101 protein-coding genes, 1 tRNA gene and 2 pseudogenes (2 of these 104 cut by a window edge) are annotated in these 115,343 nt (G+C 59.4%); 51 read left to right on the forward strand and 53 right to left on the reverse strand.

What is annotated here, in order from left to right:
* A pseudogene (locus IFT99_RS21210) lies at positions 1-824 on the forward strand (EAL domain-containing protein) (its annotated part extends 2,119 nt beyond the left edge of the window); the annotation flags it as partial.
* 15 nt (positions 825-839) lie between these two features.
* Positions 840-916, forward strand: a tRNA-Ile gene (locus tag IFT99_RS21215).
* Positions 917-986: 70 nt separating this feature from the next.
* Here the strand turns inward: IFT99_RS21215 and IFT99_RS21220 are convergent.
* The 7 genes from IFT99_RS21220 to IFT99_RS21250 all read right to left on the reverse strand — a co-directional run bounded on the left by IFT99_RS21220 (position 987) and on the right by IFT99_RS21250 (position 6,053).
* A complete protein-coding gene (locus IFT99_RS21220; RefSeq protein WP_192134903.1) occupies positions 987-2,144 on the reverse strand; it encodes a glutathionylspermidine synthase family protein in 1,158 nt (385 codons plus the stop codon).
* A 14-nt stretch (positions 2,145-2,158) separates the two neighbouring features.
* Positions 2,159-2,884 (reverse strand): DUF1190 domain-containing protein, encoded by a 726-nt coding sequence (locus IFT99_RS21225; RefSeq protein WP_192134905.1) that lies wholly within the window; start codon positions 2,882-2,884, stop codon positions 2,159-2,161.
* A 26-nt stretch (positions 2,885-2,910) separates the two neighbouring features.
* Positions 2,911-3,336, reverse strand: a complete 426-nt coding sequence (locus IFT99_RS21230; RefSeq protein WP_122536533.1) for a DUF350 domain-containing protein — start codon at positions 3,334-3,336, stop codon at positions 2,911-2,913.
* Between the two features lie 13 nt (positions 3,337-3,349).
* Positions 3,350-4,018, reverse strand: coding sequence for a DUF2491 family protein (locus tag IFT99_RS21235; protein WP_065991320.1), 669 nt, complete (start codon positions 4,016-4,018; stop codon positions 3,350-3,352).
* Positions 4,019-4,068: 50 nt separating this feature from the next.
* On the reverse strand, positions 4,069-4,632 hold the full coding sequence (locus tag IFT99_RS21240; protein WP_192134912.1) for a rhomboid family intramembrane serine protease: 564 nt from the start codon (positions 4,630-4,632) through the stop codon (positions 4,069-4,071).
* A 77-nt stretch (positions 4,633-4,709) separates the two neighbouring features.
* On the reverse strand, positions 4,710-5,417 hold the full coding sequence (locus IFT99_RS21245) for a PspA/IM30 family protein (RefSeq protein WP_065991318.1): 708 nt from the start codon (positions 5,415-5,417) through the stop codon (positions 4,710-4,712).
* A 15-nt stretch (positions 5,418-5,432) separates the two neighbouring features.
* Positions 5,433-6,053 carry a YjfI family protein gene (locus IFT99_RS21250; RefSeq protein WP_192135077.1) on the reverse strand — a complete coding sequence of 207 codons (621 nt, stop codon included), beginning with the start codon at positions 6,051-6,053 and terminating at the stop codon, positions 5,433-5,435.
* A 167-nt stretch (positions 6,054-6,220) separates the two neighbouring features.
* Between IFT99_RS21250 and IFT99_RS21255 the strand changes: the two genes are divergently transcribed.
* Positions 6,221-7,267: an FUSC family protein gene (locus IFT99_RS21255; RefSeq protein WP_065991316.1), complete on the forward strand. Its 1,047-nt coding sequence runs from the start codon at positions 6,221-6,223 to the stop codon at positions 7,265-7,267.
* 36 nt (positions 7,268-7,303) lie between these two features.
* Here the strand turns inward: IFT99_RS21255 and ppk2 are convergent, their stop codons facing one another.
* Positions 7,304-8,215, reverse strand: a complete 912-nt coding sequence (gene ppk2 / locus IFT99_RS21260) for a polyphosphate kinase 2 (RefSeq protein ID WP_074886916.1) — start codon at positions 8,213-8,215, stop codon at positions 7,304-7,306.
* Between the two features lie 247 nt (positions 8,216-8,462).
* Here ppk2 and IFT99_RS21265 point away from each other — a divergent pair, with 247 nt between their 5' ends.
* The 10 genes from IFT99_RS21265 (at position 8,463) to IFT99_RS21310 (ending at position 19,417) form a co-directional block, all read left to right on the forward strand.
* On the forward strand, positions 8,463-8,924 hold the full coding sequence (locus tag IFT99_RS21265; RefSeq protein WP_065991314.1) for an Lrp/AsnC family transcriptional regulator: 462 nt from the start codon (positions 8,463-8,465) through the stop codon (positions 8,922-8,924).
* A gap of 143 nt (positions 8,925-9,067) precedes the next feature.
* Positions 9,068-10,762: a flavin monoamine oxidase family protein gene (locus IFT99_RS21270; protein WP_065991313.1), complete on the forward strand. Its 1,695-nt coding sequence runs from the start codon at positions 9,068-9,070 to the stop codon at positions 10,760-10,762.
* A gap of 11 nt (positions 10,763-10,773) precedes the next feature.
* A complete protein-coding gene (locus tag IFT99_RS21275) occupies positions 10,774-11,574 on the forward strand; it encodes a carbon-nitrogen hydrolase family protein (RefSeq protein WP_192134914.1) in 801 nt (266 codons plus the stop codon).
* 94 nt (positions 11,575-11,668) lie between these two features.
* A complete protein-coding gene (gene pqqF, locus IFT99_RS21280) occupies positions 11,669-14,032 on the forward strand; it encodes a pyrroloquinoline quinone biosynthesis protein PqqF (protein ID WP_192134916.1) in 2,364 nt (787 codons plus the stop codon).
* Positions 14,033-14,220: 188 nt separating this feature from the next.
* Positions 14,221-14,292, forward strand: a complete 72-nt coding sequence (gene pqqA / locus IFT99_RS21285) for a pyrroloquinoline quinone precursor peptide PqqA (RefSeq protein WP_008365141.1) — start codon at positions 14,221-14,223, stop codon at positions 14,290-14,292.
* Positions 14,293-14,386: 94 nt separating this feature from the next.
* Positions 14,387-15,298: a pyrroloquinoline quinone biosynthesis protein PqqB gene (gene pqqB / locus IFT99_RS21290; RefSeq protein WP_065991311.1), complete on the forward strand. Its 912-nt coding sequence runs from the start codon at positions 14,387-14,389 to the stop codon at positions 15,296-15,298.
* Positions 15,299-15,438: 140 nt separating this feature from the next.
* Complete coding sequence (gene pqqC, locus IFT99_RS21295) at positions 15,439-16,194, forward strand: pyrroloquinoline-quinone synthase PqqC (protein WP_192134918.1); 756 nt, start codon at positions 15,439-15,441, stop codon at positions 16,192-16,194.
* Positions 16,191-16,466, forward strand: a complete 276-nt coding sequence (pqqD, locus tag IFT99_RS21300) for a pyrroloquinoline quinone biosynthesis peptide chaperone PqqD (protein WP_065991309.1) — start codon at positions 16,191-16,193, stop codon at positions 16,464-16,466. Before pqqC ends, pqqD begins: the two co-directional genes overlap by 4 nt.
* On the forward strand, positions 16,438-17,625 hold the full coding sequence (pqqE, locus tag IFT99_RS21305) for a pyrroloquinoline quinone biosynthesis protein PqqE (protein WP_192134920.1): 1,188 nt from the start codon (positions 16,438-16,440) through the stop codon (positions 17,623-17,625). The genes pqqD and pqqE overlap by 29 nt, the downstream gene beginning before the upstream one ends.
* Positions 17,591-19,417 carry a S9 family peptidase gene (locus IFT99_RS21310; protein ID WP_192134922.1) on the forward strand — a complete coding sequence of 609 codons (1,827 nt, stop codon included), beginning with the start codon at positions 17,591-17,593 and terminating at the stop codon, positions 19,415-19,417. The genes pqqE and IFT99_RS21310 overlap by 35 nt, the downstream gene beginning before the upstream one ends.
* A gap of 492 nt (positions 19,418-19,909) precedes the next feature.
* On the opposite strand, the gene IFT99_RS21315 is transcribed toward IFT99_RS21310, so the two are convergent.
* The 10 genes from IFT99_RS21315 to bioB all read right to left on the reverse strand — a co-directional run bounded on the left by IFT99_RS21315 (position 19,910) and on the right by bioB (position 31,105).
* On the reverse strand, positions 19,910-20,071 hold the full coding sequence (locus tag IFT99_RS21315; RefSeq protein WP_037019089.1) for a YqaE/Pmp3 family membrane protein: 162 nt from the start codon (positions 20,069-20,071) through the stop codon (positions 19,910-19,912).
* A 373-nt stretch (positions 20,072-20,444) separates the two neighbouring features.
* Positions 20,445-22,223, reverse strand: coding sequence for an acyl-CoA dehydrogenase C-terminal domain-containing protein (locus tag IFT99_RS21320; protein WP_192134924.1), 1,779 nt, complete (start codon positions 22,221-22,223; stop codon positions 20,445-20,447).
* 223 nt (positions 22,224-22,446) lie between these two features.
* Entirely contained in the window at positions 22,447-23,742 is a 1,296-nt protein-coding gene (locus tag IFT99_RS21325; protein ID WP_192134926.1) for a GGDEF domain-containing protein, read from the reverse strand.
* Between the two features lie 178 nt (positions 23,743-23,920).
* Entirely contained in the window at positions 23,921-25,726 is a 1,806-nt protein-coding gene (locus IFT99_RS21330; RefSeq protein WP_192134928.1) for a phenylacyl-CoA dehydrogenase, read from the reverse strand.
* Between the two features lie 348 nt (positions 25,727-26,074).
* Positions 26,075-26,371, reverse strand: a complete 297-nt coding sequence (locus IFT99_RS21335) for a pyrroloquinoline quinone biosynthesis protein PqqE (RefSeq protein WP_065991303.1) — start codon at positions 26,369-26,371, stop codon at positions 26,075-26,077.
* Between the two features lie 124 nt (positions 26,372-26,495).
* The gene (bioD, locus tag IFT99_RS21340; RefSeq protein ID WP_065991381.1) at positions 26,496-27,176 is read right to left on the reverse strand and encodes a dethiobiotin synthase; all 681 of its coding nucleotides are present in this window, start codon (positions 27,174-27,176) and stop codon (positions 26,496-26,498) included.
* An 86-nt stretch (positions 27,177-27,262) separates the two neighbouring features.
* Positions 27,263-28,111, reverse strand: a complete 849-nt coding sequence (bioC, locus tag IFT99_RS21345) for a malonyl-ACP O-methyltransferase BioC (protein ID WP_192134930.1) — start codon at positions 28,109-28,111, stop codon at positions 27,263-27,265.
* Positions 28,104-28,835 carry an alpha/beta fold hydrolase gene (locus IFT99_RS21350; protein ID WP_192134932.1) on the reverse strand — a complete coding sequence of 244 codons (732 nt, stop codon included), beginning with the start codon at positions 28,833-28,835 and terminating at the stop codon, positions 28,104-28,106. The genes bioC and IFT99_RS21350 overlap by 8 nt, the downstream gene beginning before the upstream one ends.
* Entirely contained in the window at positions 28,828-30,018 is a 1,191-nt protein-coding gene (bioF, locus tag IFT99_RS21355; RefSeq protein WP_192134933.1) for an 8-amino-7-oxononanoate synthase, read from the reverse strand. Before bioF ends, IFT99_RS21350 begins: the two co-directional genes overlap by 8 nt.
* Positions 30,019-30,049: 31 nt before the next feature.
* On the reverse strand, positions 30,050-31,105 hold the full coding sequence (gene bioB, locus IFT99_RS21360; protein ID WP_192134935.1) for a biotin synthase BioB: 1,056 nt from the start codon (positions 31,103-31,105) through the stop codon (positions 30,050-30,052).
* A gap of 110 nt (positions 31,106-31,215) precedes the next feature.
* Between bioB and IFT99_RS21365 the strand changes: the two genes are divergently transcribed.
* The 5 genes from IFT99_RS21365 (at position 31,216) to rarD (ending at position 37,085) form a co-directional block, all read left to right on the forward strand.
* On the forward strand, positions 31,216-31,950 hold the full coding sequence (locus IFT99_RS21365) for a ComF family protein (RefSeq protein WP_192134937.1): 735 nt from the start codon (positions 31,216-31,218) through the stop codon (positions 31,948-31,950).
* A 90-nt stretch (positions 31,951-32,040) separates the two neighbouring features.
* Positions 32,041-32,805: a TOBE domain-containing protein gene (locus IFT99_RS21370; protein ID WP_192134939.1), complete on the forward strand. Its 765-nt coding sequence runs from the start codon at positions 32,041-32,043 to the stop codon at positions 32,803-32,805.
* 103 nt (positions 32,806-32,908) lie between these two features.
* Positions 32,909-34,822, forward strand: coding sequence for a PhoX family protein (locus IFT99_RS21375; RefSeq protein WP_192134941.1), 1,914 nt, complete (start codon positions 32,909-32,911; stop codon positions 34,820-34,822).
* Positions 34,823-34,976: 154 nt separating this feature from the next.
* Positions 34,977-35,951, forward strand: a complete 975-nt coding sequence (locus IFT99_RS21380) for a serine/threonine protein kinase (RefSeq protein WP_065991296.1) — start codon at positions 34,977-34,979, stop codon at positions 35,949-35,951.
* A 240-nt stretch (positions 35,952-36,191) separates the two neighbouring features.
* A complete protein-coding gene (rarD, locus tag IFT99_RS21385) occupies positions 36,192-37,085 on the forward strand; it encodes an EamA family transporter RarD (RefSeq protein ID WP_192134943.1) in 894 nt (297 codons plus the stop codon).
* A 51-nt stretch (positions 37,086-37,136) separates the two neighbouring features.
* Here rarD and IFT99_RS21390 read toward each other — a convergent pair whose 3' ends face one another.
* A complete protein-coding gene (locus IFT99_RS21390; protein WP_065991294.1) occupies positions 37,137-37,664 on the reverse strand; it encodes a glycine cleavage system protein R in 528 nt (175 codons plus the stop codon).
* A 322-nt stretch (positions 37,665-37,986) separates the two neighbouring features.
* Between IFT99_RS21390 and IFT99_RS21395 the strand changes: the two genes are divergently transcribed.
* Positions 37,987-40,164, forward strand: a complete 2,178-nt coding sequence (locus IFT99_RS21395) for a malate synthase G (RefSeq protein WP_192134945.1) — start codon at positions 37,987-37,989, stop codon at positions 40,162-40,164.
* An 82-nt stretch (positions 40,165-40,246) separates the two neighbouring features.
* Here the strand turns inward: IFT99_RS21395 and IFT99_RS21400 are convergent, their stop codons facing one another.
* Positions 40,247-40,693: a response regulator gene (locus IFT99_RS21400; protein ID WP_065991292.1), complete on the reverse strand. Its 447-nt coding sequence runs from the start codon at positions 40,691-40,693 to the stop codon at positions 40,247-40,249.
* Positions 40,694-40,925: 232 nt separating this feature from the next.
* Here IFT99_RS21400 and IFT99_RS21405 point away from each other — a divergent pair, with 232 nt between their 5' ends.
* The 9 genes from IFT99_RS21405 to IFT99_RS21445 all read left to right on the forward strand — a co-directional run bounded on the left by IFT99_RS21405 (position 40,926) and on the right by IFT99_RS21445 (position 51,732).
* Complete coding sequence (locus IFT99_RS21405; RefSeq protein ID WP_192134953.1) at positions 40,926-42,860, forward strand: putative nucleotidyltransferase substrate binding domain-containing protein; 1,935 nt, start codon at positions 40,926-40,928, stop codon at positions 42,858-42,860.
* Positions 42,861-42,870: 10 nt separating this feature from the next.
* Positions 42,871-43,590 (forward strand): 3'-5' exonuclease, encoded by a 720-nt coding sequence (locus IFT99_RS21410; protein WP_192134955.1) that lies wholly within the window; start codon positions 42,871-42,873, stop codon positions 43,588-43,590.
* A gap of 171 nt (positions 43,591-43,761) precedes the next feature.
* On the forward strand, positions 43,762-44,280 hold the full coding sequence (locus tag IFT99_RS21415; RefSeq protein ID WP_192134957.1) for an RNA polymerase sigma factor: 519 nt from the start codon (positions 43,762-43,764) through the stop codon (positions 44,278-44,280).
* Entirely contained in the window at positions 44,277-45,269 is a 993-nt protein-coding gene (locus IFT99_RS21420; protein WP_192134959.1) for a FecR family protein, read from the forward strand. Before IFT99_RS21415 ends, IFT99_RS21420 begins: the two co-directional genes overlap by 4 nt.
* Before the next feature lie 252 nt (positions 45,270-45,521).
* The gene (locus tag IFT99_RS21425) at positions 45,522-47,957 is read left to right on the forward strand and encodes a TonB-dependent siderophore receptor (RefSeq protein WP_192134961.1); all 2,436 of its coding nucleotides are present in this window, start codon (positions 45,522-45,524) and stop codon (positions 47,955-47,957) included.
* A gap of 81 nt (positions 47,958-48,038) precedes the next feature.
* Positions 48,039-49,178: a PepSY-associated TM helix domain-containing protein gene (locus IFT99_RS21430; protein ID WP_192134963.1), complete on the forward strand. Its 1,140-nt coding sequence runs from the start codon at positions 48,039-48,041 to the stop codon at positions 49,176-49,178.
* A complete protein-coding gene (locus IFT99_RS21435; RefSeq protein WP_192134965.1) occupies positions 49,175-49,375 on the forward strand; it encodes a hypothetical protein in 201 nt (66 codons plus the stop codon). The genes IFT99_RS21430 and IFT99_RS21435 overlap by 4 nt, the downstream gene beginning before the upstream one ends.
* Before the next feature lie 307 nt (positions 49,376-49,682).
* Positions 49,683-50,996 carry an MFS transporter gene (locus IFT99_RS21440; RefSeq protein ID WP_192134966.1) on the forward strand — a complete coding sequence of 438 codons (1,314 nt, stop codon included), beginning with the start codon at positions 49,683-49,685 and terminating at the stop codon, positions 50,994-50,996.
* Between the two features lie 106 nt (positions 50,997-51,102).
* Positions 51,103-51,732, forward strand: a complete 630-nt coding sequence (locus IFT99_RS21445; protein ID WP_065991280.1) for a glutathione S-transferase family protein — start codon at positions 51,103-51,105, stop codon at positions 51,730-51,732.
* A gap of 112 nt (positions 51,733-51,844) precedes the next feature.
* On the opposite strand, the gene IFT99_RS21450 is transcribed toward IFT99_RS21445, so the two are convergent.
* The 4 genes from IFT99_RS21450 to rloA2 all read right to left on the reverse strand — a co-directional run bounded on the left by IFT99_RS21450 (position 51,845) and on the right by rloA2 (position 53,579).
* Entirely contained in the window at positions 51,845-52,213 is a 369-nt protein-coding gene (locus tag IFT99_RS21450) for a hypothetical protein (RefSeq protein ID WP_192134968.1), read from the reverse strand.
* A 130-nt stretch (positions 52,214-52,343) separates the two neighbouring features.
* A complete protein-coding gene (locus IFT99_RS21455) occupies positions 52,344-52,598 on the reverse strand; it encodes a hypothetical protein (RefSeq protein ID WP_192134970.1) in 255 nt (84 codons plus the stop codon).
* 42 nt (positions 52,599-52,640) lie between these two features.
* Positions 52,641-52,976: a KleE stable inheritance protein gene (gene kleE, locus IFT99_RS21460; RefSeq protein WP_192134972.1), complete on the reverse strand. Its 336-nt coding sequence runs from the start codon at positions 52,974-52,976 to the stop codon at positions 52,641-52,643.
* Between the two features lie 102 nt (positions 52,977-53,078).
* On the reverse strand, positions 53,079-53,579 hold the full coding sequence (gene rloA2 / locus IFT99_RS21465; RefSeq protein ID WP_065991278.1) for a retropepsin-like aspartic peptidase RloA2: 501 nt from the start codon (positions 53,577-53,579) through the stop codon (positions 53,079-53,081).
* 218 nt (positions 53,580-53,797) lie between these two features.
* On the opposite strand from rloA2, the gene IFT99_RS21470 reads away from it, so the two are divergent.
* The gene (locus tag IFT99_RS21470) at positions 53,798-54,685 is read left to right on the forward strand and encodes an acyltransferase (RefSeq protein ID WP_065991277.1); all 888 of its coding nucleotides are present in this window, start codon (positions 53,798-53,800) and stop codon (positions 54,683-54,685) included.
* Between the two features lie 48 nt (positions 54,686-54,733).
* Here IFT99_RS21470 and IFT99_RS21475 read toward each other — a convergent pair whose 3' ends face one another.
* The 9 genes from IFT99_RS21475 to glyA all read right to left on the reverse strand — a co-directional run bounded on the left by IFT99_RS21475 (position 54,734) and on the right by glyA (position 65,077).
* Positions 54,734-55,297 carry a DUF2780 domain-containing protein gene (locus IFT99_RS21475; protein WP_192134974.1) on the reverse strand — a complete coding sequence of 188 codons (564 nt, stop codon included), beginning with the start codon at positions 55,295-55,297 and terminating at the stop codon, positions 54,734-54,736.
* 87 nt (positions 55,298-55,384) lie between these two features.
* Positions 55,385-55,975 carry a DUF1190 domain-containing protein gene (locus IFT99_RS21480; protein WP_192134976.1) on the reverse strand — a complete coding sequence of 197 codons (591 nt, stop codon included), beginning with the start codon at positions 55,973-55,975 and terminating at the stop codon, positions 55,385-55,387.
* Positions 55,976-56,161: 186 nt separating this feature from the next.
* A complete protein-coding gene (gene fdhA, locus IFT99_RS21485; RefSeq protein WP_065991275.1) occupies positions 56,162-57,361 on the reverse strand; it encodes a formaldehyde dehydrogenase, glutathione-independent in 1,200 nt (399 codons plus the stop codon).
* A 174-nt stretch (positions 57,362-57,535) separates the two neighbouring features.
* Positions 57,536-58,393, reverse strand: coding sequence for a formyltetrahydrofolate deformylase (purU, locus tag IFT99_RS21490; protein ID WP_065991274.1), 858 nt, complete (start codon positions 58,391-58,393; stop codon positions 57,536-57,538).
* Between the two features lie 32 nt (positions 58,394-58,425).
* Positions 58,426-59,058 (reverse strand): sarcosine oxidase subunit gamma, encoded by a 633-nt coding sequence (locus IFT99_RS21495; protein ID WP_192134978.1) that lies wholly within the window; start codon positions 59,056-59,058, stop codon positions 58,426-58,428.
* 153 nt (positions 59,059-59,211) lie between these two features.
* Positions 59,212-62,232 carry a sarcosine oxidase subunit alpha gene (locus tag IFT99_RS21500; protein ID WP_192134980.1) on the reverse strand — a complete coding sequence of 1,007 codons (3,021 nt, stop codon included), beginning with the start codon at positions 62,230-62,232 and terminating at the stop codon, positions 59,212-59,214.
* Entirely contained in the window at positions 62,229-62,543 is a 315-nt protein-coding gene (locus IFT99_RS21505; protein WP_065991271.1) for a sarcosine oxidase subunit delta, read from the reverse strand. Before IFT99_RS21505 ends, IFT99_RS21500 begins: the two co-directional genes overlap by 4 nt.
* A 14-nt stretch (positions 62,544-62,557) precedes the next feature.
* A complete protein-coding gene (locus tag IFT99_RS21510; protein WP_065991270.1) occupies positions 62,558-63,808 on the reverse strand; it encodes a sarcosine oxidase subunit beta family protein in 1,251 nt (416 codons plus the stop codon).
* A 15-nt stretch (positions 63,809-63,823) separates the two neighbouring features.
* Positions 63,824-65,077, reverse strand: a complete 1,254-nt coding sequence (gene glyA / locus IFT99_RS21515; RefSeq protein ID WP_192134982.1) for a serine hydroxymethyltransferase — start codon at positions 65,075-65,077, stop codon at positions 63,824-63,826.
* Positions 65,078-65,269: 192 nt separating this feature from the next.
* Here glyA and IFT99_RS21520 point away from each other — a divergent pair, with 192 nt between their 5' ends.
* A complete protein-coding gene (locus IFT99_RS21520; RefSeq protein ID WP_192134984.1) occupies positions 65,270-66,145 on the forward strand; it encodes a hypothetical protein in 876 nt (291 codons plus the stop codon).
* Between the two features lie 333 nt (positions 66,146-66,478).
* On the forward strand, positions 66,479-66,946 hold the full coding sequence (locus IFT99_RS21525) for a hypothetical protein (RefSeq protein WP_192134986.1): 468 nt from the start codon (positions 66,479-66,481) through the stop codon (positions 66,944-66,946).
* Positions 66,947-67,003: 57 nt separating this feature from the next.
* Here the strand turns inward: IFT99_RS21525 and alaC are convergent, their stop codons facing one another.
* Together alaC and IFT99_RS21535 are read right to left on the reverse strand one after the other, a co-directional pair.
* Positions 67,004-68,221, reverse strand: a complete 1,218-nt coding sequence (alaC, locus tag IFT99_RS21530) for an alanine transaminase (RefSeq protein WP_192134988.1) — start codon at positions 68,219-68,221, stop codon at positions 67,004-67,006.
* Between the two features lie 269 nt (positions 68,222-68,490).
* Complete coding sequence (locus IFT99_RS21535; RefSeq protein ID WP_244657049.1) at positions 68,491-69,216, reverse strand: TraX family protein; 726 nt, start codon at positions 69,214-69,216, stop codon at positions 68,491-68,493.
* 117 nt (positions 69,217-69,333) lie between these two features.
* On the opposite strand from IFT99_RS21535, the gene IFT99_RS21540 reads away from it, so the two are divergent.
* The gene (locus tag IFT99_RS21540) at positions 69,334-70,374 is read left to right on the forward strand and encodes a threonine aldolase family protein (protein ID WP_192134992.1); all 1,041 of its coding nucleotides are present in this window, start codon (positions 69,334-69,336) and stop codon (positions 70,372-70,374) included.
* A gap of 66 nt (positions 70,375-70,440) precedes the next feature.
* Here IFT99_RS21540 and IFT99_RS21545 read toward each other — a convergent pair whose 3' ends face one another.
* Both IFT99_RS21545 and IFT99_RS21550 read right to left on the reverse strand, forming a co-directional pair.
* Positions 70,441-70,743, reverse strand: coding sequence for a cell division protein ZapA (locus tag IFT99_RS21545; protein ID WP_065991262.1), 303 nt, complete (start codon positions 70,741-70,743; stop codon positions 70,441-70,443).
* A complete protein-coding gene (locus IFT99_RS21550) occupies positions 70,740-70,973 on the reverse strand; it encodes a hypothetical protein (RefSeq protein WP_065991261.1) in 234 nt (77 codons plus the stop codon). Before IFT99_RS21550 ends, IFT99_RS21545 begins: the two co-directional genes overlap by 4 nt.
* Positions 70,974-71,288: 315 nt before the next feature.
* On the opposite strand from IFT99_RS21550, the gene IFT99_RS21555 reads away from it, so the two are divergent.
* A complete protein-coding gene (locus IFT99_RS21555; RefSeq protein ID WP_192134994.1) occupies positions 71,289-72,914 on the forward strand; it encodes a methyl-accepting chemotaxis protein in 1,626 nt (541 codons plus the stop codon).
* A 75-nt stretch (positions 72,915-72,989) separates the two neighbouring features.
* Here IFT99_RS21555 and gbcB read toward each other — a convergent pair whose 3' ends face one another.
* A complete protein-coding gene (gbcB, locus tag IFT99_RS21560; RefSeq protein ID WP_065991259.1) occupies positions 72,990-74,090 on the reverse strand; it encodes a glycine-betaine demethylase subunit GbcB in 1,101 nt (366 codons plus the stop codon).
* 329 nt (positions 74,091-74,419) lie between these two features.
* On the opposite strand from gbcB, the gene gbcA reads away from it, so the two are divergent.
* The 5 genes from gbcA to IFT99_RS21585 all read left to right on the forward strand — a co-directional run bounded on the left by gbcA (position 74,420) and on the right by IFT99_RS21585 (position 79,152).
* Positions 74,420-75,718, forward strand: a complete 1,299-nt coding sequence (gene gbcA, locus IFT99_RS21565; protein ID WP_192134996.1) for a glycine-betaine demethylase subunit GbcA — start codon at positions 74,420-74,422, stop codon at positions 75,716-75,718.
* A gap of 374 nt (positions 75,719-76,092) precedes the next feature.
* On the forward strand, positions 76,093-76,620 hold the full coding sequence (locus IFT99_RS21570) for a hypothetical protein (RefSeq protein WP_192134998.1): 528 nt from the start codon (positions 76,093-76,095) through the stop codon (positions 76,618-76,620).
* A gap of 54 nt (positions 76,621-76,674) precedes the next feature.
* Positions 76,675-77,751, forward strand: coding sequence for an ATP-binding cassette domain-containing protein (locus IFT99_RS21575; RefSeq protein ID WP_192135005.1), 1,077 nt, complete (start codon positions 76,675-76,677; stop codon positions 77,749-77,751).
* Between the two features lie 687 nt (positions 77,752-78,438).
* Entirely contained in the window at positions 78,439-78,627 is a 189-nt protein-coding gene (locus IFT99_RS21580) for a hypothetical protein (protein ID WP_065991257.1), read from the forward strand.
* Positions 78,628-78,633: 6 nt separating this feature from the next.
* Entirely contained in the window at positions 78,634-79,152 is a 519-nt protein-coding gene (locus tag IFT99_RS21585; protein ID WP_192135007.1) for a hypothetical protein, read from the forward strand.
* Positions 79,153-79,187: 35 nt separating this feature from the next.
* Here the strand turns inward: IFT99_RS21585 and etfB are convergent, their stop codons facing one another.
* The 6 genes from etfB to IFT99_RS21615 form a co-directional block, all read right to left on the reverse strand.
* Complete coding sequence (etfB, locus tag IFT99_RS21590) at positions 79,188-79,991, reverse strand: electron transfer flavoprotein subunit beta (RefSeq protein WP_192135009.1); 804 nt, start codon at positions 79,989-79,991, stop codon at positions 79,188-79,190.
* The gene (etfA, locus tag IFT99_RS21595) at positions 79,981-81,201 is read right to left on the reverse strand and encodes an electron transfer flavoprotein subunit alpha (protein ID WP_192135011.1); all 1,221 of its coding nucleotides are present in this window, start codon (positions 81,199-81,201) and stop codon (positions 79,981-79,983) included. The genes etfB and etfA overlap by 11 nt, the downstream gene beginning before the upstream one ends.
* A complete protein-coding gene (gene dgcB, locus IFT99_RS21600; RefSeq protein ID WP_192135013.1) occupies positions 81,201-83,162 on the reverse strand; it encodes a dimethylglycine demethylation protein DgcB in 1,962 nt (653 codons plus the stop codon). The genes etfA and dgcB overlap by 1 nt, the downstream gene beginning before the upstream one ends.
* Before the next feature lie 161 nt (positions 83,163-83,323).
* Positions 83,324-85,384, reverse strand: a complete 2,061-nt coding sequence (dgcA, locus tag IFT99_RS21605) for a dimethylglycine demethylation protein DgcA (protein WP_192135014.1) — start codon at positions 85,382-85,384, stop codon at positions 83,324-83,326.
* Positions 85,385-85,399: 15 nt separating this feature from the next.
* Positions 85,400-85,930 carry a 4-vinyl reductase gene (locus IFT99_RS21610; protein ID WP_192135016.1) on the reverse strand — a complete coding sequence of 177 codons (531 nt, stop codon included), beginning with the start codon at positions 85,928-85,930 and terminating at the stop codon, positions 85,400-85,402.
* Positions 85,931-86,017: 87 nt separating this feature from the next.
* The gene (locus IFT99_RS21615) at positions 86,018-86,995 is read right to left on the reverse strand and encodes a dipeptidase (RefSeq protein ID WP_192135018.1); all 978 of its coding nucleotides are present in this window, start codon (positions 86,993-86,995) and stop codon (positions 86,018-86,020) included.
* A 227-nt stretch (positions 86,996-87,222) separates the two neighbouring features.
* On the opposite strand from IFT99_RS21615, the gene IFT99_RS21620 reads away from it, so the two are divergent.
* Positions 87,223-87,627 (forward strand): lysozyme inhibitor LprI family protein, encoded by a 405-nt coding sequence (locus IFT99_RS21620; RefSeq protein WP_192135020.1) that lies wholly within the window; start codon positions 87,223-87,225, stop codon positions 87,625-87,627.
* Positions 87,628-87,674: 47 nt separating this feature from the next.
* Positions 87,675-88,094, forward strand: a complete 420-nt coding sequence (locus tag IFT99_RS21625) for a DUF3010 family protein (RefSeq protein WP_192135022.1) — start codon at positions 87,675-87,677, stop codon at positions 88,092-88,094.
* A 241-nt stretch (positions 88,095-88,335) separates the two neighbouring features.
* Here IFT99_RS21625 and IFT99_RS21630 read toward each other — a convergent pair whose 3' ends face one another.
* Entirely contained in the window at positions 88,336-89,292 is a 957-nt protein-coding gene (locus IFT99_RS21630; RefSeq protein ID WP_192135024.1) for a GlxA family transcriptional regulator, read from the reverse strand.
* A gap of 249 nt (positions 89,293-89,541) precedes the next feature.
* Between IFT99_RS21630 and IFT99_RS21635 the strand changes: the two genes are divergently transcribed.
* From IFT99_RS21635 to IFT99_RS21645, 3 genes are all read left to right on the forward strand, one after another.
* Positions 89,542-90,429, forward strand: a complete 888-nt coding sequence (locus IFT99_RS21635) for a 3-keto-5-aminohexanoate cleavage protein (RefSeq protein ID WP_065991245.1) — start codon at positions 89,542-89,544, stop codon at positions 90,427-90,429.
* Positions 90,430-90,567: 138 nt separating this feature from the next.
* On the forward strand, positions 90,568-91,533 hold the full coding sequence (locus IFT99_RS21640) for an L-carnitine dehydrogenase (protein ID WP_192135026.1): 966 nt from the start codon (positions 90,568-90,570) through the stop codon (positions 91,531-91,533).
* A 225-nt stretch (positions 91,534-91,758) separates the two neighbouring features.
* The gene (locus IFT99_RS21645) at positions 91,759-92,247 is read left to right on the forward strand and encodes a thioesterase family protein (RefSeq protein WP_192135028.1); all 489 of its coding nucleotides are present in this window, start codon (positions 91,759-91,761) and stop codon (positions 92,245-92,247) included.
* 75 nt (positions 92,248-92,322) lie between these two features.
* Here the strand turns inward: IFT99_RS21645 and fba are convergent, their stop codons facing one another.
* From fba to tkt, 6 genes are all read right to left on the reverse strand, one after another.
* A complete protein-coding gene (fba, locus tag IFT99_RS21650) occupies positions 92,323-93,387 on the reverse strand; it encodes a class II fructose-bisphosphate aldolase (protein WP_065991242.1) in 1,065 nt (354 codons plus the stop codon).
* A gap of 121 nt (positions 93,388-93,508) precedes the next feature.
* Entirely contained in the window at positions 93,509-93,832 is a 324-nt protein-coding gene (locus IFT99_RS21655) for an MliC family protein (protein ID WP_192135030.1), read from the reverse strand.
* A gap of 110 nt (positions 93,833-93,942) precedes the next feature.
* Positions 93,943-94,170 (reverse strand): hypothetical protein, encoded by a 228-nt coding sequence (locus tag IFT99_RS21660; protein WP_065991240.1) that lies wholly within the window; start codon positions 94,168-94,170, stop codon positions 93,943-93,945.
* Positions 94,171-94,194: 24 nt separating this feature from the next.
* Positions 94,195-95,358 (reverse strand): phosphoglycerate kinase, encoded by a 1,164-nt coding sequence (locus IFT99_RS21665; protein WP_192135032.1) that lies wholly within the window; start codon positions 95,356-95,358, stop codon positions 94,195-94,197.
* Positions 95,359-95,377: 19 nt separating this feature from the next.
* Positions 95,378-96,424: an erythrose-4-phosphate dehydrogenase gene (epd, locus tag IFT99_RS21670; RefSeq protein WP_065991238.1), complete on the reverse strand. Its 1,047-nt coding sequence runs from the start codon at positions 96,422-96,424 to the stop codon at positions 95,378-95,380.
* Between the two features lie 124 nt (positions 96,425-96,548).
* Positions 96,549-98,546 carry a transketolase gene (gene tkt, locus IFT99_RS21675; RefSeq protein WP_192135033.1) on the reverse strand — a complete coding sequence of 666 codons (1,998 nt, stop codon included), beginning with the start codon at positions 98,544-98,546 and terminating at the stop codon, positions 96,549-96,551.
* Between the two features lie 258 nt (positions 98,547-98,804).
* Between tkt and IFT99_RS21680 the strand changes: the two genes are divergently transcribed.
* The 5 genes and pseudogenes from IFT99_RS21680 to IFT99_RS21700 all read left to right on the forward strand — a co-directional run bounded on the left by IFT99_RS21680 (position 98,805) and on the right by IFT99_RS21700 (position 110,900).
* Complete coding sequence (locus IFT99_RS21680; protein ID WP_192135035.1) at positions 98,805-99,803, forward strand: ArsR/SmtB family transcription factor; 999 nt, start codon at positions 98,805-98,807, stop codon at positions 99,801-99,803.
* A gap of 17 nt (positions 99,804-99,820) precedes the next feature.
* The gene (gene metK / locus IFT99_RS21685; protein WP_065991235.1) at positions 99,821-101,011 is read left to right on the forward strand and encodes a methionine adenosyltransferase; all 1,191 of its coding nucleotides are present in this window, start codon (positions 99,821-99,823) and stop codon (positions 101,009-101,011) included.
* 397 nt (positions 101,012-101,408) lie between these two features.
* Positions 101,409-101,510, forward strand: a pseudogene (locus IFT99_RS26970) (hypothetical protein); the annotation flags it as partial.
* 25 nt (positions 101,511-101,535) lie between these two features.
* A complete protein-coding gene (locus IFT99_RS26605) occupies positions 101,536-102,381 on the forward strand; it encodes a Tc toxin subunit A-related protein (protein ID WP_342214638.1) in 846 nt (281 codons plus the stop codon).
* Between the two features lie 527 nt (positions 102,382-102,908).
* Positions 102,909-110,900 (forward strand): Tc toxin subunit A-related protein, encoded by a 7,992-nt coding sequence (locus IFT99_RS21700; RefSeq protein ID WP_192135041.1) that lies wholly within the window; start codon positions 102,909-102,911, stop codon positions 110,898-110,900.
* A 90-nt stretch (positions 110,901-110,990) separates the two neighbouring features.
* Here IFT99_RS21700 and IFT99_RS21705 read toward each other — a convergent pair whose 3' ends face one another.
* On the reverse strand, positions 110,991-111,611 hold the full coding sequence (locus IFT99_RS21705; RefSeq protein WP_192135043.1) for a LysE family translocator: 621 nt from the start codon (positions 111,609-111,611) through the stop codon (positions 110,991-110,993).
* Between the two features lie 190 nt (positions 111,612-111,801).
* On the opposite strand from IFT99_RS21705, the gene ligB reads away from it, so the two are divergent.
* Positions 111,802-113,487, forward strand: coding sequence for an NAD-dependent DNA ligase LigB (gene ligB / locus IFT99_RS21710; protein ID WP_192135045.1), 1,686 nt, complete (start codon positions 111,802-111,804; stop codon positions 113,485-113,487).
* Positions 113,488-113,546: 59 nt separating this feature from the next.
* A complete protein-coding gene (locus tag IFT99_RS21715) occupies positions 113,547-113,966 on the forward strand; it encodes a DUF1090 domain-containing protein (protein ID WP_192135047.1) in 420 nt (139 codons plus the stop codon).
* A gap of 198 nt (positions 113,967-114,164) precedes the next feature.
* Here the strand turns inward: IFT99_RS21715 and IFT99_RS21720 are convergent, their stop codons facing one another.
* Complete coding sequence (locus IFT99_RS21720; RefSeq protein ID WP_192135049.1) at positions 114,165-114,551, reverse strand: MAPEG family protein; 387 nt, start codon at positions 114,549-114,551, stop codon at positions 114,165-114,167.
* 307 nt (positions 114,552-114,858) lie between these two features.
* Here IFT99_RS21720 and IFT99_RS21725 point away from each other — a divergent pair, with 307 nt between their 5' ends.
* Positions 114,859-115,343, forward strand: the 5' portion of a protein-coding gene (locus IFT99_RS21725) for a DeoR/GlpR family DNA-binding transcription regulator (RefSeq protein ID WP_192135051.1). Its footprint extends 337 nt past the window's final position; 485 of the gene's 822 nt are visible here — the first part of the coding sequence; the start codon lies at positions 114,859-114,861; its stop codon lies off the right edge, out of view.

Below are 115,343 nucleotides of genomic sequence, written 5' to 3' on the forward strand. Positions count from 1 at the left end.
CTCAGGCCAGCGAGCGGATTGCCCTGGAGCACGAGCTGCGGCGCGCCATCGAGCGTAACGAGTTCACCCTGTCCTACCAGCCCAAGATCAGCTTGCTGACACAACGCCTGGTCGGGGCCGAGGCGCTGATACGCTGGTTCCACCCCACTTTCGGCCACATCCCACCCGAGCGGTTTATTCCGCTGGCAGAAGAAAACGGCATGATCCTGCAGATCGGCGAATGGGTGCTCGATACGGCCTGCCAGCAGTTGCACGAGTGGAACCAGCGCTACGACGTGTTTGGGCCCTTGTCAGTGAACCTTGCCGGTGCACAGCTGCGTCAGCCCAACCTGGTCAACAGGATCGAGCGTCTGCTGCTCCAGCACCAGTTACAGCCAGGCTGCCTGCAGCTGGAGATCACCGAGAACTTCATCATGTCGCAGACCGAAGAAGCGCTATCAGTGCTGCATCGCCTGAAGAAACTCGGCGTGCAGCTGGCGATCGACGACTTCGGCACCGGCTACTCCTCGCTCAGTTATCTCAAACGCCTGCCGCTGGACATCCTCAAGATCGATCAATCGTTTGTGCGCGGCTTGCCTGATGACCCCCATGATGCGGCCATCGTCCGCGCCATCATCGCGTTGGGCCGCAGCATGCAACTGACCGTCATTGCAGAAGGCGTCGAAACCCTTGAACAGCAGCAATTCTTGGCAGACGAAGGCTGTGAACAAATCCAGGGCTACCTCGTCAGCCTGCCCCTGCGCGCGGAGGAATTCTGCAAGACGTTTCTTCGTGCAACCGTTTCAGACGTTTCGGATAGCACAGCGCGTAAACCGTCGTTATAATCCGCGGCCTACTGAGGGCCTATAGCTCAGTTGGTTAGAGCAGGGGACTCATAATCCCTTGGTCCACGGTTCGAGTCCGTGTGGGCCCACCAAATAAAAAGCCGCGCATTGCGCGGCTTTTTTCGTTCTTGCGCGGTACCCACCGCCGGCCTCATCACAACCTCAATCAATCACCACATGCGGCAAAAACCGGCTGCTGTCCTTGGTGATCAAACTGTCATCTTCACGAATCCCGATCCCCGAAGCCGTATCCCCCACCACCCACGATCCGATCAGCGTGTAGCTGTCGCCAAAGCGAGGCAACGGTGCGAAAGCTTGCAGGATGTAGGGGGCATCGTTGTAAGGCCCATCTTCGAAGATGACCTGGTCGGTCGGGGTGCGGATTTCGATGTTGGCGCCTTCGCGGGAAAAGTACGGCTTGCGCACCCAGCCCTTCGGCACTGCGGATTGCGGGTTCTGGTCGACGAAGGACGGCAGCAGATTGGGGTGCCCTTCGTTGAATTCCCACAGCAACGGCAGGATGCCTTTGTTCGAAATGATCGCCTTCCAGGCCGGCTCGATGAATTGCGTGTCGCACTGCGGGATGGCTTGGCCGTGGGGCTCATGGAACACATGCTCCCAGGCGTGCAGCTTGAAGAGGCGTTCGATCCAGCGGCCTTCGAGATCGACGAATCTGCCGTGGGCATTCAGGCCGATGTCTTCGATGTCGATGTGGCGGGTTTCGATGCCGGCGTGCTCGGCCATTTTGCGCAGGAACTCAGTCGTGCCCCTGTCTTCGATGGAGCCTGACATGCACGAGAAGTAGAAAGGCCCGCCTTCTCTGATCGCCGCAAACGCTCGTACCAGGTCCTCCGCCATCGAGTTGAACTGCGAAGCGTGGGCTGGCAATACGCCGCGCTGGATCTGCTCTTCAAGCCAGATGAGCTGGAACGCGCCCGCTTCATATGCTGACGTAGGGGTGTCCATGTTGGCTTCCAGCAGCTTGGCCGAGTTCACACCGTCATAGCTGAAATCAAAACGTCCGTATAAATGCGGGTGGCCTTCCTTCCACGAGGAGCGGACCAGATCGAAGAACGCCTGTGGAATGGCCAGCCGGGTCAGCAGTTCTTCACTCTCGACGACCTTTTCCACGACGTCCAGGCACATGGCATGAAGCTCCTGGGTCGGCGCTTCGATGTCGCGCGTGATCTGCGCTTCGGTGAACTGGTAGTAGGCCCGCTCATCCCAATAGCGCTCACCGTCGATGGTGTGAAAGTTGAACCCTTCACGCTCGGCTGTCTGGCGCCAGTCAGGACGTTCCTGGATGCTGATCCTTTTCATGGGTAACGTCCCTGTTATCCGCCGAAGCTTGAGCCGCTGCTTTTGCCACCCCAACCGCTGCGAGCAGTGGCCTGGCTGCCGAAACCGCCACGGGAAACCGACGACGAGACAGCGGAGTTACGACCAAGGGTGCTTTTGCTGTAAGTCCCGGTCGAGCTGCTTCGCGCCTGGGTGGAGTTGCCGAAGGTTTTGCCCCGTTCGATCTGGCGCGACAGTGTGGAATACCCATATCCACCCCGCGAGTCACGCTCCTGATAGATGGGCTGGGCGTAGTAACGACCGCCACCACCGGTGAATCCGTTAACCATGTTGCTGACCAGCATGCCCATCAGGAATCCGTTCACCCCGGAACCAAAGCCGCCACCGCCACCGCCGGACTGGTCAGCCTGTGCCTTCGCTGCGTCGACCTGAGACTTGGGAAGCTCCCCGGAAACTTCCAGCTGGAAACCGCCGAGCTTGGGCGTGAACTTGCCATCGGCATTCTGCTGGCAGTAATCAGGGACGAAATCTGCTTCGCAAGCCGTCTTGTCGTCGTAGGTCGGGGCTACGCGGCGGTGCTCCGCCAGCGCGCTCATGTAAGCGTCCGAGCAGATGTCGACCGGGACTTTCTGATCCACGCAGGCCTGAACCGAAGGGTAGGTCTGCTGAGCGGAAACCTCTACGGTGTCGGATTTGCTGCACGCGCTGATCGCCAGCGGCAGGGTGCTGGCCAGGACCAGCTTGAGGGAACTACGTCTCATCGATAACTCCTTTCGATAACGGGCGATCAGGTCGACGGCGTCATGCAGGCCGAGTTGAGAAAACCGACACTGATCGAGACGCTGGCGGCGTAGATGGCCGCGGCTAGCTCGCCTCGGGTAATACGTGCGGAAAGATCCTTGAGCACCATGCTGGTGGCGGTGAAGGCCAGCAACTGTACGACAGCCGCAATGACTGCCCAGATCACCACATCCAGTACGCTGATGCTGTAGGTGATGACGTTGCTGGCAGGCAGGGCGAAACCGATGAGTGCGCCGCCCAAAGCGACAGCCGCAGCTACATTGCCCTCACGAATCTGGGCGAACTCCTTGTGCGGCGTCAGACGCGTGTAGGCCATCTGAAACAACGCGAACAACCCGCCGGCCACAATGATGTAGACAACAAAACTCAGCAACGACTGGAAGCTGACGGACATACGAAGCGCTTCAAGCATTTTTTACTTCCTTTTAAATGACGGTGAAATCAGTGGACTGCAGGGTCACGCCGACCGACGTGGTGAAGGAAACAACGCCCTCCTCGTCTTCCTCGACCGACAGCAGCAGAAACTCGCGACGATCCACCAACCCGGTGTCCCGCGCGTACAACATGCTCAGGTGCTTGATGCGGTAAGCACCGTCAGGACTGACAACCTGCTCGTCCATGGGCGTGAGCTCGGTCTGACCCTCTTCCGTGCCCCACTGACGCCCGTATTCCCAGCCGTCATGCTCGAATATCGGCAGACCGACTTTGGACGCAGGCCCCACCAGACGCTTGAGCTCCGCCTCGCTATTGATCGTGACGGCGCTGCTGTAGCCGAACAGGATGATGTCCTGGACGTCTTCAGCGGCAGGCCCGTTCATCATGACCTGCAGCCAGTAATCTTCGTCCTCGAAGTAGAAGCGCACCAGACGAACCGATTGCCCCAGGTCGACCTGACCCACTGACCAGACAACTTCTTCGTTGGGGACCACCAGTTCCGAATGGCCGTCGAGCATCAGCTTGAGCGAGTCGTCGAGGTCCATCATCCGCCCGGTAGCCAGCCCGAACGGATTAGCCAAGGCCGAATTGCCGAGAGGATTGGAGCCGGCCGGTGGAATGGGCGACTCCAGGCCTAATGCGCGTTTGATCCAGCTCATGTTTCATCTCCTTGAATTCGCGCCGAAGCGATCTGAAAAAGTTCTGCCCTTCACTTCACGGGGCTTCGCTCAAGAAGCTGCCGTGAGTGCATTAACCAGGCCGTCACGATACCGGCAAGCGCGCCACACAGGTGTGACTCAATCGATACGCCCGGCACCGGAATGAAGCCGAAAATCAATCCGCTGTAGCCCAGCAGGGTCACCAGTGCGATCGCGAAACTCGCCAGACTGCGCTGATACCAGCCGCGGGCCAGCAAATACGCCCACAAGCCAAATATCAGGCCGCTGGCGCCCACATGGATGACAGGTCTGCCAATCACCCAAACCATCAGGCCTCCCAGCACAGTGATGAGCAGTGCAACGCGAATGTAACGCTGAAGCCCCTCGGTTGCGACCAGCCAGCTCAGCACCACAAAAGGCAGGAGATTGCTCAGCAGGTGACGGACCGAACCATGCAGAAACGGAGAAAACAGGATGCCTTGCAGTCCGGAAAACGTTCTAGGCACCAGGCCGTGGGACAGCAGGCTGTTGGCGGTCAGGGAGTTAACCATCTGCACAACGATCATCAAAGCGGCGAGGCAGAGTATCGTCCGTAGTCCATTTCCGATATTCATCTGCACACCGCTGAAACCCGAAAAATCGAAACCGAAAAAAGGCAGCCGGATATCCGGCTGCCTCTGTTTAACGGTGCTTATTGCCCAGCGTTACCGCTCTGGCTTTGCGCTTTCAAGCGGGCCAAAACGTCCGCTGCACCGCCTGTTTTAGCGCCGATCCCGGCATCCTGAAGACGACGCTCCAGATCGCCGCCATTGGCAGCCTCGGCCAGCTCGTCGGCCGCTTCAAGTCTCGCGTCCTGTTCATCCTGACGCTGCTTGATACGTGCCAGCGAACCCACTGCGGTTTCGAGTCGGCCATTGGCACCGCCGGTCGCAGCCGCCGCGTTGATCTGTGCCTTTTGCACGCTGTCGCGGGCCTTGGCCATGTCGGTCTGCTGACGCAGGCCTTTGATCTGGCTTTCGGCTTTGATGACCTGTGCGGTCAGTTTCGCCACGTGGACGCCAAACTGATCGGCCGCCAGTTTCTCCTGATCGCGCAGAGCCGTCAGCTCGGCCACTTTCTCGGCACACTCGAGGGCAAGGGCTTCTTCGCCTTTGTTCATCGCCGCGAGCGCTTTCTGCTCCCAGTTGGCGATGTTCTTGTCGTGCTCTTCAACGCGCTGGAGCGAGAGCTTGTGCTTGGCTTTGATCTGGATCAGCTGGTTGCGCGCCGCGAGCATGGAGGCGTCGGCGTCACGGATTTCCTGATCGAGGATTCGCAGTGCCTGGGCATCGACGATGGCTTCACCCACCTCGGAAGCCCCACCACGCAACGCTGTGACCATTTTTTTCCAAAGGCTCATTGATGTGTCTCCCGATTACTGTGAATCAACTTTAAGAAAATCTTCGTAGGCGTCGGCCGCATGAATCACGTTTTCTGCCAGGGTGAGCACCTCGTGGACGACGACCGTCAACGAAGAGGCTGCGCTCAGTGCGCCAAACATGTTGTAAAAGGTTTCGCCGTTCGGCAGGGTCTCGATGCCGATCGACGACAGCGGGAACAGCTCCCGGCTGCGCAACACAGCGTCGTTAAAAGCCGCCGGGTCTTTCACCTCGGAGGCGTACACCAGCACGGAATCAACCAGGATCTGGTCGCCCGCAATGGCAATGATGATGGGCAAGCCGCCGAACTGGTTCATCACCAGGCTCAGACTTCGCTCGGCGCCTTGAATGAGGGTCAGCTCGATATCTTTGTCTTTCACAACGTCCAGCTCGGCGAACGCCGAGTGAAGTGTGTTGATCGTCCAATTGGTGTTCTCAGTCATGAATCCCTCCAGTTTGATCCGGTTACCCAAGTAGGGCTGGCGCAGCACTTTTTCGATGTCTCTCAATACTTCCGCGTTTTCGGGAAGCACGTACAGCTCTCGTTTCACGTACCCGGCAGCCGTCAGCCGAGCGCGCATCTCGCGCATGTAGTCGGTTGAAGTTTTCCGAGCCATTGAAGTTTTCCCGAACATCACATGTGATAGCAACGCACCCTACGCGCAAGCATCCGGATACGCAACATCTCACATGTGATGACTTTGTGAATGAGTGCACACCGGAGGTGACGCGCAGCATTTGCCAGGCTTCGGATATATTCATCTTCTCCATGGTCTGTAACCCCATGAACTCAGCCTCCCTACCCTCCTGGCTTCGCCGCGCCCTGCGTCCGCTTCTGGATCCATACCGCCGCTATCGCCATGCGCGCTACATTCACGCCGGCCGAATCGTGGTCGGACTGCTGGTGTCGATTCTTCTGACGACAGGTTTTCATCTGCCCCACGGTGAGTGGGCGTCGGTGACCATGCTGATCGTGATTGGCGGGTTGCAGCACCACGGCAATATCGGCAAAAAATCGGTGGAGCGCGCGTACGGGACATTGATTGGCGCGGCGCTGGGCCTGGCGATGGTGGCGCAGGAAAGCTATCTGGGCATGCCGTTGCTGACGTACGTGGTTATGTCGCTGATCTGCGGCTTTTTTGCGTATCACGCCATCGGCAAGGGCGGTTACACGGCGCTGTTGTCGGCGATCACGCTGTTCATCGTGGCGGGCCACGGTGACAACCCGATCACGGACGGGTTGTGGCGAACAGTGGACATCCTGATCGGCATCGCCCTCGCCCTGGCGTTCTCGTTCGCACTCCCGCTGTACGCCGTGTATTCGTGGCGCTACAACCTGGCGAATGGATTGCGTGACTGTGCCCTGGCCTACGACCGGATCGCCAGCGGGCAGTCCATGACCGCAGATGAGCATGTGAAGCTGACCGCGCGAATGGGCGCAACGCTGTTGCAGTTGCGTTCGCTGATGCCGTCGGTGTCCAAGGAAGTGAAAATTTCGATCGTTGAGTTGGACGCCATTCAGAGCCATTTCCGCATGTGCCTGAGCATCCTCGAGATTCTGTCGAATCTGCGTCCGGCAGACGCTGGCAGCACGGGCGTGACGGCGGAGCAACGGCGGATTCGTCGCATGTTGATCGGCATGGCCCGCGCGCTGCAGACCGGTGCGACCGAGCGTTTGCAGCGCCCGACCGAGAGCTTGACCGTCGGGCCCGACGTTCCAACCGCCTCTACCGAGGTGCTCGGTTATCAGCTGATGACCCGCCAGTTCACGCAGAATCTTGAAAGCCTACAGCAACGACTGGCGAAAACTGCGCCGGCGTGGAAAATCTGAACCACGCCAGCACGGTGATCAAAAACCGGTGGAGGATCAATAAACCGGCGGAACAACCATCTCACGCGGTACTGGGGCGCGCAGGTAATTGGCGTTGTACTCGCGCTCCGGCAGCACCACTTGCGGTGTCTCGGTATCCCCGCGCGGGATCTGCTCCAGCAGGTGATGAATACAGTTCAGGCGGGCGCGTTTCTTGTCGTCGGCCTCGACGATCCACCATGGCGCGACGTCAGTGTGGGAACGGGTGAGCATTTCTTCTTTCGCGTTGGTGTAGTCCTCCCAGCGACGGCGGGACTCAAGGTCCATAGGCGAGAGCTTCCACTGTTTCAGCGGGTCATGAATGCGCATCAGAAAGCGCCGGTACTGCTCGTCGTCGGTGATGGAGAACCAGTACTTGATCAGGATGATGCCCGAGCGCACCAGCATCTTTTCGAACTCGGGGACGGTGCGGAAAAACTCTTCGTACTCCTCGTCATTGCAGAAGCCCATGACCCGCTCGACCCCGGCCCGGTTGTACCAACTGCGGTCGAACAGCACCATTTCGCCAGCGGCTGGGAGGTGCGCGACATAGCGCTGGAAGTACCACTGCGTGCGCTCGCGTTCACTTGGCGCGGTCAGTGCAGCCACGCGACAGACCCGTGGGTTGAGGCGCTGAGTGATGCGCTTGATCGCACCGCCCTTGCCTGCCGCATCCCGGCCTTCGAACAGCACGACCACCTTGAGCTTCTGGCTCACCACCCAATCCTGCAGTTTGACCAACTCGCCTTGCAGACGCAGCAGCTCGCGGAAGTACAGGCGGCGATCAATCCCTTTGGGCACCTCCTCACCCAAGTCAGCCAACAAGCCGTCCAGGCGCGCGTCGTCGTACTCCATTTCCAGTTCTTCGTCGAAGCTGTCGAGGATATCGGCCTGGATGTAGCGGGCGGTTTCGGAGAAATCCAGAGTCATGACGGGGCTCCCGGCGTGGATTCATAGGGATGGGGAGAGAATTTAGGCATGCCGGGGGTGACAGAAGAATGACAAAAGCCTTACAGCGCGGAAAAGTCCCACATGACCGACGCAGGTTCTCTGACGCCCATCCCCGATGGACGATCGACGCAGAATGCCTAGGGTTTCGCGTCGCTTTGGGATTCGAATATCACCCAAACCCCTAAGGAATCTCCTAACATGCCTCGCTTGCCGAAGGAGATCCGCCTTGCCTGACACCCGCCCCCCAGCGCTCGATGACATCGATCGCAAACTGATCGCAGCGCTGCAAATCAATGCCCGGGAACCGGTCGCCAATCTGGCCCGGCAATTGGGCATCGCGCGCACGACCGTGACCTCGCGACTGGCGCGCCTGGAGAAAGCCAAAATCATCACCGGCTATGGCGTGCGTCTGGGTCAGCGGCTGGTGGATGGCGGGCTGCAGGCCTATGTCGGGATCACCGTGCAACCTCGCTCTGGCAAGGAAGTGTTGCGGCGGCTGAGCGCGCTCGCGCAGGTGCAACAGTTGTGCGCCGTGAGTGGCGAGTTCGATTACGTCGCGTGGCTGCGCACGGACTCGCCGGAGCAGCTGGACCAGTTGCTCGATCTGATCGGGAGTGTCGATGGCGTCGAGAAGACCACCACATCGATCATCCTGAGCAGCAAGATCGACCGCGGGCAGCCATCCTGAATGGGCAACTTATAACAATGTGACGAGCTACCCCGTCACTTTGACGGCATTCTCGACACAACGACGACACTCTGCGTCTTATTAACGTCCCAACTGTTATCTAGACTTGTCCACTTTCGCGCCCCAGTCGAACAAGGTCAGTCATGAAGAACAATCGCCACCCCGCCGACGGAAAAAAACCGATCACGATTTTCGGCCCGGACTTCCCGTTCGCCTTCGATGACTGGATTGAGCACCCGGCAGGCCTGGGCAGCATTCCTACGGAAAACCTCGGCAAAGAGGTGGCCATCGTCGGCGCCGGCATCGCGGGGCTGGTGGCGGCATATGAGCTGATGAAGCTGGGCCTCAAACCTGTCGTTTATGAAGCCTCCAAAATGGGCGGCCGTCTGCGTTCGCAGCAGTTTGAAGGTGCTGAAGGCATCATTGCCGAACTCGGCGGCATGCGCTTCCCGGTGTCATCCACCGCTTTTTATCACTACGTCGACAAGCTCGGCCTGGAGTCCAAGCCCTTCCCCAACCCGCTCACGGCGGCGTCCGGCAGCACGGTGATTGACCTGGAAGGCAGCACTCACTACGCACAGAAACTGTCGGACTTGCCTGCGCTGTTTCAGGAAGTCGCCGACGCCTGGGCCGACGCGCTGGAGGACGGCTCGCAGTTCGCCGACATTCAGCAAGCCATCCGCGACCGCGACGTGCCTCGGCTCAAGGAGCTGTGGGACAAGCTGGTGCCGCTGTGGGACGACCGCACGTTCTATGATTTTGTCGCCACCTCCAAAGCCTTCGCCAAGCTGTCGTTCTATCACCGCGAGGTGTTTGGTCAGGTCGGTTTTGGCACCGGTGGCTGGGACTCGGACTTCCCGAACTCGATGCTGGAGATCTTCCGCGTGGTCATGACCAACTGCGATGATCACCAACACCTGATCGTCGGCGGCGTCGCGCAAGTCCCTATCGGCATCTGGCGCCATGCCCCTGAACGTTGCGCCCATTGGCCAGAAGGCACCAGCCTGTCGACGCTGCACCGGGGCGCCCCGCGCACGGGCGTCAAGGGCATCAGCCGCGCCGCCAACGGTCAGTTCGCGGTCACCGACAACTTGGGAGACGTCCGCCATTACGATGCGGTTCTGGCCACGTGCCAGAGCTGGCTGCTGACCACCCAGATCGAGTGCGAAGAGTCGCTGTTCTCACAGAAGATGTGGATGGCGCTGGACCGCACGCGCTACATGCAGTCGTCGAAAACCTTCGTCATGGTCGACCGGCCGTTCTGGAAGGACAAAGACCCTGAGACCGGCCGCGACCTCATGAGCATGACCCTGACGGATCGCCTGACCCGTGGCACTTATCTGTTCGACAACGGCACCTATTCCAACGGCGTCGAGAAGCCGGGGGTAATTTGTCTGTCGTACTCGTGGATGAGCGACGCGCTGAAAATGCTGCCGCATCCCGTGGAAAAGCGCGTCAGCCTGGCGCTCGGCGCGCTGAAAAAGATCTACCCAAAGGTCGATATCGCCGCGCGCGTCATCGGAGACCCGATCACCGTGTCGTGGGAATCCGACCCGCACTTCCTTGGCGCTTTCAAAGGCGCGCTGCCGGGCCACTACCGCTATAACCAGCGGATGTACGCGCACTTCATGCAGAAGGAAATGCCTGACGAGCAACGGGGCATTTTCATCGCAGGTGACGATGTGTCCTGGACACCCGCCTGGGTCGAAGGCGCAGTACAGACCTCGCTGAACGCGGTGTGGGGCATCATGACTCACTTCGGCGGTAAGACTCACGCCGAGAACCCGGGCCCCGGAGACGTGTTTCACGAGATCGGCCCGATCGTTTTGCCGGAATAAGGAAGCCACAAATGCGCGTCGCCCTCTACCAATGCCCGCCGCTGCCGCTGGACGTAAGCGCCAACCTCATGCGACTGGAAGCCCAAGCGATCGAGGCATCGGCGCAGGGGGCGGCGCTGCTGGTCTTCCCCGAGATGTTTCTCAGCGGCTACAACATCGGTGCCCAGGCGGCGCGGGAATTGGCGCAAGCGAGCGACGGCCCGGCTGCGCTGAAGATCGCCGAGATAGCCCAGGCCACGGGCGTCGCGATTCTGTACGGCTACCCGGAGTTAAGCGGCGACGATCAGGTTTACAACGCCGTGCAGTTGATCGACGCGCAAGGTGTTCGGCTCTGCAATTACCGTAAGACCCATCTGTATGGCGACCTGGACAACGCGATGTTCAGCGCGGGCGATGAGCACTTCCCGGTGGTGGAATTCGGCGGCTGGAGGCTCGGCTTTTTGATCTGCTACGACGTCGAGTTTCCCGAGAACACGCGGCGTCTGGCTCTGGCCGGCGCAGACCTGATTCTCGTGCCGACAGCAAACATGGCGCCCTACGATTTCGTCGCGGAAGTCACCGTGCGGGCCCGCGCCTTCGAGAACCAGTGCTACCTGGTTTATGCCAATTACTGCGGCAGTGAGGGCGAGATCCATTACTGCGGTTTGAGCAGCATCTGTGCGCCTGACGGTCGGCAAATCGGGCTTGCCGGTCGGGATGAGGCGCTGGTGATCGCGGACCTGGATCGTGAAGCGATGAGCGAATCGCAGGCGATCAATACGTATTTCAAGGATCGCCGGCCGGGGTTTTATGCCGGTCTAGGTAAACCGTAGGGTAATTGCCCAGCGTCGCCACTGCGCACGTCCCACACCTGAGCGCCCGTTATCCGCTAGCATGGCCGCTCAGTCAGCAAACATCACAAGTGCCATGCCCAACCCCATCAGCCAGCGATCCCTGACCCTGCCCAATGGCTTGAACGTGGTGCTTGTTTCGGCACCACGCTTGAAGCGTTGCGCTGCGGCATTGCGGGTGGCGGCAGGCAGTCATGATGTGTCGGCCCGCTGGCCGGGGCTGGCGCATTTTCTCGAGCACCTGTTCTTCCTCGGCACCGAGCGCTTTACGGCCGACGAAAAACTGATGGCGTTCGTGCAGCGCCATGGCGGGCAAGTGAACGCCAGCACACGCGAGCGCACCACCGACTTCTTCATCGAACTGCCCCGCGCCGTGTTCCCCGACGGTCTTGAGAGGCTGTGCGAAATGCTCGCCCATCCACGCATGACGATTCCCGATCAGCTGCGAGAACGGGAGGTGCTGCACGCGGAATTCATCGCCTGGTCGCGGGACAATGCCTCCCGTGATCGGCTGAAACGCCTCCAGCCCTTGTCGGATTTGCATCCCCTGCGCGGGTTTCATGCAGGGAATCGCTTCAGTCTTCCGGTTCCGCGTCAGGCATTTCAGGATGCGCTGCAGGATTTCTATCGACGGTTTTATCAGGCCGGGCAGATGACGCTGAGCCTCGCAGGGCCTCAGTCGCTGGAGGAACTGGAGGAGCTGGCAACGCAGTCTGGCGCGTTTTTCGCTAAAGGCAGCCGGGTTGAGCAGCAGAGACCGCCTGCGCTGCTCACTGATGAACCGAAGCCAATCGGTGAGGCTGACCAGCGTCGGATGCATCTGACTTTCGCGTGCGAAGGTTTACCGGTCGGACAGGAGCAGGCTGCTGCCTTTCTTTGTACCTGGATGAATGACGGGCAAGCAGGTGGGCTGGTGGCGGAGGTGCGCGAACGAGGGTTGATTGAGTCGCTAAAGGCCGAGGTCATGTATGAATTTGCCGGTCAGGCATTAGTCGACGTCGCGTTCGTGTTGGCTGCAACGCCTCCCGACGCGTCATCGCATGTACCAGCACTGGTTTTCAACTGGCTCGCCTTTTTCAAATCCCATTACCGTCAGTTGATCGAAGAATACGCACGGCTGGAACAGCGGCGCCTGGCCGTCAGCGGTGCGCTGTCGCTGGCGCGGTATTACAGCGCTGAACCTGATGCGGCGGGTCTGTCGACAGAGGCGGTTGATGCGCTGCTCAGCCAGCTCACACCCGCAGCGCTGTTACGCACGCAAGTCGAGCCCTTGGCGTGTGGCTCATCCAGCGTTGAGTGGCGGCTGCCTGAGCCCAATCCATTTCTGAAACCCGCAACGGCATCCACTACGCCGACCTTGCCCTTAACCAAGCTGACATTCAGCGAAGCACTGCCAGCACACGGCGAGGCGACCTTATGCCTGCGATGGACGCTCGCCGCTGCGCAACCAATGCTTGCCCGGATGCTGGAAGACAGCCTGAAACCGCTGATGGCCCAAGCCAGTCAAGCGGGGGTCACGCTGGCCTTCAGTGCCTACGGCAGATTCTGGCAGCTAAAGATCTCCGGCTTGGCGGAGCCGTTGCCCATCGTGCTGGAACAGGCGCTGAGCCTGCTCGTCCAGCCGGATGCGCAAACCCTGGCGCGCTACGGTGAACCCGCTAATGATCCGGCCCTCATCCCGATACGTCAGCTGCTGAAGACCTTACCTGATCATTATTTGAACAACGCCGTCAACCAGCAGACTGACGGTCTGCCGCAGGTCTGGGCAGAGGCGCTCTGGACGGGGTTTGCCACGGGCTTCACACCCTCAGCGCGAAACGTGTTGAGTCACGCCGCTCGGCGCATCCCCGGTCTCCCGGAGCTTTCAGCGCACGCAACACCTCTGGCTACGGGCACACGGTGGGAAATCGAGCCGTCGGAGTCTGCCGAAGTTGCGCTATTGATGTTCTATCCCACGCTCTCCCACTCTCTCGATGACGAAGCTACGTGGCGACTGTTCGCACAGCTGATGCAGGCGCCGTTCTACCAGCGCCTAAGGGTAGAACTGCAGTTGGGCTACGCCGTTTTCAGCGGTTTCCGACACATCGCGGGCGCGGGCGGTCTTCTATTCGGTGTGCAATCGCCCAGTGCGAACGCGACACAGCTCGTGGCGCATATCGAGGCATTCATCGAGGATCTGCCGACTCTCATCAACGCCGTAGACTTACCCGCGCAGGTAAAAAACCTGCAGGCGCAACTTGAAACGGCTGACATGGAACACTCACAAGCCGCCGATCTGCTCTGGCAAGCGCATCTGGCAGGACACGGCAGCGACTACAGTGCACGCCTGCAACATTCGCTTGCACATCTTCAACACGCTGCTTTGCTCGAAGCCGCTCATCGGCTGGCACAACCAGACAGCGCCCGGCTCTGCCTCTCCAACCGCCCTGGCCCGTTCTAGCCCGCCCCGGCCGCGGGCTTCAAACAGTTGATCATTGCCTGCGGTGCAAGGATCTTTATCGGATATTTCATCATTGGCCTTCCGATAATTTTAGTAACATAGCCCCCTAAGCATTTGAACGTCTCCGCTCGCAGGAGCACTAAAGAATGTACTCACCCACCGCTGCACTAACCCAGAAGGAGTCAATTATGTGGACTAAACCTGCTTACACTGATCTGCGTATCGGCTTTGAAGTCACCATGTACTTCGCAAGCCGTTGATTGTTGCGCGGTGAGAAGCCTCGGTTCGCCGGGGCTTTTTTATTAACGCGATTCTGATTTCAGGGCCGGCCTGGCCCGTCGCTACGGGGTTTACATGCACATCCAGATTCTCGGTTCCGCCGCCGGCGGTGGTTTCCCTCAGTGGAACTGCAACTGCGCCAATTGCGCTGGCTTTCGCGATGGCAGCTTGCGGGCCCACGCGCGCACCCAGTCGTCCATCGCGCTGTCGGACGACGGCGTGAACTGGATCTTGTGCAACGCCTCTCCCGACATCCGCGCCCAGCTCCAGGGGTTCGCGCCGATGCAGCCCAATCGCGGCCTGCGCGATACCGGGATCAGCGCGATCATTCTGATGGACAGCCAGATCGACCACACCACCGGTCTGCTGAGCCTGCGTGAAGGCTGCCCGCATCAGGTCTGGTGCACGGACATGGTCCACGAGGACCTGAGCACGGGTTTCCCGCTGTTCAACATGCTCAAACACTGGAACGGCGGCCTGGCCTGGAATCGCATCGAGCTGGAAGGCAGCTTTGTGATTCCGGCCTGCCCGAATCTGCGCTTTACGCCATTTCCACTGCGCAGTGCGGCACCGCCCTACTCGCCTCACCGATTCGACCCACACCCGGGCGATAACATCGGCTTGATGGTCGAGGACCTGAGCACGGGCGGCAAACTGTTCTACGCGCCGGGCCTGGGCAAAGTCGATGATGCCCTCATGGAGAAAATGAGCGGCGCCGACTGCCTGTTGGTTGACGGCACAATGTGGGATGACGATGAAATGCAGCGCCGTGGCGTCGGCACCCGTACAGGGACGGAGATGGGTCATCTGGCGCAAAACGGCCCCGGCGGCATGCTCGAAGTGCTGGAAAAGCTGCCGCAACAGCGCAAGGTGCTTATCCACATCAACAATACCAACCCGATCCTCGACGAAGACTCGCCCGAGCGCGCTGAACTGGCGCGGCGGAACGTCGAAGTGGCGTTCGATGGGATGAGCATCGAGCTTTAAAACGCTAATTAGCCGACTGTGGGGCCAGGTTTACTCATGAAGGTGTCAGGTCAGCCAGCCTATCCGGCACAGGTAGATCGCACTCGTGAGCAAGCTCACTCCCACGGGATCTGCGGAAATTCTTGACGAGAACTGCCGACATGAACGATGCAACGCCGCTGTCCCCTGCTGAATTCGAACAGGCCCTGCGCGCCAAGGGCGCGTATTACCACATCTATCACCCTTTCCATGTGGCGATGTACGAAGGGCGCGCGACCCGCGAGCAGATTCAGGGCTGGGTCGCCAACCGGTTTTACTATCAGGTGAATATCCCGCTAAAGGACGCTGCGATCCTGGCCAACTGCCCGGACCGGGAAATCCGCCGCGAGTGGATTCAGCGCTTGCTCGACCATGACGGCGCACCCGGCGAAGACGGCGGCATCGAAGCCTGGTTGCGTCTGGGTCAAGCCGTGGGCCTGGATCCTGACCAGCTGCGCTCGCAGGAACTCGTTCTGCCCGGCGTACGATTTGCCGTCGATGCCTACGTCAACTTCGCCCGTCGCGCCAATTGGCAGGAAGCGGCGAGCAGTTCGCTGACCGAGCTGTTCGCGCCGCAGATCCATCAGTCGCGTTTGGACAGCTGGCCGCAGCACTACCCATGGATCGACCCGACCGGTTACGAATACTTCCGCACCCGCCTGGGTCAGGCGCGCCGCGACGTCGAGCATGGTCTGGCGATCACGCTGCAGCACTACACCACGCGGGAAGGCCAGGAGCGCATGCTGGAAATTCTGCAGTTCAAACTCGATATTTTGTGGAGCATGCTTGATGCCATGAGCATGGCCTACGAGCTGAAGCGCCCGCCCTATCACAGCGTGACCGACCAACGCGTCTGGCACAAAGGAATCGCCCTATGAGCTTCAATCGTGAGCAGGTGCCCAGCTGGCGCCGCGGTTATCGTTTCCAGTTCGAGCCCGCGCAAAACGGTCACGTGCTGCTCTACCCCGAGGGCATGATCAAGCTCAACGACAGCGCAAGCGCGATTGGCGGCCTGATTGACGGTCAGCGCAGCGTCGGCGCCATCATTGCGCTGCTTGACGAAAAATTCCCCGGCGTTCCCGAGCTCGGCACTGACGTCGAGCAATTCATGGAGGTCGCCCGTGCAGAGCTCTGGATCGAATTTGCCTGACTCAGTGAACGCTCAGTCCGATGTCTACATCCCGCCCACGCCCCCGGTCGGGCTGCCGCTGTGGCTGCTCGCCGAGCTGACCTATCGCTGCCCGTTGCAATGCCCGTATTGCTCCAACCCGCTGGATTTCGCCAAGCAGGGTCAGGAATTGAGCACCGAGCAGTGGTTCAAAGTCATGGCCGAAGCCCGGCAAATGGGCGCGGCGCAGATCGGCTTCTCGGGTGGCGAGCCATTGGTGCGTCAGGATCTGGCCGAGCTGATCGCCGAAGCGCGACGGCTGGGCTTCTACACCAACCTGATTACCTCCGGCATCGGCCTGACCGAGCAGAAGATTATCGACTTCAAGGAAGCCGGGCTGGACCACATCCAGATCAGTTTCCAGGCCAGCGACGAGCAAGTGAACAACATGCTCGCCGGCTCGAAAAAGGCCTTCGCGCAGAAGCTGGAAATGGCCCGCGCCGTGAAAAAGCATGGCTATCCAATGGTCCTCAACTTCGTGACCCACCGGCACAACATCGACAAGATCGACAAGATCATCGAGCTCTGCGTGGCGCTGGAAGCGGATTTCGTGGAGCTGGCGACCTGTCAGTTCTACGGCTGGGCACACTTGAATCGGGTGGGCTTGCTGCCGACCAAAGACCAACTTGTGCGCGCCGAACGCATCACCAACGAGTATCGGGCCAAGCTCGCCGCTGAAAATCACCCGGTGAAGCTGATCTTCGTCACCCCCGATTACTACGAAGAGCGTCCAAAAGCCTGCATGAACGGCTGGGGCAATCTGTTCCTGACCGTGACGCCGGATGGCACTGCGCTGCCGTGCCATGGGGCGCGGCAGATGCCGATCCAGTTCCCCAATGTGCGCGATCACACGATGCAGCACATCTGGTATGAGTCGTTCGGCTTCAATCGCTTTCGTGGTTACGAGTGGATGCCAGAGCCTTGCCGCTCCTGCGACGAGAAGGAAAAAGACTTCGGGGGCTGCCGCTGCCAGGCGTTCATGCTCACCGGCGATGCGAGCAACACGGACCCGGTGTGCAGCAAGTCGCCGCAGCATCACTTGATCACCCAGGCCCGTGATGAAGCCGAGTATGCTAGCCAGACTATCGAGCAACTGGCCTTCCGCAATGAACGAAACTCACGCCTCATCGCCAAGTCCTGACCTCCTTTCCGCCGCTCAGGCTGTGGCGGCAGGCACCGATTTCGCCGAACTCGCCGTCAGCCCTGCGGGGCTTTTCTGGAGTGAATTCCGCCCGCAGGATGCCGCGACGCGCGTCTGGCGCTGGCACGACGGCGCGGCCGCTTGCCTGACGCCCGAAGGTTTCAGCGTGCGCAGCCGGGTGTATGAGTATGGCGGCGGGTCGTTCTGCCTGACTGACGATGCCGTGGTGTTCGTCAACGAAGCGGACCAGCAGATTTACCTCCAGTCCTTCGACTCCCAAACCCCTCACCCCCTGACCCAGGGCGACAAGCTCTTCGGAGATGTCCGCTATGCGCGTGGGCAGATTCTGGCGGTCGAGGAGGATAAGGATACTCATCGGCTGGTCGCGATCGACGTCGCCGATGGCCGCCGCCATGTGCTGGCCGAAGGCGCAGACTTCTATGCATCTCCCACCGTCAGCCCGGATGGCAATCGCCTGGTCTGGATAGAGTGGTGGCGGCCCCACCAGCCGTGGACGTCCACCCGACTGATGAGCGTCGAACGCCAGGCCGATCTCGCGTGGGGCCGGCCGCACTGCCTCGCGGGCGGGCTGGGGCTGGAGTCGCTGCAGCAACCCCGCTTTGATGACGCGGGCCGCTTGTATTGCCTGACCGACCGCGCCGGATTCTGGCAGCCGTGGGTAGAGACGCTGGATGGTTTTGAGGCGCTGCCCACCGCCGCTGCCGACCACGCTTCGGCGCCGTGGCAACTGGGCGCGTCGACCTGGGCGCCGCTGAGCGAGGGCGCGTACCTCGCCGCCTGGTTCGAGGACGGCAAAGGCCTGCTCGGCGTGCGCTCGGCGCAGGGTTCAGTTGAAGATTTCAGCGGCGACTACAGCCGCTTCAAAAGCCTCGCGGTGGACGCGGACTACCTCTATTGCATCGCGGCGTCGCCCGTCAGCCCTTCTGCTGTCATTGCCATCGGTCGTGCTGACAAGTGCGTTCAGGTGCTGGCCGGCGGGGTCAGCCCCCTTCCCGTCGAGCGCATCAGCCAGCCGCAGACCTTGCGTTATCCAAGTGGGGCCGGCGAGGCGCACGGGTATTTCTACCCGGCCATGAATGGCGACGACAAGCCGCCGCTCGTGGTGTTTATACACGGCGGCCCGACCTCCGCCTGCTACCCCGCGCTGGACCCGCGCATTCAGTTCTGGACGCAACGGGGCTTCGCCGTCGCCGACCTCAACTATCGCGGCAGCACCGGTTACGGCCGCGCCTATCGTCAGGCGCTGTTTCTGGAATGGGGCGTTGTCGATGTCGAAGACGCTTGCGCAGTGGTTGAATACCTGGGCAATCAGGGCCTGATCGATCCGGCAAATGCGTTCATCCGGGGCGGCAGTGCAGGCGGGTATACGACGCTGTGCGCATTGGCATTCAAGGATGTGTTCCGCGCAGGGGCGAGCCTGTATGGGGTGAGCGACCCGCTGGCGCTGGCGCAAGCCACGCACAAGTTCGAAGCGGATTACCTGGACTGGCTGATCGGCGACCCCGACGTCGATATGGCCCGTTACCGGGCGCGCACGCCGCTGCTGCATGCCGACCAGATAAAGGTCCCGGTGATCTTTTTTCAGGGCGAACTCGACGCAGTCGTCGTCCCCGCCCAGACCCGCGACATGCTCAATGCGCTACTGGAAAACGGCATCCCGGCGGAAGGGCATTTCTACCCTGACGAACGCCACGGCTTCCGCAAAGCCGCCAACCTGGCCCATGCACTGGAAACCGAGTGGGCGTTCTACCGGAAGGTGATTGATGGGTGATTTGAGGTTGTTCAGCTCCCGCGGATTCCGGTAGGACGGGCTTTAGCCGGGAATTGGCCAGTGAGCTGATACGGGGACAGATTAATTTACGGTGAAGCGTTGTAAATAAATCAGTCCCCTTCAAAAAGTCCTGGCCCCTTCGCGAGCAAGCTCGCTCCCACGGGGTATTGCGATACACGCTACATTTCTGTGGGGCATCGCCAGCTTCACAGGTGTAGGCAGTCGCCTGGTAGGACCGGCTTCAGCCGGGAAGAGGTCGGTGGATGCAACGATCAATTTGCGGTGTGGCGATTGAAGCCTTCCCGGCTAAAGCCGGTCCTACAAGTCGCAGGAAGGCGTTGAGCCCTACCCGAACATCTGTGCCGCCCCAGAACAGAGCGGCGAGCAATCCCAAAACAACGTCCATCCCTGAGCTTCCTGATCATAAAGTCCAACGTCGGACTCTATGTCAGCTGACCTGAGACAGGAAGCGTGGTGTTGGCCGGGGTCGGGTTACTTGCGACTGACAATGATGTAGATCGCGTGGATGATCCCCGGGATGTAGCCCAGCAGGGTCAGCAGAATGTTCAGCCAGAAAGCGCCGGCGAAGCCGACTTGCAGGAACACGCCCAGGGGTGGCAGCAGGATGGCGATGATGATGCGAATGATGTCCATGGGTGGAGCTCCTGATTAATGGCCCAATGGGGGCCGCACAGCTAATCGACCCTGGGTCGCTATAGGGGTTCCGCAGCGCCTATCATCAAGCCATGACCTCCCTGCAGCCACATCAAGCGAAGCGGCGGACGGCAATGCATTTTTTCGGAACGCAGAAAAAAGAAAACCCCGCCTAAGCGAGGTTTTCCAGACTGTTTCCCATGACTTCCATTTCTTCCCGCCATCCTGGCAGGCAATCCCTTACGTGTCCCTGTTATCTGTTTGCGCATCCTTCGCGACGTCCATGTGTGTAGATTAAACTTGGATCCACTGGAGCGATAGAGCCGATTGCCATCACGTCATGTAAGCAAATGCTTACATCCTTTTCCGGGTGTCAGAACTGTGACGCCTCCAACAGGTACAGCGACTCGCTGCCCGCTCTAACGGAAGCCGAAAGGGACTGAATGCGTGGCAGCAGACGCGCGAAATAGAACCGCGCAGTGCCCAGCTTGCTGGCGTAGAAATCTTCCTGAGCCTCTTTACCCCATGCGGCTTTTGCCATCATCGCCCACATGTAGGCGTACGCCGTGTATCCGAACGCATGCAGATACTCGACGGACGCAGCACCGATTTCATTCGGGTTGCTGCGAGCCCGGTCCAGTACCCAGTCGGTCAATTCGTCCAGTGTGGTCAGGGCTGCGGCCAACGGCTTGGTGAATTCTGCCTGCGAGCTGTCAGACGAAGCGATGAATTGACGGATTTCGTCGGAGAACAGCTTGTAGTAAGCCCCTCCGCTGGCGACCACCTTACGGCCCATCAAGTCCAGTGCCTGAATGCCGTTGGTGCCTTCGTAGATCTGGGTGATGCGCACGTCACGTACCAGTTGTTCCTGACCCCACTCGCGAATGTAGCCGTGACCGCCGAACACCTGCTGACCGTGCACGGTGGTGTCCAGGCCCATGTCGGTGAGGAAGGCCTTGGCGACCGGCGTCAGCAGCGCGACCAACGCATCGGCGCGCTGACGCACATCGGCGTCTTCGCTGTACTTGGCGGTGTCCAGCTGCATGGCCACGTACGTGGAGAATGCCCGACCGCCTTCGTTCAATGCCTTCATGGTCAGCAGCATGCGACGCACATCGGGGTGAACGATGATCGGGTCGGCAAGGGTGTCTTTGGACTGTGCGCCCGTCGGGGCACGGCTTTGCAAACGGTCGCGGGCGTACTCGATCGCGTTCTGATACGAGCGCTCGCCGGACGCCAGGCCCTGAATGCCGACGCCCAGACGCTCGTAATTCATCATGGTAAACATCGCCGCGAGGCCTTTATTAGGCTCGCCGATCAGATAGCCTGCGGCTTGATCGAAATTCATCACGCAGGTGGCGGAGGCCTGAATGCCCATCTTGTGTTCAATGGAGCCGCAGAACACCGTGTTGCGCTCACCGAGGCTGCCATCGTCATTGACCATGATCTTCGGCACGAGGAACAGCGAAATACCCTTCGGCCCTGCCGGTGCGTCAGGCAGTTTGGCCAGCACGAGATGAATGATGTTCTCGGTGAGATCGTGCTCGCCGCCGGTGATAAAGATTTTCGTGCCGCTGACCTTGTAAGACCCGTCGGTCTGGGGCTCCGCCTTTGTGCGGATAATCCCGAGGTCCGTGCCGGCGTGGGCTTCGGTCAGGCACATCGAACCGGCCCATACCCCGGCGTACATGTTTGGCAGATATTTGGTCTTCAACGCCTCGCTGGCGTGGGTGTTGATCGAGACGCAGGCGCCGGACGTCAGCATCGGGTACAGCCCGAACGCCAGGCTTGCGGAATTGACCATTTCCTCGACCTGAGCAGACACCGCTTTGGGCATGCCCATGCCGCCGAACTCCGGATTGCCACCGACGCCAACCCAGCCACCTTCAGCGTACGTTTTGTAAGCCTGAACGAAGCCTGCCGGGGTAGTGACGACGGTGTCGCTCCAGTGACAGCCTTCCTCATCAGCCGCGCGACTCAGGGGTGCAACGGACCGGCCAGTGACTTTGCCCGCTTCTTCGAGAATCGCCTCGACGGTCTCGGCGTCCACGGTTTCGGACAATTCGGGCAGCGTGGCCCAAAGTCGGGAGACTTCGAACACTTCATTGAGGACGAAGCGCATATCGCGCAAGGGCGCTTTGTAGTCAGCCATGGCAAACCTCGTTTCAGCGGCAAAGAACTCGGGGGAGGAGCGGCACAGCAGAGAAAGTGCGGCGCCGATGTGTCAATGGAACGAGTGTACATGAACACCATTTGCGACACATAGGGTCAACACGTGACTATTATCAAAGATTCGGTCACGCGCAAGCGACAGTCAGGCTCATGCCCGCGCACGACGGCGTGTGCGTTCGTCCTGAGGTGGAAAAGAGTAGGTTTTAGCCGGCGGAAGCCATGCGCACAGCGCCACGCTTGCTGGTCTGCAAGTGACTGATGACGCAATTACGCCCGGCGCCTTTGGCGGCATACAGCGCCTGATCGGCGGATTTAAGGACTTCTTCCGGATTGCGGTGCTCCGGCAGACGCTCCGCCACGCCGATGCTGACCGTGACCGACACCGCTGAAGCCTGGGACCCCGCCCGACGCTGACGCCCTTGCAGATCATCATTCGGACGATTGTCCTGATTGCGCAGCTGAATCTGATAACTGGCAATGGTTTCGCGGATGACCTCAAGGTGCGGCATGCATTCTTCGAGGGTTTTGCCGGCAAACACGATGGCAAACTCTTCGCCACCATAACGATAGGCGCGCCCGCCGCCATTGGTGATCTTCGACAGTTTGCTGGCCACCAGACGCAGCACCTGATCGCCGACATCGTGGCCGTGGGTGTCGTTGAATTTCTTGAAATGATCGACGTCGCTCATCGCCAGCACGTAATTGCGCCCCAGTCGCTGCATCCGCTCATTGAGCGCGCGTCGGCCTGGCAGCCCGGTCAGTTCGTCACGGAAAGCCATTTGATAGGCCTCGTGGGCGACCGCCGCCGCAATCATCAACATCACCTGGCTGCACATGATGTTCAGGGTGAAGGGCAGGATGAAGGTCTTCGGTAACGCCCAGAACATCCCGAGCAACCCCACCAGTTGAGCCGCATGCAGGGGCCGCGGCTTATAGAGGTACTGCGTGATGAGCACGGCGAACGCAATGAGAAAGGTCACGTAGGACAGCTGAATCAGGCTCATCCATTCACCGTGAAGCGCTGGCCAGCGGATGTCGGCGAGCCAGGCCAGCAGCCCGGCGGGAAAGCTCTGTTCGAGACCCAGGGCAACGCTGCCTACCGCGACCAGAACGGCCAACCGTGCAACCAGGTCCTGAAACAGATGGGTCCGCTCTTCCCAGGCCGCAAACAGACCAAACATGACCGGGAGCAAGAGGCAACACAGATGAAACACCACGGCGGCGTCTTCTCGGACCTTGCCGTAATCGCGGTAGTAGTCGGTCTGTGTGTCGAGGAGGAAATAGGCGATGTACACGGTGATCATCAGGAACAGCTCACGCTGTCGCTTGTACACCCCGCAGTACGCACCACCCAGCAACAGCACGAGGGTGGGCAGCACGTTGAAAAGTGAGGTGAAGAAGACGTTGAGGTCTTTCACGTACGCGGCCGCCAGTCCGGCAACCAGCAAGGCCAGAGAGGGTAAAAAATGACTGAGCCGTGGGGCAGAGGGGCGCAGCAAAAGGACTATCTCCTCACCGAATGATGTGAGTGCTGATTAAATGGCATTGTGCCTGTATCGGCCGCGTCATGCATAGGATGAGAGAGAATGTGCGTGGCCCTGATACAAAAATCAGCCAGGCACAAAAAAACCGCTTGTCCCTGGGGGCAAGCGGCTTGAGGGAAACGCTTGGGCTGACTTAGTAAGCCAGACCGAAGTGTTCTTCGTTCATGTCCATCAGGTTGCTCGCGCCCGACAGCATGGTTGCCACGTGAGTGCGAGTGCGCGGCAGGATGCGCTGGAAGTAGAAGCGCGCCGTCTGCAGCTTGGCGGTGTAAAAGGCTTCTTCGCCGGTGCCGGACGCGAGTTTCTCGGCTGCAACACGGGCCATGTCAGCCCAGAAATACGCCAGGCAGGCATAACCGGAATACATCAGGTAGTCCACCGACGCGGCGCCGACTTCTTCACGGTCTTTCATGGCCGCCATACCGACCTTCATGGTCAGCTCACCCCACTCCTTATTCAGCGCAGCGAGCGGCGCCACGAATTCGCTGATCGCTTCATTGCCTTCCTGCGACTGGCAGAACTTGTGGACGATCTTGGTGAAGCCCTTGAGCGCCTCGCCCTGAGTCATCAGCACTTTACGACCCAGCAGGTCGAGCGCCTGAATACCCGTGGTGCCTTCGTACAGCATGGCAATACGGGCGTCGCGAACGTTCTGCTCCATGCCCCACTCGGCGATGAAGCCGTGGCCGCCGTAGACCTGCACGCCGTGGTTGGCAGATTCAAAACCGACTTCGGTCATGAACGCCTTGGCGATCGGCGTCATGAAGGCCAGCAGGCCGTCAGCTTGCTTCTTGGCTTCGGCGTCGTCGCTGTACTTGGCGATGTCGACCTGCTTGGCGGTGAAGTACACCATCGCGCGAGTCCCCTCGGCGAAGGCCTTCATGGTCAGCAGCATGCGACGTACGTCCGGGTGAACGATGATCGGGTCAGCGGCTTTCTCGGGCGCTTTCGGGCCAGTCAGGGAACGCATCTGCAGACGCTCACGGGCGTATTTCAGGCCGCCCTGGAAACCGATCTCGGCGTGGGCCAGACCTTGCAGCGCCGTGCCCAGACGTGCGGTGTTCATGAACGTGAACATGCAGTTCAGGCCTTTGTTCGGCGGGCCGATCAGGAAACCGGTTGCCCCGTCGAAGTTCATCACGCAGGTGGCGTTGCCGTGAATGCCCATCTTGTGTTCGAGCGAGCCGCAGTTGACTGCGTTGCGCTCGCCGACGCTGCCATCAGCGGCCGGCACGAACTTCGGCACGATGAACAGGGAAATGCCTTTGGTGCCAGCAGGCGCATCGGGCAGGCGGGCCAGCACGATGTGGACGATGTTATCGGCCATGTCGTGTTCGCCAGCGGAAATGAAGATCTTGGTACCGGATACTTTGTACGAACCGTCAGCCTGAGGCTCGGCCTTGGTGCGCAGCATGCCCAGGTCAGTACCGCAGTGAGGTTCGGTCAGGCACATGGTGCCGGTCCACTCGCCGGAAACCAGTTTGGTCAGGTAAGCGTCTTGCTGCTCAGGGGTGCCGTGCTCGGAGATGGTGTTCATCGCACCGTGCGACAGGCCTGGGTACATGCCCCACGACCAGTTGGCTTCGCCGACCATTTCACTGACCGCCAGACCCAGCGACTCGGGCAGACCCTGACCGCCATGAGCGACGTCGTGGGCCAGGCTCGGCCAGCCGCCTTCGACGAACTGTTTGTAGGCTTCCTTGAAACCGGTCGGCGTTTTTACGCCGGACTCGCTCCAAGTACAGCCTTCGGTGTCACCCACACGGTTCAGCGGGGCCAGGACCTGCTCACAAAACTTGGCGCCTTCCTCGAGAATGGCGTCAACCATGTCAGGCGTGGCGTCCTGGCATGCTGGCAGACTCTGATAGTGCGCTTCGTAGCCGAGCAGCTCGTCACGGACGAAGCGAATATCACGCAAGGGGGCCTTGTAGTCAGGCATAGCGATAAACCTCTGCTGGTGAATCCTGGAATTGGATGACCGTGCGGTCACTTTGGGGCGTTGCCCCGGCGCCGGTGTCTGGGATCACGCGGCGATCAAACAGGTGTTTGAAACATACGTTTACGCCTATACCTTGTCAAGCGACGCCCGGCACCTTTCATCACCTGACGCGGGCAAACCGCAGGCGCGCGGTTGCGACGCCAGGCGGTTGAGACCGCAGCGTTGAGTCTAGAAAACGTCGGGATAAAAAACGCGAAAGCGCCCGGGGAATGGGCACGTGAATGAGGTGTTATTCAGGAGAGGCGTAGCATCCAGCAACGTGCGCCGTAGCGCACGAAGCGAAGAGAATCAGGCGAAGGTGTCGATCAGCGTGCCGAGCATTTCATCGCTGGCTTTTTCAACTTTGACGCCTGCCTGGACTTGAATCCGGCCTTGGGTCAGTTCCACCACATTAGTGGCCATGTCGGAACGTTGCGGACGATCGACGGAGCGCAGACGCTCAAGCTGGAAATCCGAAGACTGACTGCGCCCTGACACCTCGGTCGCGGGGCTGGCCAGTTGCGTCGCAGCCTGATCGACACGGTTCTGCCCGACCTGCATGGCGCTGAGGCCCGGGTACAGCGTGTTGTTCAGTGAGATTTGCATGAGCACGATCCTCTGTTCATAGCGAACACAGCGATTAAAGCAGCAAAGCGCCTGGATTACTTCGCAAAGCGACTAGTGGCATTGAGCCTTGTGACGGGCCTCACACTCGGCGACTCGTCGCCCGCTAGTCCAGCAGTTCCAGATGCAGATGCTCGGCAATCATTTCCGCAGTTGCCTTCTTCATGAACGGCACGCGGCCCAGGCACGGCGCCGGCAGACGCTCTGCCAGCGTGGCGAGGTTTTCCTCAAGCCGTGACGTTTTGGGATCAATAATATTCGCCACCCAGCCCGCCAGTTGCAGACCGTCGTTGGCGATCGCTTCGGCTGACAGCAACGCATGGCTGATACAACCCAGGCGCACGCCCACCACGAGAATCACCGGCAGCTTCAGCGCGATGGCCAGATCGGACAGATTGGCCTGATCGGCCAAGGGAACGCGCCAGCCGCCTGCGCCTTCGATCAACGTGAAATCAGCCTGCTTGGCGAGGATGTGCTGCATCGGCCCGAGCAGGGACTGCACAGTCAGGGCGACTCCCGCTTCCCGCGCGGCCAGATGGGGCGCGATTGCCGGCTCGAAGGCCACCGGATTGACCTCGTTGTAGGTCAGCTGGATCGAGCACTCGGCACGCAAGGCGACGGCGTCCGAGTTGCGCAGCCCCTTGGGTTTGACGTCGCAACCGGAAGCCACCGGCTTGCCTGCCGCCGTGCTCAACCCCGACTGCCGCGCCGCGTACAGAAGCCCCGTGGCGATAGTGGTCTTGCCGACGTCGGTATCGGTTCCCGTGATGAAATACGCAGCGCTCATCTTGGCGACCATCCGTTCAGATATTTCAAACCAGTGCCTGCTTACTATAGCGTTCGTGTGAAAAACGCCGACTAAATGATCATTCTTTAATCAATGCCGGGTTTCGTCAGGATGGCGTACACCACCTGATACGTGGCGGGCAGGCCTTTTTCCTGACGAAACCTTTCGTACGCCTCCATCAAAGCCTGAATTCGCGCGCGACCGGTCAGGCCTCCCGGGCGACCCGGATTGATGTTGTGCGCACCCAATGCCTTGAGTTCGTGGGTCAGGCTGCGCACGTCGGGATAGTGCAACACGTGGGGCACGACTTCGAGGCTGCGCACGTTCAAACCACTGGCGGCGCAGAGGCGTTGATACTCTTCCCGCTCGCGGAAACGATTGACGTGGACCATGCCGTCCACAGCCTGCCAGCTGTCGCGCAGCTCAAACAGCGTCCCGACGCAGAGGCTGGCAAAAGCGAACACGCCGCCTGGCTTCAGTACGCGACCCGCTTCGCTCAGCACTGCAGAAAAATCCGGGCACCATTGCACTGCCAGGCTGGAGAACATCAGATCGACGCTCGCGTCACGCAGCGGCACGTTCTCAGCGTCGCCTGCCACATAATGCGCGGCACCCCCTGAAGGCCGTGCATAGCGCAGCATGCCTTCGGCAAGGTCGAGCGCAACGCCTTCGCTCTCAGGAAACGTCTGCGCCAGCGCGCGGCTGAAACAACCGGTGCCGCTGCCCAGGTCCAGCCAGCGGGACGGTGCCAGATCAGGCAGTCGCGTCATCAGTTCAGTACCAACGGCGCGCTGCAAATCGGCCACGCTGTCGTAGCTGGTCGCCGCCCTGGAGAAGGACGCCGCCACTTGACGCTTGTCCGGCAGCGCCTGCTGCCCGGATGCCTGTTGCTGTTTCACGGCCTTCAGCACCGCGCAGTGGGAAAGATCAGTCATCACCGGACCCGTGTAAAAACGCATGAACTGCAGCGGCGACGCCGTGCGGGTTTTCCAGAATGAAGGCATGACTGGCCTGCTCGATCACGCCGACTTCGATGTCAGGCTGGAGGGTCAGCAGGTCCGCCGACGCTTCTGCCGGCACCAACGCATCCAGGCCACCGAACAGGTGCAATTGAGGGCCGCGAAACCCTTGCAGCGCTCTGCGCGTGTCCATTTGTTCCAGCAGCTTGAGGCCTTCGATCAAGCCGGCACTGGTGCCGTGGGGCGCGCAGGCTTTGAGCTGTCTCGACAGCGCGCGCGGCTCCTCGGCCCCTTGCACGCACAGCAGACTGAAGCGCTTGAGCGTTGCGTCCAGATCGGCTTTGCAACCGGCAATGAACGCATCGAAATCCGTTTGCGGCATCGCGTTGGGCCACTCGCTGCGGGCCACGAAGCAGGCGTTGCTGGCGAACGTCGCCAGTCCGCAGCAGCGCTCGCCCCGGCGCGCGGCCAGTTCGGCGGCCAGCATGCCGCCCAGCGACCAACCGCCCAGCCAGACGTTGTCGGGCAACGTCGAATCCAGCTCATCGAGCCATTCGTCGAGGTTGTCGGTGTCCATGTCCGGCAAGGGTTCGATCACCACCCGCAAATGTTCGTCGAGCCCTCGCAGCGCTGCAGCCAGCGGTTCAAGGGGCGAGACGCCGAGGCCCCAGCCCGGCAACAGGATCAACTGATCACGCATGGTCCAGCTCCGAAGATTCGTCTACGCCCAGCAGCGGATAACACTGCTCCAGTGCCTGCAACAATAGCTGCACCTGTGCTTCGCTGTGGGCGGCGGACAATGTTACGCGTAGACGCGCGCTGCCCGCAGGCACCGTTGGTGGCCGAATGGCGGTGACCATCACGCCCCGTTCTCGCAGCAACTGCGACAGCCGCAACGCGCGCCCGCTGTCGCCAATCAGGATCGGCTGAATGGGCGTGAAACTGTCCATCAGCTCCAGACCGAGGGCTTGAGCGCCGGCGCGAAACTGTTTGATGAGTGCCGCCAGGTGCTCACGCCGCCAGTGTTCGGTGCGCAGCAGTTCGAGGCTTTTCAGCGTTGCGCACGCCAGCGCCGGCGGCTGACTGGTGGTGTAGATGTAGGGGCGGGCAAACTGGATCAGCGTTTCAATCAGCTCTTCGCTGCCCGCAACGAACGCGCCAGCCGTGCCGAAGGATTTACCCAGCGTGCCGATCAGCACAGGGACCTCATCGATGCCGAGGCCGAAGTGCTCGACAATGCCTGCACCGTTCGCCCCCAGCGGGCCGAAGCCGTGGGCATCGTCGACCATTAGCCAGGCGTTTTTGGCTTTCGCCGCCTTGGCCAGCGCGGGCAGGTCAGCGACGTCGCCGTCCATGCTGAACACACCGTCGGTGACCACCAGCGTGTCTCCGACCGCCTTGTCCAACCGGCCGGCGAGGCTGTCGCAACTGTTGTGCAGGTAGCGGGAAAAACGCGCACCGCTGAGCAGGCCGGCGTCGAGCAACGAAGCGTGATTGAGACGATCTTCCAGCACCGTGTCGCCCTGCCCCACCAACGCGGTGACCGTTCCGAGATTGGCCATGTAGCCGTTGGAAAACAACAGCGCGCGGGGCCGTCCGGTGAACTCGGCGAGCGCTTCTTCGAGCGCGTGATGGGGCGTGCTGTGGCCAATCACCAAATGCGAAGCGCCACCGCCGACGCCCCAACGCTCGGCGCCGGCTTGCCAGGCAGCGATGACCTCAGGATGACTCGCCAGCCCCATGTAATCGTTGTTGCAGAACGCCAGCAGCGGCTTGCCGTCGACAATCACTTCAGGCCCCTGCGGGCTTTGCAGCAGGGGCCGCTGACGATAAAGGTGCTCGGCACGACGGGCAGCGAGACGTGCGTTCAGATCAAAAGACATGCAGGCCTCGGGTCAAGCCACTGATGAAGGATCAAACAGCCGCGTCGTAAAACAGCTCGCTGCTTTTCTGCTCGATCAGCGCTTGTTCGATGGCTGCCTGATGGACCTCGTCCGAGTGCTCTTCGCGCGCTTCAGGCTGAATGCCCAGACGCGAGAACAGCTGCATGTCCTTGTCGGACTGCGGGTTGGCGGTGGTCAGCAGTTTGTCGCCGTAGAAGATCGAGTTGGCGCCGGCGAAGAACGCCAGGGCCTGCATCTGGTCATTCATGGCTTCGCGGCCGGCGGACAGGCGCACGTGGGACCGCGGCATCAGGATGCGTGCGACGGCCAGCATGCGGATAAAATCGAACGGATCGATATCCTCGGCGTTTTCCAGCGGCGTGCCGGCGACTTTCACCAGCATGTTGATCGGCACGGACTCCGGATGCTCCGGCAGATTGGCGAGCTGGATCAGCAGATTGGCGCGGTCGTCCAGGGATTCGCCCATGCCCAGAATGCCGCCGGAGCAGATCTTCATCCCTGAATCACGCACGTACGCCAAGGTCTGCAGACGATCGCTGTAGGTGCGGGTGGTGATGATGCTGGTGTAGAAATCCGGCGACGTGTCGAGGTTGTGGTTGTAGTAATCGAGGCCAGCGTCGGCCAGCGCCCGGGTCTGGTCCTGATCCAGCTTGCCGAGGGTCATGCAGGTTTCCAGGCCCATGGCCTTGACGCCTTTGACCATCTCCAGCACGTAGGGCATGTCTTTGGCCGACGGGTGTTTCCACGCCGCGCCCATGCAGAAACGGGTCGAACCAATGGCCTTGGCGCGTGCGGCCTCTTCCAGCACTTGCTGGACCTGCATCAGCTTTTCTTTTTCCAGACCGGTGTTGTAGTGGCCCGATTGCGGGCAGTACTTGCAGTCTTCCGGGCACGCGCCGGTTTTGATCGACAGCAGGGTCGAGACTTGCACGCGGTTGGCGTCAAAGTGAGCGCGGTGCACGGTTTGCGCCTGAAACAGCAGGTCATTGAATGGCTGTGTGAACAGCGCCTTGACCTCGGCTAGATTCCAGTCGTGACGCAGGTTGGCATTGATGCTGGCGCTCATGGGCGGCTCCTTGATGTTTTCTGGACGATGACCCGGGCGGCTTCGCCCAGCGGCAAAACCGGAAAGCCCACAGGCGCAACACGGATGTTCGGCATATTTAAGGAAGCAACATGCGCTGTCAACCATATAACGGGCACAAGGTTTACATCTGGTTAGAAAACGTACAGACGTGTTTGTTGTGCGATGAAACAACTGATTCAAGCACCCCGATCTGCGTGCCCTGTGAGCGCGAGCTCCCGTGGCTGATTGACCAGTGCGATCGCTGCGCACTGCCCATGCCGATGTCCGGCCTCACCTGCGGCGCCTGCAATCGCCACCCTCCCGCCTTTAATGAAGTCATCGCTCCGTGGCTGTACGACTTCCCGATCGACGCGCTGGTCACGCGCTTCAAGCATCAAGGGAAATGGCCACTTGGGCGACTGCTGGCGGAGCTGTTGGGCGAGACCCTGCAGCATCGCTTTAATGATGGCCTGCGCCGACCCGACTGTCTTATCCCGGTGCCACTCGCCAAAAAACGACTGCGTCAGCGCGGCTTCAATCAGGCAGCGATGTTGGCGAACTGGCTCGGTGCTCGACTGGGACTGCCTGTTGAAGAGCGCGTGATCCGCCGCGTGAAAGAAACATCTTCACAGCAGGGTCTGGATGCAAAAGCCAGAAAGCGCAATCTGGCGTCCGCGTTTGCACTGAAGGACGCCACGGCGATCATCGGCAAGCACCTCGCGCTGATTGATGACGTACTCACCACCGGCTCGACGGCCAACGCACTGGCAGAACTGTTGCTCAAAGCCGGCGCCCAATCGGTGGATGTGTATTGCCTGGCAAGAACGCCAAAACCTGGGGACTGATCGGCCGAGACGTTAAAACTTCGCAGCATTTGGGCGCGAGGCATTTTGGCTTACACTCCGGCGTCATCACTTTCAGTGCATCCGACTCCTATGTCCCTACCGCCGTCCCTCACCCAGCACATGGTTCGCCGCCCTCACCGCATCGCGCTGTTGCAGCACATTGCCGAGCAGGGTTCGATTACCCGCGCGGCGAAGAGCGCCGGGCTGAGTTACAAGGCGACATGGGACGCCATCGATGAGCTGAACAATCTGGCGCAAAAACCGCTGGTCGAGCGCAGCGTCGGCGGTCGAGGGGGTGGCGGCGCCAAATTGTCCGCCGAAGGCGAGCGCGTGCTGCGGCTTTATCAGCGCTTGCAAGCGTTACAGACTCAGTTGCTGGAAACCTCGGAGGAGTCCGATGATCTCGCCCTGCTCAGCCGCTTGATGCTGCGCACCAGCGCGCGTAATCAGCTACATGGTCAGGTCAGCGGCGTCCGCTCCCAAGGCCGCAACGACATGATCATGTTGCAGCTCGCGGGCGGTTTGTCGATCGAGGCGCAGATCACCCACGACAGCACCTTGCGACTGGGGCTCGAAATCGGCACGGATGTGTTCGCCTTGATTAAGGCCGGCTGGCTGGAGCTACTGACGCCCGACCAATCTGAAACAATCGGACACAATTGCCTCACCGGTAAAATCGAGGAAATCCTCGCCGCCGATGACGGCCCGAGCGAGGTCAAAATCGTCCTCCCCAGCCATCAGATCCTTTGCGCAGTGGTCGACGCGGACCGGCTGCATGCCTTGCAGCTCAAGACCGGCGGCGCTGTGAAGGTTCAGTTTGCGCCCTCCAATATTCTGCTCGGCACGCCGCTGTAAGCGCCGCTTGCACGAAACACCGAAGCCCGACTCGTCATCTGACCGCCACAATAATGTCATCCGAACTGCATAGGGTTTTGCCCTAAACCGCAGGGAGCCCGTGATGACGCTATTAAAAGATAACCAATCCACCGACCTCGAAAACATGGTTGGCCTGACCCGACGCGGGTTCATCAGCGCGGGCGCCCTGTGCGGCGCGGCGATGTTCCTGGGCGGCAACCTGCTCAGCCGCAGCGTGATGGCCGCCAATGTCAGCGCCGCCAACGGCACGCTGCTCGGCTTCGACAGCATCCCCTCCTCCACCGCCGACAGCATCAGTCTGCCGCCGGGTTATCGCTCCTCGGTCCTGATCAGTTGGGGCCAGCCGCTGCAAACCAACGGCCCGGCGTTTGACCCCAGCGGCAAAGGCACCGCGAAAATGCAGGAACTGCAATTCGGCGACAACAATGACGGCATGAGCCTGTTCACCTTTCCCGGCGACACGCCGGAGACGGCCAGCCGTGCGCTGATGGCGATCAACAACGAATACACCAACTACCGCTACCTCTTCGATCACGGCAAAGACCCGCAGTCCGCCGAAGACGTGCACAAGGCCCAGGCCAGTGAAGGCGTTTCGGTGATCGAGGTCAAGCGCGAAGGTCAGCAGTGGGCGTTCGTACAAGGCTCTAAATACAACCGGCGTATCCACGGCAACACGCCGATTCACCTGAGCGGCCCGGCTGCCGGCCATGAGTGGTTGAAAACCGCCGCCGACAAAACCGGCAAAAACGTCCTCGGGACCTTCCAGAACTGCGCCAACGGCAAGACACCGTGGGGCACCTATCTGACCTGCGAAGAGAACTTCACCGACTGCTTTGGCAGCAGCGATCCGGCGCAGACCTTCGACGCCGCGACCAAGCGCTATGGGGTGACCGCCGCCAGCAAGGAAGTGAACTGGCACCTGCACGACCCGCGCTTCGACGTCGCCAAAAACCCCAACGAACCCAATCGCCATGGCTGGGTGGTGGAGATCGATCCGTTCGATCCCAAATCCACACCGGTCAAACGCACCGCGCTGGGCCGCTTCAAGCACGAAAACGCTGCGCTGACCGAGACAAAAGACGGCCGCGTCGTGGTGTACATGGGCGACGATGAGCGCGGCGAGTTCATCTACAAATTCATCAGCCGCGACAAGGTCGATCACAAGAACCTTAAGGCCAACCGCGACATCCTCGACCACGGCACGCTGTACGTGGCGCAGTTCGACGCGGGCGACAGCAACCCCGACCACCCGAAAGGCCAGGGCAAATGGATTGAGCTGAGCCACGGCAAGAACGGTATTGATGCGGCCAGTGGTTTCGCCAATCAGGCCGAAGTGCTGATTCATGCGCGCCTGGCGGCAAGTCAGGTGAAAGCGACGCGCATGGACCGGCCCGAGTGGATCGTCGTCAGTCCCAAGGACGGCCAGGTCTATTGCACGCTGACCAACAACATCAAGCGCGGCGATGACGGGCAGCCAGTGGGCGGGCCGAATCCCCGCGCGAAAAATCAGTACGGGCAGATTCTGCGCTGGCAGGAAACAGGGTCGGACGCAGCAGCGATGGAGTTTGCGTGGGACTTGTTTGTCGTCGCTGGCAACCCGGGTGTGCATGCAGGAACGCCCCAAGGGGGATCAAGCAACATCAACCCGCAGAACATGTTCAACAGCCCGGATGGCCTGGGTTTCGACATGGCCGGGCGGCTGTGGATTCTGACGGATGGCGACTCCACCAATGCGGGCGACTTCGCGGGGATGGGCAATAACCAGATGCTGTGCGCTGACCCCGCCAGCGGCGAGATCCGTCGATTCATGGTCGGGCCGGTGGGGTGTGAAGTGACCGGCATCAGCTTCGCGCCCGACCAGAAAGCGCTGTTCGTCGGCATTCAGCACCCCGGCGAAAACGGCGGCTCGACCTTCCCCGAGCACCTGCCGAATGGCAAGCCGAGATCCTCGGTGATGGTGATCACGCGTGAGGATGGCGGCGTGATCGGCGCCTGACGCGAGCGCTTCCCCATCCCGGAAAGGGTGCAATCGAAGGGATGGGGAATCCAGTGAATCAGAGGCACCGGGCGTAACGCGCTGTGTCAGGTGTAACACGCCTGAGTTACCATGACTGGCCCGACGCGGCAGCCTGCTGCGCGCAGGAGTTAGCATGGCCCACCCGTTCGCAACACTTACACCTGACCTGGTGCTGGACGCCGTCGAGAGCATCGGCTTTGTCACCGACGCCCGTATTCTCGCCCTCAACAGCTACGAAAACCGCGTCTACCAGGTTGGCATCGATGAACAGCAGCCATTGATCGCCAAGTTCTATCGGCCTGATCGCTGGACCAACGACGCCATTCTCGAAGAACACAGCTTCACCGCTGAACTTGCCGACGTCGAAATTCCCGTCGTCGCGCCCCTCGTGCACAACGGCCAGACCCTGTTCGAGCATGCCGGCTTCCGTTTCACCCTCTTCCCCCGTCGTGGCGGCCGCGCGCCAGAGCCCGGCAATCTCGAGCAGCTCTACCGTCTTGGCCAGTTGCTGGGCCGCATCCATGCCGTAGGCGCCACGCGCCCGTTCCAGCACCGCGAAGCCCTTGGCGTGCAGAACTTCGGCCACAACTCGCTGAACTACCTGCTGGACAACAACGTGATTCCGCGCAGCCTGCTGCCGGCCTATGAGTCCGTTGCCAAGGACCTGCTCAAGCGCGTGGAAGACGTCTACGCCGCCACACCCCATCAGAACATCCGCATGCACGGCGATTGCCACCCCGGCAACATGATGACCCGCGACGACATCTTCCACATCGTCGATCTCGACGACTGCCGCATGGGCCCGGCGGTGCAGGATGTCTGGATGATGCTCGCGGGTGATCGTCAGGATTGTCTGAGTCAGTTGTCGGAATTGATGGACGGCTACAACGAGTTTCACGACTTCGATCCCCGTGAACTGGCGCTCATCGAACCGTTGCGTGCACTGCGCCTGCTGCACTACAGCGCATGGCTGGCGCGTCGCTGGGACGATCCGGCGTTCCCCCACAGCTTTTCCTGGTTCGGCACCGAACGCTATTGGGGCGATCAAGTGCTGGCGCTGCGCGAGCAGTTGTCCGCGCTGAACGAGGAACCGCTGAAGCTGTTCTGAGAACGCGAGAAAACTCTGTAGGAGCGTGGCTTGTCCCGCGAACTGGCGCGAAGCGGCAGCAATCCGGACACTCGATGTACCAGACGAGGCTAAATCGTCCGGTTTACGACTGCTGCGCAGCCGATCGCGGGACAAGCCACGCTCCTACACGTCAGCCACACGTCCCACGCCTGCGCGACGTTCGGTGAACGAAAAAGATAGAACCATCACCACAACAAAAAACTTGCCGAAGGACCACTCATGCAAGCTGCCAACCCGCGTCGCGGGTACATTCTGGGCCTGAGCGCCTACATCATCTGGGGACTGTTTCCGATCTACTTCAAGGTGCTGGCCAGCGTTCCTTCACTGGAAATCATCGTCAATCGGGCGATCTGGTCGGCCATTTCCGGCTCGCTTCTCTTGCTGGTCTGGAAACACCCCGGCTGGTGGCAGGAGCTACGGGATAACCCCAAACGACTTGCCATTCTCGCCTCCAGCGGCACGCTGATCGCCGCCAACTGGCTGATCTACGTCTGGGCCGTGAACAACAACCACATGGTCGAAGCCAGCCTGGGCTACTTCATCAACCCGCTGATCAACGTGATGCTCGGCATGGTGCTGCTGCGTGAAAGACTGCGCCCCTTGCAATGGGTCGCGGTGATGCTGGCGTTGATCGGTGTGCTTCAGCAGGTCTGGCAAGTGGGCAGCCTGCCGTGGGTGTCGCTCGCGCTGGCGTTCACCTTCGGCTTCTACGGCCTGATTCGTAAAAAAGCACCGGTGGCCGCACTGCCTGGCCTCGTGGTGGAGACCTGGATTCTGGTGCCGCTGGCCGTAGGCTGGTTGATGTTCAACCCGCTTGCCCACAGCGCACAGCCGGAATTCTGGACAACATCCGAGGCGCTCTGGCTGGCGGCGGCCGGTCCGGTAACCCTCGTGCCGCTGGTGTGTTTCAACGCTGCAGCGAGGCATCTGCCCTACGCGACACTGGGCTTTCTGCAGTACATCGCACCGACGCTCGTGCTGGCCTTGGCGGTGGTGCTGTACGACGAGCACATGCCTTCGGCCACCTTGGTAACCTTCGCCTTCATCTGGGCCGGGCTGATCATTTACAGCGTCGACGCGTGGCGCGCGCTGCGCAAACGCGCCCAGGCCTAAGCAGGTAAGAGGGACCGCTGCAGGCCCGTCAAAAATCGGGACCTGCAGCGGTTACATCGATGACTCGTCGGTCGGCAGATGCAGTTCCACCATCAGGTCATCCGCCAGGGTTTCCAACCGCTGCTGCAGCACATCCAGTGAAAGGTCCATCGGCAATCCCAACTCGGCATGGGCGCGGAACAGCGTTTCGCTGCTCATGGGCGCGGGTTCGACGCTGGTCACCAAGTGCTCCAGGTTGACGCCTTGTTCGGTCAGCACGCGAGTGACGTCGCGCACGATCCCGGATCGATCATTGCCCACCAGGTCCATTGTGATGGGCCTCCACTCCGGCAAGGATTCCGGAAGGACTTCGGCGAACAGTACACGGATGCCTTTTACCGAGAGCCCTTCCAGCGCGCTGCGCAGGGGCTGATGCGCGTCGACCGGCGCGCTGACCCGCAGGATCCCGGCGAACTGCCCGGCCATGTGTGACATACGGCTTTCCAGCCAATTGCCACCGTGATCGGCAATGCATGCGGCGAGCTGCTCGACCACACCTGGCTTGTCCGGTGCAGACACCGTGACGATAAGATGATCCACAAACGACTCCTTTTATGTGCAGCAACTGAGGTCTGTTTAATACCACGCCTCAAGGGTTGCGGGGTGGTTGTGGGGAGTATAGGCAGGTCTGCACTGCCCGCGGCGGTGTAAGCGCATCAGGAATTTCTGTGTACGATCCGAATAATTTTCTGGAACAATCTGATCACTCTTTGAGAACATCCCATGCCGGTGCCTGACCAAATGCCTAAATTCGGTCGATCGCTGCAAATCAAGTCTGGATTTTCACGCCGCGAACGGTCATGTAGTATCGCCTCGCGCGCACTACATAGATGTCAAATAGCTGAGCAGAGTGAGGCAAGCAATGACTGAACACGTTCAAGTCGGGGGCCTGCGGGTCGCCAATGTCCTGCTGGATTTCGTGAACAACGAAGCCATTCCCGGAACCGGCCTCGACGCCGCTTCATTCTGGGCCGGTGCCGATGCGCTCATCCACGAGCTCGCACCGAAGAACAAAGCCCTGCTCGCCAAACGCGACGAATTCCAGGCGCGTATCGACGCGTGGCATCAGTCCAATGCCGGCAACGCCCACGACGCGTCCGCCTACAAAGCGTTCCTGCTGGAAATCGGCTATCTGCTGCCAGAAGCGGCAGACTTCCAGATCACCACACAAAACGTTGACGAAGAAATTGCCCGCATGGCCGGCCCCCAGTTGGTGGTGCCGGTGATGAACGCACGTTTCGCGCTCAATGCATCGAATGCCCGCTGGGGCTCGCTGTATGACGCGCTGTACGGCACCGACGCCATCAGCGAAGCGGGCGGCGCGGAAAAAGGCAAAGGCTACAACCGCGTCCGCGGCGACAAAGTCATCGCCTTCGCCCGCGCCTTTCTGGACGAAGCCGCCCCACTCGCGGCGGGCTCCCACGTTGACTCCACCGGCTACAAGCTGGTCGATGGCATGCTGATCGTCAGCCTCAAGGGCGGCAGCAACACCGGCCTGCACGACGATGCTCAGCTGATCGGCTTCCAGGGCGACGCGTCGGCGCCGACCGCGCTGCTGTTCAAGCACAACGGTCTGCACTTCGAACTCCAGATCGACGCCACGAGCCCGGTCGTCCAGACCGACCCGGCCGGTGTCAAAGACGTGCTGATGGAAGCGGCGCTGACCACCATCATGGATTGCGAAGACTCCATCGCTGCCGTCGACGCCGACGACAAGGTCGTGGTGTACCGCAACTGGCTGGGACTGATGAAGGGCGATCTGTCCGAAGAAGTCGCCAAAGGCGGTACTCGCTTCACCCGTACCATGAACCCCGACCGCGTTTACACCTCACCCACCGGCGAAGCCGTCACGCTGCATGGCCGCTCGCTGCTGTTCGTGCGCAACGTCGGTCACCTGATGACCATCGATGCGATCCTCGACAATCAGGGCAACGAAGTGCCGGAAGGCATTCTTGATGGCCTGCTGACCAGCCTCGCGGCGATTCACAACCTCAAGGGCAATACATCCCGCGCCAACAGCCGCACGGGCTCGGTGTACATCGTCAAACCAAAGATGCACGGCCCTGAGGAAGTGGCGTTCACCAACGAATTGTTCGGGCGTATCGAGGCGGTGCTGAACCTGCCGCGCAACACGCTGAAAGTCGGGATCATGGACGAAGAGCGTCGCACCACGATCAACCTCAAGGCCTGCATTCAGGCGGCGAGCGAGCGTGTGGTGTTCATCAACACAGGCTTCCTGGACCGCACCGGTGACGAGATTCACACGTCGATGGAAGCCGGCCCTGTCGTACGCAAGGCGCAGATGAAGGCGGAAAAGTGGATCGGCGCGTATGAAAATTCAAACGTCGATATCGGCTTGAAATGCGGCCTGCAAGGGCGCGCGCAGATCGGCAAGGGCATGTGGGCGATGCCTGACTTGATGGCCGCGATGCTTGAACAGAAAATCGCCCATCCACTGGCCGGCGCCAATACCGCGTGGGTTCCCTCGCCCACTGCCGCTGCACTGCACGCTCTGCATTACCACAAGGTCGATGTGTTCGCGCGTCAGGCCGAGCTTGCCCGGCGCGCGCCGGCCTCCGTCGACGATATCCTGGCCATTCCATTGGCGCCGAACATTGACTGGACGGCCGAGGAGATCCAGAACGAACTGGATAATAACTCCCAGGGCATTCTCGGTTATGTGGTGCGCTGGATCGATCAGGGCGTTGGCTGCTCGAAGGTGCCGGACATCAACGACATTGGTCTGATGGAGGACCGCGCCACGCTGCGCATTTCCAGCCAGCACATCGCCAACTGGCTACGCCATGGCGTGGTCAGCGAGCAGCAGGTAATGGAAAGTCTGAAGCGCATGGCACCGGTGGTGGACCGTCAGAACGCAGGTGATGCGCTGTATCGCCCCCTGGCACCGAATTTCGACAGCAACATCGCGTTTCAGGCAGCGGTTGAACTGGTGATCGAAGGCACACGGCAGCCGAACGGTTACACCGAGCCGGTGCTACACCCTCGCCGTCGAGAGTTCAAGGCAAAACACGGGGCTTAATCAGCGCCCAGACAAAAGGCGGTGTCCACGCAAATGGACACCGCCTTTTTTGTTGCCGCAACGCAGTCCAGAGACGGCGTTATCAGGCCATTTCCAGCTCCCGCTTCACCAGTCGCAACAGCTGCTTGGTGTTGATCGGCTTGAGCAGGAAATCCACCACGCTCAGGTGCATGGCGTCGATGGCGTCACGTACGTTGGCGTCGCCAGACACGATAATGATCGGCAACTCCGCACGGTCCGATTCGCGCACCCTTCGAATCAGGTCCAGCCCGTCGCACGGCGCCATGCGCAGATCAGTGATCAGCAGCGCAATGGAGGGCCGGGTCTGCAGCAAGTGCATGGCGCTGGTGCCGCCGGCGGCGGTGATGCAGCTGATGTCATTGAGACTGAGAATTTCGGCCAGAACTTCCCGAGCATCCTTGTCGTCATCGACGATCAACACCCGATGTGGCGATTGGGACGCAGGCGCGAGCATTACCTCATTGAGGGCTTCGCGCTCTTCATCACTCAAAATACTGTGATCGAACATACCCGTCTCATCTTCCTGTCGACTCCAATTCTGACAGCGCAAGCGATTGATACGCTGCACATCCTGTCGGCTTCATGCCGGCCCTGGGGCCTCGCGCTAACTGCATCGCTGCGGTTTTACACCTTGGTTCGATGCGAGCCAATGCCTTTGCAGTCACCTAAGACTTACGTCCAATGGGCACTGCCCGATAAGCGGTCGACCATGGGGTCAATAAAAACAAGCGGTATCGGTCATGAGCAAAGCGGACGCTTTTACCCAGGCAGGCAAAACAGCCGTTCTGCAGAACATCCACGGCACGATGCAGTTCCTGCAAAAATTCCCGCCGTTCAACCAGATGGAAAATGCCCATCTGGCCTACCTTGTGGAACAGTGTCACCTGCGTTTCTACGCTACAGACGAGAGCATCATCAAGCCTAGCGATGGGCCAGTAGAACATTTTTACATCGTCAAGCAAGGCCGCGTCGTGGGTGAGCGCCCCCATTCCGCAAAACGCGGCACCGAGACCACGTTCGAAATAACCACGGGCGAGTGCTTTCCCCTCGCGGCACTACTCGGCGAACGCGCCACACGAACCGAGCATCTGGCGGCCGAAGACACTTTCTGTCTGCAGCTCAACAAGCAAGCCTTCATCAAGCTGTTTGCGCTCTCAAATGAGTTCCGCGACTTCGCCCTGCGCGGCGTCAGCAGCCTGCTCGATCAGGTCAATCAGCAAGTAAAGCAGAAGGCGGTGGAAACACTCGGCACGCAATACTCGCTGAACACGCGACTGGGTGAACTGGCGATGCGTCACCCGGTGACGTGCTCCCCCGACACGCCGCTGCGTGAGGCCGTGCGGCAGATGGACGAGCAGCAAGTCGGCAGTATCGTGATCGTGGACGAGGCCAAAGCGCCGCTGGGTATTTTCACGCTGCGCGATCTGCGCCAGGTCGTCGCCAACATCGACGCCGACTTCGGCGAGCCCATCGAACGCAGCATGATTCAGGTGCCGTTCTATCTGAGCCCGGACGCCAGCGCCTTCGATGCGGCCATTGCCATGACCCAGCGCCATATCGCCCACGTCTGTCTGGTGAAAGATCAGCGCTTGTGTGGCGTGGTCTCCGAGCGCGACCTGTTCTCCCTGCAGCGCGTGGATCTGGTGCATCTGGCGCGCACCATCCGCAGCGCGCCGCGTATCGATTCGCTGGCTAACCTGCGCGGCGACATCGTTCAACTGGTGGACCGAATGCTCGCCCACGGGGCCTCGTCCACCCAGATCACCCAGATCATCACGCTGCTCAACGATCACATGGTCTGCCGCGTCATCGAGCTGACGCTCGAAGAAAAAGGCGATCCTGGCATCGCTTTCAGCTGGCTGTGTTTCGGCAGCGAGGGCCGGCGCGAGCAGACGCTGTACACCGATCAGGACAACGGCATTCTGTTCGAAGCCACGGACGCCGCCGAAGCCGCCTCAATACGCGGCCGGTTGTTGCCCATGGCCGAGCGGATCAATCAAAGCCTGGCGGTGTGCGGATTCGCCCTGTGCAAGGGCGGGATTATGGCGAGCAATCCCCAGCTGTGCCTGTCGCGAATCGAGTGGGCGCGGCGCTTCGGCTCGTTCATTCGCGAAGCCACACCGGAGAACCTGCTGTCGTCTTCTATCTATTTCGATCTGCGCGTGGTCTGGGGCGATGAAAGCGGCGGCGATCAATTGCGTCAGAGCATTCTTGCGCAGGTCGCAGACAACGCCTTGTTCCAGCGCATGATGGCCGACAACGCCCTGCGTCAACGCCCACCGGTGGGCCGCTTCAAAGATTTCGTGGTCGCCCGAAAAGGCAGCGAGAAGGACACACTGGACCTTAAAACCCAAGGCCTGACGCCGTTCGTCGACGGAGCGCGCTTGCTCGCGCTGGCCAACGGCGTCGAGGCGAGCAACACGCTGGACAGGCTGCGTCAGTTGGTCGCCAAAGAGGTGATCGACCCGCTGGACGGTGCGGCCTATGAAGAGGCTTATCACTTCATCCAGCAAACCCGCATGCAGCAACATCAGCAGCAGAACCGGCAAAACCTGCCCTACTCCAATCGCATCGACCCGGATGTGCTCAATCATCTGGACCGGCGCATCCTGCGTGAGTCGTTCCGGCAGGCGCAGCGGCTGCAGACCAGCCTCACCGTGCGCTACCAACTGTAAGCGACTGATCATGAATTTGTTCCGCTGGCTCAAGCCCCCCAAACGCGCCGTCGCCCCTGAGCTGACACCTGAACAGCAACAGCGCCTGCGCGCCTTGCCCGGCCCGGGCGTCCTGGATCAAAAGACACTGCGCCAGCAACGGTGGGTCGTGGTCGATCTTGAGACCAGCGGGCTGAATCTGCAGCGGGACGACGTGCTGTCGATTGGCGCCGTGGTCATCGAAGATGGCGCGATCGATCTGGGGCAGCAGTTCGAGCGCACGCTGATGCGCACCGATCACAAACTCAGCCCGAGCGTATTGATTCACGGGCTGGGGCCCACCGCGATTGCGGCGGGCAGCGAGCCGGTCGAAGCGCTGCTGGATTTCATGGCGTTCGTGGGTGACAGCCCGCTGCTGGCGTTCCACGCGGCGTTCGACGAGCACATGTTGGGGCGGGCATTAAAGGAAAGCCTGGGCTATCGCCTGCTGCACCCCTTCATCGATGTTGCTCACATCGCGCCCTTCATTTGCCCGAACGCGAATTTGCGCCAGGCAAGCCTGGACGACTGGACGCGATTCTTCGGGCTCCACGCCGAAGAGCGTCATCACGCCAGCGCCGATGCGCTGGTGACCGCCGAACTCGCGATGATTCTGTTCAGCCACGCCAGAAGACAGGGGATCGAAACCCCTGCACAGCTTGAGCAAGGCGTGGCGAAATGGCGACGGCAGCAGCAATCGCATTCGTTTTAGCGTTCATCCTCTGGGCCTGCCTCTGGATCCCGCCGCGCCTTACAAATCTAATGGTCGATTCTTACGTCAACCGTTCGGCTTCTTCCTACAAGGACCAATTGCCAGCATTGGGCGGCTCTGACACAATCGCGAACAATTCTCGTTAGCCCCTTTGTTCTCCTCGGTGCGCTTGTGTCGTCACTTCAAAGTCCCCAGCAGCAGCTCGTCGGAACGCTCTATCGCGACCATCGCGGCTGGCTGCTGGGCTGGCTCCGACGCAATGTCGCTTGCCCCCACCGCGCCGAAGACCTCAGTCAAGACACGTTCATCCGCTTGCTCGGCCGCGAGCAATTGCTTGAGCCCCGCGAACCCCGGGCCTTTCTGGTTTCGATCGCGAAAGGCTTGCTGTTCGACCACTTCCGTCGTGCCGCGCTGGAACAGGCGTATCTGGACGAGCTGATGCTGATTCCCGAGGGCGAACAACCTTCCCTGGAAGAGCAGCAGCTGATTCTCGAAGACCTCAAAGCCATCGACCGTCTGCTGGGCAAGCTGTCCAGCAAGGCGCGCACCGCCTTTCTGTACAACCGCCTGGACGGCATGCCCCATGCAGAGATCGCCGCCAAACTCGGCGTCTCGGTGCCCCGCGTGCGTCAGTACCTGGCGCAGGGTTTGCGCCAGTGCTACATCGCGCTGTATGGCGAGCCAACATGAGCCGTATTTCTACCCGACCTGTTTCATCCCACGTGCTGGACGCCGCCATCGCCTGGCAACTGTGCCTGGATTGCGGCCGGGGCAGCGAAGCCGAGCGTGAAGAGTTCGCCAAGTGGTACGCCGCCAGCGACGAGCACGCCCGGGCCTGGATGCAGTTGGGCATGGTCGATCAGCGTTTTGCCGGGACCACCGGCCCGGCACGTTCGGCGCTTTTGCGGTCCCGTGACGGGATGGGCTCGCGTTTGCGCAAGCTGGGACGCGGGTTTGCAGGGGTGGCGCTGGCGCTGGGATTGACTCTGTTTCTGGGTGATCGCCTGCTGCCGGTGGATTACTGGCTGGCGGATCTGCGCACCGCCACCGGCGAGCAGCGCACGATTCGCCTGTCGGATAACACCCTGATCCGCCTCAACACCCACAGTGCACTGGACGTGCGGTTCGATGACAAACAGCGGCGGGTCGTGCTTCAAGAAGGCGAGATCTTCGTGGAGACCGGGAGCCACAACGACGCGCGTCCGTTCATCGTCGAGACCCCTGAGGGGCAGATGCGCGCACTGGGCACGCAGTTCCTGGTCAAGAGGCGGGCCGACGGCACGCTGTTGAGCGTGCTGCAATCAGCCGTCGCCGTGCACCCGCAGGCTTCGAATCATGAAAAGGTGCTGAACGAGGGGCAGCAGATGTTGATTCATCGCAACAGCCTCGGGCCCATGCTCGCCCTGACGCCCGGCACCGGCGCCTGGATGCGCGGCATGCTGGTGGTCGATAACGCTCGTCTGGCAGATGTCGTTGCGGAGCTTGCCCGCTATCGTCCGGGCCATCTCGGCGTTGCGAAAGACGTTGCAGACCTGCGTATCACCGGCAGCTTTCCGTTGACCAATACCGACCTGGCGCTCAAGGCTCTGACGCCCACGCTGCCCGTGCAGATCGAAGCACGTACGCCGTGGTGGGTGACGGTGGTCGGCAGCGGGAAGAAGCCGGCAGCTGCGCTTTAATTCGGGGTCTCTTGGGCAGGCTTGGGGCATCTGGATAACCGCAACCCTGTGGGAGTGAGCTTGCTCGCGAAGGGGCCGGTACATCCACTGGATCACCAGGGCTGAGAATTGTCTCCGCGAGCAAGCTCGCTCCCACAGGGCCTTCGTACGCCTACTGAATGAACTCACAGATTATTTTCGCCCGGCCCTATCACTTTTCAGATCTCGTTCGGCACATAGGCATTGAGAACCATTTCCATCGAGGTGCCGTTCATGTCCCGCACGCTTCACACCCTTCTGCGACCGAGCCTACTGGCTATCGCCGTCGCCATTGCCGCGCCGCTGCTCAGTGCGCCGCTGATGGCCGCTTCCCAGACTTCCAGCGTCCGTACCTACGATCTGCCGGCCGCGCCGCTGTCCACGACGCTGACGCAGATTGCCAGTCAGGCGGGCCTGGCCCTGTCGCTGGATCCGGCACTGGCAGCGGGGCGCACGTCGGCGCCGGTTCAGGGGCAGTTCGACGCGTCTGGGGCGATGGGCCAGGCGCTGCGCGGCACTGGCTTGCAACTGAACCTGACGACGGCAGGGACCTACACGCTGGTGGCTGCGCCTGAAGGCGCGATGGCATTGCCGGCCACCAGCATTCAAGGCAGTCAGGAAAGCTTCGAAAGCGCGTGGGGCCCGGCGCAGGGATACGCCGCGAGTCGCACCGCAGCCGGCAGCAAAACCGACACCGCGCTGGTTGAAGCGCCGCGCTCGATCTCGGTCGCGACCCGGCAGCAGATGCAGGATCGGGCGGTGCAGAACATCGACGACGCCGTTCGCTACATGCCAGGCGTGGTTGCCAGCAGCTACGGCAGCGACAGCCGGTCCGAATGGCTGAAAGTCCGCGGCTTTGAACCCACCCAATTCCTCGACGGCCTGCCACTGCCGAAAGGGGCATACGTGATGCCGAAAATGGAGACCTGGGATCTGGAGCGCGTTGCCCTCCTGCGTGGCCCGGCGTCTTCGGTTTATGGTCAGACCCCGCCAGGCGGCATGCTTGATATGGTCAGTCGTCGCCCCGAAGCCGACGCCAGCCACGAGGTGCAGGTTCAGGCCGGCACTTACAACCGCAAGCAGATCAGCTTCGACAGCACCGGCAAGATCGACGATGCCGACAATTTCGAGTACCGCGTCAGCGGCGTGGTGCGTGACAGCGGCACCTCGGTGGACCACATCGATGACAAGCGCTACAACCTCGCACCGAGCCTGACCTGGAACATCGACCCGGACACCAAACTGACCTTTCTCAGCCAGTTCAATCGTGACGATACCGGGATCACCAGCCAGTTCCTGCCGATTCAGGGCACCAAATACCCATCGGCCGTCGGCCGCGTGAAATATCACGAAAACCTGGGCGATCCGGACTGGGAGTTTTACGACAAGACTTACTACGCGCTTGGCTATGCCTTCGAGCATCGTCTCAACGACGTCTGGCAGTTCAAGCAGAACGTCCGCTATACCAAAAGCGACCTGTCCTTTCAGGGAATCACGGCAGGCGGCTATTTCGGCTCGGTGTCAGACGATGGCACCGTTGCTCGCGGCGCCAACGTCGTCAACGAGGACATTTCCCAGTTCGCGCTGGACAACAACCTGCAAGCCGACTTCGACACGGGCGAACTCAAGCACACCCTGTTGCTCGGGCTCGACTATCAGCGACTGAATCACAACTACAAATGGCAGTACGGCAACGCGCCGACCAGCAACATCGCCAAGCCGATTTACGGGCAGGACTTCAGCAACGTCGATTACACCGCGTATCAGGATTACAACCAGAAAACCCGGGACGTCGGCGTCTATATTCAGGACCAACTGGCCCTGGATAACTGGCGTCTGACCCTGGGCGGGCGCCAGGATCTGCTCAAGACCGAATCGAAGTTCTACAACAGCGATCAGTCCGACGACCGCACCGACAGCGCGTTCACCGGCAACGCCGCGCTCAGCTACGTCTTCGACTCCGGATTCACGCCTTACATTTCCTACGCCGAGTCGTTCCAGGCAGAGCAAGGCGGCGCCAACGGCGTGGCGTTCCAGCCGGGGACGGGCAAGCAGTACGAAGTGGGCCTCAAATACCAGCCGCCGGGCAGCAACATCATCTTCACTGCGGCGGCGTACGACCTGACCCGTCGCGACATCGTGCTCAGCGACACCCTTGGCGTGCAGCGTCCGCTGGGCGAAGCGAAGGTGCGCGGCTTCGAGCTGGAAGCGGTAGGCGATGTCACTGACAACCTGAAAGTGACGGCGTCCTACACCTACGCCAACAGCAAGATGACCAAAGTCACCGACCCGCTGGACAAGAATCGTCCACTGCCACTCACGCCTGAAAATCAGGCGGCGATCTGGGGTGATTACACCTGGCACAACGGGGTGCTCGACGGTTTCGGCCTGGGCTTTGGCGCACGGTACATTGGCGAGACCGACAATATTGCGATCGGCAGTTACGGCTTTGTCGCCAATTCCAACTACGGGCACAGCAATGCCTACACCGTCTACGACGCTGCCGTGCATTACGACCTCGGCCGCATGAACAACGCCCTCAAGGGCGTGAGCGTGTCGGTCAATGCCAACAACGTCTTCGACAAGGAATACATTTCCACCTGCGACGGCTTCTATTGCTACTACGGCGACCGTCGTACCGTGCTCGCGAGCGTAGACTACAAATGGTAATCGTTTAAACTCTCATTACCCGAAACAAGGGCCGCTCCCACACAGCGGCCTTTGTCGCTTTCGCTGACTCCGGATTTCCACATGAAAAGCCAAACCATTCGCCGCTGGTCTTTCATCCACACGTGGACCAGCCTGATCTGCACGGCATTCCTGATGATGCTGGCGATCACTGGCTTGCCGCTGATCTTCAGTCACGAGATCGCTCACCTGACGGGCGATGCACCGGAATTCAAGGAAATGCCCGCCGGCACGCCGCATCTGGACCTAGAGCAACTGGTTCGCTCAGCCGAGGCCCATCGCCCCGGCGACGTGATGCAGTATTTCGGCTGGGATGATGATGACCCCAACGGCGTCTACGCCATCATGGGTAAAACCGCCGGCGGCGACCCCAATGAATCCCACAGTTTCATGCTCGACGCCCGCACCGGCGAAGCGATGGAAACGCCGAGCGCCAACGGCGGTTTCATGATGATCATGCTGCGCCTGCACGTGGACATGTATGCAGGGCTCCCGGGCAAGCTGCTGCTGGCATTCATGGGACTGCTGTTTGTCATGGCGATCGTGTCCGGCGTCGTGTTGTACGCGCCCTTTATGCGTCGGCTGGATTTCGCCACGGTGCGGCCGAATAAATCCACGCGGGTACGTTGGCTTGATCTGCACAACCTGGTCGGGGTTGTCACGCTGACCTGGGCCATGGTTGTGGGCCTGACCGGTGTGCTCAACGCCTGCGCCGATTTAGTGATCGCCCAGTGGCGCACCGACGCGCTGATGACCATGATCGCGCCCTACAAGAACGCCCCACCCCTGGCCGAACGCGCACCGGCAACCCGATTGATCGACATCTCCAAAGCCACTGTCCCCGGCGCCGAGCCGAGCTTCATTGCCTTTCCCGGCTCCCGTTTTTCCAGCGAGCATCACTACGCCGTGTTCATGAAAGGCGACACGCACCTGACGTCTCACCTGCTCACTCCCGTACTGATTGACGCCCAGGACTTGCACGTGACCGCGACGCTGGGACGCCCGTGGTACATGGACGCCCTGCTGCTGTCGCAACCGCTGCACTTCGGCGACTACGGCGGCATGCCGATGAAAATCCTCTGGGCCGCGCTGGACGTCTTGACCATCATCGTCCTTGGCAGTGGCTTGTACCTGTGGTGGGTCCGTCGTCGCGCCACAGTCGCTGCGGCAAAAGCAGTCGCCGTAGAGGCGGAAGTGGCATGACCCGACACAAGAAGCATTCGGCGTTGTGGAAGACCTTCGGCACGCCCGGCTGGATCGCCCTGCTGACCGCAGTCGGCCTGTTCGCCGCGCTGCTGGGCGACGGTGCGTGGGATGTATTGTCCTGGATAGGGATGGCGATTCCAGCCTGGCTTAGTTGCAAGGGGTTGATGGCGCGGAGGAGAGCTGATCACACCTGATCCATACGGGATGTAACTGGTGGGGATTCGCCCGCCGTTGCCCCAGGTCATCATACGACTCACCAACAGCCCTCATTCCGTTAGCTCACTTGACTCCTCGAACCCCCGTCCTCCCGATGACGCCCCAAAATCGCTCACTTCCCGCTTCAAAGCCGGCCCCCGCTGTGACAAGTCCGTTACATTAAGAAATATAATGAGCGCTCCGCGGTATTCCCATTGACAACAAAACGTGCTTTTGACTAAATCAAGTCATACGACGACGTATAACGATCGCCGCCAAATAAAAACAATACCCAGAGTGGACTCGATGAAAATCAAAGGCATCCGTTGGTGGATGGTCGCGCTGATAACCGGCGGCCTGATCGTCAACTATCTCGCGCGCAATACCCTCTCCGTCGCCGCTCCCACCATGATGAGCGAGCTGAACATCTCCACCGAACAGTACTCGCACGTCGTCATCGCGTGGCAGATGGGCTATGCCTTCATGCAGCCGGTTGCCGGTTACGTGATCGACGCCATCGGCACCAAGATCGGCTTTGCAGTGTTCGCCATCGCCTGGTCTGTGGCGTGCGCATCGGCGGCTATGGCCACCGGCTGGCAGAGTCTGGCGTTCCTGCGCAGCTTGCTGGGCATCACTGAAGCGGCGGGGTTTCCTGCAGCGATCAAAGCAACCACCGAATGGTTTCCGGCCAAAGAGCGCTCGGTTGCCATCGGCTGGTTCAACATCGGTTCGTCGATCGGTGCCTTGCTGGCCCCTCCCCTCGTGGTCTGGGCGATTCTACACAGCGGCTGGCAGATCGCGTTCATCATCGTCGGCGGGCTGGGCCTGCTGTGGAGCGCGGGCTGGTTATTCTTCTACAAACACCCGCGCAATCAGCGTCTGCTGGGTGACGAGGAGCGCGATTATATTCTTGCCGGTCAGGAGTCCCACCTGAAGGACGCGCCGACCAAGCACGCCAGCTGGAAGAAGATCGTCGGCACCCGCAATTTCTACGCAATCGCGTCAGCCCGCATGCTGTCAGAGCCGGCCTGGCAGACGTTCAACGCCTGGATTCCGCTGTACCTGATGACCGAGCGTCACATGAACATCAAGGAAATCGCGATGTTTGCCTGGCTGCCGTTTCTCGCAGCTGACATCGGCTGCGTGCTGGGCGGTTACCTGAGCCCGTTTTTCTACAAGCATTTCAACGTGTCCCTGCTCACGTCGCGCAAGATGGTGATGGTGCTGGGCTCGCTGTGCATGATCGGCCCTGGCTGCATCGGTCTGGTGGACAGCCCTTATGTCGCCATTGCGCTGCTGTGCGCCGGAGGTTTCGCGCACCAGACGCTGTCGGGCGCCCTGTACGCAATCACGTCGGACTCCTTCGGCAAGAACGAAGTGGGTACGGCAACAGGCCTCGGTGGCATGTTCGGGTTTCTCGGCGCGGCTTTGTTCACGCTGGTGCTCGGGATCATGGTGACCAAAGTCGGCTACAGCCCGCTGTTTGTGGCGCTGGCCGCTTTCGATCTTATCGCCGCCACAATCATCTGGTTTGTCGCCAAGCCGCTGCTGACCGGCACACCTGCGGCGCAATCCGGCAGATCATCGGCTGATTCGGCCGATGGGGTCCCGACGGTCTGACATCAATGTCCGGGCCGTCGCAAATCGGCCCGGCATTGCTTCAGGATATTGCGCAGCGTCCTGGCCCTGACTAGTCTGGAGGCCCAGGACGATCAGAGGAATGTCCATGTCTGCGCCCAGCATGACGCTGTATTACAACGCCGCTTCGCCCTTCGCTCGCAAGGTGCTGATCTTGCTTCATGAGACTGGACAGGCGAGCCGGGTCAGTCTCAAGGCCGTTGCCCTCACCCCCGTGAGCCCCGACGTTGAACTCTGCCGCGGCAATCCGTGCGGAAAAATTCCGGCGCTGTGCCTGGCCGACGACAACGTGATCCATGACAGCCGGGTGATTCTCGAATACCTGGATCAACAGCATGTCGGCAACCCCCTCATTCCCAAGGAAGGCTCGGCGCGCTGGCGGCGATTGACGCTTGCCTCACTGGCCGATGCCCTGCTGGACGCTGCACTGCTCATCCGCTACGAGACCTTTCTGCGGCCCGAGGAAAAACATTGGTCGGAGTGGCTCGACGCCCAGCAGCAGAAAATCGATCGCACGCTGGCCTATTTCGAAGCCGAAGCCGTCACTGAATTGAGTACGCATTTCGACGTCGCGTCGATCAGCGTGGCATGCGCGGTGGGCTATCTGGATTTCCGCCAGCCCAATCTGGGCTGGCGCAGCAGCTACCCACGATTGGCGAACTGGTATTACGAAGTCAGTCAGCGGCCATCGATGGTAGAGACTCAGCCGCCTGTGTAGAAATCGGTCACGCAACAATGAGTAGGTTTTAGATAAACGCTAACCTGCAGGTAGGTGAGCGCAAAAATCGCATACTAAAAGGCCGGATAACTCCGGCCTTTTTGCTTCGTCTTTAGCAGCGTTTCGCGGCTTTCAACAATGCATTACAGTTCTGCGGCTGCGCTGCTTCCTTCTGCGTCTGGGCAGACTGAACGGTGCCCTGTACAGGACCCGAGCAAATAGCATCCGAGTTCACTAGGACTACAGAGGTAAAGTAACAATTGTAAATTCCCTTATCGCTTTTTACCTGAAAACGCATCGACTCCAAGGAAGCCGATTTTGACAAAATAGTGATTTTGTCGCTGCTGGTGTTCAGGGCGAAGGCGGCCTTTTCCTGCAAGTCCGAGTCACTCTGCGTACGTTGCGCAATGGAGCCACAACCAGAAATGCTGACGGCAACGACAGCGGTGATTGCAAGTTTTTCAAACGTGATGCACTTCATGCTTTAGGGTCCATTCCATTAGTTTTCGTGTAATACAGGCCAGCGCTACCAGCCGACCGCCATCATGAAATTTTTAAGCGTCGCGACTCGGTGACTCCCGACTCATGGGGGCCGGAAGACCCGTTCCAGACTATCTTTTCATCACTGCCGCAGCCATAGCGCCATAGGTCGAGTTTATTCGCTCAACTTCGTCCTCATCATTAGCTAACAATCTCGACTGCCGTCTGGACAGTTCAAACTGCACTTTCTCCCAGCCCTGAATCTTGCTAGCGTCCGGCGTAGATTTTTTCCCTTCGTCACCTATTAATTCCGCGTAATGGCTAACCATTATGCTCAAAGCCGCACGAGCAAGGTCGTAGCGTTCCAGTTTTTTCCGTTCAGTCATCAGTTATCTCCCATGACCTTTTGATGCGTTTCGATGCTCAGTTCATTCAACGCTTTTCGGCTTGTACGACGAGACCAGACAGGTCGCCGCTGTCAAAGCGGCGAAGTGCAGGAAAAACGTAAACCCTGCGTGGCTTCCCGGTGTGTCCCAGTGCCAGACCGTCAAGAACCCGCGGTAGGCAACATCAAGCGCCATGACCCATCTCAGGACTGGCCAAGTGAGCACCAGCAGCATCCAAAGCGCCCGAGCGAGCCCCGAGATGGCTTTCCTCAGCTTGCCCGGTGCAGGGCGCGTCTGACTTGGCGTCGGCTCAGTCGCAACTTCAGGAGTCGCTTTTGCCCCGGGACGCTCTGGAAATTTGTATAGGTTGTTGGCCATTACCTGCTCTCCATGCAAATGCGAGTAAATTCTAACTCCGAATACGTGGCGCATGCCTGAAGCGTGCCGCGCAATCGCTCGGGGACGCAATCAAAACGGCCATCAGCACTCAGGCTTATCGGCCGTATAACGACGCGCCGGATTCACCGCCGCGCCGAATTCACGCAGGGCCTTGGCGCCGATCAGCAACGGATAGTTAAAGTGGCTGCGGTCGACGAGGTTGACCTCCACGGTGCGTTTCACGTTGCCCAGGCACAGCTCAAGATCGACAACCGGGCGCTTGGTGGGATCGGCCGGCTCTTCGTCATCGTCGCCTTCGGAACGGCCCTTGATCCGGCTGATGCGCGACACCTTGTGCTCGTAGACTTTGCTGTCGGCGTCCTTGGTCGCCAGACGGAAACGCACCCAGTCATCGCCATCGCGCTTGAACAGTTCGATGTCCTTGGCCGACAGCGATGCGGTCAACGCGCCGGTGTCCATCTTGGCTTTGAATGTCTCGCCGATCTCCGAGACCTGAATGTATTCGTAACGACCGTACAACGTCGGTTCGGCAGCCATGACAGGCAACGCCAGCAAAGACATAAGCGCCAGAAGGGATTTCACGGATCTGATTCCTCGTGATGAATGGGCGGGGCGTGTGCCCGGTTTAGACCGTCACTCTGCCGATGGTTCGCGGCAGGCTTCGCGCTCAGGGCCAAGCGAGCCAAGCATAGGGAGCCTACTGACAAAGGCGTGAAACATTCGTCGGTATCGCCAGGGTTTTGCGCCAACTGCCCGGCCTGCTTATCATTGCGCGCCACCCTGTCGACCGCGAGTGCCTTATGCGTCACCTGCTCACCGGAATTGCCGTCACGCTGCTGCTTCTGCTCAATACGCTGGTGCTGATCGGCCCACTGATGGTCTTTGCGCTGCTCAAGTTGGTGTTCCAGAGCGAGATGCGCGACAACTGCTCGGTGGCAGTGATGTGGATCGCCGAGACGTGGTGTGAAATCAACAAGCTGATTTTCAAAATCTGCCTGCCAACCCAGTGGGAAATCCGCGGCGACGAAGGCCTGCGTGGCGATACCTCCTACCTGGTCATCGGTAACCATCAGTCGTGGGTAGACATCCCGGCGCTGGTGCAGGCGTTGAATCGACGTACACCCTTCTTCAAATTCTTCCTAAAGAAAGAACTGATCTGGGTGCCGTTTTTGGGGCTGGCATGGTGGGCACTCGATTACCCGTTCATGAAGCGCTACACGAAGGCGTTTCTGGCCAGGCATCCCGAGCTCAAGGGCAAGGATCTGGAAATCACCCGCGAGGCATGCGAGCTGTTCAAACGTCAGCCCGTGACCGTGGTGAATTACCTGGAAGGCACACGCGTCACCCCGGCCAAGAAAGCCCAACAGGCTTCGCCCTATCGTTACTTGCTAAAGCCCAAGGCAGGCGGCGTCGCATTCGTGCTGGCAGCGATGGGTGAGCAGCTGGACGCGGTGCTTGATGTGACGGTCGTTTATCCAAGCGAGCGCATCCCGGGGTTCTGGGACTTGCTATCAGGACGAGTGCCACGGGTGATTGTCGACATCAAGACCCGCGAACTCGACCCTGCGCTGTGGCAGGGCGATTACGAGAATGACCCGGTGTTCCGCGTGTATGTGCAGGACTGGGTCAACCGGCTGTGGCAAGAGAAGGATGCGCGGATCGCCGAGTTACGCGGCGCGATTGCTTAGCACATCCGTAGCAGCAGGCGCCCCGATTGCCGGGGCGCTGCAACTACATTACTTGGCGCCCCAGACGCCACTCAACGCCTGCAACGCTGAACCGCCCGCGCCTTGCTGACCGAGGTACTGCAGAATCACCGGCACGAACTGGCTGACCATGCTGCTGTTCATGCCCAGGGCGCTGAACGCCTTGTTCACGTCGCCCATGCTCTGCACATTACCCAGCGCGCTGTCCAAGGCAGAGTTGCTGCTCCCGGAATTACCCAACAATCCACCCAGACCACTCAGGCTGCCGAGGGCCGAGTTGCCGGCCAGTTGATCAAGGCCTGGCACTGATTTGCTCAGTTGCGAATAGTCGTTGCCGGCGAGCTTGTTCTTGGCCAGCCCCAACAAGGCGCCGGTCCCGCCCACCGCTTGCTCCGGCGTGACGTTCAACTGCGTGCCCAGCGTGTTCAATAGCCCGGCTGCCTCGGGCGCGGCGGTTGCCTTTTGCTGACCGCCGGTTGCATTGGAAACGGCATTGGCCGCGTCATTCAGATTGAAAGCGAAGACCGGCGTGACTGCGAGCGCCATCAGGCTCGCCAGCGCAGCACCACGTACATTTCTCAGTGAAACTTTCATCGCAACAACCTCGTTTGCCAGGAGACCGGCCATGACCGGGTAAACACGCGTTGGACCGCCCCTCGAAGGGAAGTTCCACCCAGGGCCTCAGGGTTTGCTGACATAGAACAAGCGCTGCGGCTCGAAGGTCCGCGCCAGCCGTTGATCCGCAGCCGTCGAGCCCGCCTGCAAGAGCCGGTGGCGAATGAACGCCTTATCGAAATGCTCACCGCTGTGAAGCTTCTCGCGAAGGCTGATCAAGCGTGTACCGCCCCGATGATCGGCGCCACGATAAAGGGGTTCACTGAAGAGGCGTACCTGTGAGTCGGGGCTACCCCCGGTGGATGTCAGCTGAACCTGGGTGATGATCGCGAAACCGGACAACCAGGGCGACCAGAGCCGGGACACGTCGGCAGCGAAACACTCACCCGGGGTGAAATCAGCCTCGCAGTCCGCCAGCTCACGGTAGGTCGGCGCGATGCGCACATGTTGACGGTAAGCGGCGCGGTAACCGGCCTGACAGACCGCCGGCGCCATACCGGCCCAGACGCAGGCGTTGGGGTTTTCAAAGAACACCTCCGACGATGCCCAGCCCGAAGAAACAGGCTCGAGATGAGCGCTCGTCAGCGTGGCGGGCAAGACAATGAGCGGCATCGCGACGAGGAAATGAATCGATGTTCTAACCCACCAAACAAGCATGCATGACCCGCCACCTGAAAAACCGGCCGGACAAATAACACGGAGATAAGGCAGCTGAAACAAGCAGGAATGGAATTCAAACGCTCCCCAACCATTTTCAGAAACGCCCTACAAATGCCGGACTAGAGGCCTACGTCAGGCATAAAAAAAGCGACCCGAAGGTCGCCTTTTGAGAGCGTCAGAGAATCATGCGGCGCTGAACAGTTTGTGCGGGTCGATGACGAATTTCTTCGGCACACCGGCATCGAACTCGCCGTAACCGCGCGGGGCGTCGTCGAGGCTGATGACTTCCACGCCAACCACGTCGGCAATGTTGATGCGGTCCCACATGATCGCCTGCATCAGTTGACGGTTGTACTTCATGACCGGCGTCTGGCCGGTGTGGAAGCTGTGGGATTTTGCCCAGCCCAGACCGAAACGAATGCTCAGTGCGCCGACCTTGGCGGCAGCGTCCACGGCACCCGGGTCTTCCGTCACGTAAAGGCCGGGAATGCCGATCTTGCCGGCGACGCGAACCACGCCCATCAGCGAGTTGAGTACGGTGGCCGGTGCCTCGGCCTTGGCGCCCGCGTGCCCATGGCCACGTGCTTCGAAGCCTACGGCATCGACGGCGCAGTCCACTTCAGGCTCGCCCAGCAGATCGGCGATCTGCTCGTGCAGCGGGGTGTCTTTCGAGAGGTCGGCGATCTCGAAACCCTGGGCCTTGGCGTGCGCCAGACGCACCGGATTGACGTCACCGACAATGACGACTGCCGCGCCAAGCAAGCGCGCTGAAGCGGCGGCGGCAAGCCCCACGGGACCGGCGCCGGCGATGTACACCGAGCTGCCCGGACCGACACCGGCAGTCACCGCGCCGTGGTAGCCGGTGGGCAGGATGTCGGAGAGGCAGGTCAGGTCGCGAATCTTCGACATCGCCTTGTCGCGATCAGGAAGTTTGAGCAGATTGAAGTCGGCATAGGGCACGAGCACATATTCGGCCTGGCCGCCGGTCCAGTCGCCCATGTCGACATAACCGTAGGCACCACCGGCGCGGGCCGGGTTGACGGTCAGGCAGACGCCGGTGTGTTGCTCTTTGCAGGAGCGGCAACGGCCGCAGGCGACGTTGAAGGGCACGGACACCAGGTCACCGATCTTCAGGTTTTCGACGTCGCTGCCTTTCTCGACCACCTCACCAGTGATTTCGTGACCCAGTACCAGGCCGACCTGGGCAGTCGTTCGGCCACGCACCATGTGTTGATCGGAGCCACAAATGTTGGTGGAAACCACGCGCAAGATCACCCCGTGCTCGATCTTCTTGCCGCGCGGGTCCTGCATCTTGGGATAGTCGATTTTCTGTACTTCGACCTTGCCCGCGCCGAGATACACCACACCACGATTACCAGACATACATGTCACCTCTCTATTTGTTATTGATTGGGTGAATCAGTGAGCTTCAAGCCGCAAGCTTCAAGCTTCAAGCAGCAAGCAAAAGCGCTGCTGCCACTACATGGGCCCGAAACGTGTTGCGAGTGACGCCGCTTTTACTCTTGCGGCTTGAAGCTTGAAGCTTGCAACTAGCCCCTACAGCACCACCGTCCTGTTGGCATTGAGAAACACACGTCGCTCGATGTGATAACCCACCGCTCGCGCCAGGGTCAGGCCTTCGATGTCGCGGCCCTTGGCGATCAGGTCTTCAGGATAGTGACTGTGGTCGACCACTTCGACGCCCTGGGCGATGATCGGCCCTTCGTCGAGGTCGTTGTTGATGTAATGCGCCGTCGCGCCGACCAGTTTCACGCCCTTGTTGTAGGCCTGGTGATACGGCTTGGCGCCTTTGAAGCCCGGCAGCAGCGAGTGATGAATGTTGATCGCCTTGCCATCGAGCTTGCGGCACAGCTCCGGCGACAGCACTTGCATGTAGCGGGCAAGCACCACCAGTTCGGCGCCGGTGTCTTCGATCACCTTCATCACCCTGGCTTCCTGCGCCGGTTTGTCATTGGGGTCGAGGGGGAAATGGTAGTAGGGAATGTCGTGCCAGCGCGCCAGTGGCTCAAGGTCCGGGTGATTGGAGACCACGGCGACCACGTCCATCGACAATTGATTGATGCGCTGTCGGTAGAGCAGATCGTTGAGACAGTGATCGGCTTTGGACACCATGATCACCACTTTCGGGCGGTAGTTCGGGGCGGTGAGTTCGAAGATCATGCCGAAGGATTCGCCGCGCTCGGCGAGGCCTGCACGGAAAGACGCTTCGTCAAACCCGTCCGGTTGGCGGAATTCGACACGAATGAAGAAGCGACTGGACAGACGGTCATCGAACGAATGGTGCTCGGTGACGTAGCAGCCCTGCTCGAAGAGATAACGCGTCACCGCGTCCACCGTGCCCAGCACGCTGGGGCAGTCGGCGGTCAGAATCCAGGTATCGGGGGCGCGGCTCATAGGTATTCCTTGATCGTGTGGTCAATCCGGGATCAGGCAGCGACGCTCAAACCATACTCCGCACTCGCATCCTGCAGCCACATCCACCAGTAATCGGCGAAGCTTCGGCGGATGACCAGTTCCCAGGTGTCTTCGCCGGTACGGCGTATCACCAGCTGCGATTTGGCGAATACCGTGCCGATGGCCTTGCCCACCGGGAAGTTGCTCGGGTGCACGTCGTAGCTGGTGGATTTCATCAGCACTTCGCGGACCTTCGGGCCGGTCAGTTCCAGCAGCGATTGCCCGCCGCTGACGTTGACGACAGCGATGTGCAAACCGGCGAGCGCTTCGCGCAGCGTCTGCTCGACGGCGAACTCTTCACCGGTCGGCACGATCAGCAGCCACTCATCCGGGCCAAGCCACTGGATCGAGCTATCGCCGCTTGAGACCAGCGCCAGCGCGCCCGGCAGTTCCATGCCCAGCGCCTTGTGCACGCCGGCCGCGAACGCCGGATCGTGCCCATTGCCACGAATGGTCAGATGGCCGAGCAGTTTTTTCTCCCGCAGCACGACGCCCGGATTGCTGCGGCCTTTGCCGATCAGGCTCTGAAGGTCAGCATGAAACAGCGGCGACTCGGCTTTGGCGTCGGTTGCTGGCCGCTGTTGGTAAACGTTGGCTGTGGTCATAGAGCACCTGTGTTGAATTCTGTTGTTTCAGTGAACACGTTCCCGTAGGAGTGAGCTTGCTCGCGATCGCGGTGTGTCAGTCACCAGATGTATGCCTGATCTCACGCCATCGCGAGCAAGCTCACTCCCACAGGGATGTAAGCAAGCCAAGACTTACTCCACGTTCTGCTGATCACCCTTGGGATCGAAGAACACCGAGGACACGATTTCGGCCTCGATCACCGACCCATCCGCCAGTGGCGCAAATACCCGCTCGCCCATGCGCTTCAGCCCGCCCTTCACCACACCCATGGCAAACGAGTAACCCAGCGAGTTCGCCGCATAACTCGACGTCACGTGGCCCACCATCTTCATCGGAATCGACTGCTTCGGATCGAACACCAGTTGCGCGCCTTCCGGCAGCCACTGAGTCGGATCAACCGGCTTCAGACCGACAAGTTGCTTGCGATCTTCCCGCACGCAGTCCTCTCGATTCATGCCGCGCTGGCCAATCCACGAGAACGGCTTGGTGCGGCCGACACACCAGCCCATATTCAAATCGTCCGGGGTCATCGAACCGTCGGTGTCCTGGCCGACGATGATGAAGCCCTTTTCGGCGCGCAGGACGTGCATGGTTTCAGTGCCGTACGGGGTCAGGTTGTACTGTTTGCCGGCTTCGGCGATTTTTTCCAGAACGCCCATGGCGTAGTCGGCCTGGATGTTCACTTCGTAGGAAAGCTCACCGGTAAACGAAATCCGGAACACTCGCGCCGGCACACCGGCCACCAGCCCCTCTTTCCAGGTCATGAACGGAAACGCTTCACGGCCCAGGTCGATGTCGGTCACTTCGCTGAGCAGCTTGCGGCTGTTCGGCCCGGACAGGGTCAGGGTCGCGTAGTGATCGGTGACGGAGGTGAAGTACACCTTCAGGTCCGGCCATTCGGTCTGTTGATAGATTTCCAGCCACTGCAGCACGCGTGCGGCGCCACCGGTCGTGGTGGTCATGATGAAGTGGTTATCGGCGATGCAGGCGGTCACTCCATCGTCGAAGACCATGCCGTCTTCCTTGCACATCAGGCCGTAACGGGCCTTGCCCACGTCCAGTTTGGTCCAGGCGTTGGTGTAGATCCGGTTCAGAAATTCCCGCGCATCCGGGCCTTGAATGTCGATCTTGCCCAGTGTCGATGCGTCCAGCAGACCGACGCTGTCGCGCACAGCCTTGCATTCGCGGCGCACGGCGGCGTGGATGTCTTCACCGGCTTTCGGGAAATACCACGGACGTTTCCACTGACCGACGTCTTCGAATTCAGCGCCGTTCTTAACGTGCCAGGCGTGCAGCGCGGTGAAGCGCACAGGCTCGAAGACGTGACCGCAGTGACGGCCTGCGATGGCGCCGAAGGTCACCGGCGTATAGTTCGGACGGAACATAGTGGTGCCCATTTCCGGGATCGACACGTTCAGCGAACGGGCGGCAATCGCCAGGCCGTTGACGTTGCCGAGCTTGCCCTGGTCGGTACCGAAACCCAGCGCGGTGTAGCGTTTGACGTGCTCGACGGACTCGAAACCCTCGCGGGTCGCCAGCTCGATGGCCGCTGCAGTGACGTCATTCTGCAGGTCGACGAATTGCTTCGGCGCACGGGCGGTGCCCTTCTCGTGCGGCACCTGAAACAGCGCCAGTGTTGGTTCTTCCACACGGCTCAGCGCTTTGGGCAGTACGCCTTCGACCGGTTTGAAACCGGCTTCGCTGGCTGCACGAACACCCCCTTCAAAACCGTCGGCCAGCGAGTCGCCGAGGGCGTAGACGCCGTTCACACCGCCGACGCAGACACGTTTCTGCGGCGCTTCGCCCGGCACGAAACCGAGGATGTCTTCGCGCCAGACCGGCTTGCCACCGAGGTGCGAAGCCAGGTGAACGATCGGGCTGTAACCCCCGGAGCTGGCCACCAGATCGCAGTCGAGCCATTCACCAGGGCTGGCCACTTTGTGGGTTTTGACATCGATGGCAGCCACGCGGGCGGCACTGACGCGCTTGCTGCCACGGGCTTCCACCACGGCGCTGCCGGTCAGGATCCGAATGCCTTTGGCGCGGGCCTCTTCCACTAACGCACCGCGCGGGTTGTGACGCGCATCGGCGACGGCCACCACGTGCAGACCAGCGTCGAGCCAGTCCAGCGCCACGCGATAGGCGTAATCGTTGTTGGTCGACAGCACCAGTTTCTTGCCCGGCGCCACGCCATAACGGCGCACGTAAGTAGAAACAGCGCCAGCCAGCATGTTGCCCGGTACGTCGTTGTTGCCGTAAACCAGCGGACGCTCGTGGGTGCCGCTCGCCAGCACCACGCGCTGGGCGCGAACCCGGTGCATACGCTGACGTACCTGGCCGATTGGCGCGCGGTCGCCGAGGTGATCGGTCAGCCGCTCGTGAATGGTCAGGAAATTGTGGTCGTGATAGCCGTTCACCGTGGCGCGCGGCAGCAGGGTGACGTTGGGCAGGCCTTTGAGTTCGGCCACCACCGTCGCTACCCATTCCGCTGCCGGTTTGCCGTCCAGACTTTCGCGGCTGTCCAACAGGCTGCCGCCGAATTCTTCCTGCTCGTCCGCCAGGATGACCCGGGCACCGCTGCGCGCAGCCGCCAGTGCAGCGGCCAGACCTGCAGGGCCGGCGCCGACCACCAGCACGTCGCAGTGCTGGTTCATGTTGTCGTAGGTGTCCGGATCCAGCTCTGTCGGCGAACGCCCCAGGCCAGCCGCTTTGCGGATGTACTTCTCGTAGGTCATCCAGAACGACTGCGGGTACATGAAGGTTTTGTAGTAGAAACCCGGCGGCATCAGCTTGCCGCCGACCTTGCCGAGAATGCCCATCATGTCGGTGTTCACGCTCGGCCAGCCGTTGGTGCTGGTCGCGACGAGGCCCGAATAAAGCGCCTGTTGCGTGGCGCGCACGTTGGGGATCTGCGTGGCTTCGGTGGCGCCGATCTGCAGCACGGCGTTCGGCTCTTCGGAACCTGCTGCAAAGATGCCGCGAGGTCGGGAGTATTTGAAGCTGCGGCCGATGATGTCGACACCGTTGGCGAGCAAGGCGGCGGCCAGGGTATCGCCTTCAAAACCCTGGTAGGTCTGGCCGTTGAAGTTGAAATTCAGAACCTTGCTGCGATCGATGCGGCCGCCGTTGGGCAGGCGATTGGACTGGCTCATACCTGTTCTCCCTTTCTGATCGCGGGCGCGGGATTGACGAACTGCGGCTGCGTGCCGATCGGATAGGTTTCGAGAATCTCGTAGGTCACGGTGTCACGCGTGGTGTTGAAGTACTGCCGGCAACCCGCCGCGTGAATCCACAACTCGTGGTGCAAACCGCGCGGGTTGTCGCGGAAAAACATGTAGTCGCCCCACTCTTCGTCGGTGCAGGCCGCCGGGTCCAGCGGACGCGGGATGTGGGCCTGACCGGAGACGTGGAATTCCTCTTCGGAGCGCAGTTCGCCACAGTGAGGACAGAAGATATGCAACATGGGAAAGTCCTCTGTTAGTGGGCTACGGCTGCAGCGCCGTGTTCATCAATCAATGCGCCGTTGTGGAACCGGTCGATTGAGAAGGGTTTGGCCAGCGGGTGCATTTCGCCCTTGGCCAGGCTTGCAGCAAACACGTTGCCCGAGCCCGGGGTGGCCTTGAAGCCACCGGTGCCCCAACCGCAGTTGAAGAACATGTTCGGCACAGGCGTCTTGGAAATGATCGGGCAGGCGTCCGGCGTGGTGTCGACGATGCCGCCCCACTGGCGGTTCATGCGCACCCGCGACAGCACCGGGAACATCTCGACGATGGCCTGAATGGTGTGCTCGATCACCGGGTACGAGCCGCGCTGGCCGTAGCCGATCCAGCTGTCGATGCCGGCACCGATCACCAGATCGCCCTTGTCGGACTGGCTGATATAACCGTGTACGGCGTTGGACATGATCACGCTGTCGATGATGGGTTTGATCGGCTCCGATACGAGCGCTTGCAGCGGATGGGATTCCACCGGCAGACGGAAACCGGCGAGCTTGGCCATGTGGCCAGAGTTGCCGGCCGTCACCACGCCGACGCGCTTGGCGCCGATGAAGCCTTTGTTGGTTTCAACGCCGATGCACACGCCGTTTTCCTTGCGGAAGCCGGTCACTTCGGTCTGTTGAATCAGGTCCACGCCCAACGCATCCGCGGCGCGGGCATAGCCCCAGGCCACGGCGTCATGACGCGCCACACCGCCGCGACGTTGCACGGTGGCGCCGATGATTGGGTAACGGGTGTTTTTCGAGCAGTCGAGGTACGGAATTTCTTCAGCCACTTGCTTGCCGTTGAGCAGCTCGCCATCGACGCCGTTCAAACGATTGGCGCTGACGCGGCGCTCGGAATCACGCATGTCCTGCAGGGTGTGGCACAGGTTGTACACGCCGCGCTGGGAGAACATGACGTTGTAATTGATGTCTTGGGAAAGGCCTTCCCACAGTTTCATCGCGTGTTCGTACAAGTGCGCGGATTCGTCCCACAGGTAGTTGGAACGCACGATGGTGGTGTTGCGCGCGGTATTACCGCCGCCCAACCAGCCTTTTTCGACCACAGCCACATTGGTGATGCCGTGCTCTTTGGCCAGGTAATAGGCCGTTGCCAGACCATGGCCGCCGCCGCCCACAATCACGACGTCGTAGACCTTTTTCGGGGTCGGCGTGCGCCACATGCGCTGCCAGTTTTCGTGGTGGCTGAGGGAGTGTTTGAAGAGGCCGAAGCCCGAGTAATGCTGCATGGTGCGACTCCTGACTCAGCGGTAAACCGGGAAATCGGCGCACAGCGCGGAGACCTGCTCGGCAACGTTGGCCTCGACATCGGCGTCGCCGAGGTTGTCGAGGATGTCGCAGATCCAGCCGGCCAGCGTGATGCACTGAGTAACTTTGAAACCGCGCGTGGTCACGGCGGGAGTGCCGATGCGCAGGCCCGACGTCACGAACGGCGATTGCGGATCGTTCGGCACGGCGTTCTTGTTGACGGTGATGTGCGAGCGACCCAGCGCCGCGTCGGCGTCTTTCCCGGTCAGGCCCTGACGGATCAGGCTGACGAGGAACAGATGGTTATCGGTCCCGCCCGACACTACGTCGTAGCCGCGATCGATGAACACTTGCGCCATGGCCTGGGCGTTGTCGATCACCTGCTGTTGATAGGCTTTGAAACCCGGCTCCATGGCTTCTTTGAAGCAGACGGCCTTGCCGGCAATCACGTGCATCAATGGGCCACCCTGGGCACCCGGAAACACAGCGGAATTAAGCTTCTTCTCGATCTCTTCGTTGGCTTTGGCCAGGATCAAACCGCCACGTGGACCGCGAAGGGTTTTGTGGGTGGTGGTGGTGACCACATCGGCGTACGGCAGCGGGTTCGGGTACAGACCGGCAGCGACCAGACCGGCGACGTGGGCCATGTCGACGAACAGCAGCGCGCCCACTTTGTCGGCGATCTGACGGAAGCGCGGGAAATCCAGGGTTTTGGAGTAGGCCGAGAAACCGGCAACGATCATCTTCGGTTTGTGCTCGACGGCCAGTCGCTCGACTTCGTCGTAATCGATCAGGCCGGTGGCAACGTCGATACCGTATTGAACGGCGTTGTACAGCTTGCCCGAGGACGACACTTTGGCGCCGTGGGTCAGGTGACCGCCATGGGCCAGACTCATGCCCAGCAAGGTGTCACCCGCTTGCAGCAGCGCCAGGTAAACCGCGCTGTTGGCCGACGAACCGGAATGCGGCTGGACGTTGGCGTAATCGGCGCCGAACAGGAGCTTGGCGCGATCGATCGCCAGTTGCTCGACCTTATCGACGTGCTCGCAGCCGCCGTAATAACGTTTGCCGGGGTAACCCTCGGCGTATTTGTTGGTCAGGCCGCTGCCCTGAGCCTGCATCACGCGCTTGCTGGTGTAGTTCTCCGAGGCGATCAGCTCGATGTGGTCTTCCTGACGCTGCTCCTCGGCACTGATCGCGGCCAACAGTGCATCGTCATACCCCTGAATCTGGTCTTGCTTGCTGAACATCGCGGTTCTCCCAGCGGCGGCGCGGCGCCTGAATGATCGACAGGGCCTTGAGCTGCCCTTTGGCCACGATGGTATGGCTGACGCTGACAGCCCAGATGCCTACGCACGCCACACAAAGGCGCGTTTACGACATGGGTCAACGGGGAGCGAGATTTGCGCGGTTCTGCGCGCAGCAGACTGCCGGTCCTGAGCATGCCGCGAATCCTCGGCACGCCACAACGCCTCAGACCAATGGGCGCGGGGACTGTCAAAACTGACAGTATTCAAATAGCGATGACGGGCTTACTTTTGGGCCAACGGAATGCCAGCTACTCAATCAAGGGAATGATCATGGGCACAATCGCAAGGTCGCATACGCTAACTCCCCAGTTGTGGAAAAGCCTGAGGGGGAAACACGTCAGTCGGCAGGGGCCTGCTACCGAGCCGCTGCTCTTTCTGACTCAAGGCGTGTTCCATACGGTGGATATAGAAGGCTCGGTCAAGCTGAGGATTATTCGGGAACTGAACTCAACTGAGGCGCTGATTGCCGTCTACGTCGAGGATTCGGACGAAGTTCTTTCGGCCACAGTCGCAGTGGGCGATGCCAGGCTTTATGCGACCCCCCAAGACATCGTTCATCAGGACGGCGGCTACTATTCGGTCATTCTCAAGATCATTTCCTATCCGGACGCAGAAGTGGTCGCCGATATCTACTTATGGGAACTACCACCCATCGCGGCACCGCTGTCCGTCGAATCCGACCTTGCGCTGTATCTTCCAAAAGGCTCGACTTTTTACGTAAGTCCCTCTGAAGAAGACATTGTGATGGACAGAACGTTGAGACTGTCTGCAGACCGCCAAGTATCGGTGAACATCCGTACTGTTGAGGGACGTAGTTACTCGAAAACAGTCACGGAAGCCGAAGCAACTCGATGTGCCGCGCCCGGTGATTATTACGTGGAGAGCGGTTCCAATGAGTTGTCGGTCGTATACGGCATAACCACTCGTCCCGAATCAGCCTCATCGCCGATCCTCAAGCATATGTCGCTGCCGGATGCGCCGAGGTCCCGTCATGAGCTCGGCAAATAAGTAACGATATTCAGTGTTTTGCGCAGTGAGCCCGTCCAGTCCGAAGCAGGTAGACCGAGTGTCGCAATCGGACCGTTTTGGCAACGCTCGACAATACATCTGGAGCATCGCAAATCCACTCTCTTTTACGAACCACGGCGGCATCACCTGTCATTTCTGACAGTAGACGTGCATGGCGCATGAGCCTAAATTGAAAGTGCAGTTGATTTGGGATAAGTGGCTTCAGCCCTGAGCATTACTACTTGACGATCCCAGCAAGCCTGAACCCCAAACTTCAGAGTTATTGAGCGCATGTAAACCTAATACTCATCCAAGCTAAAAAGGACTGACGACATGACTGACACAAATAACGTTGAAAAACAGTATATAAAGCTAACAGCGGGACCCATTCCAATCAATGAAGCAATGTTCTATGTTTATCCCGGTGACTGGTACCGCTGGATACCCTCTGGAGGCGATCAAGTGGTCTTATACAGAGTGTTCGACTACGACACGGATATGCAGGAAGTCGCTGTAGGATTCTACGCCACCACACCCGGAGGCCAGGAAAAGATAACCAAAAAAACAGATCCAGCGCTGGATCTCATCACCAACGGTTATTACTTTAAGGTTCAGGCCAACGACTACATTCGCATTGACTTTTTGAACACGTTCAAAGTCTTCAATAAAAATGTTGTTTTTGATGAGCTCGCAGACGAGGCAACGGTTGAGCTTCTGGTTGAGGCCGTGGAGGATCAGAACAAACCGCGAGTGTCATTTCGTCCGCCCTCACAGGATCGACGAGTCACCGATGAATTGTAAACGCTTGCAAAACCTAAGCTCTCCCCTGCTACTGCAAGGGAGAGTTTGATAATTGAATCAGAGTAACTTCGCAGGCAGCAGTCCATCCGCCCTGAACATCCCGCGAATACCGCGTATAGCCTGACGGATGCGGTCCTGATTCTCGATAAGCGCAAAGCGCACATGGTCGTCGCCATATTCACCAAAACCGACGCCAGGCGACACGCAGACTTTGGCTTCGGCCAGCAGTTTCTTCGCGAACTCAAGTGACCCCAGGTGCGCATAAGCCTCGGGAATCTTGGCCCAGACGTACATCGACGCTTTCGGGTTTTCGACCATCCAGCCCAGTTCGTGCAGGCCTTTGACCAGCACGTTACGACGCTGGCGGTACTGCTCGGCGATGTCGAGCACGCACTGTTGATCGCCTTCCAGCGCAGCGATGGCGGCGACTTGCAGCGGCGTGAACGTGCCGTAGTCGTGGTAGCTCTTGATCCGCGCCAGGGCGTTGACCAGCTCGGGGTTGCCGACCATAAAGCCGATCCGCCAGCCGGCCATGTTGTAGCTCTTGGACAGGGTGAAAAACTCCACCGCAATGTCCTTGGCGCCTGGGACCTGCATGATCGACGGGGCTTTCCAGCCGTCGTAGACAATGTCGGCGTAGGCAAGGTCGTGAACCACCAGCACGTCGTACTGTTTGGCAAGGGCAACGACGCGCTCGAAAAAATCCAGCTCGACGCATTGAGCGGTCGGGTTGGACGGGAAACCCAGAATCATCATCTTCGGTTTGGGGATCGAGCCGCGAATGGCTTTCTCCAGCTCGGCGAAGAAGTCCACGCCCGGCACCAGTGGCACGGAGCGCACCTGGGCGCCGGCGATCACGGCACCGTAGATGTGAATCGGGTAACTGGGGTTCGGCACCAGGACGGTGTCGCCCTGATCCAGCGTGGCGAGCATCAAGTGCGCCAGGCCTTCCTTGGAGCCGATGGTGACGATGGCTTCATCTTCTGGGTCGATGTCGACGTCGTAGCGTTTTTTATACCAGCTGGAAATCGCCCGACGCAGGCGCGGGATGCCACGCGAAGTCGAGTAGCCGTGAGTGTCTTCACGTTGGGCGACGGTGACCAGTTTCTCGACAATGTGCGGCGGCGTTGCCCCGTCGGGGTTGCCCATGCTCAGGTCGATGATGTCCTCACCACGACGACGCGCAGCCATTTTCAGCTCGGCGGTGATGTTGAACACGTAAGGGGGGAGTCGATCGATGCGCGCAAAGCGGCGCAGCGAACCTTGGTCTGCCATGGAAACCTCTGAAGACGTAAGCGCCCGGAACCGTCCGAGCGACGCTGGCCACTGCGGTGGCCTGAGGCGGAAGATACGGGCGGTGACGGCGGTTTGTCTAGAGCGACACCGAGAAACTGATGGTGCTCACACGGGCCTCTTCCCGGCTGAAGCCGGTCCGACTAATACACCGAGTTCGACAGTAGGACCGGCTTTAGCCGGGAAGGCGTCGGAGGTCAGAACATAAAGCCCAGGGCGCACACGCTGAGCACATCTCCGCCACATCACCGTCATTCGATGATCTGCCGCAGCCCGAAGAGCAGCAAAAAATGCACCGGATAAATCAGGTACGCCCACCGCCGCATCGGCCACACCCCGAATCCCGGGCGCCCGCGAACAATCGCTAACCCCAACAGCGGAGCCAGCAGACAGGCCGTCAAGGCGCCGATGGAAATCGGGTCGCCCCACAGCATGCCATCGATGATTTTCGGCCACTCGTTGCTCAACAAGCAGACAATCCCCGGCACAATCGCCAGCCATAACGAGGTCCGCAGCACGAGCACAAGCGCGAGCGGCAGCAACACCCCATACATGCCGAACATCAACTGCGGTCCAAACAGCACACCGATAACCAGGGCAGCGATCCCCAGCAGCCGCGCCGGCCATGACCCACTCATCCCGCCCTTCGCAACCAGCAAACCCAGCGCCAGCGTCGGCAATACATTGAGCGTCGTGACCTCACCCGCCATGTAAATCCGATAGGGCAGCTCCGCGATCACAGAAAACACGGCCAGCCAGGCCAGATATTTCCACTTGATCGACGAATCCACTCCGCGCCGGCCAGTGCGCACGACGTTCACCGCGATCGCCAGGCAGAACCAAGGGAATGCCAGGCGCCCCAGTACGTACAGCCAATTGGCGTGCCAGCCGACATAGCGCAGGTGGTCCATCACCATGCTCAACATCGCCAGCCACTTGAGCAGGTCCAGCGCGCGATCACGCGCGGGTAAGGTCATTGATTTCGTTTCGGTCATATTGCTTCGCTGCCTGGCTGAATTTTCCGACGCAAGAATGCATGACCAAACCGATCAACTTTGGTTACAGTCGCAGGCTTCGATTACAGGGAACCGGCCATGTCAGACCAAAGCCAGCAGTTTGCCAGCGACAACTATTCGGGAATCTGCCCGGAGGCGTGGGCGGCCATGGAACAAGCCAACCACGGGCACCAGCGTGCCTACGGTGACGACCAGTGGACAGCGCGCGCGGCCGATCAATTCCGTCAGTTGTTCGAAACAGACTGCGAGGTGTTCTTCGCCTTCAACGGCACCGCGGCCAACTCCCTGGCGCTGTCATCCCTCTGCCAGAGTTACCACAGCGTCATCTGCTCGGAAACCGCCCACGTCGAAACCGACGAATGCGGCGCGCCGGAGTTCTTCTCCAACGGCTCCAAACTGCTGACCGCACGCAGCGAGAACGGCAAGCTGACACCCGCGTCCATTCGTGAAGTCGCGCTCAAACGCGCCGACATCCATTATCCGAAACCCCGAGTGGTCACGCTGACCCAAGCCACGGAAGTGGGCAGCGTGTATCAGCCGCAAGAGCTCAAGGCCATCAGCGAGACCTGCAAGGAGCTGGGCCTGAACCTGCACATGGACGGCGCCCGCTTCGCCAATGCCTGCGCGTTTCTGGGTTGCTCGCCTGCGGAGCTGACCTGGAAAGCCGGCGTTGATGTGCTGTGCTTCGGCGGCACCAAAAACGGCATGGCAGTGGGCGAGGCGATCCTGTTCTTCAATCACAAGCTCGCCGAAGACTTCGACTACCGCTGCAAACAGGCCGGGCAACTCGCCTCGAAGATGCGTTTTCTGTCGGCACCGTGGGTAGGTTTGCTGGAAAACGACGCCTGGCTCAAGCACGCACGCCATGCGAATAGCTGCGCGCAGTTGCTGGCGGATCTGGTCAAGGATATTCCCGGGGTGGAATTGATGTTCCCCGTGCAGGCCAACGGCGTTTTCCTGCAATTATCGGAAGCGGCCATTGCTGCGCTGACCGCACGAGGCTGGCGCTTCTACACCTTCATCGGCGTCGGTGGCGCGCGCTTCATGTGTTCGTGGGACACCGAAGAAGCCCGCGTAAGGGAGCTGGCAGCGGATATCCGGCTGGTGATGGGAAGCTGAAAACAGCTGGCCCGTCACCGGCAGGTCGCAGCCCATCAGCAGTTAGCGGATGGGATCACCGGCGCCTCACCCCTGAGCAATCACCTTCTCGATCACCTCGACCGTCGCGCTGACCTTGTCTTCATAACGGCTCAGCGCTTCGGCGTGTTGTTGCTTGAGTTCGATCTGCTTTGAACACAGGTTCAACGCCGCCAGCACCAGCAAGCGGTCGCCGATCAGCGTCGGGTAACTGCGCTTGGTTTCGAACAGTGCCGATTTCAGCATCGACACAGCGTCCATCAAAGTCTGCTCTTGGCCGGCAGGTGCCTTGATCGTGTAGTCGTTGCCAAGGATGGAAATAACCTTGGCGCCGTCCTGATCGGTGATCATGCGTCAACCGCGCTGACGCTGGTGGCGCGATCGACCAACGCCTGAATACGCGCAGCCGTTGCACCCTGTTTCTCTTCCTGCTCCATCAGGCTCAACTGCAGACTGTCGTTGTCATCCCTGGCTTGTTTCAACTCTTCGGCGAGTTGTGCGTTCGTGTTCTGCAGCTCCTGATTGTGCTGTACCAGGTCACTGACGAGCTTTTCCAACTGGCTTAGGGATGCTTCCAACATTTTGATATCTCAGGCAAATTTCAAAGGGCGCGTACGATAAAGAAAAGTCACTTTAGCTACCAGTGAAATCAGGGCATTCATGCCACTACACCGACCAACAAGCATCTCCACAACTCTATTCCGCAAACGCATAGCGGCCCTGATTGACTCCATTTTAGCGATCTTGTTCCTGCTGCTCGTCAGGTCATCTACTGCGACATAACCGCGCAGCGCAGAGGAACGGCATCAAGCCCCCGTAAAGACGACCGATAAACCGTGCATCTCTGTCCCTTCTCACATTCGCCTCGCATGGATCGCGGCCTCTCTGGAACCGTAATGTCCCTACGTAATTTGAATATAGCGCCCCGCGCTTTTCTCGGATTTGCCGTCATCGGCCTCCTGATGCTGATTCTGGGCGTGTTCGCTCTCTCGCAAATGAACAAAATCAACAACGCCAACGTCGCCATGGCCACCAAAAGCATGCCGAGCATCAAGGCGCTGGATAAATTGACCGAAGGCAGCATTCGCCTGCGTGTTCTGTCCTATCGCCTAATGCTGAACCGCGACCCCGACACGCTGCAGAAAACCACTGAATTGTTTGCCATGCGCAACAAGCAGATCGACGACGCCCGGACAATCTACGCCAAGATGATTTCCGCGCCCGAAGAGCAGTCGGCCTACGACCAGTACGTCAAGCTGCTCAACGACTACCGCCAGCTTGAAAGCCGTATGAAGACGCTGAGTCAGGCCAACGACATGACCGAGCTGACCCGTTTGCTCAGCGCCGATCTGCAGACCAACTCAGACCAGATGAACGTGGTGCTCGCCAAGCTGATTGAGATGAATACCCAACAGGTCAATGAAGCCAGTGCGACGGCCACTCAACAGTATTCGACCGCGTTCACGATGGTCGTCACGCTACTGATCATTGCCACTGTGCTGACCGTGTTGTTCGCCTGGTTGCTCACCAACAGCATCACCCGACCTATCGCTTCGGCACTGAACGCCGCTGAAGACATTGCCGAAGGCGATCTGACGCGTACCATCAACGTGGACGGAACCGACGAAGCAGGCCGTTTGCTGGCCGCGATGCTGAAGATGCAGTCCAAGCTGCGCGACACCCTGCAGCGTATTTCCGGTTCGGCGACCCAGCTCGCTTCGGCCGCCGAAGAGCTGAACGCTGTCACCGACGAAAGCGCGCGCGGCCTGTCCCAGCAAAACGACGAAATCGAACAGGCCGCCACTGCGGTCAACCAAATGACCAGCGCCGTGGAAGAAGTCGCACGCAACGCGGTGAGCACCTCGGAAGCGTCGAAAAACGCTACGACGTCCGCCAGCGATGGCCGTGATCTGGTGCAGGAAACCGTCACCGCCATCGAACGCATGAGCACTGATGTGCAGAGCACCTCCACGTTGATCGGTAACCTGGCGGACGAATCCCGTGACATCGGCAAAGTGCTGGATGTGATCCGCGGTCTGGCGGACCAGACCAACCTGTTGGCCCTCAATGCCGCCATTGAAGCGGCCCGTGCGGGTGAAGCGGGTCGCGGGTTTGCGGTAGTGGCCGATGAAGTCCGCGCCCTCGCCCACCGCACTCAGCAGTCGACCAGCGAAATCGAGCGCATGATCGGCAGCATCCAGGGCGGTACCGAGCAGGCTGTGAACTCCATGCGCAGCAGCACTGAACGCGCCGAGTCCACCCTGAACATCGCCAAAGGCGCAGGCCTTGCGCTGGACACTATCAACAGCGCCGTTGTGGAAATCAATGAACGCAACCTGGTGATCGCCAGCGCGGCGGAAGAGCAGGCCCAGGTCGCTCGGGAAGTGGACCGCAACCTGGTCAACATCCGCGACCTGTCGACTCAATCTGCTACAGGTGCCAACCAGACCAGCGCAGCGAGCAACGAGCTGTCGCGCCTGGCCGTGGATTTGAACGGGATGGTTGCGCGCTTCAAGGTTTAACCGACGTTAAAGCGCCGACTCCACACCGAGTCGGCTCTTTAGGCCGCGGAGAGCGTTTGAGGACGGCGTCAGGCCTCAATACTCAATCCGGACATCCCCCTTCGGCACGCTGCAGCACGCCAGGATGTAGCCTTCGTCCACGTCGTCATCGGTGATGCCGCCGTTGTGTTCCATCTCGACCTCCCCGCTTAGCTTCATCACCTTGCACGTACCGCAGATGCCCATGCCGCATGCCTTGGGAATCATCAGGCCAAGCTTGGCAGCCGCCGCATGGACGGTTTCGCCCGGCGCGACGCGGATACTCTTGCCGGTGTCGGTGAATTCAACCTGATTCAATTCAGCGACATCCAGATCCGGCGCATCGGCGGCCTGTTCGGCATGCTCCACGGCGTCGGCGCGGGCTTCCGGTGGCGTCGCGCCAAAGGATTCTTCGTGGTACTGCGCCATGTTAAAACCGTTGGCTTCAAGCAACCGCTTGACCGCACTCATGTATGGCGTCGGCCCGCAGCAGAACACCTCCCGCTCCATGAAATCCGGGGCCATCAGTTCGAGCATCTTCTGGTTCAGATAACCGCGATAACCTGCCCACGGCTCACCCAACCCGTGCTTTTCACAGACGATGTGCAGGGCGAAATTATTGATTCGCGACGCCATCTGCTCCAACTCGCGGTGGTAGATGATGTCTTTTGGCGAACGCGAACTGTGCACGAAGACCATGTCGACGTTAGCGTTGGTGTCGTAGTACCAGCGTGCCATGGACATGACCGGCGTGATGCCGACCCCGCCGCTGAGGTAAAGGATTTTCGGGTTCGGGAAATCGATGGCGTTGAACAGACCCACCGGCCCGTGCACGGCCAGTTCCTGACCTTCGTGGAGCGTGTCGTGCAGCCAGTTCGAGACCTTGCCGCCGGGCACCCGCTTGATGGTGATAGAGAAGCTGTAGGGCACCGAGGGCGAACTGGAGATGGTGTAGGAGCGCATGATCGGCACGCCGTCGATTTCCAGCTCCAGGGTGACGAACTGACCGGGCTTGAAGAAGAACAGAATCGGCTGGTCGGCCATGAAGCAGAACGTGCGTACGTCCCAGGTTTCCTGGATTACTTTGACGACCCGTACCAGGTGGCGGCCGTTGGCCCACGTCTGGGTGTTGACCGGGCTGAGGAAACTCTGGGACATACTCACTCTCCACGGCCGACGGTCGGCCTCTCATGGTGGCGATTCTGCGTAACGCGCGAGCCGCCTATTTACCTATCAGCGACATTCACATACTTATGGCGACCAGCCCCGGTCTATAGGGGCCGCGCCGTCGGAAACGGATTCGGCCATGTCGCCCATGGATAAGGTTCAGGTCGCGCCCGGCTCCACACTCGCCATCAATTCATTACAGATTCTTTATCCATCGGCCTGAGCGTCAGAAATCACTGCCGCCTCGCGCGCTTCGCTACACACCCACCGTATCAGCCACATTCGTAGACTGCGCAAAGCGCGGCCTGAGGACTTGAAAGATGGACGTCACCGCAACTCTGAGCTTGGGCGATCCGCTGGAACCTGCGCGCAAGGCGACTGCCGAGATGCTGCACACCCGCGAGCGCACTTACTCGCTGCCGCAGCCTTTCTACAGCGATGAGCGGCTGTTTGAAATCGACATGCAGGAAATCTTTCAGAAAGAGTGGCTGATCGCGGGCATGAGCTGTGAAGTGCCGGCCAAAGGTAACTTCCTCACCCTGCAAATCGGCAAGAACCCGATCCTGGTCGTGCGCGGACCGGACGGCTCGATCAATGCGTTCCACAACGTCTGCCGCCACCGCGGTTCTCGCCTGTGCACCAAGGAAAAAGGCAAGGTCGCCAAGCTGGTTTGTCCATACCACCAGTGGACGTACGAACTCGACGGTCGCCTGCTGTACGCGGGCACCGAGATGGGTGCGGACTTCGACATGAAGGCGTTCGGCCTCAAGCCTGTGCACTGCAAAGTGGCGGGGGGTTACATTTTCATCAGCATGGCCAGCAACCCTCCCGCCATCGACGCGTTTCTGCAGACGCTGAATCACTACATGGAACCGTATGACATGGAGAACACCAAGGTGGCGGTGCAAACCACCCTGGTCGAAAAAGCCAACTGGAAGCTGGTGCTGGAGAACAACCGCGAGTGCTACCACTGCAACGGTTCGCATCCCGAGCTGCTGAATACCTTGCTGGAGTGGGACGACGTCACCGACCCACGCGCCGACCAGGCATTTAAGGACCACGTTGCAGCCTCCGCCGCCGCCTGGGAGGCCGAAAAAATTCCGTTCGCCCACGCCAGCTTTGGCCTGCGCAACCGCATCGTGCGCATGCCGCTGCTCAAAGGCACCGTCTCGATGACGATGGATGGCAAGCAAGGCAGCAAGAAACTGATGGGGCGCATCCAGAACCCGGACCTGGGCTCGATGCGCATCCTGCACCTTCCCCATTCATGGAACCACTGCATGGGCGACCACGTGATTGTGTTCACCGTGTGGCCGGTCAGCGCGCAGGAAACCCTCGTCACCACTAAATGGCTGGTCCATAAGGACGCTGTCGAAGGCGTTGACTACGACGTTGCACGCCTGCGTGAAGTCTGGGACGCCACCAACGACCAGGACCGCCGTCTGGCCGAAGAAAACCAGCGCGGGATTAACTCCGTCGCTTACCAACCGGGGCCGTATTCGAAGACCTACGAGTTCGGCGTGGTGAACTTCATCGACTGGTACAGCGCAAAATTGCTGGAGAACATGGGCGCGGAACCGGCTTCGTATTTGAAGGGGGTGGCGGTTAACCACGAGTAGGGTTTACCTGTCAGATTTGAACTGACACCTTCGCGGGCAACCGCGTTTCTACAGACATTCGAGCTGTAGGAGCGCGCTTGCCCGCGCTGCGTTTTGGGTGTCTGTGCGGAAGTTTTGAATAAGGGCACAGGAGGTCGTTCGCAGCTTTTTCGACTTATCAGCCACTGCCTCCTACAAAAAAACCTGAGTTAAATCATAGAGTTATTCAGACCGACCTACGGCACCACTGAAGCGGCCTACAGGAAGAACAGAAGTTTCACCTCAGCAATCGATGTGAATGACGATCAACGCCTGTTATCAGTACAGCACTCGTAGCAAATGATGGGGCTTTTTAAGCGCTCATCGACAGTGTGCTCCCTGAGGTACCTATGCGGATGATCGATTTTATCACCGAGACACTGAGGGCCAGGAAAAGACTGTTCATAAGCGCCACCGCACTTACCGTTCTATTGAAGCTGTCCACCCTAGCGCCAGCCCTGTTGCTGGGGAAGATTATTGATAACCTGTCTGTCGCAGAAGATGTCGCTTCACTCACACTTAGCGATTTACTGATTATTCTTTGCGGCGCTGTGCTGCTGCAGTCCGTGTTGCACCCGCTTCAGACTTATCAACTTGTGAAGCTCGTGCAGACAACTCTGGCAGATCTCTCTACCGAATGGTCCGAAAAAATACTGGGCAAGGAGTTTGAGCAATTTTCCTCCCTTCGGATTGGCGGCCTCATCAGATCCGTGGAACGAGGAATAACGGCCCACGAGAAGTTTCTGATTTTTTTCATCACATCAGGGTTCCCGCTGCTGATTGAACTGGGTTTGATCGCGATCATCTTTGCCTACTTGGGCGGCGCACTGATGTTCACCACCCTGCTGGGTGTTTCTGTCGGCTACATCTTGCTCTACCACTAGCTGATCTGCTGGCGGCGTCCTTATCTGGTTGCCGTCAATGATGAAGAGGACAGGGTGTCGTCCAAGCTATTCGAAACCCTGCAGGCAGGCAAAATCCTGAAGCTCGAGCAGGCTTGCGGCCTCGCCATGAAACCGCTTCGCCAGAGCTACACAGAGTACGCACACGCGGCAACACGAGTGGCAAGTACCGGTGCTGTTCTCAGCTCGATCAAAGTGTTGTACATCGGGCTGTCCACGGCCGGGCTGCTTGCCTGGGGCGTCAGTGATCAGGCTTCCCTATCCCCACGTTTGTCTGTTGGGGAGCTGGTCGCGGTATTTTCGCTGGCGGGCATGTTTCTCAGTAATTGCAGCGCTTTGGCAGAGGCCTATCGGGCACTGGATCAGTTTTCGGTAGACAGACAGAGGCTTCTGCAAATCTTGTCACTGGAGGATCTTGTAGAGGTACCGCAAGAACCTTTACCTGAACCTTTATCAAGACTGGAATTGGTCGCAGTTGCTCAGGTAACGAACTGTAAGCTGCATTTCACGCCTGACCAATCCGTTGCGATCATCGGGCCCAGTGGTGCCGGCAAAAGCACGCTTTTAGACACGATGGCCGGAACGCTGAAAACACTCCGGCACGCCCTTTCCATAAATGGCAGGACATTACGAGGGTGCGACATTCAGACGTATCTGGATCGGGTTCGCTACTGTCCTCAAGACCCAGTGTTTCTTGAAGGCACATTCAAACACTCTGTGCTCTTTGATCAACCCATGTCAGACCACCTCCCCCGAATCCTTGACGATCTTGGCGTGGCACACCTGGCCGCCTACCGATCAATAGCTGAAGGCGCAGTAAACATTTCCGGAGGCGAAGCAAAGCGACTTTCACTGCTCCGGCTGATAAATCGCCCTGGAGATTTCAACTTGTTCGACGAGCCAACATCGGCTCTGGATCAGGAGACCGCCCAGGGTGTGTGGAGCACTCTGTTCGAGCACTTCCATAAAAGGGGGCTGGTGTGCGCTACCCACGACATGACTGCGCTGTCCCGTTTCGATCGTGTGATTGTGTTGAAAAACGGCGAGGTCATTGCAGACGGCCCCTGGAGCGAATTGCAAAACGACGGGGTCGTTGCACAGGCGCTGGCGTAGATACGAGGTTGCTGAATCGGACAATGACACTCTCCTACCTGCCTGCCGAATGAGGAGATTTACAACGCCATCAGGGTTGAAGATTTGGAGATATTCGCGCGACTGAATACTGCCCCGACTGTATTCAGCGCAAGTGGCTGATCACTTTTTGAGCAGATTGCTCAACCTACCGGATTCAGGGGCTCAAGCCTAACCGCGAACATGTTATCCACAGAAGCGCCAACAGCATATGTGCGTAAGTATGCCCAGCGCTGTGGACAAGCGTGGAATACGCTTGATAACGATGCCCAGAGAGACAAAAGGGCGCGCCAGAGGCATTATTGGTTAAAATCTGACCGCCACTCCAGAGACCACGGATTACGTGGCCTACAGGGGATCACGAACATCTTATCCACACGCCCGCACACAGAGAATGTGGGTAAGAACAAGGACCGCGAGGCCTGGCGTGTGGAAAAAACCTATAAGAATCCGCGGGATAGAGCGATCAAAAATTGACCACCTGCTTGAAAGCCATAGAGAACAAGGTCTGTAGCAATGGCCGAACAGCTTATCCACAGGCGGATCAACAGCGATTGTGGGTATATGCACATGGACGTTTGGGCCGGTACGTTTAGGAAGCGTCTGACATCAATGCCCCGGACGGCTCGCTACACTCAGCGCAAATCACCGGCGGCAAGGAGCACACTCATGCATCACTGGACACCGTTCTCACGCAAAGTCGTCATCGAGGCGAACAACAGGCTATCCAAACGTAAGCAAGGAGCCTCGTTCGCTCTGCCCAAAGAATTATTGGGCATTATCAGCTTTAAACCTAAGACTACGGAAGAAATCAGGGAAGCATTCCGATCGGCCTCCCGCAGGCTCCGGCAGGAGTGATTTCACATGATCGAAGAGCGCTACAACTACATCTTCAGCGAGTTAGTGAATGATGAGGACGACATACTCGGCCAACTGGCGTACTCGGTGTATAAACGGCAAAAAATCGAGTATATCCACGCGTTTAAAGAGAGAAACGGTACTGATCCGCTAGATTGCGATCTCGTTGCGTTCCACGACATCAGCAACAGCAGCTCGCAAATTGAAGCCTATCGAACCCAAGCGACCCGGCTGGCGACAAACTTCCTGGAGTCCTCACTGAGTACCGAAACGGAAGAGTTGGCAGCGTTTTACTCTTCAAGAGCCGCCAACGACATCCGCATGGCGCGGACAGGGTTCTGGAAGGGGGCTGCGCAGAGCCTCGTTGGCTCGGGCTTGTTCACTTTACTTGTTGGGTGCCTCGTTTTCTTTGCATGGAGTTTGAAACAGGGACCACGTCAGGTTATTGAGCAGGTTTTCGACGTTGTGATTGTAGATGCAGATTCCAGAAGTCGAAAAATGCAGCCCGATACGCCTCAGTCGTGAACACCGAAAGGCGCCATTGTGACGCCTTTCGGTGTTCAACGAACCACCCCCTCTTCCACCAACAATTTCAAAATCGCCGCAGCCCCCTCATGAGCAGTCACCCCTTTGAGCACCTGCCCACCGCCTCCGCTCGCTTTCGCCGTTGCGGCCTTCATGCGATCAGCGCCGCTCTTGGCTTTTATGACCTTCAGGCGCTTTGGCCGTGGCTTGGCGGGCGTTAACTCAGCCCCAGTGAACACTTCGTCGATGACTACTTCAATCTCTTCCACATCCAGCAAACCGCGCTGCGCCGGGCCGTAAGCGCTTTGCCGGGGTTTGGGTGCCGAGTTATCCACAGTCGCCAGAAATGGCAACCGGACTTTCAAGCGGCGGCGCTGACCTCGGGGGAGCGCCTGCAGCACCTGAGCACTGCCGTTGCTCATGGACTCGACCTCCGCCAAGCCCACCACGAGCGGCCAGCCTAGCGTTTCAGCCAGCAAATACGGGAGCATCCCGGAACCTTCTCCCGTCTCCGCCTGACTGCCGGTCAGCACCAACTGCACGCCCGACTCGCGAATGTAATCCGTGAGCCCAGGCACCGCGTCCGCGCCTGGCGGCTGAGCCAGCACGTGAAGCTCGTCCACACCCATGCCCAGGTAGCCACGTAATGCAGGTTGTTCGGCATCACCCGCATGCAACACGTGCAAGTTATCCCCAGCCAGTTGCAAACCCAGCTCTACGGCACGGGCATCCTGCTCAGCCCGACGCGGCCGTCCTGAGGTCGGGTGCGCGCCAACGGAGACGAGGCTGATCACGTGCAGCGCACCTTTATCCACAGAGACACCCATTTCAGGCTGCATCGCGCTTCTCCCGATTCCGGTAGGTGTCGACCGCCTCAATCAGCGCTTCGAGAATGGCAGAGCTCTCGCCGATCACTGACAGATCGGCGCGCTTGATCATGTCGCAGGTGGGGTCGAGATTGATGGCCACCACCTTGTCGCAGGCGCCAATGCCCTGTAGATGCTGGATCGCGCCGGAAATCCCTACCGCCACGTATACCCGGGCAGTGACCCAAGTGCCCGACGCACCGACTTGGCGATCCCGGGTCATGAAGCCATCGTCGACGGCCACACGGGAAGCGCCTTCAGTTGCGCCCAACGCCACGGCGGTACGGTGAAACAGCGGCCAATCCTTGATCCCGTTGCCACCCGAAAATATGAACTCAGCTTCAGACATGGGGATAAGTGCCGGGTCGACCGCCACGGCACCGAGGTCCTCGATTCGTGACAAGCTGCGCGCGACAGCTGTGGATAACTCTACCGGCAGAGCTTCATGCCGTTTCTCACTGACGGGTTCGGCACATTCCGCTTGAGCAAGAATCAACCGGGACACGGGACGCGACAGATCCTCGGCACCAGCGCCTGCACGACCGATGCACCGTTCACCAGCGACTTGCCACACTCGTGTCGACGGTCGCTCACCCAGACTGGCCGCAAAGCGGCGTCCCAACTCTCCCCCGCCGTTTCTGCTGTCGGGCAGCAACCAGTGATGGGGGTCGAACTGGTTATCCACAGCTCGCAAACCTTGCACACGCTGCTCGGGGGAATAACCAGTGAACGCGCTGCCTTCCAGTATCAACAGACGATCGACGCCTGCAGTGTCGAACGCCGTCTCTTTGTGCTCGCCAAAAATCACCGCCAGGACGGCGCCCTCGTTGCCAGCCAGACCATGGGCCAAGCCCAGCAAGTCGCGGTCATGGCTGCTCAGACGGCCGCCGACCATGTCGGGAACGACAGCGATGTAGAAAGAGGGCTCGGCAATCTGGTGCAGCGGTAACTGCGCTTCGACCATTGCCGAGCGTTTAATCGCGCCGCCTTGCTGCGCACCGCTTCGATCAATGCGTTTGACGCCGTTGGGACCGATAAAACCGAAGCCATGCACGTTTTTACGCAGCACACCGTTGGGCCCCATCCAGCTGGATTGCGCCGGTTGCATGGCCGCGTGCAGCGGATGCAACCGGTTACGTGCGATCCATTCGGCACGTGGGTCACGGCGGATAATGTCGCTCATCAATGCGCCTCCGCAGGTTCACGTCGGGCCGCTGCCAGTTTTGCAGGCGCGGTTTCTTCAAGCAGTGCTTCAGCTACCAGCTCGGCGATGTCCTTGATCATCGGCCGTGGCTCGACCACGCCTTCAAGCATCGCGGTGCACTGTGGACAACCCACAGCCACCAGCTCGGCGCCCGTCTCGCGGATGTCATCCATGCGCATGTCCGGGATACGTTGTTTGCCAGGAATGTCGGTGATCGGCGCGCCACCGCCGCCGCCGCAGCAGCGTGAGCGGAATCCGGACCGGACCATTTCCTTGACCTCAATGCCCAGCGCACGCAGCACATCGCGCGGCGCCTGGTACTCGCCGTTGTAACGGCCGAGGTAGCACGGATCGTGATAGGTGACGCTGGCGCCTTTGTGCTGACCCAGATTCAACGCGCCGTTGACTATCAGCTCGGCCAGATACGTGCTGTGGTGCTGTACGACGTAGTGACCCCCGAACGCACCGTATTCGTTTTTCAGCACATGAAAGCTGTGGGGGTCGCAGGTGACGATGCGCTTGAAGTCGTACTGCGCCAGCGTCTGGATGTTGCGTCTGGCGAGCGTCTGGAACGTTGCTTCATCGCCCAGACGACGAGCCACATCGCCGCTGTCTCGTTCCTCCAGCCCCAGCACGGCGAAGTCGACCTTGGCCGCTTTCAGCACTTTAACGAAGGCGCGCAAGGTGCGCTGATTGCGCATGTCGAACGCGCCATCGCCGACCCAGAACAGCACGTCCACGGTTTTCTTGTGGCTCATGGCGTCAAGGTTCAGGTCAGCCGCCCAGTTCATGCGTCCGCCCGGCGCGAAGCCACCTGGGTTGTCCGTTGCGATGAGGTTCTCCAGGACCTCGGCGCCTTTGTTGGGGGTGGCGCCTTTTTCGAGGGTCAGATGCCGGCGCATGTCGACGATGGCGTCAACGTGCTCGATCATCATTGGGCATTCTTCCACGCAGGCCCGGCAGGTCGTGCACGACCACAGGGTGTCGGCGTCGACCAGCCCGTTGACGATGGGTTGATGGGGGCTGCCGCCATGTTCGCCGATAGGCTTGCCCTGGCCGTCGAGGGACGGATAAGGGCTGCCGGCGAAGTTTGCATCGGTGCCGCCCGCCAAGCCGACGACCATGTCCTGAATCAGTTTTTTCGGGTTCAGCGGCTGGCCGGCAGCGAAGGCCGGGCACGCCGCTTCGCACTTGCCGCACTGCACGCACGCATCGAAACCGAGCAGCTGATTCCAGGTGAAGTCCTTGGGTTTCTCCACGCCCAGCGGCGCGGTTTTGTCCATCAGATCAAGGGGTTTCAGCCCCGTCGAGCGGCCACCGCCAAAACGCTCGGGACGGCGATGCCAGGCCAAGTGCAGCGCGCCAGCGAAGGCGTGTTTCATCGGGCCGCCCCAAGTCATGCCGAGGAACAATTCGCAGACGCCCCACATCACGCCAATCCCAAGAATGATCGCCAGCAACCAGCCACCGAAGTTCGCAGGCAGAACGCCCGCAACCGGCAACGTGACGATAAAGAAAGAGCCCGAGAACGCCAGCAGGCTTTTCGGCAGGCGCATCCACGGGCCTTTCGACAACCGACTCGGCGGGTTGCGACGACGCAGGTACATGAAGATTGCGCCTACGAACATCACGGCCGACATCAGCAACAGCGCGTAGCCGAGGATCCGGTTATGCCAGCCAAACCCGTGAACCAGAATCGCAAGCACGATCGACGCAACCGCCCCGCCCGCCGTAGCCACGTGGGTATTGGCGATGTATTTGTCCCGGGCGACGACGTGGTGCAGATCGACCATGTAGCGCTTGGGCATGGCCAGCAACCCGCCGAGCAGATCGACCTTAGCGGCACGCCCGTTGCGCCACAGGCTCACCCGCCGCAGCGCGCCAAGGACCGCAAGGCCCAGGGCAGCGAAGAGCAGGATGGGAAGAAGGGTGTTTAGCATGTGGAGCTCCCAAAGACTCAGGGTCTTGCAGGTCGGGATGCCTTACTCGATTCCTGTAGGAGTGAGCTTGCTCGCGAAGCCGGACTGACATTCAACATGGATGTCGACAGACCCGCCGCTTTCGCGAGCAAGCTCACTCCTACAGGGTTGTGTGCCGGCCGCTAGAAATCCTTGCACAGCCTGAGTGCGTCATAGATCGCCGCATGGGTATTGCGTTGAGCCACGCAGTCGCCAATGCGGAACAGCAGATACCCGTCACCCGGCTGACTCAACGACGGCTGCGGCTGAATCGCAAACAGGGCGTCGATGTCGATCTGGCCCTTGTTGCGCGAACCTTCCTTCATCCCGTAATAGAGCCCCTCGTCAGGACGAACGCCGTTCTCGACCACCACTTGATCGACCACCCGCTCCTCTTTGGCGCCGGTGTATTCGTTCTCCAGCACCGCGACCAGCTTGTCCCCTTCGCGGTAGACCTTCTCCAGCATCATGTCGCCGGTCATGATCACTTCCTTCGGGTACATGCTGCGGTAGTAAGTCGGGAACGACGTACCACCGATGGCCACGCCCGGCTTGATGTCATCGGTGACGATCTCGACCTGGCAGCCTTTGTCCGCCAGAAAGTCGGCCGTGGACATGCCGGTGAACTCGCAAATGGTGTCGTAGACCAGCACGTTCTTGCCCGGCGCGACTTTGCCGTCGAGGATGTCCCAGCTGCTGACCACCAAGCCTTCAGCGGCGCCCCAATGCTCGTTCTGCTCAATGAACGGATGACCGCCCACCGCCAGCACCACCACGTCCGGACGCAGGTCCATGATGGTCGCGATGTCCGCCGCCGTGCCCAGACGCAGATCGACTTTCAGGCGCGCCAGTTCAAGCTGAAACCAGCGCGTGATGCCGGCAATCTGATCGCGCTGCGGTGCTTTCGAGGCCGTTGTGATCTGTCCGCCGATGGCGTCTTTCTTCTCGAACAAGGTCACGTCGTGGCCACGCTCGGCCGAAACGCGCGCCGCTTCCATCCCGGCAGGCCCTGCCCCGACGATCACCACTTTGCGCTTCACGCCGGTGGTTTTTTCGATGATGTGCGGCACGCCCATGTATTCGCGGGACGTTGCGGCGTTCTGGATGCACAGCACGTCCAGGCCCTGGTACTGACGGTCGATGCAATAGTTGGCACCGACGCACTGACGGATCTGGTCGACCTGACCCATTTTGATCTTGGTGATCAGGTGCGGGTCGGCGATGTGCGCGCGGGTCATGCCGACCATGTCGACGTAACCGCCTTCAAGGATGCGCGTCGCCTGATTCGGGTCCTTGATGTTCTGCGCGTGGAGCACAGGCGCCTTGACCACTTCCTTGATGCCGGCCGCCAGATGCAGAAATGGCTCCGGTGGATAACTCATGTTCGGGATGACGTTGGCCAGGGTGTTGTGGGTATCGCATCCTGATCCGACGACACCGAGGAAGTCGATCATGCCGGTCTGGTCGTAGTACTTGGCGATCTCCTTCATGTCCTCGTGGCTGAGGCCGTCCGGGTGAAATTCGTCGCCGCAGATCCGCAGGCCGACGCAGAAGTCAGGGCCGACTTCCTTGCGCACAGCCTTGATCACTTCCAGGCCGAAGCGCATGCGGTTTTCGAAGCTGCCGCCCCACTCGTCAGTACGCTTGTTGACCCGAGGGCTCCAGAACTGATCGATCATGTGTTGATGCACTGCCGACAGCTCGACGCCGTCCAGGCCACCGGCCTTGGCACGCGCCGCCGCGCTGGCGTAATTGCCGATCACCCGCCAGATCTCTTCCGGCTCGATGGTCTTGCAGGTCGCGCGGTGTACCGGCTCGCGGATGCCCGAAGGCGACAGCAGCGTCGGCCAATGATCGCCGTCCCAGCGGGAGCGACGGCCCATGTGGGTAATCTGGATCATGATCTTGGCGCCGTGCTTGTGCATGGCGTCGGCAAGGTTCTGGAAGTGCGGAATGATCTTGTCAGTCGCCAGGTTGACCGATTTCCACCAGCCTTGCGGGCTGTCGATGGCCACGCTGGACGAGCCGCCGCAAATGGCCAGACCGATGCCGCCCTTGGCTTTCTCCTCGTAGTACTTCACGTAACGGTCGGTGGTCATACCGCCGTCGGTGGCGTAGACCTCGGCGTGCGCGGTACTCAATACGCGGTTGCGTATGGTCAATTTACCGATCTGAATCGGTTGAAACATCGCTTCGAAAGCCATGACGGAAACCTCGACTTACAACGGCTTGACGACAAACAGGCCGTCGTCGTGGCCTTCTTCCGATCCGCCGTAAACTTGCTCGGCCACGGTGCGGATTTTGCTGCCGCTGGCTTCCAGGACCTGGTCCATGGCGCCGGCAAACCAGCCGGTGAACATGTAATCGACCTTGCGCCCCACTTTGCCGTAGACGTAAACGAAGGCCGAGTGCTCAATCTTGACGCTGGCGGTGCCTTTTTCCAGATCGATGTCCTGAATCTTGAACAGCCCCCAACCGCGCTGGGACAGACGATTCATGTAGTGCTCGAACACCGCGACGCCTTCGATGCCGTGGCATTCGGCTTCTTTCTCGCACCAGTGCCAGGCGGACTTGTAGCCGGCCTTGTAGAGGATGTCGGCGTACGCTTCGGCGCCCAGTACTTCTTCGATGCCCATGTGGTTGTTGACGAAGAAATGGCGCGGCACGTACAGCATCGGCAGGGCGTCGGAGGTCCAGACACCGGTCTCGCTGTCGACTTCGATTGGCAATTGCGGGGCGATCTTGGCCATGGAAACTTAACTCCGGAAATTCGAGTGGATGCCCTCTCCGCGACGGGGAGAGGAAAAATTCAGTGCTCGGCGCGTGGGGCTGGCGGCTTATTCGCCCCAGACGTCACCCAAGATGCGTACCCAGTTTTCGCCCATGATCTTGCGCACCACGCGCTCGGAGTGGCCGCGTTTAAGCAGGGTTTCGGTGAGGTTCGGGAATTCGCCGACGGTTCGGATGCCCAGCGGGTTGATGATCTTGCCGAAGTTGGTCAAGCGGCGGGCGTAGCCTTTGTCGTGGGTCAGGTATTCGAAAAATTCCTGGCCGTGACCCTGGGTGAAGTCAGTGCCGATGCCGATGGCGTCTTCGCCGACGATGTTCATCACGTACTCGATGGCTTCGGCGTAATCGTCGATGGTCGAATCGATGCCCTTGGCCAGAAACGGCGCGAACATGGTCACGCCGACAAAGCCGCCGTGATCGGCAATGAACTTCAGCTCGGCGTCGGATTTGTTGCGGGGGTGTTCTTTGAGGCCCGAAGGCAGGCAGTGGGAGTAAGTCACTGGCTTCTTCGACTCGAGGATGACTTCCTCGGACGTCTTCGAGCCCACATGGGAGAGGTCGCACATGACGCCGACGCGGTTCATTTCCGCGACGATTTCACGACCGAAGCCCGACAGGCCGCCGTCGCGCTCGTAGCAGCCGGTGCCCACCAGATTCTGGGTGTTGTAGCACATCTGCACGATGCCCACGCCCAGCTGCTTGAAGATCTCGACGTAGCCGATCTGATCCTCGTAAGCATGGGCATTCTGGAAGCCGAACAGGATGCCGGTCTTGCCCAGTTCCTTGGCCTTGCGGATATCAGCTGTGTTGCGCACCTGGATGACCAGGTCGCTGTTTTCACGGATCAGTTTCTGGCTGGACGCGATGCTGTTGACGGTCTGCTGAAAACCTTCCCACACCGAAACTGTGCAGTTCGCCATGGTCAGGCCGCCTTTGCGCATGTCCTCGAACAGCTCACGGCTCCATTTGGCAATGATCAACCCGTCAATGACGATGCTGTCGGCGTGTAATTCGGCTGGGCTCATCAGGCGGTCCCCTGTAGTTCTTTAATGGCCGGAAGGTCTGCCGGCGCTTTGGGGTCAGCATATGCCTGAGGGTCGGAGGAGCCGGGTGCAAAAACGACAGGGGAATTGCCGAAAGCGTCAAGAAACGACAAAGGGGGGACGTGGTCTTTTTCCGGCCGCATTTCATACCTGTTCTTTGCCTCGCGCTTGGGCGAGAATCCAATCCATCTCTGACTCGGGAAGTCCCAATGAAAACCATGTTTCTGGCTTTGGCTTTATTCGCGACAGGTGCCCACGCTGCAGCCAATCCGGCCGCCAATCCTTGTGATGGCGTCGAAGAGGACCAACAGACCCTAGAGTGCTCGGTGTACAGCCGCGACACGGCGGAGAAGCTGCTGACCGAGAATGTGCAGAACGTGCTTGAGCGGGTGCAGACGCAGTTCGGGGCGAACAAAGCCCAGGCCGAGGAATTCGCCACCAAACTCAAGGCGGCCCAGGAAGCCTGGAAAAAACTCCGTGATGCTGACTGTGCAGTGGAAGTGTTCCCGGCCAAGCCCGGTACCAAAGAATTCAATATCGACCAGAACGATTGCCTGACCCGCGCCAGCGACGAGCGATCGGAGTATCTGGACACCGTCGCGCAGTCTGAGTGATCCCGAATGCGCTACCCTGACGCCCTTCCCGAGCTCAAGGTATGCACATGAACATCTGCGGCGTAGAAATCAAAGGCAGCGAGGCCATCTTCGCTGTCGCCACCCGCGCGTCCGGCGCGCTCGAACACGTTCCACTGCCAATCAAGAAGATCGCCCTTGAAGACGACGATGAGGCCGCCAACGTGAAATCGTTCGCCCGCCAGATCGAGGCCTTCGTGCGCGATAACGGCATTGGTCACATCGCGATCAAAAAACGCAGCAAGAAAGGCGAGTTTGCCGGCGGCCCGACGACGTTCAAGATCGAGACCATCTTTCAACTGCTGGAAGACTGTGAAGTCATCCTGCTGTCGCCTCAGACGATCAATGCTCAGATGAAGAAGCACAGCTTTGAGCTGCCGACAGCGCTGAACAAATATCAGCATGAGGCTTACAAGGCGGCGTGCTCGGCGTTGATGAAGACTAAGTAGAGAGGTCTGCACCCCATCGCTTGCTCGATGGTTGACCGGGGTTAAAACCGACTGTAGGACCGGCTTTAGCCGGGAAGGCGTCAGGCGCCACCACCTTAAACTGAGGGTGCTCAACCGGACCTATTCCCGGCTGAAGCCGGTCCTACTGAACGAGCCGGAGCCTGAGGAAGAAGGCGGAAGGAGCACGCCGCGCCATTTATACCCAATTATAGTCACGACTATAATTCACAATAATTGGGGTTCAGACAGCCTTCACCTCACGTGTACGCCCTCGGTCCTCCCTCGGGCACACCACAAATCTCCCCCTGTAACTGCGGGTGAAATACGATGGCGATTCAAACCCGCACGCAATACTGACTTCCAGCACGCTCATGTCGCTCTGACGCAGCAGTTGCCTCGCTTTTTCCAGCCGCAGGCCGAGGTAGAAGTTGCTCGGCGTGTCGTTCAGGTGCAGACGAAAGAGCCTCTCCAGCTGACGCCGCGTCACCTGAATCCCTTCCGCCAGTTCCAGCGTGCTCAGCGGCGGCTCGGTGTGCTGCTCCATGACGCCAATCACCTGAACCAGTTTCTTGTTATTGATGCCGTAGCGCGTGGCAATCTGCATGCGCTGGTGGTCTTTGCGCTGACGTATGCGCCCGAGAACGAACTGCTCGGAGACCTTGATCGCCATGTCAGCTCCGTGGGCCTGCCCGATGAGGTCGAGCATCATGTCGATGGAGGCCGTGCCGCCAGCCGACGTAATGCGGCGCCGATCGATCTCGAACAATTCCTGTGTTGCTTGCAGCCGGGGATAGGTTTCCTTGAAGGCGTCCAGCGCTTCCCAGTGCAGAGTCAAACGATAGCCCTCCAACAGACCGGCCTGGGCGAGGACGAAACTGCCGGTGTCGATGGCCCCGAGAGTCACGCCTTCCAGGTCCAGGCGGCGGAGCCAGTGTTCCAGCGTCCCGGTGTAAAACTTCAGCGGATCAACGCTGCCCATCACCCACAGCGTTGCGCCTTTTTTCAGTGGCTCCAGTGCGGCATCGGCGTTCACCGACATGCCGTTGCTGGCAATCACCGGACCGCCGTCGGCGCTCAGAATGTGCCAGCGAAACAGCTCGCCACCAAAGCGATTGGCGACGCGCAGCGGCTCCAGCGCCGACACGAAACCCATCATCGAAAAGCCGGGCATGAGCAGAAAGTAGAAATCCTGGGACATCGTTGGCGCGTTCCTTGGGATTTGAGCCTATGGGCGATTTGCGCGAGGCGGGGTCAAAAGCGATCGCGCTTCCCGGACCCGCTCATCAAATACACCTCTTTGCCGATCGGCAGCAACCGCACAGGTCGCTGCTGTGCAAGACCTTGTCGCCGCTGTGCGTTTTGACGGGCTCGCCGCTGCGTAGCTTTGCACCTCAAAAGCGGGCCCCAAACGTCCGCGTCACTGTCTGGCCTGCAAGGAACCTTACCCATGAATCACGACGTCATCATCACCTGCGCACTGACCGGTGCTGGCGACACGACCGGGAAAAGCCACCTGGTTCCGATCACGCCCAAGCAGATTGCCGCAGCCGCAGTCGAGGCCGCGAAGGCCGGGGCGACAGTCGTGCACTGCCATGTGCGCGATCCCGAGACCGGCAAGTTCAGCCGTGACGTCGAGCTGTACCGCGAAACCATGGACCGCATCCGTGAAGCGGACATCGACATCATCGTCAACCTGACGGCAGGCATGGGCGGCGATCTGGAAATCGGCCCGGGCGAACGTCCGACCGATTTCGGCCCCGGCACCGATCTGGTCGGGCCGCTGACCCGGCTCGCGCACGTCGAAGCGCTGCTGCCGGAAATCTGCACACTGGATTGCGGCACCCTCAACTTCGGCGATGGCGACACCATTTATGTGTCCACACCCGCGCAACTGCGGGCGGGGGCCAAGCGTATTCAAGAGCTGGGGGTGAAAGCCGAGCTGGAGATTTTTGACACCGGCCACCTGTGGTTTGCCAAGCAGATGATGAAAGAAGGCTTGCTCGACAACCCCCTGTTTCAGCTGTGCATGGGCATTCCATGGGGCGCGCCGGCGGACACCACCACGATGAAAGCCATGGTCGACAACTTGCCTGCTGACGCGGTGTGGGCCGCCTTTGGTATCGGGCGCATGCAAATGCCGATGGCGGCGCAGGCGGTATTGCTCGGCGGCAACGTGCGGGTCGGTCTGGAGGACAACATCTGGCTCGACAAAGGCGTGCTCGCCAGCAACGGCGCGCTGGTCGAGCGCGCCAGCGAGATTCTCAGCCGCCTGGGCGCCCGGGTTCTGACCCCGGCCGAGGGCCGCGTGAAGATGGGGCTGAAAAAGCGGTTTTGATCCCCACACAAATCCTACCGCGCAGGAGTGAGTTTGCTCGCGATGACGGTGTGTCAGTCACACATCCGGCACATATAAATAGCTATCGCGAGCAAGCTCACGCCTACAAGGGCTTCGACACTTTCTCGAGTAACCGACATGACCTTCATCACCACCATCAAAACCTTCGCGGCCTTGGGCAGCGGTGTCATTGGCAGCGGTTGGGTGGCGCGCGCGCTGGCTCATGGCCTGGACGTCGTGGCCTGGGACCCGGCGCCGGGAGCCGAAGCAGCGCTGCGAAAACGCGTCGCCAACGCCTGGCCAGCGCTTGAGCAAAAGGGCCTGGCATCGGGCGCCTCCCAGGAACGTCTACGCTTCGTCGACACCATCGAAGAGTGTGCTCGCGACGCCGACTTCATTCAGGAAAGCGCCCCAGAGCGCCTTGACCTCAAGCTGGATCTGCACAGCAAGATCAGCGCGGCGGCCAAGCCTGACGCGATCATCGCTTCCAGCACTTCCGGCCTGCTGCCGTCGGAGTTTTACGAAAGCGCCACGCACCCGGAGCGCTGCGTGGTGGGCCATCCGTTCAACCCGGTTTATCTGCTACCGCTGGTGGAAGTGGTCGGCGGCAATAACACTTCACCGGAAGCGGTGCAGGCAGCGATTCAGGTCTACGAATCACTGGGCATGCGACCGCTGCATGTGCGTAAAGAGGTCCCCGGTTTTATTGCGGATCGCTTGCTCGAGGCGCTGTGGCGTGAGGCCCTGCATTTGGTGAATGACGGGGTGGCGACCACCGGCGAAATTGATGACGCGATTCGTTTCGGCGCCGGCTTGCGCTGGTCATTCATGGGCACCTTTCTGACTTATACCCTGGCCGGTGGCGATGCGGGCATGCGTCACTTCATGGCGCAGTTCGGTCCGTCGTTGCAGTTGCCGTGGACCTATCTTCCGGCACCGGAGCTGACCGACAAGCTGATTGACGACGTGGTCGATGGCACCTCCGATCAGCTGGGTAGCCACAGCATTGCGGCGCTGGAGCGGTATCGCGATGACTGCCTGCTGGCGGTGCTTGAGGCGGTGAAAACCACCAAGGCCAGGCATGGAATGGCGTTTGAGGATTGATACGCCATGCGCCCCATCGTCTGAACTGACGCTTTCGCGAGCAAGGTCACTCCTACAGGGGATCGGGAAATACTGTTCTGATGAGCACCCGAAATGTTGCGGTGTGGCGCTTGCCGTCTTCCCGGCTAAAGCCGGTCCTACATTCGTTCACGCAAAACCTGTGGGAGTGAGCTTGCTCACGAATAGGCCCATTCAGCTCACCACGATTTCAGCCCTGGAACTCCTATGCCTGCGCTCATCACTTACAAAACCCCGGTCCTCGCCGATTGGGTCGACTACAACGGCCACCTGCGCGACGCCTTCTATTTGCTGATTTTCAGCTTCGCCACAGACGCTTTCATGGACCGCATCGGCCTCGCCAGTGATGACCGGGATGCAAGCGGCCACTCGCTGTTCACGCTCGAGGCGCACATCAACTTCCTGCACGAGGTGAAGCTCGGCGAGCCGGTGGAAGTGCGTACGCAAATCGTCGGACACGATGGCAAGCGGGTGCAGATCTATCACGGGCTGTACAAGGCAGACGGGGATGTCGAGCTGGCAGCGAGCGAGCAAATGCTGCTGCATGTGGATCTGGCCGCCGGACCGAAATCGGCGCCGTTCAGTGAGGCGTCGCTGCAGGCCTTGCGCCTGCTCTCGGAAGCTCAACACGATCAGCCTGAGCCAAAGTATGTCGGGCGGATCATTGCCCTGCCTGGCCGGCAACATACCGTGTAGAAGCGCAGATCACGGCCACAAAAAAGCCCGCATCGCTGCGGGCTTCTTCATTTCAGCAAATTGATCAGAAAACGATCAGTTCACTTTGGCGTTCAGCTCGCCTTTGGCATAACGTTCAAACATCTTCTCCAGGGAGATCGGCTTGATCTTGGAGGCGTTGCCGGCGGTGCCGAAGGCTTCGTAACGGGCGATGCACACGTCGCGCATGGCCGAAACGGTTTTCGCCAGGTACTTGCGTGGGTCGAACTCGCTCGGGTTTTTCGCCATGAACTCGCGGATGGCACCGGTGGACGCCAGACGCAGGTCGGTGTCGATGTTGACCTTGCGCACGCCGTGCTTGATGCCTTCAACGATTTCTTCGACCGGCACGCCGTAGGTTTCTTTAATGTCGCCGCCGTACTGGTTGATGATTTTCAGCCATTCCTGCGGAACGGAAGAAGAACCGTGCATTACCAAGTGGGTGTTCGGAATGCGCTTGTGGATCTCTTTAATGCGCTCGATCGCCAAGATGTCGCCGGTAGGCGGCTTGGTGAACTTGTACGCGCCGTGGCTAGTGCCAATGGCGATGGCCAAGGCGTCGACCTGAGTTCGTTTAACGAAATCAGCTGCTTCTTCCGGATCGGTCAGCATCTGGCTGTGATCCAGCATGCCTTCTGCGCCGACGCCGTCTTCTTCACCGGCCATGCCGGTTTCCAGCGAGCCCAGAACACCCAGCTCACCCTCAACCGACACACCGCAGGCGTGAGCCATGGCGACGGTTTCCTGGGTGACGCGTACGTTGTAGTCGTAGTCCGCAGGGCTTTTGCCGTCTTCGCGCAGAGAGCCGTCCATCATCACCGAGCTGAAGCCCAGCTGGATGGAGCGTTGGCAGATAGCAGGGCTGGTGCCGTGGTCCTGGTGCATGACCACCGGGATGTGCGGGAATTCTTCGATTGCCGCCAGGATCAGGTGGCGCAGGAACGGGGCGCCAGCGTATTTGCGCGCACCGGCGGAAGCCTGAACGATCACCGGAGAATCGGTCTTGTCGGCCGCTTCCATAATGGCGCGCATTTGTTCCAGGTTATTCACGTTGAATGCAGGGACGCCGTAACCGAATTCGGCTGCGTGGTCCAACATCTGGCGCATGCTGATAAGTGCCATTGTCTGTCTCTCTCCCGGTGGGGTCGTTAATCGTGCGTGCCGTATTGGCGGCTATTCAAATTATAGGGGTCGATTGCTCAGTCATCGCCCCGGTACAGCCTCGTTCGAACTGCCCGGCCCTTTACGGCGCCTTGCAGCCACGACCGATCAAATCGTTGGTAGCGTCCCAGTAGACCAGGCCTTCGCTGCCTTTGTTGTCAAACGCCAGCACGCCGTTACTGTAGAGCGCGCCGGAAGCTCCGGGCGACGCTTGCAGACGGAATACCTGCTCGCTCTGATTGAGGCGCACATCCACCTCCTTCTTCGCGGCATCGGCGTACTTCCAGAAAATCTCGGCTTTGCTGTCGCAGACCCAATGGGTCCAGGGGGCTACCGGTTCCGAAGCCTTCATGCTGGCGCAACCGCTCAGCAGCATCAGTGTCGCAAGGGCTGACAAGCCTTTCATTACTACTCCTGAATCCCCTGCATCGCGTGACGGATGTCGATCATGGCAGGGGCAATGCTGTTCCTGTATTCCGGCGCACCGCCAGCTGGGAATCAGTGGTCAACTGAGCATCAGTGACAGGGGACTGGTCCCACGGCAGGCATGAATTCGTATTTTTCCCAGACTTCAGGCCCGCCACGCTTGTAAACGATCGGTACGGTTTCCGCCTGCCAGCCCGCCTGATAGCAGCTGACCTGAAGCAATCCCGGCGCCGCGCTGGACGCCGTTTCCGCTTCAGGCTTGCTTGCGCAGCCGACCAGCAAACCCGCCATGATCAACAGCGGTAATGGCTTGACCATTTCACTCCCCTTCACCTTGGCCGGTCAGGCCTTGGCGCGTTGTTCCAGAACTTCCACGGCAGGCAGAACCTTGCCCTCGACGAACTCGAGGAACGCGCCGCCGCCTGTAGAGATATAGGAGATTTTGTCGCCTACACCGTATTTGTCGATGGCGGCCAACGTATCGCCCCCGCCGGCGATAGAAAACGCAGAACTCTCAGCGATCGCGTGAGCCAGCGTCTTGGTGCCTTCGCCGAACTGATCGAACTCAAAGACGCCGACCGGGCCGTTCCAGAGAATAGTCTTGGAAGATTTCAGCAATTCGGCGAAGTGCGCAGCGGTCTGCGGACCGATGTCGAGGATCATGTCATCCTCGGCCACATCGGCGATCAGCTTGACGGTGGCTTCGGCATCGGCGGCGAATTGCTTGGCAACCACCACGTCGACCGGCAACGGCACGCTGACCTTGGCGGCGATGGCTTTGGCAGTCTCAAGCAGGTCCGGCTCGTACAAGGATTTGCCTACCGGATGACCTGCCGCTGCCAGGAAGGTATTGGCGATGCCACCCCCGACGATCAGCTGATTGCACTTCTGGCTCAGGCTGTTGAGCACGTCCAGTTTGGTGGAAACCTTGGATCCGGCAACGATGGCGGCCATTGGCTGGGCCGGATTGCCCAGAGCCTTGCCCAATGCGTCCAGCTCGGCAGCCAGCAAAGGGCCTGCGGCAGCGACTTTGGCGAACTTAGCCACGCCGTGGGTCGAGCCTTCTGCACGGTGGGCGGTGCCGAAGGCGTCCATCACGAACACATCACACAAAGCGGCGTACTTCTGCGCCAGCTCGTCAGCGTTCTTCTTTTCGCCCGTGTTGAAGCGCACGTTCTCGAACAGCACGATATCTCCCGCCTTGACGTCGACACCGTCCAAGTATTCCGCCACCAGTGGCACTTCACGCCCGAGCGCCTTGCTCAGGTAGTCAGCGACCGGCTTGAGGCTGTTCTCGGCGGAAAACTCACCCTCGGTGGGACGACCCAGGTGCGAGCAGACCATGACGGCTGCGCCTTTTTCCAGCGCCAGCTTGATGGTGGGCAACGACGCGAGAATGCGGGCATCGCTGGTCACCACGCCGTCTTTGACCGGAACGTTGAGGTCTTCGCGGATCAGTACGCGCTTACCTTGCAGATCGAGGTCGGTCATCTTCAACACGGTCATGAGGCATTCCCTGTTTTTACTATTGTTTATGGATGGTGTGCAGGTAGTGATCGGCGACGTCCAGCATGCGATTGGCAAAACCCCACTCATTGTCGAACCAGGCCAGGATGTTCACCAGCCGAGGGCCCGAGACCCGCGTTTGGCTGGCATCGATAATGGCCGAGTGCGGGTCGTGGTTGAAATCGCAACTGGCATGGGGCAATTCGGTATACGCCAGCAGCCCCTTCAGCGGGCCGCGGGTAGCGGCCTCGCGCAGGATACGGTTGACCTCGACAGCATCGGTATCACGAGCGACCTGCAGCGTGATGTCCAGGCACGAGACGTTCACCGTCGGCACACGAACTGCTTTGGCCTGAATTCGGCCGGCAAGTTCCGGAAGCAACCGCTCGATGCCGCGCGCCAGACCAGTGGACACCGGGATGATCGACTGAAAGGCCGAGCGCGTACGGCGCAAGTCTTCATGATGATAGGCGTCGATGACCGGCTGATCGTTCATCGCCGAGTGAATCGTGGTGATGGTCACGTATTCGAGGCCCAGCTCGCGGTTCAGCAGGTCGAGTAATGGCACGCTGCAATTGGTGGTGCACGACGCGGCAGACACCAGTTGCTCATCGCCCGTCAGGGTTTCCTGATTGATGCCGTAGACGATGGTGGCGTCGACGTCGGCTTCGCTGGCCATGGGCTGGGAAAACAGTACTCGCGGCGCGCGGGCCGAAAGAAAGCGCTCGCCATCGGCACGCGTGTTGTAGACGCCGGAGCATTCGAGCACGAGATCCACGTCGAGTGAGTCCCAGTCGATGCCTTCCGGCGTCGCGCTGCGAAACACTTTGATGACGTGATCGTTGATGTGCAGAAAATCGCCTTCGACCCGCACTTCGCCGGGGAACCGGCCATGTGTGGAGTCAAAGCGCGTGAGGTATTCGAGACTGGCCATGTCGGCCAGGTCGTTGATTGCCACCACTTCAAAGCCCGCCTTCGCACCTCGCTCGCACAGCGCGCGCAGCACGCAGCGGCCGATGCGACCGTAACCATTGAGGGCGACTTTATAAGGGCGTGGCTGAGGCATGGGGTTCTCAAAATCTTGAGTGGTACAGAGAACCTGCAAGCGCGTGGCTCACCCCTCGATCTGCCAGGCTCAGGCAGCAGATCTCAAGACAAGGCACGCGCCTGCAAGGGCAACGCGGTGGTGCTTAGTCTTCCAGCAACTCTTCAGCCGTGGAAAGGACGTTCTCCAGCGTGAAGCCGAACTCTTCGAACAACAGGTTGGCAGGCGCCGACTCGCCGAACGTGGTCATGCCGATCACGCGACCTTCCAGGCCCACGTATTTGTACCAGTAGTCAGCGTGAGCAGCTTCGATGGCGATGCGCGCGCTGACTTCCAGCGGCAGGACCGACTGCTTGTACTCGGCGCTCTGGGTCTCGAAAACGCTGGTGCATGGCATGGAAACCACACGGACGTTCTTGCCGTCTGCGGTCAGCTTGTCGTATGCCTGAACAGCCAGGCCGACTTCGGAACCGGTGGCGATCAGGATCAGATCCGGTTCGCCGCTGCAGTCGCGCAGTACGTAGCCACCGCGGTTGATGTTTTCCAGCTGCTCGGCATCACGCGCCTGATGTTGCAGGTTCTGACGGGAGAAGATCAGCGCCGATGGGCCGTCATCACGTTCAATCGCGTGTTTCCAGGCGATGGCGGATTCAACGGCATCAGCCGGGCGCCAGCAATCCAGGTTCGGCGTGGTGCGCAGGCTGGTCAGTTGCTCGATCGGCTGGTGAGTCGGGCCGTCTTCGCCCAGACCGATGGAGTCGTGGGTGAACACATAGATGATGCGTTTCTTCATCAGCGAGGACATGCGCACGGCGTTGCGGGCGTATTCCATGAAGATCAGGAAGGTCGCGCCGTATGGCACGAAACCGCCGTGCAGGGCGATCCCGTTCATGATCGCGCCCATGCCGAACTCACGAACACCGTAGTGCAGGTAGTTGCCGGTGGCGTCTTCGCCGGTGATGCTGCGGCAGCCTTTCCAGATGGTCAGGTTGGAACCTGCCAGGTCAGCAGAACCGCCGAGGAATTCGGGCAGCAGCGGACCGAAGGCGCTCAAGGCATTCTGGCTGGCCTTGCGGCTGGCGATGGTTTCGCCCTTGGCGTTGACTTCAGCCACGTACGCGGCGGATTTTTCGGCGAAGTCAGCAGGCAGCTCACCGCTCATGCGGCGGATCAGCTCGTTGGCTTCGGCAGGGAAGGCAGCGGAGTAGGCAGCAAAACGCTGGTCCCATTCGGCTTCGACAGCCAGGCCTTTTTCCTTGCCGTTCCACTCGCTGTAAATGTCGGCCGGGATTTCGAATGGGCCGTGGGTCCACTTCAGCGCGGCGCGGGTCAGGGCGATTTCGTCAGTGCCCAGCGGAGCGCCGTGGCAGTCTTCCTTGCCCTGCTTGTTCGGCGAACCGAAACCGATGGTGGTCTTGCAGCAGATCAGCGTCGGCTTGTCGCTCTTGTGAGCGGTGTCGATGGCGGTTTTGATCTCGTCGGCGTCATGGCCGTCGACGTTGCGGATGACCAGCCAGCCGTAGGATTCGAAGCGCTTCGGGGTGTCGTCGGTGAACCAGCCCTCGACTTCGCCGTCGATGGAAATCCCGTTGTCGTCGTAGAACGCGACCAGCTTGTTCAGGCGCAGGGTACCGGCCAGCGAAGCCACTTCGTGGGAGATGCCTTCCATCATGCAGCCATCACCCATGAACACGTAGGTGTGGTGGTCGACGATGTTGTGGCCTGGACGGTTGAACTGGGCGGCGAGGGTCTTCTCGGCAACCGCGAAACCGACGGCGTTGGCGAAACCCTGACCCAGTGGGCCGGTGGTGGTTTCAACGCCCGGGGTGTAGCCGTATTCCGGGTGGCCCGGTGTGCGGCTGTGCAGCTGACGGAAGTTTTTCAGATCTTCGATGGACAGGTCGTAACCGGTCAGGTGCAGCAGCGAGTAGATCAGCATCGAGCCGTGGCCGTTGGACAGGATGAACCGGTCGCGGTCGGCAAACATCGGATTGGCTGGGTTGTGCTTCAGATAATCGCGCCAAAGCACTTCAGCGATATCCGCCATGCCCATCGGGGCACCCGGGTGGCCGCTATTGGCCTTTTGCACGGCATCCATGCTGAGGGCACGAATGGCATTGGCTCGCTCACGACGGCTTGGCATCGCTGATCTCCTGGGGCAGATAAAAGTGGGACCGGAAAAAGGCGGCCATTTTCCCTCAGGCACCCTCCGGGGGCAATGACATATCACACACCATCGGTGTTTTCCTCTGCTGCTGGCGTGTTTTCGTACACCGCACCCAATGCCCGACGGCAAGCGGCAGAATCACGGCGCCGGGGTGCCGCCACTGATCGACCAATATCAAAACTTTTTGATATTGGCCTTGCGACAGCCCCGGTCGATAACTAGACTGCCTGCCTTATGAATCTTCGCGTGCCTGCCATTAGCCATGATGAATGCGACGAGCTGGCTGCCCTGTGCAAAGCCGGCGGCGATCCGCTGCGGCTGAATGTCTTGCGCGCGCTGTCGAACGATTCCTTCGGCGTGCTGGAGCTGGCGCAGATTTTCGCCATTGGCCAGTCCGGCATGAGCCATCACCTCAAGGTACTGGCCCAGGCTGACTTGGTAGCGACGCGGCGTGAAGGCAACGCGATCTTCTATCGACGCGCCCTGCCCCACACCGAACACACCGGCGGCAAGCTGCACGCGGCGATGCTTGAAGAAGCCGACAATCTGCGCCTGCCCGATGATGTACAGACCCGGATCGGGCTGGTGCATCGGCAGCGGGCCAACGCCAGTCAGGACTTCTTCGCACGCACTGCCGAGAAATTTCGGGCCCAGCAGGACCTGATCGCAGGACTGCCGCAATACCGCGACAGCCTGCTGTCGTTGCTGGACAAGCTGAGCTTTCCCGCCGACGCCACGGCGATAGAAGTAGGGCCCGGGGATGGCGGTTTTCTGCCGGATCTGGCGCGGCGTTTTCGGCACGTTACGGGGCTGGACAACAGCCCGGAAATGCTCGATCTGGCGCGCAAGATCTGCACGCAAAAGGCGCTGGTTAACGTCGAGCTGAAACTGGCCGATGCACTGACCAACGCTAATATCTCCGGCAACTGCGTGGTGTTGAATATGGTGTTGCACCATTTCGCCGCGCCCGCCGAAGCGCTCAAACATTTGGCCAACCTGTTGCAACCGAGCGGTAGCTTGCTGGTGACAGAGTTGTGCAGTCATGACCAGAGCTGGGCCAAGGAGGCCTGTGGCGATCTCTGGTTAGGCTTCGAACAGGAAGATCTGGCCCGTTGGGCCATCGCTGCGGGGCTGGTCCCCGGGGAAAGCCTGTACATAGGCTTACGTAATGGTTTCCAGATCCAGGTCCGCCATTTTCAGCGACCGGCTGGCAACACTCACCATCGGTACTAATCAGGAAAACCGTCGAGATGAGCGAATACTCCCTTTTCACCTCCGAGTCCGTGTCTGAAGGACATCCGGACAAAATCGCCGACCAGATCTCCGATGCGGTGCTGGACGCCATCATTGCCCAGGACAAGCAGGCTCGCGTTGCCGTGGAAACCCTGGTCAAGACCGGTGTGGCCATTGTTGCCGGCGAAGTCACCACCACCGCGTGGGTCGACCTGGAGCAGATCGTTCGTGACGTGATCTGCGAGATCGGCTACACCAGCTCCAACGTCGGTTTTGACGGTGCGACCTGCAGCGTGATGAACATCATCGGCAAGCAGTCCCCTGACATCAACCAAGGTGTCGACCGCGCGAAACCTGAAGATCAGGGCGCTGGCGACCAGGGCCTGATGTTCGGCTACGCCAGCAACGAGACCGCCGAGCTGATGCCTGCGCCGATCGCGTTCTCGCACCAGCTGGTGCACCGCCAGGCCGAAGCCCGTAAGTCCGGCCTGCTGCCATGGTTGCGCCCGGACGCGAAATCCCAAGTCACGTGCCGCTATGAAAACGGCATCGTGGTGGGCATCGACGCCGTTGTTCTGTCGACCCAGCACAACCCGGAAGTGTCCTACAAAGATCTGCGCGAAGGCGTGATGGAGCTGATCGTCAAGCACGTGCTGCCGGCCGAACTGCTGCACAAAGACACCCAGTTCCACATCAACCCGACTGGCCAATTCATCATCGGCGGCCCCGTGGGCGACTGCGGTCTGACCGGTCGCAAGATCATCGTCGACAGCTACGGCGGCATGGCCCGTCACGGCGGCGGCGCGTTCTCCGGTAAAGATCCATCCAAGGTCGACCGTTCGGCTGCGTACGCTGGCCGGTACGTTGCCAAGAACATCGTCGCCGCCGGCCTGGCCGAGCGCTGCGAAATTCAGGTTTCCTACGCCATCGGCGTTGCACAGCCGACGTCGATCTCGCTGAACACCTTCGGCACCGGCAAGATCAGCGACGACAAGATCGTCCAGTTGGTCCGCGAGCACTTCGACCTGCGTCCATACGCGATCACCACCATGCTCGACCTGCTGCACCCGATGTACCAGGAAACCGCAGCCTACGGCCACTTCGGCCGCACGCCGCAAACCAAGACCGTGGGCGACGACACCTTCACCACGTTCACCTGGGAAAAAACCGACCGCGCCGACGCATTGCGCGCCGCTGCCGGTTTGTAATACCTGCTGGGTGCATTGCGCCTAGCGGCACCCGGTAAGAGAAAAGCCCCTGGCGATGGAAGTCGTCAGGGGCTTTTTTTTGCTTATTGCCCGGTTAATTAGCGTCAAACGGATAACTGGCCACAGGATTTACCGGTATCGGCCTAAACCAATTGGCAATGAGTGTTATCGCGACCGGCGATAACGAGCTTCAACCCTTTGATTCACTTGTCATTTCATTCAAGTACATCTCATCAGCAATTTCGGTCGATCCCTGCACTTGTCTCTACGCTGGATTAATAACTGCGAATCTCGCAATTCATCCAGCGTAAAAGGAACTCGATCATGGACGACACCACTACTTCAGTGGTTTACGGAAAGCTATTTCCCGACCAAGTCGCTGACAGATGCTCCTCCGATGCACTTGAGTGCCAATAACTGTCCCATTGCCTACCTGCACGCGCTGTATCAGATGGCGTTAGGTGTTGAAGCGAAGGGCGATCCCCAAAGCAGGATTACTCTCGCCGAGAGGAGGCCGGATATCGGTGAACGAGTGCTTGATCAAGGCAGCCTTTTATCGGCGGCTTACGCCCAGCAGTCTCAATCACGCATGGCTGAGTTATCAAAAAGCACTCAAGCTAATCGGTTCGCTGCCAGAGCGGGTTTCAGTATCGCGATGGGTTGCTGACCCGCTCAAGAATATACAAAGCTGGTCATTTCGGACGCGCAGTAACGAGCGGATTATTAATGCGCGAAAAACGGTGGAGCAAAGACTGTTCAATCTTCGCCACGGGCTGACCATTGACGGCAGGATATTACCCGCCATCGGCTGGCAAACCGAAGGCACAGATGGTCTCAGCATCACCCAGCGCAACGTCGATCATGTGATGAGCACCTACAACAGTGGTCGAGCTCCAGTGGAAATGGAGAATGCCTATCTGCATAGCCGAGAGCGCCGCCTGACGATCAAAAAGACCATCGATATGAAAGGCAAGCAAACGGATGCTGCATGGCTGGCCACGATAAGCGGCTTGGCCACCACGCCTATTACCCTGGAGCTCAAGGCTGTCGATTTAGACAAAAACTACCCAGGTCATTATCTGTGTCAACTCAAGCACGTTTCTATCTCTTTCGTCATGACGTCGAGTAGTGGCATGGCCTTGGAAAACATCATTGCCATTCTGACTCAAGTAGATAGCACAACGCTGGTCGAACCCACTGAAGAGGGGTTGGGTTATCTCTACAACGCGACAAAAGCGCCGCCGGAAATCAAGCGCAGTTTGCGCGCTAACCAGCAAATTGCATCGTCGTCTCAAGTCGCTGATGATGGATTGGGACTAGGCAAGGATGGCTGGATGTATGAGCTGTTGTTCCGTGACGGCCGTTACTAACCATTTGAAGGTTCGGCTGCCATTTCCCGCTGGGAACTGAGTTTTCCGGACGCTGAATTTGCGAGGCCACTCATCAGCGCCGACAAGAAAACCGCTCTCGTAAAAATCCAGATTCACCTTGTTTAGACAGCGGTAGAAGGAGGCAATGAATTCACTGAAAAAGTGAAAGCCATTATGCCAACCTGATAGTTGGCAGCAGCACCTTAAAGCAGCTGTTAGCTGGAAGACCTATGAAATCCCTCAAACGAAACTCGTTGGGGATTTCTGTACACTGAAAACTTATAAATATATAGCGGAGTGACGCTGCCCTGCACTCCAGCAACCTGGGAGTCAAGAAAGCTTTATAGTTAGACACATTCGCGATTACTGTTATAGCGACAGGCGATAGCCGTAGCTAATCCACTGTTTCATATAGCCTTTAGCAAATAGCACTTCGTCTGGCATTTCTACAGATCGCGGCCCCCGCGTCTACCCTGAGTATTAGTTGCGATCCCGCAATCTAATCCCGCGTGTATAGGAATACGATCATGGACGACACAATCACTTCAGCCGTGTTCAGAGAGCTCTTTCCCGAACAAGTCTCCGATACATGCTCTTCTGATGCACTGGAGGCCAATAACAGCCCGCTCGCCTATCTTCACGCGCTTTACCACCAAGCACTAGAGCTTGAAAAGCTTGGCGACGCCGCTACTCAGATCAGGCTCGCCACACGGCGCCCGGATATAGGCGAACGGGTACTTGATGAAGGCAGTCTTGAAGCCCACATACCCGCGCTAACCCTGGTCATAGAGGCGATGACACGTGAGGCAAAACTCCACGTAGGGGACAAAACCGTCCTGTCAGAGCGAATCGCCAACGCACAGTACCCTGTGCAGTTACCCTTTCATTATCCCCTTGAACAAATCAACGCCGTACTTAGCGTTAGACAGTCCTCCCTGTTTAATCTGCTACAGCAGACTGATTATGCCTACCCCAACTTCGTTTACGGAAACCTACGAACCGATCAACTGCGTAATATCATGCGCAAAGCCACCGGATTCAGTCCCGCACTGCAAGCGTTATTGCTGGAAAAAAGCGACAGCACAGTTGCCGACTTTTTGCTAAAGCGCTACGGCGTGACAGGCACTGCGGAGCACGCGCTGGAACGATTGAGTGATGTCGAATTTCTTGCGCGGCAAACAGGGTTGAAGCCGGAAGATATTGTTGATTTGCTCGCTGTGTCCGGCGTAGCAGACGAGGGCCAGGAGGCATTTACCGCTGTTAAACAGTCAAGCGCCTACTTGCCAGCCGGTAAGAACACGGCGCCGATCGCGGGACACATTTTCGGCGCAGCTTTTATCAATAACGCCACTGCCCCCGCCCTTACGCTGCAAGACACGTTAAGCGGAGCAGGTATCTCACTGCGAATCAAAGGCGCCAATGCGGACCACCTCGGCCGCATCCACAAAATCATTCACCTGCAACACGCCCTGCAGTTGCCCTACTCGGAAGTAGATCTTCTGGTCATGGCCGCGCTGCGCGCGGAAGGTCAGACCAAAGACTTCACCATTACGGAAAACACCCTCAGGGCATTGGGCGTATTCAAACACCTGCGAAATGAATATCAGATTTCTGCCGAGCAATTCGCGGCGCTGATAGATGAGGTGACGCCTTATGCCGTAGGTGAAACCAAGCCGTTTCTCAATAGAGTTCTTGATGGCCCAGTGGCAGGCACGCTGGCAGAAATCGATACGCCGCTGGTGCTCGATGCACGGGTGTTTGAACTCCCCACGACCACGGGCGTCGAGAATGCTGCACCAAACCCCGTGATCGCTGAACTCTGCAGAGCGTTCGCGCTTGAAGAGAACGTGGCAATTCTATATCTGAACCAGATCAAACGGACGTTGGGCGTGAAACAGCATGCCCTGACGCTTGGGGTCTTTTCGTCGTTATACCGTCTTACTCGATTGCCGCGACTTATGCGCCTGGGCATGAACGAGGGCGCCAGCCTGATCGCACTGCTCGACGCCGCTAACCCTCAGGTCATGGCACAACTGGCTGGCAAACCGGTGATTGCCAGCGATGAAAAGACGACCGACGTCCTCGATGTATTGATTGGCCTTGCGAATCTGGACCACTGGCTGCGCGAGCACAGGATCACGCCGACCGCGCTTTTGAGTTGGCTCACGCCCTACCCCGCTAACATACCCGCCAGCCTTAAATCGTATTTCGCTTTGGATGCGCGCATCCAACGCACCGTTCTTGACGCTGTCCCGCGAATCAAATCGTCACTGGTCACCGAGTCGGGCCTCGCTCAGACCGCTGGGGCGGGTGTAATGCTCATATCGGGTTCATGGCTGGACACGCTGTCCGCTTACATTGACAGCAGCGGCCTTATTAAATCGTTTGCCCTGGAGACCTCCGGTCCCCTCGCCAGTCAATTGACCGAGGCGATGGTAGGCAAAGTTGCTAGCACTTCCGGCCTGCTCATAGCCAAAGCCAATTTGGTGGAGATAGCTGATGGTCTTGGGTCGCTCATACAAAACGCAGTGATCGCCCAAGAAGATGCGGTAAAGCACATCATTGGCGCAGCGTTTGGTAAATCGAACGATGTCCTGGCCCTGAAGCCTGAACATGCTCTGCCATTACTGCAGTGGGTGAGCGTCTCGCGCCTTGAGGTCCTCGCTGGAATCCTCGAAGCAGAATCCGGTCCACCAGAGCAATCCGGTGCGACCGCAAATGGCCTTGATGTCGCGCTATGGAGCAATCTCGCTCGCCATGCGCAGGTGATCAAGCATTTCAAGTTGAGCGCAGCAGGCTTGAGCGCGCTGCTGAATAAGCCCGAATGGTTTTCGCTTGAACAAACCACGCTGGATAACACGGCGCCGTCAACAGTGCTGCCTGTGTTGAATCTCGATCTGTGCTACCAGATCGGGCATTACCACGACTGGGTGTCCAAATGTGAAGAAAATGGTTTTGAAGAGAAAGACGCGCTGGCCTTCTTCGGCAACATTCCAGCCGCCGACGATACCGAGGCAGTCGTCGCTTCGTCCCAGCGTTTAGGAAAATTGACGGGCTGGTCCGAGAGCGAAGCCTTGTCGCTGATGTCTTCGTTGCAAAAAGTGAAAGAACATCCGTTGGAAGCAAGTCTATTGTCAGCACAGCCCGTCAAGGCCGTGGCCACATTTGATGACTTCCTAAAATTGCTCAAACCTGCTGAGAAAGCGCTCTACGATCGCTGGGAGCAAAGGCCCAGAGGCGCAATGGCCGAATTGCTTAATTTGTACATGTTGGAAAACAGAACATCGAGCGGAGGCACAGAGGCTGACATTGAACGCGGAATGTACGACAAATTCAAAACATTCATGAGCGATAACCCGGCGCCTCTGCGAGTGTTTGCGAGCCAATATTTGCCAGAAACGAAGCCTACCCTGTGGAAAGAAATGGAGCTATATCAAAGAAATAAATCTCCGCTGACCTTGACGAAATATGACCCGGAAAGTTTGGAGCCTGAGTTAGGAAAGCTTGAGCCTCAAGTAGCATCAGGTCTGAAAAGCACCTTAAGCGACATTGATTACGTGCTGAGATCACAGCGCCTTTGCACTTTGACGAAATTGCGGTTCCGTTCAGTTCTGGACATGTACAGGCTTGACAGGAATGCGACATTTGATGCGTATCGAAATACCGCGCGGCTGTTACTGGGTGCATGTAGCGAGATGGAGTCAGCGTCGGTCCAGTCACTCTTGCAGGAAAAGTGGCGTGATGCATTGGCGGGTTACCTGCTAGGACATTGGGCGCCCTCCACTGACGCTACCAAAACGCAGATTAATTCGTTCGATGACCTGTCCAACTACTTTCTGACAGATATCCTGGTCAGCTCAGCTGCCACTACCTGCGTTGCCATTAAGCATATTGCCAGTCTGCAGCATTATTTGCACAGGCTGTTTGCCCGTCTGGAACCTGGCTATTTGAATGCCGCAATTCCGGAAGCCGCCTCGACGGTGTGGCGAGAGTACATGAGTGAATATGGACTATGGAAAATCTGGAAAACTCAGATCAACCACCCGGAAAATTTAATTTATTATGCAAACCGGCCAAATAAAACCGCCGCATTCCAATCCCTGGAAGTCGAGCTCAACCAAGGCAAGCTTGATCCCGCACTACTGCAAACTGCCATTACCAGCTACCTGACTAAGTTTGAACAGACCAGCAACCTGCAGGTTGTTAGCGGGTATTTGGACGGCGTAGATCCTAAAAGCGACACTTATCATTTTATTGGCAAAACCAACACGTCGCCCCCTGAGTACTACTGGCGCTCGGTAGACATGGGCCTGCGTGATGACAAAGAACGCTTGAGCCCGCTGGCTTGGACGGAGTGGGAAAAGATTAGCGTCGCACCTGGTGGCCAAATCACACAAAGCAGCTACAGAGAGATAACAAGGGACAAGAAGACCATCAAACACACTTGTGACACGATCCGCCCGGTGATGATCGAGGGGCGGCCTTATGTATTTTGGGTTGAGCGCGGGACGGTAGGCCTTCCCAGCGCCGATGAGAAAAACCAGACGCCTACCAAGTTCAAGAAGCTGACCGTTCAGTACATTTACAAACAAAGCGATGGTTTTTGGTCACCGCCTAATGAGCTTCTCTGCCTGGATGGTACAAAAGACGGGGAACGTTTGCCGGATGCAGATAATGCTTATCTGAAAGACGATACCTATGTGCCCGGCCTGGTCGCACTGGTGGACTCGGAAGGAGAACGCGCCAAGGATCCTTGGTTGAGAGTGATGCTCTATGACTGCGCCTATACCGCCCAAAACGAAACGGCAGAGGCCGCGAGCTGCGGAACTTTTCACAAAGATTATTTCATCGAGTCTAGGGACTTGCTGCTCATTGATAAGAAAGAGTCCTCGAGCGGGAAAATCGCGGAATCTTTCAGCAAATCAGCTTATAAAGCTTTCGGTGATATCAGAAAGATCCAACACCCGGACTCGATGAATAAAAACGGGATGAATCGTCGCGAGCAAGAATGGGGCATGATACTTTTTGCGCTAGAAAAATATAATGAACACTCGCTATCAACCCCAAATTTTAATCCGTGGGTAGTAGATGAGATCTACAATTACCTGGACAGTGGCGCAGGCAGTGAACTTATAGATAAACCCACAGGATTTCACGAAAAATTCGCCAAAGCATATCCTTTCTTACTGCAAATTCCTTTCTGGGCTGTCGACAGCACAAGATTTAAAATTGTTGAGATCACCGTTAAAGGAATGACGGGCGGTGTGACAGTCGAAGACGTTAGTACCCTTGAAAAAATCCCCCTAGTAGCACCCGGCACTCATAATAAACAATCCTCTTCCGAAAAGAATCAATTCTTTGCAAACTTGAACTTGCCCATGACGCTAGACGCAGCACGCAAACGTGAAAACGTGATACAGATCACTGCTCACTACCCTAAATCAATCATAAAAAAATCTGTCGCCCCAACGGTTAGTTATATTGGTATCAATGCTGAATTTTCTTCAGCCCTTTGCCATTATAGAGTCACCTGCCAGCAGAACAACATCTCTTATACCCCAGGAGAGCCATGCACCCTCCTGATCAAACTGGAAACCACCGATAAAAAATTTATTCGCGTGGGTTACTCGGTAACCGCCCACCAACAATATATCTCTGAACAGTTTGATCCTGACGAGACAACCACCATCAACCGTCAAAGCAGGACTTACAGCGTTAAGCTAAAAAAAGCCGACTATTTGTTTGAAGAAAGTTTCAGGATAGAGCTTTTCACGCTCCCTCCGAAACTTATAAAGTCGTTGCCAATGCAAATAATCGTCAACCCGGCAGCCTATGAAAAGATAGACCTCCGACTGTATGCCAAGGGACCTAACGAGAACTCCTTCAGTAGATTGACCGAGGAAAGCGTTGTGGCCAACGGCCAAGCGGTTATCAGCCAGGAGTACATTTGTGCAACTTCGGGCCCTTATATGTTTGCTCTTTGTGAAGCAGGCGATCCCATGCAGAACGTCTTCTCCACTTTCGACTTCCAGACGGCGGATTTGGAGGAGGAGTGGAAGATCGCGATAAAAAGGGATGACCAACAAGCGCAGTACCTGGACTTGAGCTCAGTCGCCGAGCGCAGCCCCGTCCTCCCCTCAAACGCCATTCGGCTAAATACGTTATTTGGCAAACAGCTGGTGTCCCGCGCAACGCGCAGTGTTGAACGCGCACTTGAATGGGAGGCGCAATGCATTGAGGAACCGACTATTGATGACAGCATCCCCACGCCTCGGGTCGACTTCCATGGCGCCAATGGCGCGTATTTCCGCGAATTGTTCCTGCATTTGCCGAATCTCGTAGCCACTCGCCTGAGCGAACAACAACAATTCGATGAGGCTGAGCGTTGGTACACCCAGTATTTGTTCGACCCCTACAGAACACAGAAAGACGAAAAACAGCGTCCGCCCTTCTGGAACACCCGTCCCCTCGCGGATGCGGGGACAGGTACCTCAGAGTTGCAAAAGGTGGTGAACCCCACGACCAGAGCTTTCATTCTGTCGCGATACAACCGGCAAGCGGTGTTCCTTTCGATGGTGGAAAACTGGCAGCGCCAGGGCGACCATTTTTACCGTCAACTTACCCCGAGCACGCTCAATCACGCTTGGCTAAGCTATCAAAAAGCGCTGAAGCTGATCGGGCCCTTACCAGAGCGCACGGCGGTGTCGCGTTGGGTGCCTACCGCACTGAGCCAACTGGAAGGCTCGGCATTCCGTATGCCGATCAATGAACGCGTTATAGAAACGCGGAAAATAATCGAACATCGCCTGTTCAATCTACGCCACGGCCTGACGCTGGACGGAAAACTGCTGCCGGTCATGGACTGGCGCACAGAAGGCACAGACCCTTTCGGGTTCGCCCAACGAGGCATCGGTCATCTCATCAGCAGCTACAACAGCGACCGCATGCAAATACCGGCCTACCGGTTCAGACAGTTGATCCCCATGGCCCGAGCTGCGGTACAGCAACTTCAGGACATGGGTCGGCATTACATGAAGCTGATGGAGGATGAGTTCAACACTACCCTTTCCGTGCTGCTAAAACAGCAGGAGATCAGAATCTCCGATTTCACATTAAGACTTAAGCAGGAGGCAATCAACTCGGTCAAGGCTAAAATGGAAACATTGTTGATAAGCAAGGAGATAGCGACTTTCAAGAAGGATCACTTCACAAATCTGATTGAAGTTGGGCGGTCTGCAAGGGAGGAGGCGGCAACAGGCCTGCAGTGGACGGCGGCAATACTGGAAAACACTTCAATGCCGCCAAAGCTTCTTGCCAGTGCAATCAAGGCAGTGGTGCCGAACATTTATGGCTTGGCAGTCGGCGGAAATGAACCTTCAAAAACCATTGACACGTTCTCTGAGTTGGCCGAAATCGGTGCTAAAGCCTCCAAGTATCTTGCAGACAAACTCCTTGTTGAAGCGGGCTACGAACGCCGGGCGAACGGATGGACATTCGAACAGGGCCTCGCAGCGTTGGATATTCAGTCCATCGACCTGCAGCTGAAAGAAACCAATATCGAACTAAACGTAGCCACCTTATCTATGGATGAGGCCCGTACCTATCGCAAAAACCTCGAAGAAGCCCACATGGCCATGACGACCGGCTTCACCATCATCCCCATCTACAACTGGCTCGTCGCCCGTCAGGAACTGCTCTATGCACCAGCCTATGACGCCGTCTTGTCGTTGTGCCTGAGCGCCGAAGCCGCCTGGCGTTACGAGATCGGCGATTACAAACGACCTGCGTTTGTTAAGACCAGCGCATGGATCGACTCCTACAAAGGCATGCTGGCGGGCGAGTCGTTGCTGGTCGATTTGCAGGAAATGGAAAATGCGTACCTGCAAAGCAATGAGCGTCGCTTGACGATCAGAAAAACGATCAATATATGGGAGGCGCAGACTGATACAGGTCTCAAGATCCTTAAGGGGCTGAAGAGCACCCCTCTGACATGCGACATTAAATCCGCCGACTTCGACCGGAGCTATCCTGGCCATTACCTGCGGCAGCTCAAGCACGTATCGGTTTCGTTCGTAATGGCTGCCGAAGCCGGCGATACCATGAAAGAGGTCAGCACGATTCTGACCCAAACCGACAGCACGACGCTGATCGAGCCTGTCAAAGATGGGGCTGAGCATCTTTACGGTCTAGCCACCAAACCACCTGCCAGCGTTAAACGTAATTTACGAGCGCAACAGCAAATCGCCCTATCGTCAGGCACTGCAGATGACGGATTGGGTTTTGGGCCAGGGGATTGGGTATATGAACTGATGTTCCACGATGGCCGGTATTTGCCATTCGAGGGCACCGGTGCGATATCGCGCTGGCAGCTGAGCTTTCCTGACGAGCAATTCGTCAAGTCATTGGTCAACGGGGATAAAGCGCTGGTTAAGAGCATCCAGCTTCATATGGTCTACACCGCAGTAGACGGCGGTAAAGACTTCACTGACAAGGTGAAAGCGCTGCGAGACAAGCCGTAACCGCAACAAGCGCCACGTCGGGGGTCATGATCATTTCATGGCCTTTGACGATTACCTGGATTCAGCCCATTTCCGTGGGCTGAATACGTATTAACCCCGCCGCGCCACCAATAAAAACGACGCCGCACTCGCCAACAACCCCGCACACCCCCGATTGAACAGCCGCTTGCCACCCGCCTGGGCAAACAACCGACGCGCATGCACCCCCATCCAGCAGTACAGCGCGATGGCGATACATTCCAGCACCAGAAACATCGCCCCCAGTTGTGCGAACTGAGTGGTGACCACGCCGGAACGATCCACAAACTGCGGCAGGAACGCCGTAAACAACAGAATGGCTTTGGGATTGCCGATGGCGACCAGAAACTCCTGGCGCGCCAGTCTCGTCACTCCGGCCTGCGCGCCGGCTTCGACATCGTGCGCCTCGCATGGCGCTCGCCACAGTTGTAACGCCAGATAGAACAGATACGCCGCCCCCACAATCTTGATCGTATGAAACAGCCACTCGGACGTATGCAGCACCGCTGTAAGCCCAACCGCTGCCAGCGCGATCATGATCGCGAATGCCAGCAACCGACCAATGCCGCCCGAACAGGCACTGATAAATCCGTAGCGCGACGCATTGCTGATGGAGAGCAGATTGTTCGGGCCCGGCGCCATGTTCAGGGCGAAACAGGCGGGGATGAAAACAGCGAGGGTCGACAGGTCCATGGCAGTGTCTCTTCCAGTTGCCGGGATGAAACATCATTTTGCACTCGTGGGCGCGCGGCTCAAGGCACAGCTGCGCGGGGAATCAGGGCCTGGCTGTATCGGTACGAGACAAACGCGGTAACCAAGGCGCGATGAAACACCCATCGGGAAAACCTAGCCTTGCAGTCCCTCCCCCGGCAAGGACGCTCCGATGCTGCTCTCCCTTCGCGCAATGGTCCTCTGTGCACTGCCTCTTCTGGCCATCCATGCAAACGCGCAAACATGCCCCGACTGGCCACCGGCCAAAGCCCGAAGCGAGATCCTTTCGCTGCAAACCCAGATCACCCAATGGGACGACAGCTATCACCGCCAAGGCGTGTCTCTGGTGGCCGATGAGTTGTACGACCAATCCGTTCAGCGACTCGCCGATCTGCGCAGTTGTTTCGCCGCCACTTCGGCGTCGCCTTCCAATCCGCTGAAAACCGCGCGCGGTTCCGTCGCCCACCCCATCCCTCACACAGGCCTGACCAAATTGCCGGGCGAGGCCGCCGTTCAGGCATGGCTTGAAGGCCGAAGCGATCTATGGATTCAGCCAAAAGTGGACGGCGTGGCGGTCACGCTGGTGTATGTCGACGGGAAACTGGTGAGCGCCATCAGCCGGGGCGACGGGGTTTTCGGTCAGGACTGGACCGGACATGCCCACCAGATCGAGGCGATCCCTCGCCATCTCGCCTGGGAAAAGACCGTGATCCTCCAGGGCGAGTTGTATTGGAAGCTGACAGATCACGTTCAGGCGGACGCCGGCAGTCTGAACGCTCGCAGCAAAGTGGCCGGGCTGCTGGCGCGTCACGCGATCAGCGAACAGGAAGGCGCGAATATCGGGCTGTTCGTCTGGGACTGGCCAGAAGGTCCGTCGGACATGACCGAGCGATTGGCAGGGCTCAGGGCCATGGGTTTCGAGGACAGCGCGCGCTTCAGTGAGCCGTTGGAGGGTTTCATTCAGGCGAAAAACTGGCGAGAGCACTGGTACCGTTCGCCGCTGCCGTTTGCCACCGATGGCGTGGTTATGCGGCAGGGCGAGCGTCCGTCAGCCGAGCGCTGGCAGGCGAAAGCGCCTTACTGGATCGCGGCGTGGAAGTACCCGTTTGCGCAGGCGCTGGCCGAGGTGCGCAAGGTTCATTTCAACGTCGGGCGCAGCGGCAAGATCACGCCCGTTCTGGATGTCGAACCGGTGCGCCTGGATGACCGCATGATTAATCGCATCAGCGTCGGTTCGTTCAAGCGTTGGCAGGAGATGGACATTCGGCCTGGGGATCAGGTCGCAATCAGCCTGGCCGGGCTGACGATTCCGCGGCTGGATGAGGTGGTGTCGCGAAGCGTCGAGCGGGCGCCGCTGAGCGTTCCGCGCGCTGAGGATTTTCATTCGCTGAGTTGCTGGCAGCCGGTCGAGGGCTGCGAAAGCCAGTTCCGCGAACGGTTGAAATGGCTGGGCGGGAAGAAGGGGTTGGCGCTCAGCGGCGTAGGGCCGGGCACGTGGGATAAGTTGATTCAGGCAGGGCAATTAAAGGGTTTGTTGGGCTGGATGACCCTCGATGGTGCACAGCTTGCTAACATTCCCGGCATGGGCGAGCGCAGCAGCGCTAAACTGCTGGCAAGTTTTCAGGCTGCACGCGATAAAACCTTTGTCGTGTGGCTCAAAGCCATCGGTTTACCGCCGGCCACGGGCGTTGATCTGGGTGATTCGTGGGCAGCGCTGGCCTCGCGAAGCGTCGTTGAATGGCAGGCCGAACCCGGCATTGGCTCGGGACGTGCGAAGCAGTTACATGCATTTTTTCAAGACCCGCAGGTGCAGGCCCTAAGCAGGCAGCTGAAGGACGAAGGCATCAACGGTTTTTAGTATTTTCAGGGCCGCATGATGGTGTAGAGCGTGCGGCTACGTGTATTCAAGGAGTATCCATGAAATTCCTGACATCCCTTTTTGCATTCACCGCGTGCGGGTTTCTGGCCGCACCCGTGTTTGCAGCCGAGCAGGCGCCGGAACCGTCCGGATGCGCCGCGAAGCGCCAGGACATCGCCACTCAGATTGAGAGCGCCAAAGCCGCCGGCAACACCGATCAACAGGCCGGGCTGCAAAAAGCCCTGAGCGAATTGAACGCCAACTGCACCGACATCGACCTGGTCAAGCAGCAGGAACAGAAGGTGCTGGATGCCAAGCGTGAAGTCAGCCGTCGCCAGGCGGACCTGAACAAGGCCATGAGCAAGGGCGATCCGGAGAAAATCGACAAGCGTAAAGACAAGCTGGCCGAGTCCCGCAAGGAACTGCAGGACGAGCAGGAAAAACTGGAGAAGGTGCAGCCCGACGAGGATGACGAGTAAGGTCGTCTGCGGGCCTGTGTCTTTTTGTGTGGGAGTGACCGGGGTGGCGCTCCACCTGGCCCGCGAGGCGGTATCAGACCCATCGGATTTGCAGCTACTACACTGGCCTCTTCGGGAGCAAGCTCCCTCCCACACAAGCTCCCTCCCACAGTAGCCAGGTGCGCCAACTGACCGCGCAGCGTCAAAAGCGCTGAGCGATCAGACTGAGACGCCAAACAACGCAATCACCAGCCCAAGCCCGACGATCCAGGCCAGCGAACGCAACGTCGCGAGATCCGCCAGATAGAAGATGATGTAGAGCAGGCGGCTGGTCACGAACAGCACGGCGAGTACGTCGATCGTCACCAACTGCGCCACGCCGGCGACGTGGGCGATGATTACGCCAGCGGCAAACCCGGGAATCGCTTCAAAACTATTGAGCTGCGCATTGTGGGCGCGGCGCGGGAGACCTTCGAGGCGGTCGAGAAAGTCCCGGGGGTCATGATTGTGCCGTGCACTGAATTTGCCGCTGCTGAACTTGGCAATGCCAGCGCACCCTATCGGCAACAGAATCACGATCAACACACACCAAAACGCGACGGTCATACCTGCATCCTTTTTTAGAATTTGAGCTTCATTAGAAAACGCCCATCTACAGCCTAAGAGCCACGGCCCGTCGAAAGGTTCTTACAGGCAACGAATGCAATCGTAGGACCGGCTTTAGCCGGGAAGGCATCACCCGCCACACCGCAAATTTGATGGCGCACACACCGGCCCCTTCCCGGCTGAAGCCAGTCCTACAGAGAACAACCCGCGTGCAGTTTGCTCGTCGTTACTGCCACCGCCATCCCGATTGGCTAAGATGCCAGCCACCCAGCCGACCGCGGCTGTATCTCGTTGCCCAGGAGCCTGCATGTCCAGCGAAGAAGACGCCACCCTCAGTGGCGCAGCGCCGATGATTCCCGATCAGCGCCGGGAGTTGATGCTGCGTCAGCTGCGCAAGCATCAAGTGCTGAGCGTGCATCAGCTCATGGACATGTTCGACTGCTCGCACATGACCGTCCGCCGCGACATCGCGCTGCTTGAGCAAAGTGGCCGTGCCTATTCGGTGACCGGCGGGGTGCGCATCGCCAGCCAGGTTCACAGCGAGCCGAGTCATCAGTCCAAGGCAGTGGTCGAGCTGCCGCACAAACAGGCGATGGCCAAACTGGCCGCCAGCCTGCTGCACCCCGAGATGACCGTGTACCTGGACGCCGGCACCAGCACGCTGGAAATTGTCCCGTACATCGTCGCGCTGGCGGGCATGACCGTGGTCACCAACGACTTCGGCGTGGTCAATGCACTCGCTGACGCAGCCCACGTGGATGTGATTCATACCGGCGGCTTGCTGGACCACCC

It is taken from the genome of Pseudomonas sp. CFBP 8772 (assembly GCF_014841665.1).
GTDB lineage: Bacteria > Pseudomonadota > Gammaproteobacteria > Pseudomonadales > Pseudomonadaceae > Aquipseudomonas > Aquipseudomonas graminis_B.

Coding starts and splice junctions, on each gene's coding strand:
- IFT99_RS21720 (WP_192135049.1), bottom strand. CDS start 114,551: ATGACCGTCGCGTTTTGGTGTGTGTTGATCGTGATTCTGTTGCCGATA.
- IFT99_RS21430 (WP_192134963.1), top strand. CDS start 48,039: ATGAAAAGCCAAACCATTCGCCGCTGGTCTTTCATCCACACGTGGACC.
- glyA (WP_192134982.1), bottom strand. CDS start 65,077: ATGTTCAGCAAGCAAGACCAGATTCAGGGGTATGACGATGCACTGTTG.
- IFT99_RS21580 (WP_065991257.1), top strand. CDS start 78,439: ATGCATCACTGGACACCGTTCTCACGCAAAGTCGTCATCGAGGCGAAC.
- IFT99_RS21425 (WP_192134961.1), top strand. CDS start 45,522: ATGTCCCGCACGCTTCACACCCTTCTGCGACCGAGCCTACTGGCTATC.
- IFT99_RS21705 (WP_192135043.1), bottom strand. CDS start 111,611: ATGGACCTGTCGACCCTCGCTGTTTTCATCCCCGCCTGTTTCGCCCTG.
- IFT99_RS21645 (WP_192135028.1), top strand. CDS start 91,759: ATGCCTGCGCTCATCACTTACAAAACCCCGGTCCTCGCCGATTGGGTC.
- pqqC (WP_192134918.1), top strand. CDS start 15,439: ATGAACGATGCAACGCCGCTGTCCCCTGCTGAATTCGAACAGGCCCTG.
- metK (WP_065991235.1), top strand. CDS start 99,821: ATGAGCGAATACTCCCTTTTCACCTCCGAGTCCGTGTCTGAAGGACAT.
- IFT99_RS21320 (WP_192134924.1), bottom strand. CDS start 22,223: ATGGCTGACTACAAAGCGCCCTTGCGCGATATGCGCTTCGTCCTCAAT.
- IFT99_RS21555 (WP_192134994.1), top strand. CDS start 71,289: ATGTCCCTACGTAATTTGAATATAGCGCCCCGCGCTTTTCTCGGATTT.
- IFT99_RS21450 (WP_192134968.1), bottom strand. CDS start 52,213: ATGAAGTGCATCACGTTTGAAAAACTTGCAATCACCGCTGTCGTTGCC.
- IFT99_RS21545 (WP_065991262.1), bottom strand. CDS start 70,743: ATGATCACCGATCAGGACGGCGCCAAGGTTATTTCCATCCTTGGCAAC.
- IFT99_RS21455 (WP_192134970.1), bottom strand. CDS start 52,598: ATGACTGAACGGAAAAAACTGGAACGCTACGACCTTGCTCGTGCGGCT.
- IFT99_RS21350 (WP_192134932.1), bottom strand. CDS start 28,835: ATGCGTGATCAGTTGATCCTGTTGCCGGGCTGGGGCCTCGGCGTCTCG.
- IFT99_RS21475 (WP_192134974.1), bottom strand. CDS start 55,297: ATGAAAGTTTCACTGAGAAATGTACGTGGTGCTGCGCTGGCGAGCCTG.
- gbcA (WP_192134996.1), top strand. CDS start 74,420: ATGGACGTCACCGCAACTCTGAGCTTGGGCGATCCGCTGGAACCTGCG.
- IFT99_RS21570 (WP_192134998.1), top strand. CDS start 76,093: ATGATCGATTTTATCACCGAGACACTGAGGGCCAGGAAAAGACTGTTC.
- rarD (WP_192134943.1), top strand. CDS start 36,192: ATGCAAGCTGCCAACCCGCGTCGCGGGTACATTCTGGGCCTGAGCGCC.
- IFT99_RS21640 (WP_192135026.1), top strand. CDS start 90,568: ATGACCTTCATCACCACCATCAAAACCTTCGCGGCCTTGGGCAGCGGT.
- IFT99_RS21635 (WP_065991245.1), top strand. CDS start 89,542: ATGAATCACGACGTCATCATCACCTGCGCACTGACCGGTGCTGGCGAC.
- bioF (WP_192134933.1), bottom strand. CDS start 30,018: ATGTCTTTTGATCTGAACGCACGTCTCGCTGCCCGTCGTGCCGAGCAC.
- IFT99_RS21235 (WP_065991320.1), bottom strand. CDS start 4,018: ATGAGCTGGATCAAACGCGCATTAGGCCTGGAGTCGCCCATTCCACCG.
- dgcB (WP_192135013.1), bottom strand. CDS start 83,162: ATGCTAAACACCCTTCTTCCCATCCTGCTCTTCGCTGCCCTGGGCCTT.
- fba (WP_065991242.1), bottom strand. CDS start 93,387: ATGGCACTTATCAGCATGCGCCAGATGTTGGACCACGCAGCCGAATTC.
- IFT99_RS21585 (WP_192135007.1), top strand. CDS start 78,634: ATGATCGAAGAGCGCTACAACTACATCTTCAGCGAGTTAGTGAATGAT.
- IFT99_RS21500 (WP_192134980.1), bottom strand. CDS start 62,232: ATGAGCCAGTCCAATCGCCTGCCCAACGGCGGCCGCATCGATCGCAGC.
- IFT99_RS21240 (WP_192134912.1), bottom strand. CDS start 4,632: ATGAATATCGGAAATGGACTACGGACGATACTCTGCCTCGCCGCTTTG.
- IFT99_RS21435 (WP_192134965.1), top strand. CDS start 49,175: ATGACCCGACACAAGAAGCATTCGGCGTTGTGGAAGACCTTCGGCACG.
- IFT99_RS21335 (WP_065991303.1), bottom strand. CDS start 26,371: ATGCAAATCTCACTGAACAACACGCTGTACCCGGGCCTCAGCGCCATG.
- IFT99_RS21380 (WP_065991296.1), top strand. CDS start 34,977: ATGGCCCACCCGTTCGCAACACTTACACCTGACCTGGTGCTGGACGCC.
- IFT99_RS21510 (WP_065991270.1), bottom strand. CDS start 63,808: ATGCAGCATTACTCGGGCTTCGGCCTCTTCAAACACTCCCTCAGCCAC.
- ligB (WP_192135045.1), top strand. CDS start 111,802: ATGCTGCTCTCCCTTCGCGCAATGGTCCTCTGTGCACTGCCTCTTCTG.
- fdhA (WP_065991275.1), bottom strand. CDS start 57,361: ATGTCTGGTAATCGTGGTGTGGTGTATCTCGGCGCGGGCAAGGTCGAA.
- IFT99_RS21665 (WP_192135032.1), bottom strand. CDS start 95,358: ATGACCGTGTTGAAGATGACCGACCTCGATCTGCAAGGTAAGCGCGTA.
- IFT99_RS21255 (WP_065991316.1), top strand. CDS start 6,221: ATGAACTCAGCCTCCCTACCCTCCTGGCTTCGCCGCGCCCTGCGTCCG.
- ppk2 (WP_074886916.1), bottom strand. CDS start 8,215: ATGACTCTGGATTTCTCCGAAACCGCCCGCTACATCCAGGCCGATATC.
- IFT99_RS21220 (WP_192134903.1), bottom strand. CDS start 2,144: ATGAAAAGGATCAGCATCCAGGAACGTCCTGACTGGCGCCAGACAGCC.
- tkt (WP_192135033.1), bottom strand. CDS start 98,546: ATGCCAAGCCGTCGTGAGCGAGCCAATGCCATTCGTGCCCTCAGCATG.
- IFT99_RS21245 (WP_065991318.1), bottom strand. CDS start 5,417: ATGAGCCTTTGGAAAAAAATGGTCACAGCGTTGCGTGGTGGGGCTTCC.
- IFT99_RS21310 (WP_192134922.1), top strand. CDS start 17,591: ATGAACGAAACTCACGCCTCATCGCCAAGTCCTGACCTCCTTTCCGCC.
- kleE (WP_192134972.1), bottom strand. CDS start 52,976: ATGGCCAACAACCTATACAAATTTCCAGAGCGTCCCGGGGCAAAAGCG.
- IFT99_RS21480 (WP_192134976.1), bottom strand. CDS start 55,975: ATGCTTGTTTGGTGGGTTAGAACATCGATTCATTTCCTCGTCGCGATG.
- IFT99_RS21655 (WP_192135030.1), bottom strand. CDS start 93,832: ATGAAAGGCTTGTCAGCCCTTGCGACACTGATGCTGCTGAGCGGTTGC.
- purU (WP_065991274.1), bottom strand. CDS start 58,393: ATGAGCCGCGCCCCCGATACCTGGATTCTGACCGCCGACTGCCCCAGC.
- gbcB (WP_065991259.1), bottom strand. CDS start 74,090: ATGTCCCAGAGTTTCCTCAGCCCGGTCAACACCCAGACGTGGGCCAAC.
- IFT99_RS21700 (WP_192135041.1), top strand. CDS start 102,909: ATGGACGACACAATCACTTCAGCCGTGTTCAGAGAGCTCTTTCCCGAA.
- IFT99_RS21495 (WP_192134978.1), bottom strand. CDS start 59,058: ATGACCACAGCCAACGTTTACCAACAGCGGCCAGCAACCGACGCCAAA.
- IFT99_RS21250 (WP_192135077.1), bottom strand. CDS start 6,053: ATGGCTCGGAAAACTTCAACCGACTACATGCGCGAGATGCGCGCTCGG.
- IFT99_RS21540 (WP_192134992.1), top strand. CDS start 69,334: ATGTCAGACCAAAGCCAGCAGTTTGCCAGCGACAACTATTCGGGAATC.
- IFT99_RS21420 (WP_192134959.1), top strand. CDS start 44,277: ATGAGCCGTATTTCTACCCGACCTGTTTCATCCCACGTGCTGGACGCC.
- IFT99_RS21400 (WP_065991292.1), bottom strand. CDS start 40,693: ATGTTCGATCACAGTATTTTGAGTGATGAAGAGCGCGAAGCCCTCAAT.
- etfA (WP_192135011.1), bottom strand. CDS start 81,201: ATGAGCGACATTATCCGCCGTGACCCACGTGCCGAATGGATCGCACGT.
- IFT99_RS21445 (WP_065991280.1), top strand. CDS start 51,103: ATGTCTGCGCCCAGCATGACGCTGTATTACAACGCCGCTTCGCCCTTC.
- pqqB (WP_065991311.1), top strand. CDS start 14,387: ATGCACATCCAGATTCTCGGTTCCGCCGCCGGCGGTGGTTTCCCTCAG.
- IFT99_RS21610 (WP_192135016.1), bottom strand. CDS start 85,930: ATGGCCAAGATCGCCCCGCAATTGCCAATCGAAGTCGACAGCGAGACC.
- IFT99_RS21550 (WP_065991261.1), bottom strand. CDS start 70,973: ATGTTGGAAGCATCCCTAAGCCAGTTGGAAAAGCTCGTCAGTGACCTG.
- IFT99_RS21615 (WP_192135018.1), bottom strand. CDS start 86,995: ATGAGCCCAGCCGAATTACACGCCGACAGCATCGTCATTGACGGGTTG.
- IFT99_RS21405 (WP_192134953.1), top strand. CDS start 40,926: ATGAGCAAAGCGGACGCTTTTACCCAGGCAGGCAAAACAGCCGTTCTG.
- IFT99_RS21230 (WP_122536533.1), bottom strand. CDS start 3,336: ATGCTTGAAGCGCTTCGTATGTCCGTCAGCTTCCAGTCGTTGCTGAGT.
- IFT99_RS21535 (WP_244657049.1), bottom strand. CDS start 69,216: ATGACCTTACCCGCGCGTGATCGCGCGCTGGACCTGCTCAAGTGGCTG.
- IFT99_RS21225 (WP_192134905.1), bottom strand. CDS start 2,884: ATGAGACGTAGTTCCCTCAAGCTGGTCCTGGCCAGCACCCTGCCGCTG.
- etfB (WP_192135009.1), bottom strand. CDS start 79,991: ATGCAGCCTGAAATGGGTGTCTCTGTGGATAAAGGTGCGCTGCACGTG.
- IFT99_RS21525 (WP_192134986.1), top strand. CDS start 66,479: ATGACTGACACAAATAACGTTGAAAAACAGTATATAAAGCTAACAGCG.
- epd (WP_065991238.1), bottom strand. CDS start 96,424: ATGCCTCAGCCACGCCCTTATAAAGTCGCCCTCAATGGTTACGGTCGC.
- IFT99_RS21470 (WP_065991277.1), top strand. CDS start 53,798: ATGCGTCACCTGCTCACCGGAATTGCCGTCACGCTGCTGCTTCTGCTC.
- IFT99_RS21630 (WP_192135024.1), bottom strand. CDS start 89,292: ATGTCCCAGGATTTCTACTTTCTGCTCATGCCCGGCTTTTCGATGATG.
- bioD (WP_065991381.1), bottom strand. CDS start 27,176: ATGAGCGCTGCGTATTTCATCACGGGAACCGATACCGACGTCGGCAAG.
- IFT99_RS21270 (WP_065991313.1), top strand. CDS start 9,068: ATGAAGAACAATCGCCACCCCGCCGACGGAAAAAAACCGATCACGATT.
- IFT99_RS21440 (WP_192134966.1), top strand. CDS start 49,683: ATGAAAATCAAAGGCATCCGTTGGTGGATGGTCGCGCTGATAACCGGC.
- alaC (WP_192134988.1), bottom strand. CDS start 68,221: ATGGCAGACCAAGGTTCGCTGCGCCGCTTTGCGCGCATCGATCGACTC.
- IFT99_RS21715 (WP_192135047.1), top strand. CDS start 113,547: ATGAAATTCCTGACATCCCTTTTTGCATTCACCGCGTGCGGGTTTCTG.
- pqqD (WP_065991309.1), top strand. CDS start 16,191: ATGAGCTTCAATCGTGAGCAGGTGCCCAGCTGGCGCCGCGGTTATCGT.
- IFT99_RS21680 (WP_192135035.1), top strand. CDS start 98,805: ATGAATCTTCGCGTGCCTGCCATTAGCCATGATGAATGCGACGAGCTG.
- bioC (WP_192134930.1), bottom strand. CDS start 28,111: ATGACTGATCTTTCCCACTGCGCGGTGCTGAAGGCCGTGAAACAGCAA.
- IFT99_RS21365 (WP_192134937.1), top strand. CDS start 31,216: ATGCGCTGTCAACCATATAACGGGCACAAGGTTTACATCTGGTTAGAA.
- IFT99_RS21660 (WP_065991240.1), bottom strand. CDS start 94,170: ATGGTCAAGCCATTACCGCTGTTGATCATGGCGGGTTTGCTGGTCGGC.
- IFT99_RS21505 (WP_065991271.1), bottom strand. CDS start 62,543: ATGTTGCATATCTTCTGTCCTCACTGTGGCGAACTGCGCTCCGAAGAG.
- IFT99_RS21520 (WP_192134984.1), top strand. CDS start 65,270: ATGCCGCGAATCCTCGGCACGCCACAACGCCTCAGACCAATGGGCGCG.
- IFT99_RS21410 (WP_192134955.1), top strand. CDS start 42,871: ATGAATTTGTTCCGCTGGCTCAAGCCCCCCAAACGCGCCGTCGCCCCT.
- dgcA (WP_192135014.1), bottom strand. CDS start 85,384: ATGGCTTTCGAAGCGATGTTTCAACCGATTCAGATCGGTAAATTGACC.
- IFT99_RS21395 (WP_192134945.1), top strand. CDS start 37,987: ATGACTGAACACGTTCAAGTCGGGGGCCTGCGGGTCGCCAATGTCCTG.
- IFT99_RS21315 (WP_037019089.1), bottom strand. CDS start 20,071: ATGGACATCATTCGCATCATCATCGCCATCCTGCTGCCACCCCTGGGC.
- IFT99_RS21275 (WP_192134914.1), top strand. CDS start 10,774: ATGCGCGTCGCCCTCTACCAATGCCCGCCGCTGCCGCTGGACGTAAGC.
- bioB (WP_192134935.1), bottom strand. CDS start 31,105: ATGAGCGCCAGCATCAATGCCAACCTGCGTCACGACTGGAATCTAGCC.
- IFT99_RS21370 (WP_192134939.1), top strand. CDS start 32,041: ATGTCCCTACCGCCGTCCCTCACCCAGCACATGGTTCGCCGCCCTCAC.
- IFT99_RS21375 (WP_192134941.1), top strand. CDS start 32,909: ATGACGCTATTAAAAGATAACCAATCCACCGACCTCGAAAACATGGTT.
- IFT99_RS21330 (WP_192134928.1), bottom strand. CDS start 25,726: ATGCCTGACTACAAGGCCCCCTTGCGTGATATTCGCTTCGTCCGTGAC.
- IFT99_RS21625 (WP_192135022.1), top strand. CDS start 87,675: ATGAACATCTGCGGCGTAGAAATCAAAGGCAGCGAGGCCATCTTCGCT.
- pqqF (WP_192134916.1), top strand. CDS start 11,669: ATGCCCAACCCCATCAGCCAGCGATCCCTGACCCTGCCCAATGGCTTG.
- IFT99_RS21620 (WP_192135020.1), top strand. CDS start 87,223: ATGAAAACCATGTTTCTGGCTTTGGCTTTATTCGCGACAGGTGCCCAC.